Raw genomic sequence first — 86,895 nt, forward strand, 5'->3', positions numbered from 1 at the left:
TAGATGCGCTTGATCTTCAAACAGATAAGGCGCGAAGAGTACTGAAAAGTCCGACGCTTCCTTCATGAAGCTGACGCCGACAAGTTCAAACAGATGCAGATCCAGATCACCGGCTCGCAGTTGAGCCCAGTGATCCGGAATACCCCCCATTGCGCCGCCGCCGACAATATCCACGGCAACCGTTCCGCCGGATAGGGTGTCCAGTGTCTCGGCAAAAATCTCGGCGCTTTCCTGAAACACCGAATTCGTTGGTGCGGTATGACCTAACAAAAGTGTGACATCTGCTGCATATGCAGCGCCTGCGCTTAATGTCAGTGATGCAATAGTACCGTTCATCAATCTCGCAAGCATTCCCATGAGTTTTCCCCTCCGTCTTCGGTTTCAAACAACCCTGAATTAATCCAATCGGCATCTCTCTAAACTGGACAGCCATTGGCGCGGTTGTTTCCGGGGCCGATCTCAGAATTCACATTGAGCGCATCAGAGATGTCGCAAGCCTTGCAAGCTGACGGCACATCGATAGCGTTGGTCTGCATTTCGAACCTATTAGCCAAAACGGCCCCCAATTCGGCTAACGATTGTAGCCTAATGTCGTAGAAAACATTGTGTGAAATACATAATTTTTGCCCCATTAATATCCTATAGGATATGTTTCAGAAAACTACTAAGAGGTTGCCGCAATGGAAATCCCGAGACAGCTCCCAAACCTAGTGAGCGAGGACAAGGCACTCAATCTAACCTGAGAAATCCGCCTTAGGTCGGTCATCCTGGCCAGGATGACGCATCGCGCTTGTCAAAAAAGATGCAAAACTTCGGTTTTTGTGCAGACTAGAAAAGAAACCGAAGGGAGAATGCGCATGTGCCAGGTATTTGCCGGTCAAGACCCGGAACGTTATGCGAGCGCAACGCGGCGCATTCGTATTAATGGCCAAAGCACGAGCATCAGGCTCGAAAATGCATTTTGGCAAGTCATTGATACGATTGCGGATAATGACGGGATGACGACACCGGTTTTCATCTCGAAGCTGCATAGCGAAGTTCTGGAGCTTCGCGGAGAACCCGTTAATTTTACGTCGCTTTTACGTTGTGCCTGTTTGAAATTCATGGAGATTTCTACCCATGATGAACAGCCAGCGGTAGCCGCGGAATAACCTCGGAGTTCTTAGAATATAAATTCTGCAGGGTAGTAAGCCTATACTACCTGCCTAGCCAATGATGGTCTGTAGACTGCTTCTGTCACAACAGAAGGGGGAAGCGGGCTTTGGCAAAAGCAATACACTCGATGATACGTGTTCTGAACGAGGCACGATCCGTCAGCTTCTACGGCACAGCATTCGGCCTCAAAGTCGCCGATCGTCTTGATTTCGAGAATTTTACGCTCGTTTATCTCAGCAACCCTGAAAGCAGTTTCGAGCTGGAACTGACCATTAACAAAGGCCAGACCGAAGCCTATGAGCTTGGAAATGGCTACGGCCATTTTGCGGTGTCTGTCGACAACCTTGATGAAGAACATGCGCGGTTCGAACGCGAAGGGTTATCTCCACGTAAGCTCGTCGAGTTTGCCCCGGACGGCAGACTTGTCGGCCGCTTCTTCTTTGTCACCGACCCGGATGGCTATGAGATTGAAGTTCTCGAACGGTCCGGTCGCTTTCAGTAAAATCAAAGGGAGGAAAAGATGGAGAGTTTAAAACGCCGAAAGGGGCTGACACGTCGACAGCTTTTGTCCAATGCGACAGCAATAGGCGCGTCCTTCGTCGTCGGTGCAACATTCATCGCCGCACCAAACGCAGCCTGGGCCGTCGAAACGTCAGTTCTAAAGCCCGAGACATTTGCAACGCTGGTTCAGATGGCACGCGATATCTACCCGCACGACAAAGTGGGTGACGAATTCTACGTGGTCGCGGTCAAAGGATATGACACCGACGAAGCCGCAGCATCTGTCGAGGCCGGTATAGACGCCCTGAACGCGGCTGCACAGGGCAAGGGATATGACAGCTACCTGGACACCGGCTGGGAACGCGATCGCGTCGATATTCTGCGCAGCATGGAAGATAGCCCGTTTTTCCAGACAGTTCGCGGTGGTCTTGTGACCGGTCTTTACAACCAAAAAGCCGTTTGGCCAATTTTTGGGTATGAGGGCTCCTCTTTCGAGTTCGGGGGGTACATCGACCGAGGCTTCAACGACATCAACTGGCTTTAAAGGGAGAGATGGCACCATGACGGCACCTTTTGATCTCACCGACGACAGCGTTGTTGTCGTAATTGGAACCGGCGCTGGCGGCGGCGTTCTGTCAAACGAATTGGCGCAGAAAGGCATTAGTGTTGTCGCGCTAGAAGCTGGCGGGCGATACCTGCCAGAAGATTATGTAAACGACGAATGGGAAAGTTTCGGCCAGCTCGCCTGGGTCGACCCTCGAACGACAACGGGTGACTGGCGTGTTGCAAAGGATTTTTCTGGCCTGCCAGCCTGGATCGTCAAGGCCGTTGGCGGCACCACAACGCATTGGGCCGGAGCGTCGCTGCGCTTTCAGGACCACGAATGGAAGGCCGCGACGACCTATGGTGACGTTCAGGGCGCAAACCTATTGGACTGGCCCATCGATCCGCGCGAGATGGATGATTACTATACCAAAGCCGAAAACAAACTGGGTGTGACCCGAACCGGAGATCGTGCCGGCTTGCCGGGAAACAACAACTATCTCGTCTTCGAAAAAGGCGCAAAGGCGCTTGGGTATGAGCAGGTTAATACCGGTCGTATGGCAATCAACTCTGCCGAAACCGAAGATCGCCTGGCCTGCCAACAAACCGGGTTTTGTTTTCAAGGATGTAAGTGGGGTGCGAAATGGTCCGCAGCGTACACTGATATCCCAGCAGGCGAGGCCACCGGCAACCTAGAGGTGCGCGAAAACTCCCATGTCGCACGCATCCTGCACAATGATGAAGGCAAAGTCACCGGCGTCGAATACTTCGACAAAGATGGCAATCTTCAGATGCAACAGGCCCGTGTAGTTTGTGTTGCAGGCAACTCGTTCGAAAGCCCGAGAATGCTTTTGAACTCTGCCTCTTCGATGTTCCCTGACGGTTTGGCAAACAGCTCTGGCCAGGTTGGGCGGAACTATATGCGTCACATGACCGGTTCGGTCTATGCTGTCTTCGATCAACCCGTGAAAATGTGGCGCGGCACCACGATGGCAGGGATCATCCAAGATGAATCACGTCATGATCCAAGTCGCGGTTTTGTCGGCGGTTATGAACTTGAAACTCTGGCTCTTGGGTTGCCATTCATGGCGGCCTTCCTGGATCCGGGCGCTTGGGGGCGTGAATTCACATCAGCTTTGGATTCATACGAGAATATGGCCGGTATGTGGATCGTTGGCGAAGACATGCCACAAGAAACAAACCGCGTTACGCTCAACCACGAAGTGAAAGACCAGCATGGACTGCCAGTCGTGAATGTACATTTCGATGATCACCCAAATGACATTGCAATGCGCAATCACGCCTATGCGCAAGGCGCTGCTGTCTATGAAGCGGTTGGTGCGACACGGGTCTTCCCGACGCCACCTTACCCCTCCACCCATAACCTCGGGACAAATCGAATGTCCGAGAATCCGCGGGACGGCGTGGTGAATAAATGGGGCCAGACCCATGACATTTCCAACCTCTTCATCTCGGATGGTTCGCAGTTCACAACCGGCGCTGCCGAGAACCCGACACTGACCATTGTGGCTCTTGCCATCCGTCAAGCCGACCACCTTGCCGAACAAATGTCAGCGGGTAACCTCTGAAACTTTATTTGCGTGCCCGGGCAATCCGGGCACCAAAACATCATATTTGGATCGCATTATTTCAGCGTGAATCCGCTGGATTTTGAAGATACAAGAAAAACTATGCCAGAGCCCATGTTTTTAAGGGCATTTCATCGTTGTATTCGGTGCTCAGCCTAGACTCAGAAGGCTGAAATTGCTAGTTTAAGATACATAATAAAAAGCCAAAATAGCACGCGGACAAACATATCGCTTTTTGTCACGGTTGTTGCCCCGTTGTTTTTTTGGCGAACCGAACAAACAGGGAACTGCGAGATTAGGCATGGTTGATATTTTCTCGAAAAAAGACGGCCCGCGCCGTGAAGACCAAGACGCAAGGCGCCTTCTGCAAGGGAACGGCGCAACCATTCGTCGACTAGCAGATCAAATCAGCGGCGGCGGATACTCGCGCTCCCGCGCTGCCATGGCAAACGCCAAAAAAGAACCAGAGCCGGAGGGCCTGAACATCCATGTCTATGGCGGTCCATCTGCGCCCTCGGAACCAAATCCCGTCGTTCGCATCAGTACAAATGAACGTGTTTTTGTTATGGATGCGAACTCTGGTAAACAAATAGAGTTCCTAGGACAAATACGCGTAAACGATGGCGTAAAGTTCTTTGCTCTGGCGACCAAAGAAAATGGGTTTGTATCTCCACTCCCCAATGAAGTCACAGAGGTTTTGAGCGACCTGAACAACATCGTAATCGAGTCTGATGAAATAAAGGAAAAGCTCGCAGATGTCATAACACGTCGTCTCGAACTTTGAGGCCATCCCAGAAGTAGCCGTTTTTTGAACCGCCTATCTATTAGAGGTGGTGTCAGTGAAAGAAAAACATGCGAAACAGATCCTCCACCTTCCCCAACCCCCCCCTCACGCAAGTCAGCAACGACAGCGACCAAAGAGCGACAATGAACGCTTGGGAAGCTTTCGTCGACACTGGGCGAAAGTCCGAAGAAGTCGAGAAAACCGTAAGGCGGGAAATCCTGGACTCGTGGACGAGGTGCACAGATTTAGGCATCAACGCACTGACGCCGGCGGGCACACCGCAAAAAATTGGCGACGAACGCGTAGACGAATTGAAGCGGAAAAACGCTTCTTTATGCCGTGCTGCGCGCTCGGCTTTTCTGCGGCTTGGTCCCCATTTGTCAGAGTCCGGTGCTGTCCTTCTTTTGACCGACCGAAACGGAACAATAATCGATGCCATTGGCGATGATAAAACCCTGGACGAAGGGCGTGATATCCAACTGGAAGTAGGCGGTGTCTGGGACGAAAATGTCATTGGCACAAACGGTATCGGCACAGCTTTGCGCACAGGAAAACCAACCTATGTGCACGCGTCAGAACACTTCTGTCAGGGCATCAAATCCTGGACCTGTGCCGGTGTTCCGATCTTTGATCCGCTTGACCGGCAAGTCTTAGGGGTCGTCGATCTGTCGGGACCACTGGATATTTTTCGCCCCCATAATTTAGCGCTGGTTGTGGCCGCCGCAAAAGAAATTGAAATCGCTCTGGCAGAACAACAAAGGGAAGAACGAACCAATTTGCTTGAGGCGTTTATCGATTTGCAAAAGCCGCGCAGCACAGACGACACTGTCGTCTTGCTGGATTCAACCGGCCGGATCGTTTTCAGTCGAAATACCGAGGTTGAACCTATTCTGAAAACTGGCGGCCTACCGATCGGAAAACAGCTTTTGTCCTGGACGCCAGATATGACGGACGGGGATTTGGTCGCAGCATTACCATCTTCACTGAGCGGTATTGAGATAGATATTCTTAAGTCCGGAACGCAGATTCAAGGCGCGGCACTAATACTTCCAGAGAAAAGAACATCCCCGACACCTACACGATCCACTGGGATCACCATTCGGCCACGGCATGGCGTTGAAGAAGACGAGATCCAAATTCTCGGCGAATGTCCTAAGATGTTGGAAGCTATCGAATTCGCCCACCGGGCCGCAAAGGCAAACGTCACGGTTCTTGTTCAGGGCGAAACCGGCGTTGGAAAAGAACTGTTCGCCCGTCTCATCCACAGCCATCACGCCGATAAAAAAGCCCCCTTCATTGCCGTCAACTGTGCAGCGATTTCGGGTGAACTTATCGGGGGTGAACTGTTCGGCCATGTTGCCGGGGCCTTTACAGGTGCCTTACGTGAAGGTCGGCCCGGAAAGTTTGAGCTGGCAAATGGCGGTGTCCTTTGCCTGGACGAAGTTGGTGATATGCCACCCGAGCTGCAAACATATCTGCTGCGCACGCTAGAGCAGAGGGCGCTTTATCGAATTGGCTGTGACAAACGCCGTCCGATTGACGTTCAACTGGTGGCGGTGACAAACAGAAACCTTCGGCAGGACATCGAAGCCGGCCGGTTCCGCAGGGATCTTTTCTATCGAATTGGCACCATAGTCATCGATGTACCTCCACTGCGTGAACGTGGGCGGGACATCGTCTTGCTGACTGAACATTTCAATCAAAAACTGTCGGCGAATTTTGATCGTGAACCGCTGCAATTTGATCAAGATGCCATGGCCGCTCTTCAAAGCTATCATTGGCCTGGAAATGTCCGTGAATTGCGCAACATAGTCGAACGGCTTTGCCTGTTGCACGGTACCGCAAGGGTATCTTTCGCCGATCTACCCGAAGAGATTTCCAGCCCCGAACCAAGCGACAGCATGTTTGGGAATACACCCCGGAATGTATCCACCAATTTCAATCTGCATGGAATCGAATCCGAAGCCATCCAACGTGCCATTGAGCAGGAAAATGGGAACCTGACGAAGGTGGCTCAATCACTCGGAATTTCGCGCCCAACTTTGTACCGGAAGATAAACCTGTACGGTCTTGGCCGCGGGAAATAATAGATGCGGCGACAGATCAGATCTGCCGCCGCATTTAGGGACCGATTTTCCATGGGGAGACGGACAGAACAGGTTCCCTAATTAGGCTGTTATTTGCGACTCTAAGGAACGATGACAGCGCGTCCCGTGAACTTGCGGTTTTTGAAATCGTCAATCGCTTGATTGATGTTATCAAGCGAATACTCAGTCTGGTGCATCTTCACCAACCCATCGGCATTCAGCTCCATCAACTCTACAAGTTCGGTATAGTCTCCAACCAGGCTACCGCCGATTTTGATTTCATTGACTACCAGGTCGACAGTCGGGATCTCGATCTTACCACCATAACCCACAACGATCAGTTCGCCGCCTTGCCGCAAAAGCTTCCAGCAAATGTTCTCGACGCCAAGCTCGCCGACAAAGTCGATGACAACATGGCTACCACCGCCAGTGACATCCATGACCTGTTCGATCAAATCCGGACCACCATCAAGAACAATGTCGGCACCAAGTTCCTTGGCCAGAACCTGCGCGCCTGGCTCACGGTCTACTGCGATAACTCGGGCGCCGCACAGGTTCTTCAAACACTGAATCGCAATATGCCCTAGGCCACCAACGCCCAGAACAGTGACATATGCGCCTGGGTAAACCAGTTCGGCCGCACGCTTTGCGGCGCGATATGCAGTAATGCCCGCATCAGCCATAGGGGCAACTTCCAAAGGAGTCACATTGGTGTTCAACTTGATCAATGAGCTCTCGTTTGTAACGAAATACTCTGCAAATCCGCCGTCCAGACCGAGGCCGGGAAACAAGCCATGATCACAATACATATCGTGGCCATACCGACAGTTTAAACAGATCCCGCAACTGCGATGTGGATGGCAAATCACCGCATCACCGGGTTTGACAGAGGTCACGTTGCTGCCAACATCTTCCACCCAACCGGCATTCTCATGGCCCATAATGTAAGGCAAAAGGCTGCCTTCGACATCCATGATATCTTTCCAGACGCCTTCAATGATGTGCAAATCAGTACGGCACAAACCTGCGGCACCGACTTTCACAATCACCTCATCCGGAGAATTTACCGTTGGGGCAGCGACCTCTTCGATCTTTAGCTGAACATTCATGGCCGGATCGTAATCATACAAGCGTGCGGCTTTCATGTTTCATTCCTTTTCTTAACTTATTTTCGGGTCTTCAAAAGCGATAGGTTACGGGCGGCCCAACAATTCGGCACCGCCACCCAGGGCCGGGCCTTCGGTCGGATCGGCTTCACCTTCTGACAGGTCACCGACCAGTGTTTCAGTGGTCAGAATCAGCGTTGCCACTGATGTCGCATTGACCAAGGCACTGGCAGTGACACGAACGGGATCGATTATTCCTGCTTCAAACATGTCTCGGAACTCGCCCTTTGACGCATCAAAACCGTGCCCTCTTGGACCGGCCGTAATGGATGCAATCACTGCATTCGGATCCGCGCCGGCGTTGCTGGCGATCCGTTCGACTGGACGGGTCAGAACCGAGCGAACCAATTCAACACCCTTGCTGACATCGCCGTCATTCGCCGAAACGATGCCTTCCAGGACCGAGCCAATCTGAGCAAGCGCCGTTCCACCACCTGCGACGACCCCATCTTCAGAGGCCGCGCGAACCGCACAGAGGGAGTCCTCGATCAACTGAATTTTGCGCTTTTGTTCAACAGGTGTGAAACCACCGGCATAGATTACAGCAGTTCCGCCGGATAGTTTGGACACACGCTCACGCAACTTGTCCTGCTCGATATTCGGCGGAGCGGCGTCATGCTGGCGCTGCACCTGCGCGCGTCGAGCGCGCACAGCAGCCGGGTCACCGTCACCCTTCAGAATGCTGGTCAGAGAGGATGTAACCCGCGCCTTTTGAGCACCACCTAGTTGTGCCAATGTGACGTTTTCGATCTTTTTGCCAAGGTCACGCGCAAGCACTTCACCGCCGGTCATGATCGCAAGATCATCCATCATCGCGGCGCGCCAGTGACCATACTCGGGTGGGTGCACAATCAGGTATTTGCCCGCACCGTTATTGTCCATCAACGAGATCACGACTTCTGGCGCAATTTCTTCAGCGATCACCAACAAAGGTCGTTTCTGTTCGTCGGCAATGCGTCTTGCATTATCCAGAATCTCAGGACGCAGGATTTTTTGATCCGTCATCAAAATCAGCGGATTCTCCAGGACCGCTTCCATGTTTTCACGGTCCGTCACCATATGATGTGAGATATAGCCTCGCTCGAAGGACATACCCTCAACCACCTCAAGCGTTGTATCGATCGTCACCCCGAAATCGGCAGTGATTACACCCTCTTTCCCTACACGTTTGAAAGCTTCGGCAACCAACGATCCCAGTTCAGGTTCTGTGGCGGACACTCGCGCGACGGATTCAAGATAGCTGGGGTTGTCGTCGCAGGACCGCGATGCCTCATCCAGCGCGTTGATGATTTTGTGTACAGCCAGCTCTATGCCTTTGCACAAATCCACGGGTTTGACACCCTCAGCGGTCAATTCGACGCCTCTCTGGATCAACGCATTGGCCAGAACTATTGCAGTGGTCGTACCGTCGCCCGCGACTTCATTGGTCTGCATCGACACTTCACGGACCACTTGTGCACCCATGTTTTCAAACCGGTCGGACAACTCAATTTCGGATGCGATGGATACACCGTCCCGGGTCACCAAAGGGGTGCCGACGGGCCGGTCAATCATCGCGTTCAGCCCCTTGGGACCAAGGGTCGGCTCCACTGCCGCGGCCAGTTTGGAAACACCCTTGGCGAGCGCCCGCCGTGCTGTTCCGTTGTGTATCAGTAGTTTTGCCATGACTTCTCCCTTCCATCGGCTTAGAACCGATGGCTTCTTATGTTGACGGTTACGCGTGAAACGTTTTTAGCTGCGGGCTTCAGAAACTCTTGGTGGCACCCGGTTCTGAATGAAATCGATCAATGTCGGTCCATCTTCACCAATTTCAACCTCCTTGTACCGTGTTGATTGAAGCCCCCGACAAAGCGCGCCGTTGAACTCCATGTTGATGCGAACACCCCTGAGCTTACCCAGGTAGTCGCGCAATCCAGCCGCTGTTAGACGGTCACCTTCCCAAGTGACAAAAGCCGGATCTTCTGCTGATTTTGCCAAGTTTTGGGACAGCAGCAATTCGCGGTAACGCGGTTTCTGCTTGGACTCCTCACCGCCAGAAAACTCGATGGCGTCAAATTCTGAAAGTGTCATGTTGACGATCTTGGGCCCCGAAAAACCTTTGGCTTCCAACCCAAGCAATACGGTTTCCTGACGGCGTATAAATGCCTTCTCCAGAAACTTCGCACGGATTGAATTGAGATCATCACCATTACAATATTCAGCGAACACTTCGGTGAAGTCTTTCTCACCGTTAACGCCGTCATTCACTCGATCTGCAAAACAGTGATCATTAAGGGTGACTCTCACCTGACGAACCCAACTCAGCTTGCTAAGCTCATGGCGAATATCAAACGCCATGAGAAAGGCAAAATTTGGAGAGCACCAATAGGTCGGGAGCCGAAATTCGACCTCTACAAGTTTTGAATCAATGTTCACGTCAACAAGTTCGACAAACCCCATATCGGTGATCGGTTCGTCCAACTCAGGGTCCGTGACCAGATCGAGACGTTGCCAAATCTCCAACTCCAGCTCATCTTTGTGCATCTCCAAAAACATCGGCTTACTCCGCCGCGATCTGCACTGGTGATGCGCTAAGCTCAGCCTTCTTAGCTTCGACATCGATATCGTAAAGTGCTGCTGCATTCAGACCCAGGATCTTTTCTTTGATCTCATCGGTCAGTTGAACCCCGCGTTCTTTGGCGATGTCTTCAGGGATCTGATACTCCCAGAATTGCTCAACAAGCCATTGAGGGGTCCAGATTGCATAGTCCGAGCCGAACAGGATCTTATCCTCGCCGATCCAGAACAGCAGTTCCGCCATCACTTCACCGAAATACCTGGGACGGGTGAAAATGAACGGCATGGCAACGGCAAGACCGCCGTAGACATTGGTTTCCTGCGTCGCAATCCAGCAGAAATCATCCAAGCGCGGCAATCCGCAATGCTCAATTATCCAGTTCAGATTCTGGAAATCGGTAGCGGCATAATCCACATCACGAACGTCAAACGCATCCATGCTGAGCGGAATGATGGTCGGACCTTTGTGAACATGGATATTCTTGATACCCAGCTTGTCGCACAGTTCAAAGCACTTGTAAGCGGCAGGGTCATTGAGGGCCCAACCTTTGCTTTCTCCGTTCCATTCAGCGGTGTACATTTTGACACCTTGGATATCGAAGTTTTCCTTCATGTAATGGATGTATTCCAGCGCTTTCTCACCGTCTCTCGGATCGAATGACCCGTTCACGATAAAGCGCTCAGGATGGCGCGAGGCCATTGAGCTGCTGCGCTCAATGCTAGAAAAACCATTCTTGTAGAAGTCGCGCAGATATGTCGACTGGATGATCGCCACATCATCAGGCCCATCGATGAACAGATCCCGATAGACATCGTCTTCCGAGTACTTTTCGAACCGTCCTTTTTCCCACAGCTGTTCCGGCGGGCTTAGGTTGGTGTGGTAAGCATAAAAGCAGTCAATGAACTGCTTACCGTGAATATTGCTCTGGTTTTCCGGGCTGCCGTCCCAAAAATGAGTGTGACCGTCGACCACGAATATTTCTTTGCCATCTTTGGTTTTAAACATCGATTCCTCCTCAGGTAGTCTGAATTTTCACGCCGTGAAGTTTGGGAATGCGAACCCGAGCAAAGCCGGGTTCGCACATCGATTTTGTCACTCGATATATTCGAAGACGTCGTCCATGTTTCCAAACAGGACGACGGTGTTGTCATCGACCCGGACCATCCGGCCATAATGAGTGGACGTGTTGACTTCGAAAGTTTCCGCAGTCATTTCGCGACCCAGAAATTCACTGATCTCATCCATTTTGAAGACCAGTTTGCCCTCGCCGTCGACACGGATGGTCGCAGGGTTGTGGGTTACTGTGACTTTGGGATCTTCGCCCATGAACTCGGCAATCGCCCGGGCTTCAACAGAGTCATTCATGGTCACACCGCACTGGTGCGAAATGGTCTGTTCAAACTTGATTTCGTTCATCGGCTTGAAGATGTTTTGTTTTGAAGCGTCGCGTGCTGTACTCGACATCGTAAATTCTCCTTTGGGTTAGCGGCTCAGGCCAAGTTCAGACAGGATTTGGCCAAGACGCTCTTGCGAGACGGCTTTGACATCTTCGAAAGCAACGGGCTTGGAATGCGGCTGTGACCAGACTGGCTGCAACGCCAGTACGGCTTTGTCAGCCAGATCAGCATGTTTCTTGATCCAAGTTTGGAACAATGCCTTGTTATGCGCACCATGCTCTTCATCGTTTGCCAGCAGGTACATTAGGTCGATTGTGTTCGCGAGGTTGCGCTCATAATCGGCCTCGGCGGCCGAGATAACTGGCGGCGTGATGAAGTCATTGTTCGCAGCGGCGGCCTGCATCAGGAAACCCGACCGGAAAAGCTCACCAACCAGCGGTTCAAAGATCAAATTGATCGCGAAATACTGCTCAAGGTAGTCTTCCGACCCCATGATGGTTTCGATCGCCTCGCGGCAGGGTTGCCACATTGGATCTTCCAGCCAGGCTTTCTTGCCCAGTTCATCGTTCCAACCTTCGATATCCATTCCGATCTCGGCCAGATACAACGTGATATCCTGGCACAACCGCATTTTGTAGGACGAGTTGGTCAGCGTGGCGTTGTTGATCATCTGAGTATAGCCATACCTCTGGGCTTGCATCAGAGATGTGCCAAGACCAAACTCTGCATGTTTCCAGGCACCCAAATGAGTTTGCAGGATACGCTCCCAAGCCTTGTCAAACGACTTGTGGGCCCCGGCCTTGCGCGCATTGTCGACGACCGATTTTACCATTGAACAGATTTTGGACTGGCGCTGATAATGCGTGCGCTCCCATTCCTGATCAGGGGCTCGGAAGGCGTGCCAGTTTGAACTCAGCGCAGCTGTATTGTCCTTTTGATAGGCACCGCCGCCTTTGCCGCCTTCGAACTCGATGATCCAGTTTTGGATCAGATAGCGTTCGGGATCTGGTTGCACGTCGACGGTTACGTCTTCGTAATGCGTGGCGCGTTTGCCGCGTGGTTCAAAATAGTTGTATTTGCGGCTGGTCGATCCGACGAACGTTGCAGCGCCTGCGGCACCGGATCCAACGGAACTTGATGTAGCTACCATGGTAGCCTCCCTTGTTGTGTTTCATTCACATGACTAGCGATCAACCCAGCATCAGTGGGTCGATGAACCGGAAGTCGGTGTGAATTTGTCGTAAAAAACGCGCTCGCCATCGAAGTCGTTCATGAACAGCACCGGCGTCAGTGCATCGATCATCGGAGGGGGGCCGCAGGCGTAAACATCGCCTTCTCCATCGACGTCCAATTCCTTTAGATATTCGTCCACGATCTCGTGAACGAAGCCCCTAGCACCCGTCCAGTTATCGTCATCATCTGCGTGGCTTAACACTGGGATGAATTTGACATTCGCATTGGCGCCAGTGATCTCTGCGATCTCGTCCAGCTTGAACAGATCCTCTTGCGTGCGAGCCCCGTAAAAGAAATAAATATCGCGATCTTCGCCACTGCTGAGTTGATCATGCAGTATTGACCAGACCGGCGACATGCCGGAACCCGCCCCGACCAGGATCACCGGTCCTTGTCGGCCTTCCCGTCGGAAACACATTCCGTACGGTCCGCTGATTTCGACGGTGGCGCCTTTTTTGATCCCCCCTGCGTCGAGCTCGTTTGAGAACCTCCCGTCTGGGTATTTTTTGATGATGAAGGAGAGTTTCTGGGCTTCGCTCGGCGAATTTGCCATGGAGAACGAGCGTGTAATCTTCTCCCCTTTTTCGGTGGTAACCGTGATGTCGACATATTGCCCCGCCCAAAATTTGAGCGGTGTATCAATTTCAATATCAACACCGCGAATGTCATGGGTCAGCTTTTGGAAATCGACAATTCGGCCATTGAATTCTTTGACCGGAATGGATTTCGATAAAACCTCCTCGTCATAGTTCAGGAGTTCAATTTCGACGTCGCTATACGCCACAGTTCTGCACATCAGAACGTGTCCACTTTCCTTCTCAAAGTCATTGAGTGCGAAGGTTGAATACTTGAGCATTTCGGTTTCGCCATCCAACTGGACACATTTGCAAGCCGAACACTGGCCTTCTTTGCATCCATGCGGCAGAGCTATGCCTTGGCGGAAAGCGGCATCGAGAATGGTTTCATCCTCTTCAACCTCTATTTCCAAGCCAACCGGCTCAAAACGAACCCTGTATATTTCACCCATTAGTCGAGTCTCCTGTGTCCCGAAATCACGCGCGGAATTCGGACCTTCCTGTATGCAAGGGCCAATCAAGGCCCTTGCAAAAGATTGCTTTAGTTGAAGGGTGTGATGGTGAAACCAGCACGGTACTCGGCCAGATGTGCTTCACGCTCACCGTCCGACATGCCACGCAGTGCATTAAGCGGCGAGCCAAGGGTGTGACCGCGAACATCGTCCAGCGTCCACATATCCTTGTTGTCAAAGCGCAGATGCGGCTGCGGCACCAGTGTCTTACCGTCTTCACGAACGAAGTTGAGGTCTTTGATGGCATCCGCCAGATCCCACCCGTCGTAAACGGTTTCCCACTCACGTTTGCCCGAGAACTTGCCCATCGCCGGCGTTGGCCGGCCCTGGTATTCGTCTGCGAACGCTTCAACAGCGGTCCAGCGATCAAGCTCATGTGCAAAGGTGTGCAGCTGACCGTCGATTTCGTCGACAACCATGTCTTCACGGATCAGGCACGGCACCAGGCACGACCAGCAGCGATGCGGATAAACATAGCCAACTTCTTCGTTGAAGGTGATGACTTTCTGGCCCGGAACGCTCAACTTGGCATACCATTTCCAGAAGTCGCCAAACTCGGCATACCAACCCGGATACTTGTGCTCAAACCACTCAAAATCTTTCTCGGTCTGAGCTTCAATCCGCCAGAAGTTCACCGGCCAACCGACTGCGAAGAACTGAGCAACTTTGTGCACATAGTTCTTCTCGGTGATCCGCTTCCAGGCTTCCTGCACATCGTCGTGATGTACTTTAACGCCGTATTTCTCGAGCGGCAGCATGTAGGTCCGGTAGTAGTCTTCAAAGATCCAGCGATGCCACATCTCCGCATAGGATTCCTTTTCCTTGTCGCGGTTGGTGGTGCCATATTCGATGAACGTACCGATCGCCGCATCAACGATGGCGTGGTTCTGCCAGAAGGAGTACCGCAGGTCGCGTTCCAAAAGCAGATGGTTCTCTGGCTCTTTCAGGGCCGCCATCAGAAGCGAGTGACCGTTACCGATGTGACGGCTTTCGTCAGACTGAACCGACAGGAACACAGTTGGCAAAGCATAATCGCCATTGCGGGCGGCCTCTGAAGGCATTGCCACAAAGAGAGTGTTCGTAAACGCGGTTTCAGCAACAACGGTCAGATACATGCATGCGGCGGTCATTGTGTCGCCGGTGATGAACCCTTCGCCGAATTGACGGCCAATGGTGGTGGCATAACACTTACCAAAGGCTTCTTCGGTGATGTCGAAACCAGCCGGATCGATGTAGTTTTCCATGTACCACTTTTTCAGGTTCATCTGAATTGTGGAGTGACGGAATTCATCAACCATCTGCATAGTGAAACCTGTGCGCAGGTCTTCACCCGGCGCCAGACGAGCCACCATGGCCATCGAACGCGCAGCCGAAATTTCCGGGAACGGAATGATCGCCAGGAACAGCTTCATCCATTCGATCCAGCGCGGTTCAACGTTGCGGAACATGTCACCACGCAGCGCAGCGTCTAGCGCACCGTATACCCGGTTGTCTTTCTCTTCTTCCATCGGGAAGTAAGAGCGCAGAACCTGCTTCATCGGGTCGCGCGGCGCTTTGGTGATCTTATAGTCTGTGGGGAAAGTATTCGCTTCCTGAACATAGGTTGGATTCCAACCCAGGTCCGAAATCTTCTTGGTGGCCTCCCCTACCGAGATTCCTCTCTGAGAGGTAATTTTATTTAGCGTAATCGCCATGCCATGAGACTCCTTTGTTGCTGACCAATTTCTCGGTCGGTTGGAGACAGCGCATGCTGCCGTTTCTTCGACCCGATCACTGAACAGAGCCAAGAGGCACGGTCAGTTGATCCAGTCGTTCGGATCACGGCAAAGGTTTCGGAATGTATGCTCGGCGCTGCGCGTCAGTTCCTGCCGAATTCATCGGCGGGCACTCACTTCTTTGGCCGAACCCTCCCTGGTCCTTCGTTCTTGATGGTCCCCGTTTGAACGGGAACGCGGCGTTATGCCTAATTACATGCAAGGGGCATGCCAGATTTTGGAATTGGGTGATATTTTGGCTTAGAAAATCAGAGTAATTTATATAACATATTGTTTTATATGGTTATTTAATCCCTAAAAATTCTACTTCGTTCACACATGCTGTGAAGAGATCGTGTTTTGACAGTTCCAGAATCCTGTCAAAACTGTCACGTTGCTTTACAAACTTTACGTTCACACCGCTGTTTACACTTAGCGTTACGATTAGGCCGCACGCACGGTAACAGGTATTTTTCTGCGCTTATTTTCCGACTTCAGAGGCTTCTTTGCTCGAATTGACGACACACTCTGAGCTGCGTTGAACCTATTCCGGGCGACGCGCCACTTTCAGAGTACATCTACAAGAGCGCAAATAGGTAAGCCCACTACCCGAGCACTTGGCAACCCAATGCGCAAAACCGATCGCGAATCACCACCTCGGTCACACAGGCATACCCAACGACAGCAGGACGTTGAATTTTCCCTTTGTAAAACAATGAAACTAATCCGCGTTACACTCTGTAAACATGTTTAACTAATCGCGCCAAGGTTGTGAAAAAAGATGCTTTTTCGAGGCATATTTTGCGCTGAACATTCTTTGTAGACCAGACAACTGATGATAATTTGAGCACTGCAAACATCGTACGTCTTCAGTCAGGTCAGCCGCAATCGGGCGAAGCGTTTAGAGGCAGCACAGTCGAGTAAGGACAGTGTTTAATCGTATCTTTTCGGGGGATCAAATGAGCGACCAAGGCACAATCAAAATCGCCCCAGGTCGCCGCGTGGCAGTGTCTCAAATGTCAGTTCGGTCGTTCGGTTTTCACAGCGTAGGGCATCTGGTCCCAAATCGCTTCGATATCGCTGCTCAAGAGCGCGTGGAGTTCCCGCAGTATTTGTTCACGAAGATCATCCGAAGTTTGTGCCAGCGCCTCTTGCGCGGATACGAGGTTTATCGGGCTTGGCTCGGAAGCCGCCTTTTCAGCCGCATGTGTCAGCAAGCTGTCCTTACCACACAAATCCAGACTGATTTTGTGCAGGCCCTGAAAGAACCGATCGGTTGCGTCTTTCTGTTTCACGAGAAGTCTCTCATCTGCTCCAAGCAACAGCTCGAATTTCTAAAGGAGGTTTGAATGGCCGGTCAATCCTCAGCAGTCTCGGATTTGTTTCTCAAGCGCATGGAACTAATCAACGGTTTGTCGCAAGCCAATGTAGAGCACCTGCGCATTTTACAACAAATCGCCGGCTACGACATCTTACTGATGAACGACCCGGACTGTGCGCAGACGCTCGATGCAATTGACAAATCTTCGAACGAATTGACCGCTTCACAGGAACATATCGACGCTTTGGAACGCGATGTTGCGAAGATCGATGAACAAATTGAAAACGCCCGCAATCTGGAGGACGGATAATGGTCGAAAATAGTGCCGCAGGACTTTCTCTGTTTGACCTTCTGGGCCGAGACTGGGCATTGGATGATGCAATAGATCAGGTTCTCTTCAATAAAGAAGACAGTTGTGCAGCCTTCAAACTGACATCTGGAAAATTGGCGTTGGCTGCCGTCGAAGATCTGGAAAGTCCAAAAATTCGAACCCGAATGGATTTGGAAACCGGTCGGACAACCATCCGTCCGCGCGAAAACCCGATAGCGCCTGTTAAGACCCCGGACATCTCTGTCCGTACTGACCTATCCATCGTTCGTTTTGGAGCGCAGGGCTTCGCGGCAATCTGTGACGACGGGGTTCTACGGCAGATCACGGCAGGGGGACAGGTTGTTGACAGGCTCAAGCTGCAAGATCGGAACGTAACAGGTGCCGCAGGCACTAATAATGGCGATCAAATCGCCATTGCGGCAGACACGCTGATTGATGTCATCTCAACATCAGAATTGACGTCCGTAGTCACACTCACAACAAGTCATCCTGTTGTTTGCCTGTCATATTCCGACGATGGCAGCGCTCTTGCTAGCTGGGGTGATGGCAAACTGACGCTGTTTGATCTGGGCGCCCCCGATACGGCCCCTGTCACATATGACATAGCAAGCGAGATTACGGAAATCAAATGGCGTCATACAGCAAACCATCTGTGTTGTGCCTCAGCTGACAACAGCTTTTATCTTATCGACCGCAGTGCGGGATCGGTCCAGCAGGTCGAAGGATACCCTGCACCGGTCCGCAATGTCGCGTTCAGCAAATCGGCCAATGCGCTCGTGACATCAGGTGCGTTCCGTCTTGTTGGCTGGGACGCAAATGACCTGCCGCAGAATGACGAGGCAGGCACACCAATCGCTACTGGCAAACCCGGCTTTGTCGTACTGAACGCGATTGCCGCACATCCCAAGCGGGACGTTGTCGCAACTGGATATGCCAGTGGTCTGGTGACTTTAGCCAGCGTCGGAACTCCACAAGACATGATGTTGCATCAAGAACGCGGAACCGAAGTGACCAGCCTGGCCTGGTCAAAGACCGGAGAGCATCTGGCAATCGGTTTTGCATCTGGAAAGGCTGCACTGGCGACCTTCCCTTCTCAGATGTTCAAATAAACCACTCCACCCAAGCCATCAGGAGATAGAAAATGTCCAAGACCTTGTCCCCGGAAGAGCAAAGTAAAGATAAATACTTCGCTCAACTATCGAAAATTTCAGAAGCGATGATCGAAGAACATGGCAAAGACTTTGCCATGGGCGCTTTGGTAATGGCGGCGCAATGGATCGCTAAGAACCAGTTGGGCCCGCAAGAAGATATCGTGCACTAGAACTAACTGTGCAGAACTGCCAACACGCCAGCCGCGTCAACCGCAAGCATCCGCCTCATCTGATCAACGGTTACTTCGGAAATCAGCGGCGTCATGCGCCCGATGCCGTCATGTGCATCTGGCCCCTCAGCATTGCGAACCGCAGCCAGATCCTGCCCGAAATCACCGTTTAGAACATGAGAATACGCACACATCTCTTGCAAGCGCAGAGTGACGAAATAGAGGCAATCCCCGGTTTCGTCGAACTGGCCTGCGTATGGTTTGGATCCACGTTTTCCGGAACCAGAGAAAGAGGTATGAACAGCAGTGCCCAGGATGGCCTTAACCTGTTGGCGCCAAGCGGCATACGTCCCATCCTGATCAAATTCCAGGCCTGCGCGGTAAAGTCGTTCGCTTACTGCTTTGAACGCGCGACCGCCTGCAATATGACGCCGCCAAAAGTCTTGAGCTTCCTCGATGGTCGTGCACTCGACAAATCGTTTGGCCAGCTTCGGTCTGGATACAAACGCCAGCGCCATATCCACATCTTCAGAAATAGATCGTGCAATCTGCATAGACGGCGTCGGCAAATCATGTTGGAAAAGCAACCGGATCGCGTCCAACTGTTCGATCATTCGAAACGTCAATGCGCGAAGCGCCTCCCACTGATCCGTTGTAAGCCCACTGTCCGGCAAATTGACTGCCTCAACCGACGCAGAGTGCAGAGACGCAACCCAGATGGCAGCCTGATCAAACATAAAGAACGTATCGACTGCATGGCTGTCGGTACCAATGTCCCAATCTTCAAGAAAGCTAAAGCCGCGAAATCGGACAATCGTCTTTCGCCAAACGTCATCCAGGTCGAGACCTTTTGCCGACCACATTTGCCGGGTCCGCGCAAGAAGTTGAGGGGAAACACCGGGATAGCTGCGTTCAAAAGAGCCTGGGAAAACATGAGACGTGTCAGATTGCATGTCGAAATTGTCTCTCATTGGGTTGCGTCAGTCTATCAACGATCTCTGACGCGACAAACCATCAATGCAAAGCATCCGCGCCAAACGATACGTAATTTCGACCGATCTTTGGCATTTGAGGTCTGAGGGGTAATCCAATGGTTATGAGTTTCCGACATTCGCAACGTCAGACCGGGCTTTTGAACCACTCGATGGCGCAAACGATCAAGTTGATGCGGATGCATAAGTTCGAACTACTGAACCATTTGGCGCAAGTCACAGAAGAAAACCCGTTTCTCGAAGCTGGTTCTGAGGATCTTGGAGAGCAATCAGGCGGGTTAGTTGCACCTATGACTGACATGTCCGACACTGTTGCCGACACCAAGACCAGCCTTTACCAAAATATAGCTGAACAACTGCCGCTGATTTTCGACAAAAAAAGCGATATCAGCATTGCTTTGGCATTCCTGGCCGAGATCGAACCCAGCGGATGGCTTGGGGCTTCGGTGGATGACGTCGCAGCTGCCTATGGCTTTTGCCCCAAAACCTGCGCCGAAGTCCTGTCAAAGCTGCAAACAGTCGAACCGGCTGGACTGTTTGCCCGCGACCTCAAGGAATGCCTGCGCCTACAGGCGAGTGACCGCGGAATTCTAAACGGAGCTATGTCGAAACTGATCGACAATCTCGACGCACTGATGGATTGCGATCTGCCAAGTTTGGCACGAAAACTCGGGGTGGATCTGGCAGAAATTGCACGATGTCTGGATGACATACGCAAAATGAATCCAAAACCAGGAGCTAACTTCGAAAGTGATGAAACTCTGGCACGGGAAAGTGACGCCACAGTAGAGATCGTTGGTTCCGACCTGTTGATAGCGTTGAATTCGTCAAGCTTTCCGACTGTTCGATTATCGCAGGCGCTGAACTCGAGCGAGTCTGCCAAAGCCGCACTGCAAAATCACCACGTTTCAATGATACGACAAGCCAAGTCATTGCGTTCAGCATTGGAGGTCAGAAACGCAACTGCGATGGCAGTAATTACAGCGATATGTATGCGTCAACGCAGGTTTCTTGCACGCGGATTCTATTCGTTGCGCCCAATGCGCATGAGTGATGTTGCCGAAGACACTGGCTTCAGCGAAGCGACGATAAGTCGGGTCGTGTCAGGTCTGACGATTCAATGTCCATTGGGTAATATTTTGGCCAAATCGCTTTTTTGTGCACCGATTGCCCAGGGTGCCCTGTCCGAGACCAAACATGTGGCGTTGCATCAAATCAGGCGTTTAATTGCGTCCGAAGACAAATTCGCTCCTCTCAGTGATGGAGACATCGCAGTTCATGTGAATAAATCTGGTTTCGCTCTGTCTAGGCGAACAATTACCAAGTACCGGCAATCACTTGGACTTAGCGCACCCAGCGTCAGACGAAAAAACGCCGAAATAGAAATGCTGTCGATAGCCGCAAGAAAGGGAAGAACCTTAGGTCAGCGGGGTTTTGGCGAGAAACAGAACTTGGGAACCTGAATGTCCCAAGGTAGCCCCCAGTGAAACCCGTTATTATTCAGTCAACTGAGAAACAGGCGACGCCTGAAACGAAACAATCATGAACCGAACACCAAACGAGTTCGTAGAGCCGGTTATGCTGCGTAGCTTACGCCCTGTCTCGCTCGATGACCTAGGGGCCGTGCACGGGGCCCTTCAAAACCACGACCTGGTCCGCTGGCTGGGGGCATTGCCATTGAATGTCGATTGGGAAACGTCCCGAAAGTACCTTGAGTTCCTCCTGGACCCAGAAGTGGAATCTGCCGCAATCTGTTTGGGTGACCGACTGGTTGGAACCGTCAGCAATGGCCTCGAATTATCATTCTGGCTGGAACCTCGCCTTCACCGTCGCGGCTTGGGAAATTGGGCTATCTCGACTTTTATCGAGAGGCTTCCATCTCATTGTCACACGATTACTGCATGCTGCATGATAGACAATTTCGCGGCTTCGGCAGTACTGGGGCAAATCGGGTTCCAGCGAGATAACCTGCCGTTAAGACGATTTTCGTTTGTTCACGAACACTCTGTTCCGATGTGGCGACACACACTGAAACGGTTCCCTGAAATTTAGGAATCCCAGCACAAATTTCGCTTGCTAATTTACATTGCCAGCTATTGATACTCAACCTCTACGGATTACTTTGATAGCGTTGAGATACTCTGGAAGCTCGGTAGGGAAAAGCCTTGCCGAGGAAACCAATAGCTGAGGACGTCCTTACATATGTGCACTGTGGTGACCTTGTGAAAATAGCGTGTTCATTAATCACCAGCAGCGCGCGCCCAAAACAAGCGGAGCGCCAAGGGGCGTTCAGGTATCTTCCTGAGCGGTCTATTGATCACGCCCCTACGATCACAGCAGGATAGAATTTGAAAAGGAAACAACTGAAATGACAAAAGCAGGCTCGTCAGACAGATCATTCTTACACGGACATGCTGACGGAGGCGTATGGGATAAGGCCGGTGCTCCCACGGGCGAAGATGAGTGGGATCCGATTGATCTCGGGAACGGGATTTTTATGTTGGAAGTCGGCAGTGGGAACCCCGGCGGGACGCTCGGGCTTTTGGTTGGTGATGAAGGTTCTGTCCTGATCGACAATGGTTTGCAAAAAGCCGCCGATGTCACTGTATCCACAACCGAGAAGCTGGCTGGCGGATCGATAGATTTCCTTATCAGTACGCACCTTCATGGCGATCACGTCGGCTGTAATGCGAATTATGCGGCAAGGGGCGCAACTATTCTAGCTCATGACGAAACACGCCGCGCGCTGTTGGAAGATGATCAGTTCGACAAGGCCGGATTGCCGGTCATCACTTTCAATGACAAGATGACGTTCCACCTGAATGGGCAGACAATTGAACTGATACACTTTGCCAATGCGCACACCGTCAGCGACACAATCGTCCATTTTGTCGAGGCTAATGTCATTCATGCTGCTGATTTGTTCTTTAACAAGATCTATCCGTTCGTCGATCTTGAGAATGGCGGCAGCATCGACGGGTTTATTTCAGCTCAAAGACAGATCATCGATTTGGCCAACGACGACACTGTTATCATTGCAGGGCACGGTCCGGCGGGTAACAAGTTCGACATGCAGGCTTCGGTCGATTTGATGCTTGCGATCAAGGACACGATGAAACCCCTCGTCGATCAGGGCATGTCCATGGATGAAGTCCTGGCGCAAAATCCGTTATCCGTCTTTGAGAAGTTCGCCTGGTTTCACATTCCAACCGAGCGGATGACGATGATCATCTATTGTCTGCTGGCAGAGAACTGAAATTCTCTTGGCCGAATTCACCTCCTAGAATTTGGCCGTCAAGAATAAGGGCACAATGCGAGGCAGTAAGCTGCCTCGCTCAAAACCCCACACAGCCCGCAATAGGCGCGCTTCACAGATGATAATGGACCCGCTAGATCAACGGAATTCACTAGCCTGTGCCAGTTGAGGCAACGGTACCGCAGCGAGTGTTCGCCAGCCTTCTGGTGATACAAGTGTAGGGGATTTCTTTCAGGTTGCAGAGAAAGGCACCTGGCGAAGAAACGGAACAGATATTTCCTGCAATAGGTTCGAAATCCGCTCGGAAATGTACGGTGCTTTTTACACAGATAACCGCGTAGTTCGTTGGGTCTAATCCGATATGAGTAAAATGCGCGCGATCAAGACATTGGTTCCGTATACTTGTGACAACAAGGTCAATACTTGCCTCATGCCCAACCAAACGTAGGGCAGCTGTCTCGCCCAGCGTAGCTACCCCACCGCCATACATTTTTCCGGTATAGCGACAAAGGCCATCACCCAAAGCCAGAACTTCAAACTCTGCTTTGACTGGAACGTGCCCAGCCAAGTTGGACTTTGCACCGACCGCAAGTTTTATCCGTGCACCTTCTCCGGCCTCATGGGCTTGTTTTGCACTTTCAGGGTCATGGAACAGACCCATTAAGACACTCTTTGTCCCGCCCTCAATCAGTGCTGCCAGCAAACCTGTAGTATCTGATGTCCCGCCCGCACCAGCGTTGTCCTGGACATCTGCGACAACAATGGGTTTTCCCCGCCTCTCGCGACATATCGAAACGGTTTCCTCTAGAGACAACATCGAACAATCAAGATCGGCTTCGCGAGATACGAACAAATGCACGACTTCTTCCGCGGCAGCAGCAGCTTTCTGGGCGGTGGCCGCGTAGGCAAGACATGATGGGCCTGTGTCTGAGAAGTCCGCCGCGGTGAAGCCGAGGGCAATTTCTGCCAGAATTTCCTGCTTCTCAAATCTTTCGGGCAACTGATAGATCTCGCTGAATGGCTTGGAGCCCGTATGTTGCGCATGCAGAGGGATGAGGTAAGGCACCGGTTGGAAAGCCTTGTAGAGCGTTTCGCCCGCTAGCAACCGCTGCAGGACAGGAACGCATCGTGCGCCGGTTTCCGCCATATCCAAGTGGGGATAGGTTCTGAAAACAGACAAATAGTCTGCATTGTCGACCATCTCAGCCGAGATGTTGGCGTGAAGGTCTAAACTTGCGACCACTGGCAATTCGAAGCCCACAACTTCACGTACACGACGCAGAAGCTCTCCCTCACCGTCAGCGAAGCTTTCGGTGACCATTGCCCCGTGGAGATCGAGATAAACGCCATCAATGTCGCCCACATCCCGGATGCGATCCAACAACATCTCGCAAATTGTTTCGAATGCGTGATCGGTTACATGTGCGGACGGTTCGGCAGAACACCACAGGGTTGGTGCGACTTCAAATCCTGCTGCCGCTGCAGCCTTCGCAAAACCGGCGATAGGTAGGTTCATGCCAAACGTTTCCGATATCACCTGCGCACCGTGCAACATGCTGGGCCAGGAATCGGCCATCTCAAACTCGTGCAGACCGGCCTGCGTCACACCAAAGCAATTAGTTTCATGCTGAAAACCCGCGATCGCAATACGCTTGGTCGCCATCATGTGTGCTCGATTTCTTGTTCGGCATGGGGCGCAGCAAAAACACTTTGGCCATAGCGGATCGTTTCAAGCACCCGCGTATCTGTCAGGCGGTCCGGATCGTGCAGTGGATTACGCGAAAGGACAACAAAGTCAGCAACTTTGCCCGGTTCGACAGAACCGCGCTGCTCGTCCTTGAAGACTTGCCAAGCAGCGTCGATGGTCTGAGCGCGTAAGGCTGACAGAACGCTGATCTTCTGATCTTCACCGAGCACGCGGCCAGAAACGGATTTTCGATTTACCGCACAGTGGGCCAGATGAATCGGACGCGTCGGCGTGACCGAGGCATCATTGTGGATTGTATATCGCAAGCCAAACCGCTCAGCAGACGCCGCAGGGGATATCCGCTCGGAGCGCTGCGGCCCCAAGAATGTATCGTAGTGGCGATCACCCCAAAAATGTATATGAGCCGGAAAGAAACTGACGGTAAGTCCAAGCTGGACCATACGCTCCAACTGATCATCCCGCAGAGCTTGACCGTGGATAATGGTGTGGCGATGATCTGGGCGAGGATGCGCAATAAGCGCCTTTTCCACCGCATCTATGAACATCTCGGCACCGGCATCACCATTGCAGTGGCAATGCATTTGCAAGCCCCTGCTATGAAGTTTTCTGACGTCGGCATCTAACTGTTCTTGTGAGGTGTAAACCATCCCACAAGGGTGACAGGGATCGGACGGCTTGAAATACGGGGTAGACAAAAACGCGGTCTGCAACTGAAAAGCCCCGTCCGTGAACAATTTGCGCGGACCCAGTGTGAAATGCGGGTTGCCGGGCCAATTCGTACCGATCCAATGCTCGGACAATTCGGGTTCCAGACTTCCGACGGGTAAGAGCTCAATGTCTATTCCCGGATCCAGATCCGCGGGCTGGCTGGCAAAGTGTTCCAACATGGTTTGCGACGCCCAGGCGTTTTGGGCATAGGTCACACCATAGGATAGGTATTCGTCACGACAGGCCTCAAAGCCTTGCCAGAACCTTTCGCGGTCGATCAGGAAATCAGTATCGCCCATCTCGCCCATGGCCGATAATCCTTCGATCAATCCCGTCAGGGCTCCGGTTTCAGGATCACGGCCAAAGCGGCCGCCTTCTGGATCAGGTGTTTGACAGGTTAACCCGCGCTTCTGAAGGGCAACAGAATTGGCTACGCCACAGTGCCCCGACGCATGAATAACCCAGATTGGATGACGCTGTGATACATCGTCCAGCTCAGCCCGCGTGGGCATGCGGCCTTCGCGAATGGCAGTATTATCAAACAACACGCCCATGACCCACTCACCCTCGGGCGTCTCGCCAGCCTTTTCCCGAATCCTAGTCAACGCCTGCGCCATGTGTTTGCAGTCCCCTAAAGGAGGCGAAGATAGGTCGACACGGAACAGCCGTATGAACCCTGGATCCGGGAAATGCCCGTGCGGGTCGATAAACGCCGGCATCAGTGTACGACCCTGAAGGTTATACTCATGTGAGTCAGCCGGCATGCGTGCGCGCAGATCTGCTTCAGCACCGACGGCCTGAATTCTTTTGCCCTCGGTCAGAACAGCCTCTGGAGAGGAGTTCTGTGCATCCATAGTCAGGATTGTGCCGTTAAAATATAGTGTGCTTGGCATTGGGTTTCCTACTAAGACAGCGGTGCCAGACAACGCAGCCCGTGGCCGCCATTTACTTCCCATTCCGGAGTCTGGGTGCAGATATCCTTGGCAAAGGGACAACGCTCGCGGAACTCACAACCGGACGGGCGTTTGAGCAAACTGGGGGGCTCACCTTTAAGAGCGATCCGTTCCAACCGCGCATCCGGGTCCGGCTCTGGGTTGGCACTCAGCAGGCAGCGGGTATAGGGATGGCGCGGCTCGTTAAAGATGGCCTCGGTTGTACCTTCTTCAACCAATCGGCCCAAATACATGATGCCCATTCTGTCAGCCACATGGCGTACGACGCTAAGGTTATGCGTGATAATCACCATCGCCAGCCCCAGCCTTTCGCGCAGGTCGTTAAGCAGGTTCAACAGCTCGCCCTGAACCGACACATCGAGACCTGCAGTGGGCTCATCCGCAAGGATCAATTTGGGTTCCAGTGCCAGTGCACGTGCCACACCCACACGCCGAGCTTGGCCACCAGATAGCTGATAAGGATAGCGGTCCGCGAAATGCGTGGGCAAGTTGACCATTTCCAACAGGCGCTTGGCTTCGGCGTCCATGTCACGGTCTTTCATGCCCTGAATGCGGTAAGGCTCGGTAATCAGACTGCGGATGGTCAGACGCGGCGACAGGCTTCCAACCGGGTCTTGAAACATCATCGCCATGTCTTTGCGCAACGGGCGCATGACCCTTTCGGGTGCGCCCCGAATTTCCTGACCTTCGAAGGTGACCGAGCCATCTTGCGCAGGTGCTAACCCGGCAATGGCGCGAATGACCGTGGTTTTACCAGACCCACTTTCACCAACCAGCGCGTAAGTCTCTCCGGGTTCTACGGTAAAGCTGACACCCGCCAGTACATTGACCGGGCCATAGCTGGTATTGAGGTCCACAACGTTCAGCAAGCTCATGATGCGACCTCCTGATGGTTCAGCCAGCACGCAGCGTGATGGCCCTCTTTCAATTGATCCAGTGGCGGCACTTCGGTGGCGCAGCGCGCCATGGCCTGATCACAACGATCCCTGAAAATGCAGCCCCCCGGCAGGTTGGCCAAGTCGGGCACTTCACCGGGGATGGTTGGCAATACACGGGCACGCTCTTTGATGTGACCGGGGTCGCATTCGATCAGTCGGCGTGTGTAAGGGTGTTTAGGATTGTGGAAAATCTCCCGCACGTCCCCGCTTTCAACAACTGCGCCAGCATACATCACAACAACCCTGTCGCAGAGTTCCGCGATCACGCCCAAATGGTGCGAGATGAACAAGATGGCACAGTGAAACTCACGCTGCAGCTCTTGCAGGCGCTCAATGATCTGCACCTCCAGCGTCGCATCCAGTGCAGTTGTCGGCTCATCCGCAATCAAAAGATCAGGTTCGGACATCAACGCCATCGCGATGGCGATCCGTTGACGCATCCCACCAGAGAATTCATGCGGATATTGCGCCAGACGCGCCTCAGGGTCAGGAATGCCAACAGCGCCCAACATTTTGGCCGCGTGCGCCAACTTGTCAGCCTTGGACTGTCTGGATCGGTGCTGAATATCCAGCATCTGCTGACCGATAGTCAGAACCGGGTTGTGCGTTTGCATCGGATCCTGAAAGACGATGGATATATCCGCCCCGCGCAGGTCCCGCATGTGCCGCTCAGAGGCTTGCAGCAAATCCTTCCCCTTGAACCTAATTTCTCCTTCACGGAACCGGGTATTGGGCGCGGTCAAACGCAGAATGGATGAGATCAACGTGGATTTACCACAACCGGACTCTCCCACGATGCCAACGATTTCACCTTTGTTGACGTTGAATGTGATGTCCCTCAATGCCCTGAGGTCGCCACGGCCTGTTTCGTAATCGACGCAAAGCTGGTCGATTTCCAGAAGTGTCTCGGTCATCGCTGTTTCCTCAGTTTCGGGTCAACTACATCGCGCAGGCTTTCACCCAGAAACGTGAAGCCAAGCGTTGCCAGAATGATCGGCAGGCCTCCGCCAACGACCAACCAAGGAGTTTGGCGGATCAGGGAATAGCCATCCTTAAGCAAAGCACCCCAGCTCGGGGTCGGAGGCTTAACGCCCAGACCCAGGAAGGACAGGCCGGCCTCAAGCGCGATGACTGTGGGGATATCCATGGCTGCCAACACAGCCAGAACGCCAATGATGTTGGGCAGCATGTGAACGCCTAGAATGCGCGCCATGCTGGCCCCCATCGACCGTTCGGCCAAGATGAATTCGGAATTGCGCAATGTCAGCGTTTGGGTCCGCGCGACACGCCCATAGGTTGGGATCGAGGTCGCCATGACGACAAACACGACCGTCTGCAGACTGGGCCCGATCAGGGCCACAACAGCCAGCGCGAACATCACTGTCGGAAAGGATCGGATGGTATCAAAGAACAGCATTAGAAGATTATCGAGCCACTTCGGCCCATACCCTGCAATCATGCCCAGTGTCAGGCCAATCGCCATTGCTCCGAACACGGCGGGCAATGCCACCTTGAGCGCAACTTGGCCCCCCGCGATGACCCGCGAAAACGTATCGCGCCCTAACTGATCTGTGCCCAGCAGGTGTGCTGTGGACGGTCCCTGCAAGCGGGATTTGATATCCATCGCAATCGGATCATAGGGTACGATCCAATACGCAAAGATTGCGCAGAAAACGATGACACCGACGATGATTAAGCCCATGAGACCAAGCGGGTCGCGCGCAACGCCGACTATGATCTGGCCCATTTCGGAACGAGATTTTTCCATGTGCCTGCCTCCTCAATGAGCCGTGCGCGCGCGTGGATCAAGCAGCGCATTGATCAGATCGGCCAATGCGGTCGACACCACGAACAAAGCTGTTGATACTAGGACAGAGCCCATCACAATCGGGTAGTTTCGGGTCGTAATGCTGTCGATGACCAGTTTGCCTAAACCAGGTCGGGCAAAGACGATTTCAGCGAAAACCGCCGAGCTGAGAAGAAAACCCATCCCAACACCGATGACGGTAACCACGGGCAAAATGGCGATCCGCAGCGCGTACACCATGACCACGCGACGTTCGGCGATACCAAAGGCTCGGGCCGTGCGGACATGGCTTTCACCCATAACCTCCAGCATCGAGGCGCGTACCAACCGGGCAATATAGCCAACCCAACTGAGCCCGATGGCAAAGGCGGGCAGGACCAGATGGTCAAGACGGTCAAGGAAGCCTTCCCCGGCACCGATCGCGGGAAACCACTGTAGATGCACCGCAAAAACCAAAAGAGCCAAGAGCGCGACGACAAAGGCCGGAGCGGCCACAAAACTGACAGATATCGCGGCGGCAACTCGGTCGATCAACGTATTGGGATGCGCAGCCGCATAGGCGCCGAGTGCGATGCCCAGCGTAGCTGACCACAGGATCGACGCGAAAATCAGTTCCAATGTGAATGGTAGTTGCTGGAACACGATGTCAGTCACGGAACGACCCGAAAAGACATCGGTTCCCAAGTCACCCTGCAAGAGGTTTCCGTAAAAAATCAAAAGCTGTTTCCAGATTGGCTGGTCCAGCCCCAACGCTACTGTGAGTTGGGCCTGAAGCTCGGGCGTGGCGCGCGGGCCGAGCATGATTTGGACCGGATCGCCTGGCACGGCGCGGATCATCAGGAACATGACGGTGACCGCCACGAACAGGATAAGCAGCGACAGCCCGAAGCGACGGGTTGCGAATTTCAGCATGGCCAACTGGCTCCTTTTGGCTTGATGGCGTTGGTGTTGGTACGGCGAGCGTTACGCACCCGCCGCACCCGGTCGACCTGGGGAGATCAGGTCGCCTTGCCAAAATAGCGAAGCAGGGACAGGCCATCTGGCCGCAGCGCTGGAATGACGCGTGCGCTGTGAATAACCGGTGTCGCCTCGTGAGTGATAAAGCGATAAGCACCGCTTTCTTCCATCAGATCCTGCGCACGCTGATACATTTCAGCTCGCTTTCCGATGTCCGTTTCAGCAGCCGCAGATTCATGGATTTCGTTAAATTCCGGGCTGTTAAACCGTTCCCAGTTCCATTTTCCGATCTGTTCTGGTGTGAACCACGACGTCGCATAATACGGATCAGGCGTCATCGAGAAACGGTTCAGAACAAGCTGTAGGTTTTCATTGTCACCAGACGCCCAGAATGCCCCAGATTCCAGAACGTTAACCTCAACCGTAATTCCGATCTGCGCCAGCGTCGCCTGAATAATCTGTGCAGTTGTTGTAAAGGTCGTCTTGTTCAACGTATCGAGGGTTAGCGTGACATTGGTTTCACCGGATTCCGCGAGCAACTGCGCGGCTTTCTCGAAGTTCGCCTCAGGTGGTACAAGCGAAGATGGCCGATGGCCAGCAAGGCCCGGTGCGATGATGCCGGTAGCCGGTTCAGCAGCTCCAAAATATGCTGCCTCCAGGATGCTCGGAACATCCACTGCGTGCTGAATCGCCTGCCGCAGTTTCTGATTTTGCAGCTTTGGATGCTCGACGTTCATTCCCATCCAGACATAGTAAAGCGAGGGTTTCTCTACCAGAGAACCACCATTGGGAACTCCGGCGCGATACCGTTCGACCGAGCCCAGCGACACGCGGGTGACGTCCAGCTCACCGGCCTCAAAGGCAATCTCGGCGGTGTTTTCATCATCAATCGGGTAAATCTCGACGGTGTCCCAGGCGGGTGCATCCCCTTTCCAGTCAGGGTTGCGCTTGAGGACGGTCTTTTCCTTGGGCGACCAGCTGTCCCGCAGATACGGGCCGGATTCCGCAACCGGATCAGCCCCGATGCGGCCACCGGCGGCTTCGACCGCTGCCTTCGAGACGATGTTTCCAGTAATATACGGCAGGGCAATCGACCAGATCGGGGCAAACGGGCTGTTCAGAACGATTGTCCCTTCACGGTCTCCTGTCACTTCAACATGGCTGAATGGCCCTAGGTCGGGCTTATTCGGACTGTCGGTCGTGTCGTCCACGATCCGTTCCATGCTGAATTTGACGTCTTCAGCAGTCATCGCGCCAAATCCGTTGGTGAATCCAATATCGTCACGCAATGCGAACTTGATATGGGTCGGGTCAACCTGCTCGATCATAGTTGCCGCATCCATTTGCCAACCCCATTCCTCGCCCGGCTTGTATTGGATCAGCTTGTTGTAGATGGAGGCATGCACTTCTTCTTCAACGACACCAACGGAATGTGCTGGATCCATGTTCTGTGCATCACCATAAGCCCGCACCCGCAGAACACCGTCATCTGCTGCAAACGCGCGGTTCGCCCACCCCATCGGAAGCGCTGTAGCGGCCCCTAGCGCAGTTGCGCCTTTCAGAAACCTCCGGCGACCAACATTGGCCTTTGTCCATTCGATCTTCATAGTATCCTCCCTTAGATTAAGTCAGAGAAGTCCGCGTGGAACGGTTTCGGACCATTCCCTTGTTAGGACTTCGATTTCATTTGCGCCTTCAGTGGCGCGTAGTTTGCGGTAGAGATAGAAATTCTCGGTGTCACAGCTCATGCGGCACTCGGTCGTGATGGCGACCTGCCATTCTTCGCGCTCGAACGAAAAACTCCAAGCGGTCTCGAAATACGCGGTTGTCGGATCATCGGGGTGAATGCGGTAAAGCATGCGTACGTCGCTACCAACAATCAGATCGTGGTAGGGATCGCGCGTTTTACCATAGTCATCAAACGTTTCCAGAACCACGCAACCGCTTTCGGTCACCGTGCGTTCTGATTGCGCTGAAGGTAAACGCAACTGCTCAGCTGCCAGAACCGGATACGCCTGCGCCGGACCGGGTTCAGAGGCTTGAATTTCATGCGCAACTTCACGCACTGGCAAATGCAGAGCACAATCTAGCAAGTGTAAAGTCACCGTGGCCGATTGAGGTGCTGGCCAGACAATCGGCCAGTAAGACGTCGTCAACGCCAGTCGCAAAACGTGGCCCTCGCGCAAATGGTGCGCACATTCGTTCAGCGTGATTTCAGCCTCGTAGAGCTCACCTGGTTGCAGGACCTGCGGCGTCTCATGACTGTGGTAGTGACACAGGTTCAACGGACGATAGCTGATCCGCTGTGACACACCTTCGGGTGAAACATCACACAGCCGCGCGACAAGCTGGGCAACAGGCTGATCCACTGAAAACTGAAACTTTAGCTTTGCCCGACCCAGCAGCTCGAGCGGTGCTTGCAGCGGCGAGCTGTCAAAACAGACCGATAAGGCATCATCACCGGCCTGATCCCCTGCAAGTTCATTGTCGATACGCATGCCCGCGCAAAAATACCCGCTATCTTCACCAACATAGCAAGGCGATGCGACAGCGACCGCACCAACCACCGGGTCCCGCGAAAACCCGCCAGGAACCAGATGCCAGACCCGTTCCGAGACATGAGGTGACGGCCATGCAGTCTCTGCAATCCAACGACCTTTCCGAGGACCGTTTTGCGCAGTCGGATTGAAGTGTTCCTGCATGTAAGTCCGATAGGCAGGCAAATCCTCGGCGCCGTTTTGTTGTCCCTTCAGCCACCGGTCAAACCATCCGACGACTTCGGAATGAAAATCTGCGGGATCGAGCTTTGAGATGTGCGGATAGCGGTGTTCCCACGGCCCAATGATAGCTTTGGTTGGCGCCGTCAGGTTGGCTGCCAAAGCCGGAGGCGCATTGACGTAAGCATCTGCCCAGCCTGTAATCGCCAAGACAGGGGTTTGGATCGCGGTCCAATCCTCGCAAACTGAGCCGTGCTTCCAATATGGGTCGCGCGTCTGATGTCGCAGCCAATCTGCAGAAGAGAATGGGACGTTTTGCAATCGGGCAAGCCAGTCCTGTCGCCAATCTGCGCGAAGCTCTGGATCAGCTGGGCGCGTCAGATAGGCAAACATCTGACTGCCCCAATTCATGTTGTCACTCAGCAGGCACCCACCCATGAAATGGATGTCATCGGCATATCGATCCACAGTCGAAGCGACACTGACGATGGCTTTCAGTGCAGGTGGTTGCCTGAAGGCCAGCTGCAGACCATTAAACCCGCCCCAAGATATCCCAATCATCCCGACATTGCCGTCACACCAATCCTGCGCGGCAATCCAGGCTATGACTTCCTCACCATCATGCAGTTCCTGTTCCGAGTATTCGTCGTCGAATTGCCCTTCGCTGTCCCCGGTGCCAGCTATGTCGACCCGAATACAGGCATAGCCCGCCTTTGCAAAAACCGTGTGTGTTGTTTCGTCTCTGGGCGCGGTGCCGTCACGTTTGCGATATGGCAGATATTCCAGAATGGCCGGTGTGGGGCCTGTCTCGGGCAACCAGAGGCGCGCCGCAAGCCGTCGCCCATCGGCGAGTGTGATCCATATGTTTTCGATTGTTTCGATTGGCATCTGAAGCTTGTCTGTTACGATCTGATGCTGAAGAAGAAACCGATTTGCAGATAAATCAAATTGTGCAATCTTATGCGAGTTGACGCAGCTTGCAGTGATATAGCGTCAAAACGCGAAAGGTTTTTCTTGTGTCCGAGTATTTTTCTGCCAACTTACGATCGTTGTGCGCAGAGCATGGAAACATTTCGCAGATTTGCCGCGAAATCGGCGTCAATAGACAGCAATTCAATCGCTATTTGAATGGCTCCAGCCTGCCCTCTGCCCATAACATGCGCCGCATTGCACGTCATTTCGACCTGACCGAAGCACAGCTTTTCGAGGAAACTGCAAGCTTCGAACGAATGCTAAGAGGCGTCCTGCCACAAGTTGGGAAAACGCCCACAGATGCATTTTTGGAACCCTTCCGGGGGCAACAGAAGAACCTGAGGCGCTATATAGGTTTTTATCATTCCTATTTCTGCACGCCATCTTGGGAAGGAAAAATCTTCTGTTCATTGATCCGCATTCAGGAAGTTGAAGGGCTAATCACGATCCGGTCCCGTGAAATTGCCACGTCTCCAGACAAGAGCATGCATCAGATTTCGCGCTACGCTGGCTTTGTAACTATGCGCGGGAACAGGATATTCGTGACCGAACACGAGCTCGCGCGCGAAGGCAGCGTTTCCAATACAATCTTGTACTCGGCGCATCGCCAGCAACTGAAGTATTTGCGAGGGATGACCATGGGCGTTGCTTGGCGCCCATACCCCCATCCATACGCAGCCAAAACAATCTGGAAACGTCTGCACGAACGCGTAACTGCGCGCGAGGCGATCGCAGCTTGTGGCATTTACCCAATTCAAAGTAATAGGATTGATCCAACTGTCAGAAAGCACCTGACCGAGGTTTGAATCGCCGGATTGACATAAGCGGCAGCACCGTTCTTTAGGTGCCGACTCCAATTCCGGTAGCAATTTTTCGTCCAAGCTGTACGAGATCAATTCGTACCAGTTCTTCGAGACAGCACTGACAATGCCGCAAGTCTAGCTCGTGCAACGGGTAATGTTCGTCTCTGATTGCAGCGAAGAGGCGGATTATGACCCAGGCATCAACACCGATCTGGCAATACCATGTGCGCGCAGTAGCATTTGTGCTGCTTCTGCAAACATGCTGCCTGTCTGACGTCTGGCACGAAACACTGGTCAGAACTTAACCCACCGCTGCACGAAAACGCCGCCCCCGATCAAAGGGGCGGCGCAAGGTTCGTAACGCTATAGGTTGATTACTCGGCAGCCTGTGTGCTTGCGTCAGCATGCTTGTCACGCTGTCCGTCGCGGTAAAGCGCTTTGGTCAGCGAGACCATCATCAGGGCCATCACCATGGTAAATGGCAATGCACCGATGATCATCGCGTTGCGCAACGCATCCATCGGGTTGTTTTCCCCTGCAGCAAGGATCAACGCGCCGATCACAGCCGTCAGGATCACCCCCCAGATGATGCGGTGCTTGATGCCGGTCTCCTGGCTGCCGCCGGACATGATGGTGTTCATCACCAGAATGCCCGAGTCAGCTGAGGTCACCAGGAAGGTCATGATCAGGATCACGCACATGACGTTCAGCATGGACAGCAGCCCTCCGTCGATCATGTAGGACAGGGTCACGAACAGCTTGTTTGTGTTCGAGGCACCAATGATCGCGCCTTCTGCGGCACCGGCCAATTCCAGATCAATCGCAGTACCACCCAGAACAGTCATCCAGGCAAAGCACACCAGCGCCGGTGCAAAGACACAGCCCAGAATGAACTCACGTACCGAACGACCTTTGGAGATGCGCGCAAGGAACAGACCCACGAACGGCGAGAACGCGATCCACCAGGCCCAGTAGAACGTGGTCCAACCGGCCTGCCAGCCGAATTGACGACCCTGCTCACCAGCGGCATATGCCGCGGCCAGCGTGGCCTCGTCCAGTTCAGCTGCTGCGCCTTCCAAGCCGCTCTTGAAACCATCAAAGCTGCCCCAGGCGTTAGTTGCGCCACCCATCAGGGCATCCGCATGTGCCTGCGCTTCAGCGGGCAGAGCCGCCGCAAAGGCCTCGGCTGACAGCGGACCATAGGCACCGAAGCTCAGCGAGAGGAAGTTCAGAAGGTAGTCAACCAGCGCTGTACCATAAGTGGTCATGGCAAAGACGAAGGACCCGAAGATCACAAACGTGCCCAGCAGGATGATCGACAGGACAAGGTTCAGGTTCGACAGGTATTTAACACCCCGGCCAACACCCGAGACAGCCGAAATGATGGACAAGCCCATGATAACGACCAGACCTGCAATCAGACCAACTTTGCTTGGCGTCGGAACATCTCCGCCAAAGTCCATGATCCATTCCATGCCGGTGATGGCATAGAGACCGTCGATGAACTGGCTGACGCCAAAACCGATAGTCACGGACACACCCAGGATCGTTGCAACAACGCCCAGAACGTCGACCACATGGCCAAGGAAACCGTTCATCAAACGACCGAACAGCGGTGTCAGAGCCGCGCGAATGGTCAGAGGCATGTCACGGGTATAGGCGTAATAGGCCAGCGACAGGCCGGTCACCACATAGATTGCCCAGGCGTGGAAGCCATAGTGCAGGAACGTGTACCGATAGGCCGACTGAACGGATTCGGGATCGTTGCCAGCAACTGCACCGGAGACGACCTCGGGGTTTGATCCCCACAGGCCCAGCGGTTCAGCGGTCGCAAAGACCATCAGGCCGACACCCAGACCGGCGCCAAACATCATCGAGAACCACGAGAAGTTCGAGAACTCGGGCTTTTCGCCAGGTGTTCCCATGACCCGCTTCCCTGTCGACGGCAGGATCGCCACAATCACCAGGAAGATGGCAAACAGGCCAACAATGACAACGTAGAAGCTGTTGAAAATTTCCAACAGCTTGCCATTCCAGCTACCGAGGGTGCTGTTGGCATTGGCCGGGAAGACAAGCGCCCACAGTACAAGGGCAACCATGATGCCCTTGCTGATCAGCGCGATCGGTACGCTGTAATTCTCATAGAAACCGGCATCTGCCGTTTCTATCTCTAGATCCGTAAATGGTTCAGGTAATGACATAAGGTTCCTCCCAGTTGTCACTTTTTCATTATTTTTCCGCACAGGTTAGTTGGCTTTTTACCATGAACCCGACGGGCCTTTGGTTCGTACACACGTGCCGATCTTCTCATGCAGCGTGGCGGTTAGCGCTACGTCTCCGGTAGCGGCACATTCAAGGATTACCGACGGTTCACATCTGGCAGGCGAGCATTGCTCGCCGACTGAAACGACGCGATCAGGTTCAGAAGTGGTCACGTCTGGCTCCAAATTCGGCAATTCCGATTCAGAGCAGAATGCAGCTAGAGAGCGATATCAGTCAAACTCAATTAGCTTTAATTAACTTCAATATAGGTGAAGTCGGCAACTTTCCATGCCAGAATTCGAAAACCGCAGGGATCTACTTAGGTGCATGCATAGGGTCGACACTAATGATCTGAACCGCGCCAACAGGTCGTAACCTTTGAATAGCGTTGGGCCTATCCCGCCCTATCCGACGCGAAACCGGTTCAGTCAATTTCGGCCTCGGCCGGATTGGTAACAGCTACAGTCCCTGTCGCATAGATCTCTATCAGGGCTTCGCCAGCCTGTGATCCTTCTAGCTCAACCTCAATGATCTCAAGGAATTTTTCGGTCTCAATCGCAGCCGCCGCCACTGTCCGCATATAAATTTCCCAAAGATTATACTTGCGTTTGGGCGAAAGATTCTCATCATTCAATATACAGTCTCGTGTTGTGAGAATTTCATTAACATGCACCTAGAACGTCTGATCCAGATACTTGAAATCATCGCAGTCGTCGGACGCCCTGTTTCAGTGGCGGAGGTTCAACGTGCAACCGATCTGCCCAAGCCCACATGTTACCGGCTCATTCAGTCACTTGTTGAACAAAATCTCCTCGACGAACCCTCTGATGACGGAAAATACATCATTGGCGAACGGATGATCAGGATTGCCTTGCTTGGAAAGTCCGATGCCGATGTCCGACGCTGTGCAGCCCCCCTCATGCGCCTCGCAGCGACTAGTTTTAATGAAACGGTTTTTCTTGCGCGCTTTCGCGACAACAAAGTTGAAATCATCCACGTAGAAACACCCGATGATCCCGCTCGTGCCTTCATTCATCCGGGCTTGGGCGTACGTCCCATGCATGCCTGCTCGTGCTCGAAAGCCATTGCCGCCTTTGCGGAACCGGAATTTCGCGAAAGCATCATGTCAGGGAGCCTGAAGGCATATACTGAACACACCAAGACGAACGAAGATGAGCTGCGCCGCGAATTCGAGATAATTAGCGAACGCGGCTTTGCCGATTGTGATCAGGAAATCGACATCGGAATTGCCAGCGTTGCGGCACCGGTATCGATCGGCAACATCGGAGCTACGTTCAGTATTGGTGCGGTTGGCCCCATTCGCCGGTTCCGCACCGAATACCGCATCGAGATCGGCGAGAAACTGAAAGGCTTGTCCAAGAAGGTCAGTGGCGCAATCCAGCTGTGCAACGTAACGGATACATAAGGAAACGAATAACTACCGGCCCTATTGGCCAAAAGGATGACACTGAGAATAGGAAAAATTCAACAAACCGGAGGAAACCAAATGAACCTGAGACCAGATCCAACGTTTCACGCCTCGCCTAAGCTTGCAATGCAGGCACCGGTGGAAAACTACGCCTTCACTGTAATGCTCAGCCCGGACGGATCGCAATCTGATGGCATCGCGGTCATTGACCTCAAACCGGACTCAGACACCTATGGCCAGATCGTACATCAGGTCATTGTTCCCAACAAAGGCGACGAATTTCACCATTTCGGCTGGAACGCCTGTTCGTCATCTCTGTCTCCTCTGACCGGACACGCCTTTCTGGAACGACGTTATCTGATCGTACCTGGAATCCGATCCTCACGTATTTACATCATCGACGTGAAAGACCCGTTGAAGGCCAAGATCCACAAGACGATCGAACCCGAAGAACTATTTGCAAAAACCGGTTATTCGCGCCCGCACACCATCCACTGCGGTCCCGAAGGGATCTATGTTTCCTGCCTTGGAGGTGGCGGCGAAGACGGCACAGACGGACCTCCGGGCATCTTCATTATGGATTGCGAGACGTTCGAAATTATCGGGCAATACGAGATGGATCGCGGCAAGCAGGACAAGCACTATGATTTCTGGTGGAACCTGCCGCAGGACTACATGGTTAGTTCCGAATGGGGTTTGCCGCCGCAGTTTGAAAACGGCGTGGTGCCCGAGGACCTGTTGTCGAACAAGTATGGCCATTCGATCCACTTCTGGGACTTGCGCGCGCGCAAGAATATCCAGACGATGGATTTCGGCGACAATTACCAGATGGCACTGGAAATTCGCCCTGCGCATGACCCGACAAAATCTTATGGTTTCTGTGGTGTCGTGGTGGACACCACCAACCTGCAAGGCGCAATTTTCACATGGTGGCGCGGTGACGACGGCAAATGGCAGTCCAAGAAAACGATCACCATCGACCCGCGCCCCGAAAAGCCCGAGAACCTGCCGCCACTGTTGCAAGGGTTCGAGGCCGTGCCGCCGCTGGTCACCGATATCGACCTGAGCCTAGACGACAAATACCTCTATGTTGCGTGCTGGGGGCTGGGCGAGATGCATCAATACGATGTCAGCGACCCGATGAACCCGAAGCTGACCGGAAAAGTCGAGCTGGGCGGCATCGCCCGTGGCACCAAGCACTCCAACGGCAAGGATTTTGCCTATGGCCCGCAAATGGTAGAAATCAGCCGCGACGGCAAGCGCGTCTACTGGACCAACTCGCTTTATTCCACCTGGGACAACCAGTTCTATCCCGACGACGAAGGCGGACAAATGGTGATGGCCGATGTGGGCGAAAACGGGGGGCTGACGCTGAACAATGACTTTTATGTCGACTTCCCCAAAGGTCTGCGCAGCCACCAAATTCGCCTAGAAGGCGGTGACTGTTCGACCGACAGCTTCTGCTATCCGTCCGTCTAAGAAATGGGCGACATAACAACAATGACAGCCCTTTGGTGGGCTGTCATTTTTTCTGGACTCTACCACGGTATCAACCCCGGCATGGGTTGGCCGTTGGCCGTTTCGGCGGCGTTGATGGAGCGAAAGCACAGCGCCCTGCCAAAAGCGCTGGCAATGTTGGCCACGGGGCATTTCCTCGCGATGATTGGCATCTTGTTGCCATTCTCACTGATGATGTTCCTTGTTCAGTGGGAAGTTCAAATCCGCGTGGTCGCCGGGCTTTTGGTTATCGCCATGGGCCTCTATCTGCTGATCAACCGAAGACATCCGAAAATTCTGGCGCGCGTGCACCCTGCCCGGTTGGCGCTCTGGTCATTCCTCGCTGCGATGGCGCATGGGGCTGGTTTGATGCTGGTGCCAATTTTTCTGGGCATCTGTGCGATTGGAGCGAACGAAACCGGTCATGCCGCAGCACAAACACTTATGAGCAGCAACGTGACGACTGCGTTTCTTGTTGCAGCAGTACACACGTTGTCGATGACAATTGCTGGCGGCACCATCGCAGTTGTGATCTACCTTTGGCTCGGGCTCAGGTTCCTCTCAAAGACATGGTTCAATCTTGATGTCGTTTGGGCACTCAGCCTCATCGCCGTCGGAGCATTCGGACTCTATGCAGCACTTTTGGGCCATTGAAATCGGTTACCCGACCAAATGGCGCCTGTTCACGAGCTGGCAGAAACCCTCAATCCCGGCAGTTAATCTTTCAACGCATTTAGTGGCACCTTAAGCACCGCGTTGCCGGTTTAGTCACGTGGAATTTTTCCTGCAGGCTCTGTCGCAAACTTTTCAACTTGATTGCCTAGAATAACCCCGACCGGCATGATGCGTGAGTCAATCTGCAAAGCGGACGCTCAACACGCTCTCGTTCAAAGGATGCCATTCTCCAAAGCACATCGTTGTTCACGCAATCTACTTTTACTCACGATACTCAGTGCCTTAACGCGACCTGGAGCAGATATTGGCTGAGCGGGGCGTTGCGGTTGATCATGTGACAATCAGCAGATTGGGTGGTGAAATTCTCGCCCCAGGTCAAGATTGAGACGCATAAACGTAAGCGCCCTGGTGCAGTTTCATGGCGCATGGACGAAACCTATCTCAAAGTGCGCGGCCATTGGATGTATCGGTATCGGGCGGTTGATCGCGACGGCGAAACCCTTGATTTTATGCCGTCTGAAAGTCGCGATACCGCGGCGGCCAAGCAATTCTTCGCGGAGGCATTGGCCAACAAAGGCATTCCGTTGCAGATCGTGGTCGACAAAACCGCCCCTCTCGCTGCAAAATCTGTTTTCATTCCAAGATCAAACATCTTCTTTAAACTGGTTACGCAACCAGTCCACAAAGATCTCGACCTCTGGTCGTACAGCTTTTTTGGAAACAGGTTGCATTAGGAAATGTGCATCCGGGTGTGGCAACGGTTTGCCGGCAAATCGAACGCCCGCGGCGAGCCCGTTTTCGGTATTAACCAGTCGCGAGAACACTAGGGCATAGCCACCGCCACTCGCGACAAGTTGCAGCGCAGAAATGGTTGTGTCTACCAAGTATTGCGGGGCGTCTTGCGGCTTGGTGCAATCATATGCGCTCAAGTATCTTTCCCAATGGCCTTCATGGCCTAATATGTGAACAAATGGACCAGACAGCAGATCCTGCACTTGCTTTGCACTGTTCTTCCGGCCTTTAGCGCATATCGGGACAATCGCTTCATCAGAGAGTTTCTCGGAGAGTGCGTCGGTCCAGTTGCCACGACCCAAGCGCAGCTCTACGTCGATCTCTTCTAAATTGGTGGTCTCTGTCCAGATATTTGTCACAAGGCGAAGATTTATCGTCGGGTGGTCTTTCTTGAACGACGGAAGACGGGGCGCAAGCCAAAGTGAAGCGGTCGATATCGGCGCTTTGATCGTAACTGTCTTCGTCGCCATCGACCCGAAAAGGTTTGCCGAGGCCATATCGATATCAGCAAGTGCCTGCCGGACAGTTGAACAATAAGCCTGACCAAGCTCTGTGAGAGACAGGTGTCTTGCGCGCCTCACAAATAACTTGTGCTGCAACTGCTGTTCCAATGATCGGATGTGCAGGCTGACGGCAGCCTGCGTCAGCCCCAATTCGACACTTGCACTGGTAAAATTCAGATGTCGGGCCGCGGCTTCAAAGCTACGCAGCCAGGTTAGACTTATCTGGTTGGACGGCATTTACCACCAAGAAAAATTTGCGATAGCTCGGTTTATTTATCAATTTTCTTTTAACAGCAAGTTCCCAAATAGGGTCTGGTTTTGTTCTTTCACTCGACCAAGAGATGCGGACATGACTGAAAAACATAAATCAGCAGGTAATTGGCCCATCAATCTATCTGAGAAACCGACAGTTCTATCTGCGGTTTCGCAGATGAAACCGGTGATCAGCCGTGACCAAAGCGGGTTCGAGAGCTGCTGTTCTTGGCGTTGCAATGTAACCGTTCAACTTAGCGACATCAGCATTTACCCAAATTCCTCTAGCGAGCACCTCCAAAGGATCTTGAATTCATAATGATCATTTTTTCCACATTTTGATCATTACCTTGACGGTAGTAGAATTCACCTCTGCTAACCAATCCAGTCGGCTCTTTGATTTGTTTGGCGACGAGACCGACCTATCCCGGTCTCGTCAAAGGACTAACCTAGATGGTTGCCAATCTGGTCGATCAGTTTTTGAGCCTCATCAACTGAAATTTCCCGCCCGCGTATCCTGAGGCGGAGTTCCCCAGATGTCACCTCCGCCTGAATTGTGCCGCCTGTGGGAATGATAACCGGTGTCAAGCGTTGCACCTGCTGCGGGCGCCCGCCGCGCGATTTAGCTTTTTCCGCGTCCGGCACGCCCTTGATCGCAGTTTCAAGCAGACCCCATTCGGATTTGGAATCCAACGGGCCGGCGCCAGCCAATGCCTGACGCAATCTGGTTTGTGCCCCGTCCCGCAATGCCGAAGCAAGCTTGAGCCCGGCCTTTTCTGACAACGACACGGGGTGCTGCAGCAGATCCCCCAACGCTTCATGCACCATAGCAAAGCTACGGACCTTGGACCGTTTGGCTTTGGACGCTGCAGCAAAAAGCACATCGACAGCGGCCTCGGTTGAAGCAAAAACCCCCTGCCCCGCCGCGAGAACCGCGACGCGCCCGCGTTCATAAGGGCTGAGGTTAGAGCGCAACTCATTCTCTTCCACCATCGAGACGTAAGCGCCCTGCCCTGTTCCAGCCTCACGGACAAATGCAGGAATCTCGGTGAACCGAGCATCACTTTGGGACAGCCGTTTGAAGGCCTCCAGACGCCGATAGCCCGAGATCAGGCCAAAACTGTCACCGACCCGGCTCACCTCGATTGGCGTTCTCAAGCCGTGAACGCGCAGCGATTCCAACAGTTCCGCCATGGCTTCTTCGTCTTCTACCATCCGGTCACGGCGGATAAAATCCGGATCAATCTGATCCAGCGATATTTTTTCCGCAATCAAACCGGCGGTTTGTGCATCGCGCCATCGAGCTGCATCACCTTGGTCTTGGGCCAAAGCGACTCTGTCTGTCACGGACGCCATGCCACCCAAGGTAGCGGCCTCCGCCGCAACCTGAGCTATTGGAGGTGCGGACGAGCTTGCTTCAAACGGGCTGATCGACGGTTTCGCGGCGAAACCCGCTTCAAGCTGTTCGAGCTCTGTTGTGTCCGGTGCGGTCAGTCTTCTGCGTTTAGCCATCTGCCTCTCCTCCCATCTGAGCGTCGCGCCACCAGCAACCGATCAGGACTTCTTTGAATTCTGCGTAAGTCCGGTCAAACGTTTCCCGACCCCGAACATACGTATCCCGGTTAAAATCACGGTAGTCGGCTTCGTAGATCCCATTCACCTGTTCACCAGCCTGCCCGACCAAAGCAGTATAGTCCTGCCGGTAGGCATTCATGAAATCCCCGAAATAGGCCTGAATTACGTTCGCCATGTCTGTTTGCTGACTGGCATCAAACCGGGTGATGATTGCGCGTACAACATCCCATTCGAACTTGAGCTCAGGCAAGCCAGCTGCGCGTTGTGCCGTGTTTTCACCATCCTCGATACTGGCGAAGGTCGTATAGAGCATGTCGAAGAACCGACCCGTTGAATCAAACTCCAGAAACGAAGCTCCAAGCGGAACCAGAAGGATATCTGCAGCAGCCAGTGCATTGATCGTAAGGTACCCAAGTGCAGGAGGCGTATCGAGAAAGACGATGTCATAATCGTTGAGGATACCTTCATCTTCGAGGAAATTGGTCAGGCCGTCCCACAAAGGCCAACTTCTCAGCCCCATCCTCCACACTGGGATCTGGAACTCGGCCCAGTAAAGGTTCAACTGCGCACCTATCAGATCAATATTTGGCCAATGGGTGTTCTGAATTACATCGCCAGGGGTCGTTTTAAGCGCCTCTTGCAAGGTCTCATCCAATGGAATTTCAGGTTGACCCGCCGCATTGCGCACGCGGTTTTCCTCCTGCACCGCCCGAGCATAGTCCTTCGCGATCAAGGGGAACACAGTTTGCCATTCATCTGCGACGGACCCGCCAAGGATCGACGTCATGGATCCTTGGCTGTCGAGGTCGATTACCAGAACCTTGTACCCGTCCAAGGCGGCGGACATGGCCAGATGGGCGGCGGTCGAGGTTTTTCCAACACCGCCTTTGAAATTTGCAACGGAAACAACCTTTGCCGGAAGCCCTTCAGGCCGGTAGGGAAGATACTCCTTCGTGCTGACGCCTTCAGCCGCAAAATGCTGGCGCAAGGTCAGGACCTCTTCCAAAGTGAACCATTTTGAACCGGCTTCTCCTTCGCCTTGAGGAAGATCAGGATGTGCTTTGAGGACACGGCGGAGATGCGCAGGTGCAACCGGAATTAGGTACTTAGTTATTTCCCAAATTGAAAACCTACGCAGCCGCTTTTCCCCATCAGGAGCATAACCTCGGCGAGCAAGATCCTCACGGCCTTTGGCGCAGAATGCCGCTGCTTTTGCGAATCGAGAGGTTCCTATAGGATCAGGTAACTTCCCGGCCGCTGTTGCGGGATCAAGATTCAGATATGGCGGTAGCGGAGGTTGGTTTGATTTGTTCACTGTCGTTGCCTCAGAAGATGTTCGCCTTAGCGGCGTATATTTAGGAATGTAGCGAACATTATCTTCTAAAGCTATCCTGCGATCGGAAGTTTTCCACAGTTTTTGCGCGCAAGGCTGGGTTTCGCCACGAAACTCTAAAAAAATGAGAGAGCACGCCAACAAAGAGTTTATTATTTATAGAGTCTTTAAGAGATTTAGATTAAGAATATGGTAATTATAACAACAAGGTAGATCACCTTAGGGACCCATTTACAGTTCCTAGGGTATCCGATTCCGGGATCAAAGGTGCCCAGATACGGGACCAAGGGAACCATTCGACAGGAACAAGGGCACCGATTCGCAGGGACGTGGGTCTTCGACGCTATTAGACACTTACAAAGCCGTTTCTAGTACGTTCGATCCTGTCAGAGTCGTTCCTATGACGGGTTCGCGATGATGGGTCTGGGGATAAGTTTCGGTATATCTGTTTAGGGTACCCGTTTTCGGGATGAGCCTGATCCTGTATTTGGGCACCTAATAGAAGTTGATTGATAGGTACCTTTCATGGCAGAAATGCAAAAAAGAGCAGTCAGGCAGAATCATGCCGGAAACACAAATAGACATGGATCACCTTTCCGGAGCCTTGCGAAGGGAAACGGTGAAAAAGAACGTCGCCGCGATTCACATCAGCGGTAAGTTGACATTGCTTCAGCGAAAGCTGTCAAATGTCCTGCTTCTCAATGCCTATGATGCGCTGACATCTGCACAGACCCATACCATCGATGCACGAACTCTGGCGATGATGGTCGGCTATAACTCGAACGATTTTGATACCTTGCGTGCAAGCCTGCGCGCCCTGGCCGAGACTGTCGCTGAATGGGACATGTTGGATGAGCAGGGGCGTCAGGAATGGGGTGTTTCCTCTCTGCTGAGTTTTGCCAAGCTCAAGAATGGTGTTTGTGAATATGCCTACTCACCGGCGCTTGCGCAGAAGCTGTATGATCCCAAAATCTATGCGCTGATCAACGTTCAGATTCAGCGCAACTTTAGTTCTGGGCACGGATTGGCACTGTATGAAAACTGCTATCGCTTTGTGCGCATCGGGTCGACAGGTTGGTGGGCCTTGGACGTGTTTCGAAAGCTCATGGGTGTAGATGGCAGCGACTATTATACCAGCTTCAAACATCTCAACGCTAAGATCATCAAGCCGGCGGTTGCCGAGGTGAACAAAAGCTCGGACATTCTGATCGAACCCGAGTTCCAAAAGAAAGGCCGGACGGTCACCGATATTCGCTTTCGGATTAAGGGAAACCCGCAAAAGGCGATGTTCGAAATTGATGACAGCGACGGTGCTCGGAATATGCAGGTGTACACGAAGCTACGTGATCAAGGGGTCTCGGACCGTTTGGCCCGACAGTGGATTTCCGAACATGGTGAAGACTACGTCGCGCAGAAACTTGATTACGTAAGGCAAAAGGGCGGAGTGAAATCCACATTGGGCTATCTGTCGGCCGCATTGCGCGATGACTATCAGCCACCTGAACCGGAACAGCCAGCGAAGCCCAGCCCCGAAGCACTGGAAGAAGCGCAGGCGAGGCAGGCCCAAGTGGCGGTTGAAGACAAAGCCTATGCCGAACGGATAGCCGAGCGGGAGGAGCGGGCGCGGAAACTCTCGATCGTAGAAGAGCTGGTTTCGCGGCGAAACCCGACACAGAGGGACGCAGATAAAAGACTGTTTCTTGCCGGTCTAGACAACGACCTGGACCGCGAGCATTTCCGAGCGCATGCGTGGCGCTCGGGGCTGAATGCAACCGCAATCTTCGAATTCTGGCAAGAGCTAGAGCCAGACGCTTTCGACTGATCGCGGTAAGGGCAGGGGGGTGCACACCCTGTAGCAGATTATTGTTTTTTGAACGCAGATTTCAGTGCATCTGCAAGCGCCCCCTGCTGCGCATTATTGCCGTTTTTTGCGCGTTGCGATTCTTTTTGTTTTGTATGGCTTTGCCGCGTTTGGTCGCTGCTTTGAACGCGCTTTTGCCGGGTTTCAATGCCACCATCCTTGCGCATCGTCAGACCGATGCGTTTTCGCGGCGCATCCACCTCGACGACCCGTACCTTAACTACCTGGCCGGTTTTGACGACATCATGGGGATCTTTGACAAACCGATCTGCCAGTTGGCTGATATGCACCAACCCGTCCTGATGAACACCGATATCAACAAAAGCGCCGAATGCCGCGACATTGGTAACTGTGCCCTCCAGGGTCATTCCAGGTTTCAAATCGCTGATCTCTTCCACGCCATCAGTGAACGAGGCAGTTTTGAAATGTGGCCGGGGATCACGACCGGGTTTTTCAAGCTCGGAGAATATGTCCTGAACCGTGGGCAGGCCAAAACTGTCGTTGACAAACTGTTCGGCGCGCAGGCCTTTCAGGGCGCCTTCATTCCCCAGGATTTGCCGAATATCCCGCCCACATGCGGCGACAACGCGTCGGGCCACGGAATAAGCCTCGGGGTGCACGGAAGACGCATCAAGGGGCTCGGCCCCATCGCGTATTCTCAAAAAGCCTGCGCATTGTTCGAACGCGCGGGGACCAAGGCGCGCCACCTTCAGCAACTCTGAACGAGATTGAAAGGCACCATTCATGTCGCGGTGCAACACGATGGATTCTGCCAGCCCCGGGCCCAACCCGGACACATGCGACAGCAATGGGGCAGAAGCAGTATTCAGATCAACGCCAACGGCGTTCACAACGTCTTCAATGACAGATGCCAATGATTGCGAAAGCTTATATTGATCCACATCGTGCTGATATTGCCCGACCCCAATGGATTTGGGTTCGATCTTGACCAGTTCCGCCAAGGGGTCCTGTAAACGACGGGCGATTGAAACTGCGCCCCTAAGGGAAACATCCAGGTTCGGGAACTCTCGGGCGGCCAGTTCGGATGCGGAATAGACCGATGCTCCGGCTTCCGAGACCACGACTTTGGTGGGAGGAGTGACGGTTTTGGGCAAATCTCCGAGCGTGTCGCCGACCAGCTTTTCGGTTTCGCGGCTGGCTGTTCCGTTGCCGATTGCAACAAGCTCAATGCCGTGCTGGGCGATCAGACGCAGGATTGTGGCCTGCGCGCCTCGAAGGTCATTCTTGGGTTGGAACGGGTAAATTGTTTCAGTTGCAACCACTTTGCCAGTTGCATCGACAACCGCTGCTTTGACACCTGTTCGTATTCCAGGGTCCAGCCCCAAGGTTGGGCGGGCGCCAGCTGGCGCAGAGAATAGTAAGTCTTTGAGATTGCGAGAGAAAACAGAAATCGCCTCATCCTGGGCACGGCTGCGGAGCTCGGCCATCAGGTCAACCATCATCGTCAGCGAGAGCTTTACCCTCCAGGCCCAACCGGCCACCTTGCGTAACCAAGTATCGGCAGTTGAATCCGTGCGGGTTAGCAGATGTGATGCGACGATAGCTTCCGCCCGAGCAGCGCCGGTCTCGGGGTCCGGCGCGATGTCCAATGTCACGATACCCTCTTTTGACGCGCGAAGCATCGCCAAAGCCCGATGAGACGGCGTTTTGGCCCACAGCTCGGAATGGTCGAAATAGTCACTGAATTTCGCGCCATCCTGTTGTTTGCCATCAATCACCTTCGAGGTCAGCAGCGCCTCGCGCTGCATGAAGCTACGCAGTTCGCCTAACAGGGTGGCGTTTTCGGTTAGTCGTTCGGTGACAATGTCGCGGGCACCGTTCAGGGCATCCTTGCCGGTCGGAACAGCCTCGGACAGGTAGGATTGGGCAAGGATATCGGGATCGACAGACCGGTCTGCAAGAATTGCGTCAGCCAGAGGTTCCAACCCGTTCTCGCGTGCGATCATTGCCTTGGTGCGCCGCTTGGGTTTGTAGGGCAGGTAGATGTCTTCCAGCTGTGCTTTGGTGTCAGCCAGCGCAATGGATTTTGCAAGATCGTCTGTCAGCTTGTCCTGATCCTTGATCGAATTCAGGATGGTTGCGCGACGGGCGTCCAATTCGCGCAGATAGGTCAGGCGTTCTGACAGGGTGCGCAGTTGGGTATCGTCCAAACCGCCTGTCGCTTCTTTGCGGTAGCGCGCAACAAAGGGCACAGTCGCGCCTTCGTCCAACAATTTTACTGCGGCCCCTACCTGATCGGGTCGGGCGTTGATCTCGGTGGCGATGGTGCGGGCGATGCGGTCCAATGGGGCCTCCTGACAGTCGTTCGGAGAGACTTCTTAGCCAGCTGCTTTGCTGAGGGGAAGGGGGCTAAATCCGTTGGGCCAACTCTTGCAGATCGTCGTAGAGGGTTTTGGCAATCTTTACATATCCGCGTTCCGTGTTACGGGCCCGGGCGGCAAACCGGCGTTGGGATGGCAGGCGCGCGCCCTGATCGGTGATGTCAGCGAACAGGCGTTCTGCCCTTGCATCGTTCGGGTCTATGCGGCCACCGCTGAAATGCCCCGGATCGAAGGCCAGAAGGATTTCACCATGATAGGGCGCGCCGCCTGAGTTGCCGGCAAACTCCATGCTTTCCAGGCTGGTCAGGTCGTCGATCAGCGGACCGGCCAAGAGTTCGATCATGATGGACAGGGCCGAACCCTTGTAGCTGCCGAAGGTCAGCATCGCACCCTCCATCGCAGCCTGCGGATCGTTGGTTGGGTTGCCGTCCTTATCGATTGCTACGCCATCGGGCAGGGGCTTGCCTGCGCGGCGATAGAGTTCGATTTCGCCACGGGCAAAGGCGCTTGTTGCGAAGTCAAAGGTGAAGGGATCCTTGCCTCGTCGCGGCCAGCTGAAGGCCAGCGGGTTGGTGCCCAACGAACCGCGGGTGCCGCCGGCAGGGGCAACCCAGGAATGGCTTGGTACCATCGCCATCGCTGCAAGGCCGACAGCAGATAGCCGCTCCACTTCGGGCCAGAGGGCAGAGAAATGAAAACAGCGATTGATGGCCATGGCTGCAATACCATGGGTTCGGGTTTTCTCGATCAGAATTGGCAGTGCCTCATGAAATGCCAGCAGGGACATACCCCCGCGAGCATCGACCCGAACGATGGCGTTATCTGATTGGGTAATGGTTGGCGCGACATTTCCGTCAATCTTGCCTGCCTTCATGGTGTCATTGCACATGAACAGTCGGAACAGGCCGTGCGACTGGCAATCATCAATCTGACAGGTGACCAGCATATCCGCGATGGCCGCTGCATGGTCCGGCCCGTATCCGGATCCGGACAGGATGTTCAGGCTTAGGTTTCGTATTTCATCCAGTGTCAGCTTGACCGCTTCGCTCATCTGCCATGTCTCCCATTGCGTTGGCAGAAGAAGGCATAGCTTGGTCTGGCTGGCAAGGAGAACCCTTGGCAATTTGCCATTCATTTATGGTTAATGCCGTATTGGATTGGTCTAATAATGCAATATGTGAATAAGTTAACAGAAGTTCCCAGACCTTTTGTACTCAATCGAAAGTTGTGGTGGCGGCACAGCGACTCAAGTTGATTTTTCAGATCAGCAGAGGTCGCACTCTGCGTGGCGCCCTACAAAATTTTCAGAAGTTTTTTGGATGGGGAATTTTATGCATAGTCCTTATGATCGTGACCGAGTGATCTGCTTGGAGTTTACACCGCGCCTTTTGTCCGAATTTCGCAGCATAGTTGAAAGGTCTATGGGATACCGCGTGTCGAACGATGCAGAAAGCACAGGCATTTCTTACCATGAAAAAACAATCGTTGTACGTCAGTGCCTGAAGCGTTTTGTGCCGGCCAATGCCCCAAAACCTGCCGGGTCGCATAAGCGCCAGCACAGTTTTGCACTGATCAACCTGGGTTTGTCGACGGCACGTGCCGAAGTATATTCGCAAGGATACAGCGACTATATTGCCTATCCATTTGTCACCAGCGAAATCCAGCACAGATTCAGTGCGGCGCAAGCATTGATGAAACAGGATGTCTCTGCCGAGTACTTTTCAAAAGATACGTTGGTCAATGCTGCTTGTAATTTCCTTTCTACCGAGCCCGAATTTGCCGGCGGCATTGACGCCTTGGCGCAAGTGGTCGGGTCAAACCGGAACACCTTGTCCAAGCGGTTCAAGGAAGAGTTCGGTGTTGGCCCCATGGCTTGGTTTCGGCGCTACAGGTTGAACTATGCAGCGGCCCTGGTTCTTGAGGGGCAGCACAGCATTCAGGACATCGCCTTCAAGGTTGGCTACGAGGATGCGAATAACTTTTCGACCGCGTTCAAACGGGAATTCGACGTCTCGCCGTCGGAGTATCGGCGCTATCGCAATTCGATGAACTAAGCATCACCCAAAACACGTCCTGGATGAGCATGCTCCTGCGCGCGCGAGGCTGGCCAAAGTGTGCACCGGTTACCGCGGGCAGGGGTCTAACAGTGCAAAGATCAAAGGAAATGATGATTCCTGCAAAGATCGAATTACAGAGTTCTCAGCTAGCATTGATTCACGATTTCGTCGTTCTCGACAAGAACCGCTAATGGAAGGAATCTGAAATTGGTTACCGAAAATATTCAACTCAGATTGGTCAATCACTCGGATGATGCCAATAATTCATCGATCGTTATTTTCCAGCAAAACGTGGCCGAAGATTTCGGCGAACTCGCTATCGCGTGGAAAGTCATCAAAAACCTGGGGCGGCTGGATTATCACCCCTTCAAATACCCGCTGAAGTTTCAGGTTTCGGCCTCGGACAGCTATGGGAACTATACGCCGCAGATGACGGCCTATGACGGTCAGGCCTATGAAATGGTCAAAGACACCAGCGGGGATATCTTGCGCCTGGCCAAAACCCCGGCAACGTCGCCGAATGAGGTCGAGCTGCGCAACAATCTGACCATGGGATCGATCAACGCGAATATCTATCGCGAAGGCAAACTTCTGGCCGCCAAGACCAACCTTGCGCCGGGGCAGAAGGGCGTCTTTCAGTTCCACCCGACCATCTATATCGGCGTGGTGTCGCAGATCGAAGAGGGCCAGGTCATGGACTCGGCGATCATCAGTCAGATCAACACCGAGATCAATCTGTTCGGCATCCAAAGCGCTGATATCGTGATGTCGGGCGGCGGGCCTGGCAAAAACTCTACCCCCTTTGATTTCCAGCTGGCAAACATCAATGCGTAAACGCGCCCTGCGGCGGATTACTAGCCGCAGGATGCACACCGCTTGACGGAGCTATGGAAAGAGGAGGTGTGTCATGACCAAAACTGCCGACACAACAATCGCCCTAAAACGCAAACGGTCTAAGGGCGACGAAGACAGCGATCAGAAGGCTGCCGCTGATACCCCGACGCCGGTAAAGCCCGCGAATCCCAAAAAGCCGGATTCGAAACCCAAGGATGACGCGGACAAGAAAGACAGTTTGAAGCCCATCAAACAGGTTTGGCAATCTGGCGATTTCCATAAGACCGGGCGCAACAAGCCCCCCTATAACGGGCTTCAGATTTCGGTCCAGTACAAGGTGGACGATGCCGGGAAATTTGAGGACGTGGCCGTCACCTTCACGGATTTCACATATTCCAAGGACGGGGTTTCATCCAAAATTCAGGCTCTTGCGGTCAGTGATGGCTGGGTTGAAGTTCCCAAACCGGTCAAACCCAAGTCCAGCAGTGATACCAAGGCGTCAACGTCCAAGGGCGATAAGGGCAAAACAGATTTCACAGTGGTCGGCCACGTCAAAATCAGTGGCGAGCCGGATGGAAAGTTCTTGAGGTTGCGTCTGAAATCCGGCCTGGAGCCGGGGTTTCAACAGCTTGGTTTTATCATGAGGCTGTCGCCGCCGCCGTCGAGTTCATAACACAGATTCGTCAGGGTGGCGCGATGACAACCCAACTCGTATTTGAGAACCGATCATTAAACCCCAATGTGCGCAGGGTTGGCCTGTTCTGGGACTGTTTGGATCACGACCAGCACATTAGGCCGTTAACCTGGCAGGTTGTTCTGCAATGCCCGTATCGCTGGTACCGAAGCTTTCAGATTGACCTGACCCTGTCGGTCAGGTTCGTCACCCGCGAGGGCAATATCTCGCCCGATGTTCTGGTGGATCGCAAAGTTGTCTGTGGCGAGGCAACGATCGAACCCCGGCGCAAAGGCGACGGGATTGACCTGACCATCACGGTTCCAAAAGGGCATCGGTTGCACAAGGTGCAGGTCGTGCGCTGCGGCTTTCCCCTGACCGAAACCCGCCTGCCTTTGCAGGGAGAATGCGTGCTCCGGGCTCCGGACCGGCTGAACTTTGCGGCCGATATGACAACGCGGCAGGGTTTTCGGATCGACCGCCGGGAAATAGGTCCGGGTGTGGCCAGTTTTGATCTGCACCAGGTCCAGGCAATGCGCGTCGCCATGTATGGCGGCACGCCGGGTCCGAATTCCGATCCGATCAATTTTGTTGGTTACGACATTCAATATTCATGACGCCCAAAGCGGGCGAAACTTTGGAGGAGTGAATTGATGGCTTACAGACGTACATCCGGAATTCTGACCGACGGCGGTGCCGATCCCAAGCTTGAGGCGGACTATATTGTTGCCGCCGCCATCGTAGGTCATTCGATCGAACAGATCCGCGCCAATGTCGATGTGCAGTTTTCAATGGAACCTTCTGACGAGATGCCCAGGCCCGACAAATGGTCCCGCGAATGGGATCAGCTTCAGCAAGCCGCCCAGAAAATCGGACAGCTGGCCGCTTTGGAAATCGACATGCAGGGCCATTCGGTCAGGGCAGGGACGGCCGTCGATCATAAAACCGGCGCTGTGATCGTTGGGGTTTATGGTTTGGCCGGGCATGAGCCTCCGACCGAGGGCGATATCCGCCACCCCGAACACCACCTCAGTGACAAGGGGCAGGTGCTATATGATGAGATCAAGCAAAGGGATCGCGACCCCGCTTATCAGTATATCGGGCTGGGGGCCTATACCGGGTTTGTCGATAACGGAAATGTCGAAGGCGACACCGATCCGGTCGGTCCGATGCCAAGCGCGCGGTTCCATATCCCTGATCTGGATGCGGGCGATCATGACGACAATATTTTCGAGGGATGGTACCCTCGGTGGTTGCCGCCCGAGGATTCTGCCCTGTGGAACCCGCGCGTTCGTCGCGATACCCATGACCATGACTGCGTTGGTTGGGGCATCATTGGCGGCGATCTGGCGCAGGATGCTCCGAAGGAAGGGGAACCCGACCACGGGGCGACAAACCGGTCGGACCAGATCACCAATATCATGCGCTTTGATCAGGGTATGAATTTCGTCGATGAAAGCGGGGACGAAGGCGTTAAGGGTTATACCCATGGCATGATCCAGGCGATCTACAAGGCCTATCATCTGGGCCCGCATTGCACGCCTTATGAAATTACGGTTGGTGACTGTACCACCAAGCTGGCCTCGTGTTTTGGCTGTACGATGTTCATGACCGCCAATGGCTATCCGCCCACCTCGACCCATCTGGGGCGCGCCGAAAGCTGGGTGCCACTTTACGAGCCGTACAAGCCGTCGACCTCACCTAAAACCGAGCGGATCGTGATCAACGACCTGAACGCCAGCTTTGCTGCCTATTGCGACAAGGTTCTGCGTACTGGGATGCGCGCGCTGAGCGTCGAAAATATCGCGGGTGCCTATGACCACTGCCCGGCTGCGCTGGAGCATGTACTGGGCGGGCATTATTCTGCGGATAACCGGGTTGCGGTCTCTCTGTTTCTGGATGCCCTGACTGTTCATGACCGCGAGCTGAGCCGCGTCCGTCGCGTATTGGGTTTGGACTAAGTCACCAACAGCCCGAATTAACATATCGGAGGAGAAGACACATGGCCTTTCAGGTTTATGCACTCGTACATACCCGCTCTGGTCGGTTTCTGATGTTTCGTCGACCTATCTTGACCTTTTTCCAGCGCGGAAATGGGGGTCAAATTTTCCCCGAAGGTCAGAAACTGCAGGGCGGCGGGCGCTATGCTCTGCCATTTGCTCAGGTTGATCCTGAAATCGCGATTGAGCTTTGGGAGGATGATAATTTCATTGCCGAAGCCGGGCAGCAAATTCTGATTGATTGTTGCGGTGCGCTGATCGAGTTTCTTCCCCCAGAAGCGGCAGACAAGGGGCCTGTTTCAATCGAGGGTGAGCATGAGATATTGCTCGCCCCGGCGACCGAAGTCGTGACCCGTTTCGACGAAGATGGCACGCGATCCGCGGTTTATTTCGCCGAAGTGTCCGACGCGGATCTAGACCGCATTCGCGACTATATGGTTGAGGTGTTGGCCGAGGCTCGCGCGGCGATGTTGGCCGTGATTCAGGACAACCTATATGAATACACCGAGATCGAGGCATTCTTTCCGCACGCGCCCTTTGACAATATCCATACCGGTGTTGATGTCTGGCAACTCGACATCGAGCGTCTGGAAATCAGTGGCCTGAAATCCAGCAAGCTGACCAAGGGTTCACTGCAGGCGATCAGCGAGCTTGAGGTCGTGTTGGCGGTGGAAGACGCTTAACGGGCATGACCAGCCAGGACCCCAAACTCATTTGGATGGATGCGCCGTTCGAGGATCTGCGTAACCAGTTGGTGGCCAATTTCGAAACCCATCCGCATGGTGCCGATCCCCCGGAATTCGTGACCGTCCAGTTCTTTTTCACCAAGACACCGGGCAAGGCCGTGCGCGGCCCTGTTCTGAGGTACAAGGAGAGAACGCGGCTGAATGTGCTGTTCGAAACCGGTGAGCGGTTGACCGGTACCCTGACCTGGCAAAGCGGGTTGAGTACACCGTTGTCTCAGCAGGTCCTTGGGGCATTGGCTCTGCAAGAACCCGAGACCGGTCGTGTCTGGCGCTTTCAGGGTTTCATGTCTGAATTTGGCAAGCCAAGCCATATTCCATCGCCCGATTCCGGGGCAGGGGGCGGGGCCGATGATGGCGGGAACTCTGGCACCGGGCAAAACGGTTCAGGCGGACATGACGGGCATGACCCAGATCAGCCAAGCCACAATCACGCCGGAGATGGCAGTGATCCCTTCAGCGATGATCCAGATTCCGAAGGGCTGAGCCCGATCACCCAAGGGGCCAACCTGCGCTGGGATGAGCTGTTCCCCTTCATCTATATGAAACACTGGCCGTCGATAGCGCCGGGCGCGCTGGATGCGGGTTTCATGGAGGTTCCGCAAAAGATCCTGGTGAACAGCGTGTTCCTGCAAAGCCTTGTTTCAAAATCCCGGGACAGGTCAGGGCAGGAGGCTTTGGCGGTTACTTACGTGGATCCAAGCTCGAACACCGACAAAACACCAGGTGGGGATAGTTCGCCCAATCCGGCATCGGATGCGGGGCAATCCGGCAAGGCTCAGCCTGCGGCTGAACCGAACAAACCCAAAGGGTACATCTCCTCGATTGAAACGCTTGGCCCGCCATTCAGTTCTTACCCTGAACTGTGGCCGGCTCTGCGAGAGCTGCCGGAATTTTCGCTGGCCCAGATCACAGATCTGATCAAGGCCCGTCTGGGCGGATGGGCCGCATTCAAGGTTCTGGCAAATGCACCGGATGCGCAAAAGGAACTGGCCCGCATCTGGGAAAGCATTATTGCGCTGAACCTTCTGGCTGGCTGGCAAAAAGACGAACTTGCAGTTCTGATTCAGGTGTTGACTACCCATCACGTTCTGACCCGTGCGCTGGCTGCAACCGAAGGAGGGCAGGCCAGTTTGATGACCGATCCGGTCACCGGGCAACAGATCAAAGCTTGGATGCATGCGACGCTGGTTTTGCCTGGCTCCATATTCGAGCCGAAAAAACCTGCGCCGGTTGCAGCAAAGGATACAGATCATCAGATCCCTTTGAAACTGACAAAGCCCGGCTGGGTGCGCGCCTATTCATACGGGCTTGCCCGTTCGATCCGGTATCAGCCGCTTGGGTATGAATTGGGCGACGTGCAGCGTATCGAAAATGTCCTGCGGGGTGAAATGCGCGAGACGCGAAACCGGAGGTTGCAGCGCCGCGAAAGCCATGAGGCACATTCCGATGTGACCACTAAAATTGCCCGGCGGGACGAGGATACCTCGGTTTCGGACCTGATCAATCAGGTGCAAAAGACGTTGGCCGACCATGTCTCGACCACGCATGTCAACTCTTACGACACCCAGTACGGAATGCCGACAGATGGCAATAAGATGAGTGTTACCGGGAATTGGTGGGTGCAAGAGCAGCCAGCCGGAGGCTTCGCGAAGAACGACCTGAAATTTGCTCGCGACATCGTCGAGAAAACGGTGCGAAACCTGTCACGCGAAATGCGCCATACGCGCGAGCTATCCGAAGTTGAAGAAACCGAATACTCGGATGTGACGCGCTTTGACAATCGGCGGAACGGCACGGATATCCGCGGCATCTATCGTTGGGTGAACAGAAGCTTTCGCTTGCGCACGAAAAGTCTGGGCGAGGTTTTGATTTTTGAGATCATGGTTCCCAGCCCGGGTGAGAATCTTGTCCGGCATATTCGCCGGTCCTGGCAGCTTGATCTGCGTCCACCGAAATCTCCAGGTGAGTTTGGGATAAGCGGGTTTCAGGATTTGACCGACGAGGCTGGCAAGACAGACGATGGCAAGATCTTTTATCTCGATGCGTTTCAGGAATTTGGCGTGGAAGAGACCCGAATGGCCCCGCCATCCCAGCATGTGGTCATCCAAACGGTGCAAAGCCACACGCCAGTGGCCGAAGGCGCCCTGCTGATCCCCGGCGGCTTTGAGCCGATCAGTGCAACAGCCTCGGTGATGAGTGTCGGAACCCCCGCAGAAACCCATGTCATCGTGGGGTCGGTCGCCCTGCAACCTCAGCAAGCGGGGGACAAATCCGCCCCGCCCGGTTCAAACGGCCATGCGGACAAGTCACCGCAGCCACTGCGCCTGCCTGTCAGCCAAGCCTCGGGCGCGCAGGTGCTGAGCGCCCAGCTGGATAAAGGGTTCGGAACCGGAACCTCTCCGGCGGATGAAGGCCATCCGCTTGGGTTCACCATTCTGTGCAGCCTCAAGCAAACCGCAGCCACACAATCGTCCGAGCCCAACTCTCCGCCGGATATGCCGGTTCCCGATCCTGCACCAATGCATCTGCAATCCGAATTGACCGGTTTCTTTGCGGCAACTCTTGAAGTGACGTGCCAACGGTCGGCGCAGACTTATTCTGATTGGCAATTCGAAACCTATAGGCTGATCAAGGAAGCGTATGCGCGGCAGCTAGAGGGATATCGTCGCAAACTGGAACAACAGGTGGCTGCGATTGAGGCTCAGAACCCTGCGTTCCTGAACAAGGCGGTGACGACGGAAATCCTGTCCGCGGCCCAGGAGCAAATCTTGACCCTCAGCGGATCCGAGAAAGATGCCGTGGCCCCGGATTATGCCAAGCCGCGTATCCGGCACTATCTGCAACAAACGGTCGGGTGGTCCGACATCGCCACATTTATGGATATCGAGGACGAAGTCAGCGATCTGACAGGCGACCCCGCGGATCTTGCCCTGCGCGAGACCGTACCCGACCTGCGGTTCCGAGATTTTCTGCGCGCAGACCGTGTGCGCATTCTGGCACCGGTCGACAGAAAGCACGCGCGCAGTTTCCTGTATTTCCTGCGCACCGGTCGGATCTGGCCGGATGCAGACCATCTTGCCCCTTGCTTGCCCGAAGACGCCGAGATTGTGGCCCGGATTAAATCGGAACATACACAAGACGATGAAGGCAATGCGCAATCCTGGACGGTTCAGGTGCCCACGCATATGTGCATGCTGAGTGCGGATAGTGATCTGCCAGGTCAGGTGGATTCAGAATGAGACCGCCAGGCTTTCCGACCCCGCCCCGACCAAATGCTCCTGGCGGACCGCTTGAGCCGCAACAAGGCTGGGGTCCGTCTCCGGGCCGGGTATTGGGGATGCCGGTTGGCGCGGTGATCGCTTTTTCCGGGGAGCTTCTGGGACAATCCAAAAAGCTGGCGGGCGGGACCACTGATCTGCAACATTATGGCTGGAAGGTTTGCGACGGCTCACCTCTGTTGATTTCCGCCTATCCGGAATTGTTTGCCGCCATCGGATACCTGTTTGGTAAAGGCAAGGACGGAGAGTTTCGACTGCCTGATTACGAGGGTTATTTTCTGCGCGGCGTCGACCCCGGCGGGAAAGTCGATAAGGATCAGGACCAGAGGTACCGAACCGACAAAAAGAACCAGAAATATGACGGGGTAGGGTCGCTGCAACTGTCTGCGCTCCAGCAACACCAACATGTGCTGGAACAAAGCGACAGCACGGTTTCAAACGGAGTGTTAGGCCCGGAACCGGTTATCGCCCCCACACCCCAATCCAATTCGGGCAACGTCGTTAAAGGGTCGGCCCTGACCAGCGAGACCGAGACCCGCGCAATCAACATCTCGGTCTATTGGCTGATCAAATGTCGGTTGGATGCGGTGTTATGACAGATAGAAAAGGCCGATCTGATGGCATGTAGGCTGGGCAGAATTGTAAGGTCGTTTCGCAAACCATCGGGTCAGATTCCCAAAGCGGCGCCAGATAAGGCGCATGCAAAAGGAATAGATGTCAGTGATCATCAGCGGGATATCAACTGGCCGCAAGTCGCAGCCTCGGGTGTTTCTTTTGCGCTGATAAAGGCGACCGAAAGCGTCAGCATCAAGGATGCGTATTTTCAGCCAAATGTACTCGGCGCGAATGAGGTGGGTATCCTGTGCGGCGCCTACCACCTGCTTCACATCAGCCACCCGGCCAAGCCACAGGTCACGAATTTTGTCGATGCAGTGCAGGCTGTTCTTTCGAAAGGCCCGGTTGGAAAATCCGGCCTTCTGCACCTGCCATTTACACTCGATCTTGAAGGCGTCCCGACGGCACAGGGGGCCGCCTATCGAAGCCTCGCGCTGGAATGGCTTACCAGCGTTCAGAGAGCTTTCGGAACGGTTCCGATGGTATATGCCAATCTGAACACCTGGGAGACCGAGCTGACCTCGGGTTTCGGGAACTACCCGGTCTGGCTGGCAGAATACGCAGCCAGACCCGCACCCAATGCGCCGCAATGGGAGTTTTGGCAGCATTCTACGAACGAGCGAGTGTCCGGAATTGCCCCAGAGGTTGATTTGGACGTGTATCGCGGATCGGTTCAGCAACTGAAGGCGCAGTACGGGGTGCGAAGTCGAAACTTATAATTGTCACAGTTCGATTAACCAAAATGTTCAGTTGCTAGCTTGGGCAAACCCAAAAACGGTGGTGCAATTCCACAAAGGATTTGTGTGATCCCGGTTGGTTAGGATTGTTTTTGACCTGTCGTATGCGTCGAACAAAATGGCCCATCTACCTTATGAATCACCAGTTCTGGCTCGGTTTGGGTGACGTGGCGTAAGTCCCGAAATCAACACAATTTGATCTTGGGCGTTCCACATTGCCACCTGAAAGAAGAGGTCACGTTCGAATGTGGTGGGTTAAATGTGAACAGGGGTAAGGTTAACTGCAATGAGAATGAATCGACGAGTCTTCGTTAACTGCGCATCAGTCGCGACAGTTGCGACATTATTGCCAGTGGGGGGAAATGCACTGGCAATGGCCGCAGGTCAGGTAGCACACCGTATACTGGCCGCGGATAAGCTGAGTTTCCTCACAGAGAAGGTCGCCAAAGCCGTTGTGCTTTTGAGCCTCGGTGCTGAGGTGGAAAAAGATCTTGCAGAGCTGCAACATGCTCATGATGAGTTCGACAACATCCTTTTGGGGTTCCGCGAAGGCAAAGGGTCTTCGGGTGTGGATCGCGAAAGGTTTGTATCCGTCAACAATGCTCTGAAAGAGGTAGAGACGCTTTGGGCGCCCTATCGTACAGCAGTTGAAGAAATCATCGCGGCCGGGTCGGTTGATGACGAACATCTTCATATGATTGTCGACAATGACGAGGTTCTGGAAAAGGCCTGTCACCATGTTGTTCGCAAGCTGGAAGAAGCTTACGGGGACGTGGACATTGATCTGGCGCTTGCGATTGCGCTGGACTTTGCGGGTCGCCAACGAATGCTGACGCAGAAAATCTGCAAAGAGATCGCTCTGGCTGCCACAGGCAAAGACACTGTTGAGCACCACGAGAAGTTCAAAAAGAACGCCAAGAAGTTTGGTAAGATCGTGGATGTGCTGATCGAAGGTGGTAGCAGTTCGATAACAATCGCCAAACCGCCAAGCAAAGCTGCGCGTGAAGCATTGACCGAAGTGCAGACGCATTGGGTCAAGTTGCAGCCCGTCGTCGAACAGCTGGACGGTGTTGATGTTCCGAATGTCGCAGATGTAACCCATTTCTGCGCCGAGATGGACGTTCTTGAAATCGAAGCCGAAAGGGCCGCGCTTCTGTACGAAGAGGCAATCAAGCTCGATTCCTGATCACCATCAGCGGCTTGGGCAACGCCTGGGCCTGAGTTCGGGGATATTTGCAATCCAAGGCATTGCAATCACCGAGAAACTGTAAATCGCGCGATTTGGCTCATTCACCTCTGCAACGCATATCCACAAACCGCAGTGCAGCCACATTCGCGTCTTTTGATGCACAAAAACATGCATCAAAAAAACACCAAATGAGTGCTAACTCGAGGAGTTAAGATGTTAAATTCGACATTCCAGCGGCTGTTCGCCGCCTCTGTAATCACAGGTTGTATCACCACAGGCTCACTCGCGCAAGAGGTGCGTCTGGTCGGAAAAGACAGCAATATCGATGTTATTGGCAATCTTTTGTCGTCGAAAGACGGGAAATATCTGGTCGAAACCGATATTGGCGAGTTTGTGATCAACCAGGATCTTGTGACCTGTGAGGGCGAAGCCTGTCCGACCGAACAGACATACGTCTATGATCTTGAGATTTCCGCACCGGACGAAATCGCCGAAGTTCTGGTTCCGATTATTGCCGAGGGCTATGCCGCGGTCGCGTTGGAAGCCGAAGCCCAGCTGTATGACGAAAACGGTGAACCGGTTGATACCGAGACTGTCGATGTGGGCGACCACAAGTTTGGCGAAGAACATGACTTTGCCTTGGTGCTGAACGATCTGGAAGGCGACGACGTTGCCACGTTCGGCATTCATACGGCGAATGGTGCGCGCTTGTTCGAGCGGATGGCCAAGAAAGACGCGTCGATCATCTTCTCGGAAACACCGGCCGGTAAAGCGGATCGTTCAATCGTATCCGAAGGCGGTGGTGGAAATCTGCGCGATTTCGATCAGGAACGCGTCATTGCCGTGGACGGATTTGCGATGATCGTGAACCCTTTGAACCAGATCCCTGATCTGAGCGTTAAGCAGGCGCGCGATATCATGTCCGGCGACATTACAAACTGGTCCGAGGTTGGCGGGTCCGATGCGCCCATTCACGTGTATTCCTTCGACCCTGACACCGAGGCTTATCACCACATTGAAAAGCTTCTGTTCAAAAAGTCGGACAAATCTCTGACAACTGAATCCAGTATCGTCCATGACAGAACCGAATTGACGACCGCGATCATGGAAGATGTCGCTGGCTTTGGTATCGTGAACTATGCGGCCAAGCGCTCGGCGCGCGCTGTTCCGCTGCGCACAACCTGCGGGATCATTCAGGACCCGAGCACCTTTAACCTCAAGACCGAAGAATACTATCTGCAGGAACGGGTTGTGGTCTACAACCGCGCGGATATCGACGGCTATGCGCGTGAATTGGTTGATTTTCTGGACACTGACGGGCTGGATGGACTGGTTGCAAAGGCTGGATATATCGACCTGTCGATCACAGCGGACAGTCAGGAGCGAGCTTCTGAACGGCTGGCGGCCGAGCTTGAAGAAGGTGAAAATGAATACGAGGCCGAACTGGTCGAGAGCCTTCTGAAAAACATGAATACCCATGATCGTCTTTCGACAACGTTCCGTTTTGCGCCCGGCTCTAAGCGTTTTGACAACAAGGCCGAGCGGGATTTGGCACGGATGATCAAATACCTGGGTGAGAGCAAACCAACCGAGGTCGTTATCGTTGGGTTTACAGATAACAAAGGCCCCTTTGACTCGAACCTGCTGATTTCGCAGGAGCGCGCCGAAGCCGCATTGGATCATCTGATCGAAGTGGCAACGGGTGGCGAGCTTGAAGGCATAACGCTGAAGGCATCCGGATACGGCGAGCTGGAACCCGTGGCCTGCAATGACAGCCCGCGTGGCCGCGCAATCAACCGCCGTGTTGAAGTGTGGATCAAAGAATAATCACATGATTGGAAGCCGCGGCCATTGTGCTGCGGCTTCCGCGTCACGCGTTAAAATTTATCCGGGGTTTTAGACGAGTATGATGAGTTTGTCCAAATACGCAGCTGCAGCAGGCTTTGTGGTCATTGCTTCTTTGGGGCATGCGCAGGATGTCACGCTGACCGCGAAAAACGGGTCCAGGTCGGTGACAGGTGAGCTGGTAGATATCCAGCCAGGGAAATTCATTGTCCGTTCCAATGTTGGTGTGCTTTCTCTGAACGCGTCTGAATTTCTTTGTCAGGGTTCAGGCTGCCCGAAAAGTTTGCCTTCGGATACCGACATGGTGGTTTCTGGCGCAGGAGGTCTGGCGGATATCCTCCTTCCTCTTGTCGTAGATGGGTTTGCCTCCGAGCGGGAACTGTTCTCGGACACCTTTGATCTGCAGGGTGTACCATTGGGAGAGCAGCACGGATTTGACACAGATGCCGGCAAGGTTTCGACGATCGAAGGACGAAAGGCCTTTGATATCCTGATCACCGATGACTCGGCTGAACCAGTTCACAATATCCTTGTCAAAGAAGCGACCGGGCAGGACTTGTTCGAGTCTCTCATTGCCGGTCAGAGCGATTTGATTATCAGCGAGGAGCCGGTTTCAGCTGAAATGTATCGAAAGGCCAGGAAGAGTGGTCTTGGCGATCTTACAGCTTTGCAGCAAGAGCATGTGCTGGCGGTTGATGGCTATACGGCTTCGGTCAATCCTGCAAATGGCACGAAGGCTCTGACGGTTGATCAGATTTCGCAGATATTGTCCGGTGAAATTACCAACTGGAAACAGCTCGGCGGGCCAGATCAAAATATCAACGTCTACTCGCTGCCCAAATCCTCTGGGGCGTTTCACCGAATTGAGGGTTTGATCCTGTCACCATTTGGGCGTGAGTTGTCCCCCGGTGCCGAAATCGTAAATTCTGATCGCGCACTTTCCCGTGCAATCGAATCCGACCGGTATGGCTTTGGTGTCATGCGGTATTCTACGATCCGCGATGCGAGGGCGGTGCCTCTGCTCAGCGAATGTGGCATTGTCCATCTGCCAAACCAGTTTTCGATGAAAACCGAAGAATATGGGCTACAAAATCGGGTGACCGCCTATAACGGTCGCGATTCCGGAAGCTTTACCACAGCCTTGGTGTCCTTTTTGGATAGTCCTGAAATTGACGGGCTGGTTTCAAAGTCCGGGGTCACAAGCTTGTCTGTTGTCGAACAGGAAGAGGATGCAAAGTTCGAACAGCTGAAGGCGAGCATCGAAGCCATGGCGGCTTCGGCAAATTCGGCTGAGATACGGTCCTATGTTGCGGAAAAATTAGCGACCAGGCGCCTTTCAACGACGTTCCGTTTTGCGCCCAGCTCGTCCAGCCTGGACAACAAGGCGAAGCGGGATATCGCCCGAATTGCTGAATATATCCGGGATGTCGAACCCTATAAAATCGTTTTGGCCGGTTTTGCCGATGCCGGCGGCAGCTTTGGCAAAAACCGTCAGCTTTCGTTGGCGCGCGCCAAAAAGGTGCTTCAAGAGCTGAACAAAACCATCGAACCAAATGGCACTTTGGTCGAGGTACGTGGTTACGGGGAAATGGCCCCGGTCGCGTGCAACACCAACTCGATTGGCCGTGCCAAAAACCGCCGTGTCGAAGTTTGGAGCGAACTAGAAGGGCCCGATGCCGAAGTAACCGCATGGGGAGAGTAAAGCATCATCCCCAGGTTCCTGACACCACTTTTGTACAGATTTTGTGAGCAACAATCGGCCGGCACCGGAACCAGCTGACCAAGGTAGGGTAAATATTTCCAATGGTACAACCAGTCCACTCAAACGAACATTTCCCGGACGAACTCGCTCCGGGCACCCGGCTATTGGCCGGCCAATACACGATTATTCGATTTCTCAACAGCGGCGGTTTTGGCATCACCTACTTGGCCAAAGACAGCCTTGAGCGCACGGTCGTGATTAAAGAGTGCTTTCCCGAGGCAATCTGCAGACGGAGCCAAACGGCCGTTCGTCCCCGTTCACAGTCTCATACGTCTTCCTATGAGGCACTTGTCAGGTCGTTCGAAACAGAAGCGCGCAATCAGTCGAAGCTTGTGCATCCGAACATCGCGGGTGTGCACCAGGTGTTCCGGGACAACGAAACCGCCTATATGGCGATCGATTTCATCGAAGGCAAAGACCTTCTGGATACGATCGAAGAGCGCGGCATCCTACCTCCGGAAGAAGTGAAAAACCTGCTGCGCACCACGCTCAAGGCGATTGGATTCATACACAGTAAGGGCATGCTTCACCGGGATATCTCGCCGGATAATATCTTGATCGACAAGGATGGCGAGCCCGTGGTGATCGACTTTGGTGCCGCGCGCGAAAGTGCAGCTAAATCCGACCGGGCCATGTCGATGTTGCGTGTCGTCAAAGAAGGGTATTCACCGCAGGAGTTCTATCTACAGGGCGGTGAGCAGGATCAATCCAGCGACCTTTATGCTTTGGCAGCTACGTTTTACCATGTCATCAAAGGGTCCGCTCCGCAGGATAGCCAAACCCGTCTTGCTGCCTTGGCCCAGAAGGGTACGGATTGTTACGATCCACTAGAAGGCGCCGTAGAAGGTTATCGCCCCGCTTTCCTCAGGGCGATAGACCGCGCTCTCAGCATCCCACCCGAAGACAGATTCAAGTCCGTGCAGGAATGGCAGGACGCGATGGAAGAAAAGATGCCGATCGAAGCAAAGCCCGTTTTGGAATCTGCTGTCGAATTCAACGATACGGTTTCAGTCAACAAGAAGCCATCGCGTGGTCGGTCAGGTCCCATTGCCCTGGTCGCGCTTATCGCCGTCGGACTGGTCGGAGGCGCCGGCTATTATTTCAGTCAGGGTGGAGAATCCGGGCAGGGTGAAACGATGGTCGCTGAAACCAATGCGCCAGTAGTCGCCGAACAGGCCAAAGAAACTGTGGTTGCGACGGTGGTCGAGGCCACGCCTGCCGCTGTCGAGCCCGTGGCGGAAGTTGAAACTCCGGCCCCGGCTTCGCCCGGCGTAAATTGGATCAGTTGGACCGGCCCCGCCGTTGATTTGCCTTTCACGACTGTCACAACAGCGCAGCCACAGGGCAGCTTTTCCATGGTCACCCTTGTGCGCTCTGATCTTGATCAAGCGGCAACGGAATGGCTGAAATCCGGAACAATCATTTATGTGGTAAATGGCAATCTGGTTGTGGATGACGCCTCAATTATTCGTGCGATCCAGTCCAGTCAGACCGCATCGGATAGCGGTCAAATATCTGTGGACTTGCGGATTAGAACCGACGCCGACAGTCCGGTTACCGAACAGACCTTAAACGTCCAGATCGGACATGTGGTCGAACTGGCCAATGGCACTCAGTTCATTACCGTCAGTCAGGGAAATGGGAAGTGGATCACCAAGGTTCTGCGCGCACCATCATCCGTCGTGCCTGTCCGCGTCGGCGACATTGTTGTGTCCGAAGCCGCTTCGCAAATCGCGGTTGAAGGTGAAAACGACATTGCGCGCGTATTTGAGGAACTGACCAAAAATGGTGTGGAACTTGCGCAGCTGACAATTGCCCGTGATGGAGAATTGCAGGCTGTGGATCTGCCGCTCAATCCCTGATGCCTTCATGACCTGTGGTATAGGGTGGCGCCTGAACCGCCAGTAGCGGTCGCACTGGTGCTTTGATTGTCGCCTTTCATGTTTTGGTCCAGATCATTGAGAAGCCCCAGCACTGCAGGAAAGTACAGAATTTATTTGGAAGGGTTTTCTTCTTTCACTTTCGGAGAGATTTCTTATGCAGATTGGAAATGCCTTAAAACATCTGGCACGGGAACGTGCTGTCGAATTGTTTGACGTTGCGACAGCGATCAACCAGGGCGCACGTGACTATCAGGAAGATGCCATTCTGACCGACATCCCGGCCGGATCCGATTTCGGAATTATTGTTCTGTCCGACGGTATGGGGGGGCACGCAGCAGGTGATGTTGCATCGAACCTCATCGTCCATGCGGTGATGAACTGCTGGAGATCCGCCGGCCTGAGCTGTGAGTCATCGAATGCTGAGGTCACAGATTTCCTTCATCGCGCGACCCAAGAGGCAAATAGCCAAGTTCACCTTGCCAGCATCAAAGAGCACAAAACCAAAGGCATGGGGGCGACTTTGGTTGCGCTGGTCTGCATCCAAGATCGTGTGTTTTGGCTTTCGATTGGGGACTCGCCGCTCTATCTCTGGCGTGACCAAAAGCTGATGCAGCTGAATGAGGATCACTCGATGGCGCCTCAGATAGATATGATGGCGAAACTGGGAATGCTGGACCCCGAAGCCGCGCGCTGTCATCCCGACCGGAACACGCTTATATCTGTCGTTTATGGCGGGGATATTGCCAAATTGGATTGCCCCGCTAATCCGATGATACTTTGTGCCGACGATATTCTGATCGTCGCCTCCGATGGCCTTCAATTTCTACGCAATGATGAAATTTTGGATGTTGTCACACAAGATTGCGAAAAGCACAGCGCTGCTATCGCGCAAAACCTGATGGGGGCTTTGACAAAGTTGAACCATCCTGATCAGGACAATGTGGTGTTTTCGGTGGTGAAGTTCGGCGCGCCGTAAGGCTCCGAAGCTTTGGCGATGAAGATGGGCCTGGGCAATTTTCGGGCGCTAAATCCGTGTTTGCGATGCACTTTGGCTGCCTACTATCCTCGGGACTATTTCATGTCCAGGCCTGAACCGAAACCACAACTCTGCCGCCGGGTTCATCGCTCACCTCAACGCCCAATGCCTCTCCGACGCTCACCAATCCAAGACCGGCTTCTGCTAGTGTGTTTGCGTGCAAAAAACAGTCCCTGCCGTCATTGAAAACATTGACGAACCCATAGTTCTTTTCCTGACAAAACCACTTGACCCTGGCCGGCAGAACCGAGGTCGAGGCTATCTGCCGGGAGGCATTGCCATTCTGCTTTGTCGCTGCGGGGGCTGCTTCTGACTGAATGCGCAAGATTTCGACAATTTGAAACCCCTTTGGCGCTTCGCGTGTCAGTGCCTCTACAGTGCATCCAGTGGCGATTGAGGTCTGGCCGAAATCGTGCAGCGCACTTTGATGCAGCAAAGCATCCTTGCCGGTCACAGAGCAGGTTAAAAAGCCATAGCCTTTTTCAGCCGAAAACCACTTCAAAGTTCCTGTGATGTGCCCCAGTGAAACATCACCTAGTCTTGATCCGTCCATAACCGTTTACCATTAAGCGTCACAACCTTCGCCTGCAAACCTGATCAGTAAATGTGGTATTTATTAGTCATGTTTAAAAATATCTGCCTGACGCGAAGTCAAATTTGCAGTTGCTATTCCCGGGCGCCGAGCCGCGTGTGATCTGAGCGACCGGGTCAGAGCAAGCGGTGCAGACATACCGCTCTAATTGGCTCAATCTGATCCCTCGCGGGTTTCGAATGAGTCTCTCGCTCCCGGGACACGCAAGGTCATAGAAACCTGCGGCGCTTTCTCTGAAAATCGCTGTGTATAGGTAATTGAGAACGACCCCATTGCTCGGATTACAACGAAAGTCTCCGGCGTCGAGGTGGCGTGAGGGTCTGGATTTCTGAAGGTGTTGTGCAGAACTGGGCGTCACCTCGACGCAAGTAAGCCAATCACTCTCGTGGTGGACATCACGGGTCTGAAAATGCGTGGCGGCGACGGCTGGCATTAAGAAAAGCACGGCACCAGGAAAGCACGCAAAGCCTGGCGCAAGCTGCATATCGGGCTTGATCCGGAAACCGGCGATATCGCCGCAGCGGAGGTGGCCACGGAATATGTGGGCGATGATACTGCGGCCAGATCTGTTCACCGATGTTGATGCCGATGTGAGCCGGTTTCTGGCGGATTGTGCCTACGATAGCCATGGAGATCCTAGGACAGTAGCAACCCCTGCATTGAAATTCGCGAAGAAATTGAGCAACAGCGATGAAAACACACCGTAAAAAGCTGGAAGACACCGCAAAACGGTTTGGTAGCAAAGCGTTGTGGCTACACGAAGAAGCATCGTAAGCTAAATTTTGTTCAAATATTGAGAAAAGCTGGTGTTGCTCAGTTTCCTGTTTGCAGCCGTACCAAGTTCATTTACCGAAAAGTTACGTGACAACTGATTTTTTCAGTACCAAAAATGTCATCATCCCCAGAGGTGGAAGGGTTCTTTGCTCCTCTACGGCAAGCGCATCCTCTTGCAGCACTGTTTCAATATCGAAATCAGAATGCCAGCCAATCGTATTTGCGACCGGAGCAATCGCGCGTTCCAAGGATGCGAGCAACCCCAGCTTTCGTTGGAAATGGTTGGTAATCACCACTTTTCCACCCGGTTTACAGACCCGTGCTATTTCCGCCATTACCCTTTCCGGTTCCGGTACGACGGATAGCACGTGCATTGCCGCAACCGTATCGAAATAGCTGTCTGGAAAATCAAGCGTGCGCGCATCCATTTGCCTCAGCTCGACAACATGGTTCAGCGATAGATCTTTTGCTTTGTCGCGCGCCTTTTGCAGCATGTCCTCACTGAAATCGATTCCGGTCACTTGCGTTTCGGGCCCGTAATGTTCCAGCGAAAGTCCGGTGCCGACGCCAACCTCCAAAACTTTGCCTGGACGTCTATTGATAAAATCAACCGCATGCTGCCGCCCGACATTGGTAACTGCCCCAAACGTCTTGTCGTAGATGGGTGCCCAGCGAGCATAGGAGGTTTGAACGGCTTTGATGTCCATATCGAGTCCTTAACGGTTAGAAGGTATTCCCCTGTCGAGCCACGCCCAGGCGACCGTGCCCACATATCCGAAACAAAGCACAATCAACGTAGCCCAGGCGAAAGTCAGCAATGCGGCCCCCGCAACAGCGACACCGATGAGAAAAAACTTTGCGTTCTCGCGCGAGATTCGCGTCGTCTTGAATGACCAAGTCGGTATTTGGCTGATAAGCAGAAGACCTATGATCACCATATAAAGGCAAATCAATATACTGGGCAGCAAAGGGGCATCGGCGAAGGCGAAGGACAGATACATTGGCAACATGACAAGCAGCGCCCCTGCAGGGGCGGGTACTCCCTCGAAATAGGCCCCATCTTGATCGCAGGTTTCGGATTTGCCGCCCACATTGAACCGGGCAAGTCGCATGACGCAGCACACCGCAAAAAACAGAACCGCAATCCAAGCCGCACTGCGTATATCCTGCAAGGCCCAGAAATAAAGAACGAGCGGTGGGGCGACCCCGAAGTTCAAGAAATCTGCAAGCGAGTCCAGTTCGGCCCCCAGTTTGCTGTCACTGCTGAGAAGGCGCGCAATACGGCCATCCAGCCCATCCAGCACACAGGCGGCAATTATCAACTGGACAGCGAGCACGTAATTGCCCTGAACGCCAAATCTGATTGCTGACAGGCCCGCGCATATGGCCGTTATGGTCAATGCATTCGGCAACAAATGGATCAGCGCAAACTCGGTCTCTTCCTGTTTGGGTGGTTTTTCCACTGATCCAGTTACCTACTTTTCTTCAGGCGTGGGCAAACTGGCAAGGACGGTTTCGCCCGCAATCATCGTTTGCCCTACACGCACTTGTAGGACCATGCCATCAGGAAGATAAACATCCAGCCGCGACCCGAAGCGGATCAATCCAAATCGTTCTCCAGTTTGCATAGCTGCGCCTGGCTTCACGAAGCAGACGATCCGTCTGGCCACCAGGCCGGCAATCTGGACAACAGCCAGATTCTGACCGTTTTTCATACGAATGCGCAGGCTGTTGCGCTCATTATCAGCACTGGCCTTGTCCAGGGATGCGTTGAAAAATTTGCCGGGACGATATGCAACAGCGGTAATCTCACCTTCAATTGGCGTGCGGTTCACATGACAGTTGAAGACACTCATGAACACACTGACACGGGTGAGAGGCGTGTCAGGCATCCCAAGCTCGTTCGGCGGCACCGCCGCTTCGATCAGCGAAACTACCCCGTCCGCTGGGCTGACGATCAACCCTTCTCCTGTGGGTGGCACGCGTTCCGGGTCGCGAAAGAAATAGTAGCACCAGATCGTGAGGCCGACACCAATCCAGCCCAGAATGTTAGACAGGAGAAACAGACCGACCGTAATGGCGGCAAAGATCGCGACAAACCGAATACCTTCCGGGTGCATCGGTTTGATGAACGTATCGCGCATGCGCATCGCAATCTTTCCCTTAGGTCAACTGATTGAACTTCATAAGTGGATTGGTAGGGAAGGCAAGTGGGACTATTGCGGTGGGCAACGATTGATGGCGGGGTGTTACAATTTGATGGGTTCTACTGACAGCTTTTTTGATGCCCAGGTATCGGGGGTTGGACTAGGCGTCAGATTTTCGTTGTGGCATTCCGCACCGTTATAGATCCCTGATCCATGCAAAAAGGTCCAAATGCGCCATGCTGCGATCTCTTTAGCGCTCCATTGCAAGCAGCTTTTGGTCAGAGCCACTGTCAACAACCTCAATACCTGATGGCAGGCGGCGCGCCGCCCGCCATCTATCTTCTGAAAGATTAAGTGTTCTTCTTGGCCATAGCGTTATAGATAACACCGCCAAGTATCGCACCGATGATCCAGGCATATCCTGACAGAATTCCCAGTGCTGGCACCCAAACAGTAGCGACCGAGAATACTGAAGCAAAACCAAAGGCAATTAGTGCCGAGTCATTCCAACCGTTACCATAATGGTAGGCACCGCCTTCCATGTTGTAGAGGTCGTCCACATTCAGCTCTTCCTTCCGAATTTTGTAGTAATCTACGATCATGATCCCAAAGATCGGAGCCAGAGTCGCACCCAGCGTGTTCACGAACCCGGCAATGCCGATATTCGAGATAATGGCCGTCCAAAGACCGCCAATTACCAAGGCAAAGACTGAAGTGGCCAGACCTGCCTGACGGAAGCTGATCTTACCAGGGGCCAGGTTGGCTATGCCATTCACCGCCGGAATGAAGTTCGCGACCAGATTGATGCCAACGGTTGCAGCGAAGAAGGTAATCGCTGCGATGATGGCCAGCAGAACGCTGTCGGTCTTCTCGACGATCTCGGTCGGGTTGATGATTTCTTCACCAAAGACCACGGCGGCACCGCCAGTCGTCAAAAGCGCCAATGCCGAAAAAAGGATCATGTTCAGCGGCAAACCGGCAAGATTACCGGCCTTCATGGATGCCTTGTCGCGGGAATAGCGCGAAAAGTCCGAGAAGTTGATCATCACGGCCGAGAAATAGGCAACCATTGTTCCGAATATGGCGATGAAGCCTTTAACTTCAGATCCAAAGGTGCCTTCTGGGTTGGCGAAGATGGTCGCGGTTGCGCTCAGAAGCTGCCCGTCCGCGCGCTGCCATAGCACGATGACCAAGCCTATCATCACCGCATAGACGAATGGTCCGGCAAAGTTCAGAAATGTCTCGACCCAACCCATGCCGCGCCAGAAAATGACGATGTGGAACACCCAAACGAGTAGAAAGGCAAGCCAGTCGATGCCCGTCAACCCTAACATCTCTGCACCACCGCTGATGCCTGTTATCGAACGGATCAACAATGAAAGGGCGGTCGAAGCGAAATAGACCTGAACGCCATACCAGAAGACAGCGACTGTGGCCCGCAATACTGCCGGTAGCTTGGATCCGGTTGTGCCCATACTGGCGCGCGCCAGAACCGGATAGGGGATACCGTATTTTTCTCCGGGCGCGCCGGATAGGTTCACCATCCACATAACGAACAGCCCCGCGAAGATGAGTGCCAGGAAAGCTGTCCAACCCCCAACGCCGTAGGAAATAAAGAGTGACGCAACTAGCGAATAGCCAAACAGTGATTGAACATCGTTGGCCCAGATGTTGAAAATCGCAAACGCGCCCCAGGTTTTTTCATTGGGCGTGACCGGATTTAGCGTGTCACCTTCCGGATCTGTAGTACTTGCATTTTTTGCAGTTGTTTCTGCGGTTACCATAATGGTCCTCCCATTTTGCTTTCGGGGGGAAAGCCCCCAAGATTTGCGGCAATAGCCGCCCATCGATTCAGGGTTTGTGGCCTGAACCGTTTCCGTCGCATGGTTGCGACGTTCGTTCCCGTGTCGGCTTGTTGTCAGAGACAAATCAATCCAGTCCGATTGCATGTATCTGCAATCGGTTGCTTTGCCCGTAGGCATCAAACTGGTGGATGTCTCAGCCTATCAGCGCTTTGCAATTGCCCAGTAGAAAACACCTCCAAATCCTGCGCCAATCACCCATGCAAAGCCTGACAGCGTATTCAGCATGGGAACCCAGACTGTGAGTACCGAAAATGTAGCCGGAAGGATGAACGACACGATCGCGGCCATATTCCATCCGTTACTGTAGAAATAGGGGCCGTCGCGGGCCGCCGAAAAAAGCTGATCAACGTCCAGCTCACCGGATTTCACCAGATAAAAATCTGCGATGATGATCCCATAAACAGGTGCCAGAATGGCGCCTAATGTGTTCACAAACCCCAAGATACCGATCTGGCTGATCGTCGATACCCAAAGCCCGCCAATCACCAGCGCATAGGCCGAGGTAATTATCCCGGCAACGCGGAAATTGATCCGACTGGGCATAAGGTTCGCCAGATCGTATGCGGGTGGTATGAAGTTGGCGACGAGGTTGATGCCGACCGTGGCGGCCAGAAATGTCGCCGCCGCCAGGAGTGTTAGTGGCAAGGAATCGACCCTTGCAATTATAGCGGTCGGGTTGGTTAACGCCTCGCCCCAGATTGCGACAGTACCTGCCGTTACAATCAAAGCAATCAGGGAAAAGAAGGCGATATTGATCGGTAGACCGATCAGGTTACCCTTTCGCATTTCATCTTCTGACCGTACGAACCTGGAAAAATCGCCGAAATTGATCACCACGGCCGAAAAATAGGCGGTCATTGTGCCCACGACTGCAGCGAATGCGCCAAGTGAGTTGCCCTTGTAGTCGCCGGTTCCGCGGAAAATAGTGCCGACCTCCAGCCAGAGATCGTTGCCGACTTCGACCCAGATCATGATCGCCAGCGCCACCATCACCGCATACACAAATGGGCCAGCGAAATTGAGAAAACCGACAATCGGATCAATACCGTTCCAGAAAAGTGCAATCTGAAAGGCCCAGACTGCCAGAAAGGCACCCCACTCGATGACGCTGAGGCCCAGAAAGATTGCAGGGCCATTTTCCCCGAACAGTGCGACCATGGCCAAGGCAAGTGCAGTCGATGCAAAATATGTTTGTACACCGTACCAGAAGATAGCCACGACGGCCCGGATGAGGGCAGGAAAATTCGCCCCGCGAACGCCCATGCTGGCTCGTGCCATTACAGCAAATGGTATTCCATATTTGACACTGGGTTTGCCGATCAAGTTGACGAGCCCCATGACAATGAATCCCGCCAACACGATACCCGCAAACACCGCCCAGCCATTCAGCCCGTAAGTCAAGAACAGCGACGCCGCCAATGTGTACCCAAACAGCGATTGAACATCGTTGGCCCAGACATTGAAGAGCTCAAACCAACCCCAATCGCGCTTTTCGACAGGAACGGGGGCCAGGTCCTCGTTGTAGAGGCTGGAATCCTTTGTAGCTTCTGTAAGAGAATGCTGCATTTCGTCCCGGTCATTCGCTGCGGCGATTGTCATTGCACAGATTCAGCGCTATTGTCGTGCAGAACTGCGTGCAATTAAACGGTCATAAATGCGTGCAAAAGTCAAGAACTACTGTGATCCAATCCTACGAGACTGATTTAAAATGGTAAAAATCGGATATGCGCGGGTATCATCGAAATGGTACCGAAGTGAGGTTCAACTCAGCGAGCTCAAGCGTCAAGGATGCGACCGCATATGGAGCGATACCGCGCAGGACGGGACCAACCGAGGCGAAACGCTGGAGGAATTTCTGGCGGATGTTTCGGCTGGTGACGTAATCGTCGTGTCTCGTCTGTCTGCGATTGCTGACTCGATCGCAGAGCTATTCAATCTGTTAGAACGGCTTCACGAAAAAGGAGCGGCATTTCGGTCAATGTCTGAACCCTGGATCAATACCGCAGACGGGCGCGCGAGTATGGTCTTGGAAGTACTAGGCGGAGTCATCGACTATGAGCTTGGGTTGGCTGACTTGGAAAGCCGTGCAGTGGAAGATCGGCCCAAATCCTTCGGCCTGAGTAAAGGACGACCGCAAAAACTGAGCGCAACGGAACGCGAAGAGGCGATTTCCCTGCTATCGATGGGCAAGACTGCGGCAGAGATCGGTCGTATGCTGGGTGTGAGCAGATCCACAATCTCTCGGCTCAAGACTGCGCAAGCCGAACCCGGGTAAGAGAAATTATGTGTAATTTGCGCCTCTGCGCTTTTTCAATGCGAATTCAAAGATACCTGACCCACAATCTTTGATCACGGTTACACCCAAGTTCTTCGACCATCTTTTTTGAACTCAAGTTGAACTCTCTTGCGAGGTCTGTGATTTGGGCGGACCGAAAACTATCAGTGTTTCGAGCGAGTCTGCCGTCGTCAAAGGCGATCAACTCATGGGACCTGCCGCCCCAACGGACGATCCCACCGCACAGCCGCTGACGTTCTGGATTGACTATTTCTGCCACGGGGTCGGCAAAGAAATCGCTCCATTTGAGGATACCGGTACTGACAGCTCGGGCAACCGCCTGTTCGATCGTCCGACTCTTTAGCTTGGTAGTGATGGAGGCAGTCAGAACATCGATCGTTCTCGAAGCGTGCCCCGTTTTCCTGGCAATGACAGTCGGTTTCAAACCCGACGCGAACATCTTCAACACATCCAGCTCATCCGCAGACAGGGAATCCGATGGAAAGTTGAATACGGTTTCTATGACATCGAGGGCAAGCAGATGCAGGACCTGCGCTTCCTGGCGTAGGGCAGGGAGCTTTTTCGCGATCAAGGCGCTCCACTCAGGACGAGCCATATTGGACGTGACGGTAAACACGCCGCGCTCGCCAAAAGGGTTGATCACCGGAATGGAAAGACCGTTTTGTCCCACTCCAAACCTTCTGGCCGCTTGAAAAAGCGCTGCATAGTCGGCTTGGTCGTCGAACACTGCCCAGTCGATTGGTGCGATCATTTGGGCGCCAAAACGAATGAGGGGATCGGCCAGAACGAGATTGTTGTCGACGTAATACTTGACCCATTTCTCTGGAAATGTAGTGCAGCCATGAACGACATTATGATGCTTGTCGATGTGGGCGTAGGAGGCGTTTTCAAATCCAAACTTTTGGCAAATTTCCTGAATAAGAGCTTCCCCAGATTGCCAGAGATCCAGTTCAGAATTGCCAATATCTGCAATTTTCATAGATCGTCTTTCTGTCCTACGTTGCCGTCGGGGCGGAGTAGCAACCTAAAACTGAACTAACTATTCGGGAATTCCCGTAGCCAACCGCACATTTGAATACGGGTCTGTTATGGGGACGGTAATAGAGCGGAAACCCGCTGATGAGACACATGAAATTGACTAGCTGGCAGCGCAAAACTCGTCACGGCAATAACCGTTTTTTTGGTCTTGCGCGGTTCAGCTTCAGTAGGTCGTGGGCATCTTGAGCGTGTGATCTTAGCCTATCCGGCGTCATGTATTTTATCTTGTCAGCACGCGGCCAGGAACGAAATTCAGCCTTCATTTCGTCGACATCTGCAGCAGGGCAGGGGAGCGCAAAAAGCGCCGCCAGGGCTATGTGTCAGATAGCGATAAAGCCGTGAGCGATCACCGCGCAGCAAAAAGGTTCCTGAGACGGAACGCAGATGGTGAGATCATGTCGATGGTGATCCGCGTGCGGCGCAAGATCGTAGATTGGCTTGAAATAGCTTCGCAACTTATCCGTGATCACGACACGGGGTTTGCCGAACTGCGAGATCAATCGCTCTAATAACGCCTGGCCGCCTTGGTGTTTCGCTGTGGTTGGACAAGAATATCAAGGGTATTCCCATTCGCATCCACTGCCCGCCTGAGTCGGCATTTCCAACCGTTGATCGGTAAACAACTTAGTGCAAATGCCATTTGTCGGTCGCCTTTGGCCGGTCCCGCTTGATGCAGTCGGCGAAATGACGGCCAAAGCGGTTAACCCATTGCCGGGCTGACGATTACACTGCGCTCAGCAAGCAAATACTCGACTGTGGCCGTGCTGTGGGCGAAACGGTGATAAGCCCATACGGCTTAGGCGATGATCTCGCAGGGAAAGTGAAAGCCCTTCCGGCGCGGCATTGTCCGTGGCGTTTTCATGATGATCAGTTATCCCGGAGCAATCCCACGATCATCTTTGCAATGCCCTATGAAGCTGTAAACTATCAAATAATCTCTTGTGTTGCCCGATCTCGAGAGGCACGCGATACTGGAAAGCAAGACAGTTTCGAATGGTCGAAAATGTATAGACGCCAGGCAGATAGATTGGTGAAACAGCATGCGACAAGATATAGAGCTTTCTTTTGCAACGGCCCTGGCTAGTCATTCCAGAGAACGGGGTTTCCAATCGGAAAAACATGCACATGAGTATTATCAGGCTTCGTTGCTGAGCGCAGTCATGCAAGGCGTTTACGACGGGACCGTTTCCATCGAACAGCTGCTGGAACATGGAAACTTCGGCCTGGGTACGTTCAATGCGCTCGACGGAGAAATGATCGTGTTGGATGGCGTTGCCTATCGCCTCGACGGGAATGGCAATGCTTCGGTCGCAAGCGACAAGGCTCTGACACCTTATGCTGCCGTCATCAATTTCGAACCAGCGGTTTGTCGATCTTTGGACAGAGAAACACAAAAGGATGCTCTTGAGGCCAAGCTTGATGCATTGGCGGAGGCAAGAAACCTGTTCTATGCCGTTCGATTTACCGGCGACATTAAACACATAAAGTACAGAAACGTTCTACGGCAGGAGAAACCATACAAACCTCTGCTGGAGGTTGTAAAAACGCAGGCTGAGTTTGAGCTGAACAACGTCGAGGGGACAATTCTGGGGTTTCGATGCCCGGATTATGCCGTCGGGATCGGAGTCCCGGGTTACCACCTACACTTTATTTCCAGCGATCTGAGCAAAGGAGGACACGTCCTGGATTACACTCTGACCAACGGTCGAATTGAAATTGATCATACGTCTTCTCTGCATCTTGAACTTCCAGAAACCAGATCATTTTCAGACGCCAATCTGTCTGCAGGCGCTTCGGCAGACAAAATCCTAAGTGCAGAGAGTAACAATACTTAGGCACTTCTATGCAAGATGGTTAAATGCAACCGTGCTCTAAGTTCGTTGCAATTGTCGTCTTATAATGCTGACTTTACTGGACGTCGCGTGCAAACAGTGCGTGCCGATCCGAAAGGGTAACCTATGGTCGATTCCGGTCCTGTAAATTTACAGTATTTGACAAACCCACTCTTGAACAAAGGTACTGCCTTTTCTCTACACGAACGAGAAAAGCTCGGATTGCTAGGCCTTCTTCCTCCACACATCGAAACGCTCGAAACTCAGGTAGATCGTGCCTATGCCGCCTTTGAGCGCGAAGAGACACCGCTGGACAAGCATGTCTATCTGCGTGGCCTGCAGGATGATAACGAGGTTCTGTTCTACGCTCTGTTGGTGCGGCATCTGACCGAGATGATGCCGATAATTTACACACCCGTTGTGGGTGACGCCTGCAAGCAGTTCAGTGAGATCTATGATCACCCACGCGGATTTATCATTTCGTACCCAGAGCGTGACCGGATCGATGACATACTTGAGAACGCCATCCTGCCCTCTGTCGAAGCCATTGTCGTTACCGACGGAGAGCGGATTCTGGGTTTGGGCGATCAAGGCGCGGGCGGTATGGGAATTCCGATCGGAAAACTCTCGCTTTATACCGCTGCAGGCGGGATAAGCCCGTCTGTAACGCTCCCGGTGGTTTTGGACGTCGGCACCAACAATCAGGAACGGCTGGAAGATCCCCTTTATATCGGCTGGCGTCATGAGCGCATCACCGGGGATGACTATTTCGAGTTCGTCGATCTTTTTGTGCAGGCGGTAAAGCGCAAGTGGCCGGATGTGTTGCTGCAATTCGAGGATTTTGCACAGCAACATGCTGCACCTCTGCTTGCGCGGTATCGCGATCAGCTCTGTACATTCAATGATGATATCCAGGGCACGGCTGCGGTAACGGCGGGCACTTTGCTGGCTGCCTCAAATGTCACTGGCATTCCGCTAAAGGACGCTACCATCGCGTTCCTCGGCGCCGGGTCAGCAGGAGTGGGTATCGCAGAACAATTAGTTCAACTCATGATCCGGCAAGGACTATCCGAAACCGAGGCGCGCGAGCGCATCTACATGGTGGATCGGAATGGCCTGTTAACCGATGCGATGACAGATCTTCTGCCGTTCCAGAAGCAGGTTGTCCAACCCTTCAACAGAGTGGGGAGCTGGTCCAGTGGTGAAATTTCCCTGTTGGATGTGATTAATCAGGCCAAACCCAATATTTTGGTGGGTGTCAGCGGTCAGGCAGGCTTGTTCTCGGAAGAAATCATCCGTGCAATGGCGGCTCAGACTGATCATCCTGTCGTGTTGCCGCTGTCGAACCCGACATCACGAATTGAGGCCGCGCCCGCAGATATTATCGACTGGTCAGGTGGCCTTGCAATAGTCGCCACCGGAAGCCCGTTTGATCCCGTTGTCTACAACGGCAGGACGCACCATGTCGCGCAATGCAATAATTCCTACATTTTCCCGGGTATGGGCTTGGGTGTGCTGGCGGCAGGCGCGCGCCGCGTCACTGACGGAATGTTCATGGCCGCCGCCGAGGCGCTCGCCACGTTGTCACCTGCGAAGACTGATCGCACAGCCAGCTTGCTACCCAATGTAGAAGATATTCGCCAGGTCAGCAAAGCTATTGCATTTGCCGTTGGTCAACAGGCGCAATTGGACGGGGTTGCGCCTAAATCCTCAGAAAATGATCTGAAAGCGGCGATAGAGGCGAAGTTCTGGATCCCGCACTATGAGACAATTGCCTGAAGCAGACCCGCGCTGGAGTGACCAGAGAGCTATTTTTCGCGCAGTTAGAACCCACCTAGTCTGTTGTAGTGAATGAGCGCAGTTCGGAACAGGACGGTTACGCCACCGCACGCCCGAGTGGTTTTTGCATCGCAGCACAAAGGGCACCCACCAGCAAAACGGCAGAAGCCACTACAAGGCTATCTCCAATTTCTCCGGTTATGTCTCCGATGACGCCGGCTCCGATCGGTCCAAGTGTTTGTGAGATAGCGAAAACAACTGTAAAAAAGCTTACGGTTGCACCCCAATCCTGCTGATCCAGATTCTGGCGGACAAAGCTGGTGACAGCAGTGGGCGGCATAAAGACCGACAGCCCAAACACGAGCGCCGACATGATCAATCCATATCCGTTTGGAACAAGGATCGGCAGGGCTGAACCACAAGCGACGCCAGCTAAGATCAACGCCAATGGCGTCCCAGAAGCGAAGCGGGCTAATATCCCACGCCAAACAAATGGCGACGCCATAATGCTGAATCCAAGGATCATCCACGTTGCCGTGGTCAACAGGACACTGGAATGCTGCTCCTTCATCCAGACAGCGATAAAAGTTACGTAGACTATGTAACCCAACCCAAACAGCGCGTATCCGCCGAGTTCGCCTAACATCCTGCGCACCGGAGGAATGGAAGGAAGCGCTGCGTCGTGCTCGGCTTTGTTCAGCTTTGTGGACGCCCAAACGGAAAATGGACAAATGATCAGAGCTGCAATCCCAACTCCGATCCACGCCCAGTCCCAGTATTGCGGCCCGAATACGTCCAGCATAGTCGGAAGGGTTGCGCCACATAAGGCGATACCAAACCCACCGCCGCCGCCAAAGTACAAGGCGATAGCCAGTGCATTCCTTCGGGCGCAGTTCTGGAACAGAGATGCCGCCAGAACGCCGCCTGATACAAAGGAAAGAGCGCCGAACAACCCCACCAATGTACGACAAGCGGTTTGAAATACGAGGTCCTCATTTAACCCTGTCATTAACAGACACAGTGCGGTCGCCACAGTGCCGCCAGCAAACAACCGTGACGGCGAAATATGGCGGATCAGGAAAAGTGTTAGGATTGCACCCATTATGTAGCCAATCGAATTGGCGGTGTTTAGCCAACCAGATTGAGTGAGGTTCCAGCCGAGGCTACTTTTCATTGATGGTAGAATTAGGCCGTATGCAAAGCGGCCAAAGGCGTTGGATATGCTGACGCCAAGCGCAAGGCCCAGCAATATGAGCCAAGGGTTAGTAGTTTTTGCCGAAGTCATGAATATTCTTCCAGGTTGAACAACACCGTGCCCCATTGTGGGTTGCTGTGCAATCTCAACAGATCCTAGTCAGCCCCGTGCGGCTTAACTTGAGAATCAGCAGATTGAATATTCTCAACAAGCTGCCGCGCTGCTTTCGTCTACGCTATGTGAGTTCAACTGAGCAACGACCTGCCAGTTTGGATGGCCGGGTGTTGAGCTTGCTTCAGAGGTCGCTCAACTGCGAGACGACATTCTGCTTCGTCGCAATCGTCTGTCGGCTTTTCAGTCGACACCTCCGAGTTACCTGACTCCTGGTGAAACGCTGTACGTTTGTGGCATTTCGACGAGCATATGTGTGTCGTCGATGGCCATTGCGGGCGAATATATCGACAATATCTTACAATAGCACACCGCCATGACCGGGAACCGCTCGAGAAACGCAAACCTTGCGAATGCTGCGATCGGTCGTCAACGACCGCTTTGGGGAAGCTGCACTGCGGCGCTAACCAAGCTGACGAACGGCAGGTATGTGCCCGTCCGGGAATTCTGTTTGAGGTGGGGCGGGGGATAATGCTGCACCGGCTGCGACGGCCGCTCTGAGCCCAATGTGCTCGTTAAGATCGGCGCATAAACAGATAACCGCGTTCTGCGAAATGTGCTTTCCAATCCAATTCATGGGCCAATGCGGTGGCTTTAAAGTCTGCGATATTGGGCGACTCATCCGCGATTAGAAGCCATCCGTCATCGTTTACATGGTTCATCAACGAATTCAGAACCGTGCCCCGAGATGGGCGATCTAACATGTGCAGTGTTCGGTCGATCAGCACTATGTCAAATAGACCCTCTGGGTTGTAGGTAGTGATGTCGGCCACAACACCTTCAACTTTTAAATTTTCTTTTGTCGCTGCAGCTCTTAGATCGCGAATGCCATTGGGGGATATGTCCACTCCCACAACGCGATGCCCCAAATTCGCAATGAAAATAGCGTCACGGCCTTGTCCGCACCCCACGTCCAGGACACGAACGTTATGTTGGTCGAGTTGGTCGAAAAATTTGACAAAAACCGAAGTTGGTTGCCCCAGTGCATTTCGTGTCTCGCCGTACAGTTTGTCGTAATTGTAAGCCATGGAATCAGCGTTAGTAGATATCCACGTGATTAGCTAAGTGAAATATTTCGTGAGCGGCAGGAATGTCCGGCAGATTTCCTGTTCGGATTGCACGTGATTTCGCGTCTGCGCGAATGGCAGAAATGCGGGCTGCTACCGCAGCATCTCGATTGGGTGCTGGATGTCGGCTCTGGGCCGTTCGTATCGATAATGATAATGGGAGCCATAATCGTTACTGGTTTGCACTCGCAAACTTATCATTCACCTGCACGCAGTGCTGTATTAAGCGGTCGGCTACGGCAACTTTTGCAGGTATCGAGGTGGCGCACATAATCCGCAAGGGCCATTTCACGCCCGGACTCTGTTCATTCAATCAATTCGCAGAGCTGACCGTCTAGCTCCGATCCGATCGTTAAAACAGCTCTTCGTGCTCAAAACTATACAACAAAACCAGCTATGTCCCGGCCGGTGAGTGACTTAGGGCTGCAATCTGTTCTTGTAGCAAATTCCGAGCTTGCCGTCTCGTGACCGGGCTCTAGGTTTCAGCCAACATATCGGATTCCACCCAGAACACCCCAGCATGATCTTCCTGACGCAGTAGCCCCTGAACCGTCTCTTGTGAGCCGGCGCAGGGGTTTTGGGTCGTGGTCGGTCCATACCGTGGTGATCTTCCCACTATACCGGGTGGCCTTTCAGTATTGCAGCGCAGCAGTTACCGGAACTACATCGCAGCCGGACCTAATTCTCCCGCATTCCAGAATTGGTAGCATTCAGCTGGGCCAAGATTGCCACGTGGGCAAGCGATATCATAAATAGTTTCCGCAAAACCCTCGATGATAACCCCAAACCCTGCCGCGACAATGATCACGGAACCAATGAGGTATCGACCATCTTCTTCAACTTGACCAAGCATTTGGTTTTCTTGATTTGGCCCCCAATTCAGGTGAATACCGTCTTCGATCGCGTATCCACCAGTATCAGTTCCGATCACATCAACATCGGACAAATCCAAGCTCCAATTCGGGTCTATTGCGGGATACTGCAGAGTAGCGGACAGGTTATTTTGACCCAGATGGCGCTCTGAAGGCAAGTCGTAGCCAAAGCCGGACGAATTGGTGGTTTGGTAGGTATTGGCCATCCCATCAGCGTGATTGACTGTTTGCGAAACAGATGAGTGAATTTTGTGCGCAAACCCGCGTTGGCTATGGTCACGTAACGGACCAGCGGTGGACGTTCCGGCACTCAGGACAATGGCGAATGCGGTGACGGAGGCAATCAGTGTCTTTTTCATTTCTTGGTCCCTCTAGGTTGAGCGTGTCTGATACGCTGTAGGTGGAACCAATTTGGAAATTTGAGGTTCGGATTTATTGCGCTGACAGGTCAAGGTTTTGAGAAAAGGCTTCAAGTTGACGCCTATCCCCGCCAGCATGAACTAGCCTCCGCCTTGCGTAAAATTTGCAGGATGGAACGGACACTGTTTGTCATCGACTGGATGCTCAATGCCGACATGCAGCGCCGTGCACAGATTGGGCTGAACAAGGGCGAGGCGCATCACGCCCCGAAGACCGCCTTGAGAAATGGTCGACAGGGTGAAATCCGCGACCGTACTGCCAAGGACCAGCACTATCGGATGGCAGGCCTTAACCTCCTGGCCGCTATCATCATCTACTGGAACACCAAGCATCTGAGAGGGGCGATCATCGCACGATAGCGCGCCGGTCTGGCCTGTCCCGATGACCTTCTCGCGTATATCTCACCGCTTGGATGGGTTCCATCCTTCTCACCCGCGAATACAGGTGGAAGAATCCGAACAGTCACCGCTTATGATACAATCCTGCCCCTTACTGGAATCCACCCCAAACACGCTGCGAACAGGCGCTAGCTTGATGACTTTTCTCAAAACCTTGACCTGTCAGCGCAATAAATCTGAACCGCGGTTTGTCAGATTGAATGCACACACAGCGTTTCAGATACGCTCAGCTAAAAAGGTACCAAACGATGAAAAAAGTACTGATTGCCTCCGCCACAGTGTTCGCGATTGTTGCAAGCGCTGGAATGTCCACGGCTGGTCCGTTGCGTGATCAAGCCCAGCGTGGGTTTGGGAAGAATGTCCACGTTTCGGCCTCACAAGCAATTGGTCACGCCAGTGAAAAAGCCAAGGCCTACCAGACCCCTTATTTGACCGGCTCGGGCACCCATTCGACGTCAAAATACGATCTGAGCCAAAAGAACCAGTCCTCGACACAGCAGACTGGCGCATATGGCGCAAGCGGTGGCTCGCAAGCCCCCAATGTGGTCGTGATCCCGATTCAGGAAAGCGGTAGCTACACACTGATTATTGGCAAATCGTCGGGCTCCAATCTGACCCCATACCCGCGCCTTAACTACTACTGGTAAACCTGTGTTCATCATGGAAGGTCTTGTCAGAGAAAACGTGACCTGCCCCCATCAACCACCGGGCCCCGGATACGAACTCCGGGTCCTGGCTGCACTGACCTCATGACGGCAATGGGTCAGCGGGTTTTTCTCGGGCAAGCCTGCGCTGACATCAACCATCGCCTGAGCCAGATGGTTGGTAGGTACGGATGTTTCATAGCCGTTATGACGATAGACCCACCGAGGTCTGCTTTTGGGGGTTGCGAGCCGACCATGAGCATTGCCATCACGCGCATTCGGAGGGTGGTTTTCGCGACGCCAATGTTTGCCTGACAGAGGCCGCCCCGCTGCAATAAATGCTGCGGACCGGGGGAACTTGATGCTTTTTCTCAAAACCTTGACGTGTCAGCGCAATCAACCTGAGGCGCAGATTGCCAATTTGATTGGACACACAGCGTGCCAAACACGCTTAGCTGAAAGGCGCGAAAAGATGAAAAAGGCAATGATTACATCCGCAACAGTATTCGTGCTTGTCGTAAGTGCCGGAATGTCCATGGCCGGTCCTTCGCGTGGCAACCTAAGCGGGTTTAAACAGGGTGTTCGCTCATCAGTTTCGCAAGCACACAACCGCACTGAGACGCAAGGCAACGGTTCCAAAGCCTTCACCGTCAGCCAGGTGCTGACTGAGTTGACCACAACCGCCGGACCATTGTTCTGGTTTGAGTCCCAAAGTGAACGCGACAGCTATGATGTCGGTGAAGGCGAGTTGACGACAAACAATGGCACTCTGCGATATGGCGCGAATTTGCCTTTGGGTGAGATCGCGGGCGCACAGCTGTTTGGCGGGCTGGAATTTGGCATCGGCAGCCTGTCATCGAACGTCGGCACCAGCCTGGCCAGTGCCAATATCTCGACCGAAGCCTACGATGCAACCCTGAGCGCGCTTTGGGTTGCGGACAGTCTGTTTTATGTCGACGGGCAGCTTCGTTATGGGTATTTCGACAGCCAGATACGTGCGAATGGCAGGGGCGCAGTGGATGCCGATGGCAGTGGGTATGAGGTATCTGTTGAAGTTGGCAAGCCCTTCACGCTGCTGAACGAATGGACGCTCACCCCGCAAGTGCAGATCATGTACAGCGATATCGACATGAACGATGTCCCAGATGGCGTCGGGGACAGTCGGATCGGATCCCTGGTGGATGGTGACACATTGACGGCTCGGGTCGGACTGCGTGCTGAGCGTGCCATTGCAAACAATTCGATGCTGTATGGTCAAATCGACGTCTATCATACGTTCGACAACGCAACCTCGATGGTGTTTGGGCAAGGTGCAGTGTTCACCGAGCGCGGTCAGGACACAGCGGCCCTGACCTTTGGCGGTAATTTCTCCCTGTCAGATCGCTCTTGGTTCTATGGTGAGATCACTACTGAAACTGGATTGGGAAGCAGCTCGGACGACTACGCCTTCAGCTGGAACATCGGCGTAGAGGTACAGTTTTGAAGCGTAACGGGGTTCAGACGCCAGCTCGATATTTTTTCTCAAAGCCTTGACGTGTCATCGCAATAAATCTGACCGACAGATCGCCAAATTGAATGCACACACAGCGTTTCAAACACGCTCAACCGAAAGGAACCAAGAAATGAAAAATGCACTGATTTCCTTCGTCACCGCGTTCGCCATTGTTCTGAGTGCTGGAATGTCCATGGCGCACCCGTTGGATGGCTACGACCACCAAACTTCCAAAGCGGCTGGCCCTGGCTTCCATTTGAACTCAGAACTATCGAGTTCCGACCCTTGTGATTCATGCACTGATGCATGGGGATGAACTTTAACAGCGGATGCTTTGGACTGCGTTTGAGACGATGAGCTTCCGCTTTCTTGCCCCAGCCTGCAATGTTAACCGATTTGCACATCCTGAGGTCGACCTAAGCAGTTCGAGCACTGCCCGGAGATTGGCCCGTCCAAGTCTTGTAGGCATTGCTAAACGCCGCTTGATCAGAATAACCAAG

73 protein-coding genes and 4 pseudogenes (1 of these 77 cut by a window edge) are annotated in these 86,895 nt (G+C 53.4%); 40 read left to right on the top strand and 37 right to left on the bottom strand.

Translation table 11 applies throughout. The annotated features are described in order from the left end of the window. Positions 1-357, bottom strand: the 5' portion of a protein-coding gene (locus tag AC2FLE_RS11530; protein WP_496697138.1) for a TRAP transporter substrate-binding protein. Its footprint begins 315 nt before the window's first position; the window shows 357 of its 672 coding nt (coding positions 1-357); the start codon lies at positions 355-357; its stop codon lies beyond the left edge, outside the window. Positions 358-857: 500 nt separating this feature from the next. Here AC2FLE_RS11530 and AC2FLE_RS11535 point away from each other — a divergent pair, with 500 nt between their 5' ends. The 6 genes from AC2FLE_RS11535 to AC2FLE_RS11560 all read left to right on the top strand — a co-directional run bounded on the left by AC2FLE_RS11535 (position 858) and on the right by AC2FLE_RS11560 (position 6,659). Next, positions 858-1,151: a ribbon-helix-helix domain-containing protein gene (locus AC2FLE_RS11535; RefSeq protein ID WP_496697140.1), complete on the top strand. Its 294-nt coding sequence runs from the start codon at positions 858-860 to the stop codon at positions 1,149-1,151. Positions 1,152-1,261: 110 nt separating this feature from the next. Beyond that, positions 1,262-1,657, top strand: a complete 396-nt coding sequence (locus tag AC2FLE_RS11540; RefSeq protein ID WP_496697142.1) for a VOC family protein — start codon at positions 1,262-1,264, stop codon at positions 1,655-1,657. 18 nt (positions 1,658-1,675) lie between these two features. After that, positions 1,676-2,200, top strand: coding sequence for a twin-arginine translocation signal domain-containing protein (locus AC2FLE_RS11545; protein WP_496697144.1), 525 nt, complete (start codon positions 1,676-1,678; stop codon positions 2,198-2,200). Positions 2,201-2,216: 16 nt separating this feature from the next. Then, positions 2,217-3,788 (top strand): GMC family oxidoreductase, encoded by a 1,572-nt coding sequence (locus AC2FLE_RS11550; RefSeq protein ID WP_496697146.1) that lies wholly within the window; start codon positions 2,217-2,219, stop codon positions 3,786-3,788. Between the two features lie 301 nt (positions 3,789-4,089). Continuing rightward, the gene (locus tag AC2FLE_RS11555) at positions 4,090-4,572 is read left to right on the top strand and encodes a hypothetical protein (protein WP_496697148.1); all 483 of its coding nucleotides are present in this window, start codon (positions 4,090-4,092) and stop codon (positions 4,570-4,572) included. A gap of 143 nt (positions 4,573-4,715) precedes the next feature. Then, a complete protein-coding gene (locus AC2FLE_RS11560) occupies positions 4,716-6,659 on the top strand; it encodes a sigma-54-dependent Fis family transcriptional regulator (RefSeq protein WP_496697150.1) in 1,944 nt (647 codons plus the stop codon). 101 nt (positions 6,660-6,760) lie between these two features. Here the strand turns inward: AC2FLE_RS11560 and AC2FLE_RS11565 are convergent, their stop codons facing one another. The 9 genes from AC2FLE_RS11565 to AC2FLE_RS11605 all read right to left on the bottom strand — a co-directional run bounded on the left by AC2FLE_RS11565 (position 6,761) and on the right by AC2FLE_RS11605 (position 17,148). Continuing rightward, positions 6,761-7,804, bottom strand: coding sequence for an NAD(P)-dependent alcohol dehydrogenase (locus AC2FLE_RS11565; RefSeq protein ID WP_496697152.1), 1,044 nt, complete (start codon positions 7,802-7,804; stop codon positions 6,761-6,763). A 48-nt stretch (positions 7,805-7,852) separates the two neighbouring features. After that, positions 7,853-9,490: a molecular chaperone GroEL gene (locus AC2FLE_RS11570; protein ID WP_496697154.1), complete on the bottom strand. Its 1,638-nt coding sequence runs from the start codon at positions 9,488-9,490 to the stop codon at positions 7,853-7,855. A gap of 66 nt (positions 9,491-9,556) precedes the next feature. Next, the gene (locus tag AC2FLE_RS11575) at positions 9,557-10,360 is read right to left on the bottom strand and encodes an iron-sulfur cluster assembly protein (protein WP_496697156.1); all 804 of its coding nucleotides are present in this window, start codon (positions 10,358-10,360) and stop codon (positions 9,557-9,559) included. 4 nt (positions 10,361-10,364) lie between these two features. Beyond that, a complete protein-coding gene (locus AC2FLE_RS11580; RefSeq protein ID WP_496697158.1) occupies positions 10,365-11,387 on the bottom strand; it encodes an amidohydrolase family protein in 1,023 nt (340 codons plus the stop codon). 87 nt (positions 11,388-11,474) lie between these two features. After that, a complete protein-coding gene (locus AC2FLE_RS11585) occupies positions 11,475-11,846 on the bottom strand; it encodes an MmoB/DmpM family protein (RefSeq protein WP_496697160.1) in 372 nt (123 codons plus the stop codon). A gap of 18 nt (positions 11,847-11,864) precedes the next feature. Beyond that, positions 11,865-12,929, bottom strand: coding sequence for an aromatic/alkene monooxygenase hydroxylase subunit beta (locus tag AC2FLE_RS11590; RefSeq protein WP_496697161.1), 1,065 nt, complete (start codon positions 12,927-12,929; stop codon positions 11,865-11,867). Between the two features lie 51 nt (positions 12,930-12,980). Continuing rightward, positions 12,981-14,039 (bottom strand): NADH:ubiquinone reductase (Na(+)-transporting) subunit F, encoded by a 1,059-nt coding sequence (locus AC2FLE_RS11595; RefSeq protein ID WP_496697163.1) that lies wholly within the window; start codon positions 14,037-14,039, stop codon positions 12,981-12,983. 89 nt (positions 14,040-14,128) lie between these two features. Further along, positions 14,129-15,793, bottom strand: a complete 1,665-nt coding sequence (locus tag AC2FLE_RS11600) for an aromatic/alkene/methane monooxygenase hydroxylase/oxygenase subunit alpha (protein WP_496697165.1) — start codon at positions 15,791-15,793, stop codon at positions 14,129-14,131. 1,079 nt (positions 15,794-16,872) lie between these two features. Then, complete coding sequence (locus AC2FLE_RS11605) at positions 16,873-17,148, bottom strand: hypothetical protein (RefSeq protein WP_496697167.1); 276 nt, start codon at positions 17,146-17,148, stop codon at positions 16,873-16,875. Between the two features lie 54 nt (positions 17,149-17,202). On the opposite strand from AC2FLE_RS11605, the gene AC2FLE_RS11610 reads away from it, so the two are divergent. The 3 genes from AC2FLE_RS11610 to AC2FLE_RS11620 are packed head-to-tail and all read left to right on the top strand — an operon-like array spanning position 17,203 to position 18,826. Then, positions 17,203-17,484 (top strand): hypothetical protein, encoded by a 282-nt coding sequence (locus tag AC2FLE_RS11610; RefSeq protein WP_496697169.1) that lies wholly within the window; start codon positions 17,203-17,205, stop codon positions 17,482-17,484. After that, positions 17,484-18,614 (top strand): WD40 repeat domain-containing protein, encoded by a 1,131-nt coding sequence (locus AC2FLE_RS11615; protein ID WP_496697171.1) that lies wholly within the window; start codon positions 17,484-17,486, stop codon positions 18,612-18,614. The genes AC2FLE_RS11610 and AC2FLE_RS11615 overlap by 1 nt, the downstream gene beginning before the upstream one ends. Positions 18,615-18,646: 32 nt before the next feature. After that, complete coding sequence (locus AC2FLE_RS11620; protein ID WP_496697173.1) at positions 18,647-18,826, top strand: hypothetical protein; 180 nt, start codon at positions 18,647-18,649, stop codon at positions 18,824-18,826. Positions 18,827-18,828: 2 nt separating this feature from the next. Here the strand turns inward: AC2FLE_RS11620 and AC2FLE_RS11625 are convergent, their stop codons facing one another. Continuing rightward, positions 18,829-19,797, bottom strand: coding sequence for a hypothetical protein (locus AC2FLE_RS11625; protein WP_496697175.1), 969 nt, complete (start codon positions 19,795-19,797; stop codon positions 18,829-18,831). A gap of 119 nt (positions 19,798-19,916) precedes the next feature. Between AC2FLE_RS11625 and rpoN the strand changes: the two genes are divergently transcribed. The 3 genes from rpoN to AC2FLE_RS11640 all read left to right on the top strand — a co-directional run bounded on the left by rpoN (position 19,917) and on the right by AC2FLE_RS11640 (position 23,074). Next, on the top strand, positions 19,917-21,281 hold the full coding sequence (rpoN, locus tag AC2FLE_RS11630; protein ID WP_496697177.1) for an RNA polymerase factor sigma-54: 1,365 nt from the start codon (positions 19,917-19,919) through the stop codon (positions 21,279-21,281). A 115-nt stretch (positions 21,282-21,396) separates the two neighbouring features. Continuing rightward, positions 21,397-21,870 carry a GNAT family N-acetyltransferase gene (locus AC2FLE_RS11635; RefSeq protein ID WP_496697252.1) on the top strand — a complete coding sequence of 158 codons (474 nt, stop codon included), beginning with the start codon at positions 21,397-21,399 and terminating at the stop codon, positions 21,868-21,870. A gap of 316 nt (positions 21,871-22,186) precedes the next feature. Then, positions 22,187-23,074: an MBL fold metallo-hydrolase gene (locus tag AC2FLE_RS11640; RefSeq protein ID WP_496697178.1), complete on the top strand. Its 888-nt coding sequence runs from the start codon at positions 22,187-22,189 to the stop codon at positions 23,072-23,074. A gap of 151 nt (positions 23,075-23,225) precedes the next feature. Here AC2FLE_RS11640 and AC2FLE_RS11645 read toward each other — a convergent pair whose 3' ends face one another. The 8 genes from AC2FLE_RS11645 to AC2FLE_RS11680 all read right to left on the bottom strand — a co-directional run bounded on the left by AC2FLE_RS11645 (position 23,226) and on the right by AC2FLE_RS11680 (position 33,750). Further along, positions 23,226-24,740 (bottom strand): M81 family metallopeptidase, encoded by a 1,515-nt coding sequence (locus AC2FLE_RS11645; protein ID WP_496697180.1) that lies wholly within the window; start codon positions 24,738-24,740, stop codon positions 23,226-23,228. Further along, positions 24,737-26,383: an amidohydrolase gene (locus tag AC2FLE_RS11650; protein ID WP_496697182.1), complete on the bottom strand. Its 1,647-nt coding sequence runs from the start codon at positions 26,381-26,383 to the stop codon at positions 24,737-24,739. The genes AC2FLE_RS11645 and AC2FLE_RS11650 overlap by 4 nt, the downstream gene beginning before the upstream one ends. Positions 26,384-26,394: 11 nt before the next feature. Beyond that, complete coding sequence (locus AC2FLE_RS11655; RefSeq protein WP_496697184.1) at positions 26,395-27,318, bottom strand: oligopeptide/dipeptide ABC transporter ATP-binding protein; 924 nt, start codon at positions 27,316-27,318, stop codon at positions 26,395-26,397. Then, a complete protein-coding gene (locus tag AC2FLE_RS11660; protein ID WP_271948711.1) occupies positions 27,315-28,295 on the bottom strand; it encodes an ABC transporter ATP-binding protein in 981 nt (326 codons plus the stop codon). Before AC2FLE_RS11660 ends, AC2FLE_RS11655 begins: the two co-directional genes overlap by 4 nt. Continuing rightward, positions 28,292-29,149: an ABC transporter permease gene (locus tag AC2FLE_RS11665; protein ID WP_281995038.1), complete on the bottom strand. Its 858-nt coding sequence runs from the start codon at positions 29,147-29,149 to the stop codon at positions 28,292-28,294. Before AC2FLE_RS11665 ends, AC2FLE_RS11660 begins: the two co-directional genes overlap by 4 nt. Positions 29,150-29,161: 12 nt before the next feature. Further along, positions 29,162-30,100 (bottom strand): ABC transporter permease, encoded by a 939-nt coding sequence (locus AC2FLE_RS11670; protein WP_271948705.1) that lies wholly within the window; start codon positions 30,098-30,100, stop codon positions 29,162-29,164. 86 nt (positions 30,101-30,186) lie between these two features. Further along, positions 30,187-31,752, bottom strand: coding sequence for an ABC transporter substrate-binding protein (locus AC2FLE_RS11675; protein WP_496697187.1), 1,566 nt, complete (start codon positions 31,750-31,752; stop codon positions 30,187-30,189). A gap of 21 nt (positions 31,753-31,773) precedes the next feature. After that, a complete protein-coding gene (locus tag AC2FLE_RS11680) occupies positions 31,774-33,750 on the bottom strand; it encodes a CocE/NonD family hydrolase (protein WP_496697189.1) in 1,977 nt (658 codons plus the stop codon). Between the two features lie 128 nt (positions 33,751-33,878). On the opposite strand from AC2FLE_RS11680, the gene AC2FLE_RS11685 reads away from it, so the two are divergent. Further along, positions 33,879-34,640: a helix-turn-helix transcriptional regulator gene (locus AC2FLE_RS11685; RefSeq protein WP_281972993.1), complete on the top strand. Its 762-nt coding sequence runs from the start codon at positions 33,879-33,881 to the stop codon at positions 34,638-34,640. Between the two features lie 371 nt (positions 34,641-35,011). On the opposite strand, the gene AC2FLE_RS11690 is transcribed toward AC2FLE_RS11685, so the two are convergent. Then, on the bottom strand, positions 35,012-36,838 hold the full coding sequence (locus AC2FLE_RS11690; protein ID WP_496697191.1) for a BCCT family transporter: 1,827 nt from the start codon (positions 36,836-36,838) through the stop codon (positions 35,012-35,014). 485 nt (positions 36,839-37,323) lie between these two features. Continuing rightward, a complete protein-coding gene (locus tag AC2FLE_RS11695; RefSeq protein ID WP_496697193.1) occupies positions 37,324-37,479 on the bottom strand; it encodes a hypothetical protein in 156 nt (51 codons plus the stop codon). A gap of 87 nt (positions 37,480-37,566) precedes the next feature. On the opposite strand from AC2FLE_RS11695, the gene AC2FLE_RS11700 reads away from it, so the two are divergent. The 4 genes from AC2FLE_RS11700 (at position 37,567) to AC2FLE_RS11715 (ending at position 41,234) form a co-directional block, all read left to right on the top strand. Next, complete coding sequence (locus AC2FLE_RS11700) at positions 37,567-38,325, top strand: IclR family transcriptional regulator (RefSeq protein WP_496697195.1); 759 nt, start codon at positions 37,567-37,569, stop codon at positions 38,323-38,325. Positions 38,326-38,406: 81 nt separating this feature from the next. Next, the gene (locus AC2FLE_RS11705; RefSeq protein ID WP_281995033.1) at positions 38,407-39,807 is read left to right on the top strand and encodes a selenium-binding protein SBP56-related protein; all 1,401 of its coding nucleotides are present in this window, start codon (positions 38,407-38,409) and stop codon (positions 39,805-39,807) included. A gap of 21 nt (positions 39,808-39,828) precedes the next feature. Continuing rightward, a complete protein-coding gene (locus AC2FLE_RS11710) occupies positions 39,829-40,479 on the top strand; it encodes a hypothetical protein (RefSeq protein ID WP_399169210.1) in 651 nt (216 codons plus the stop codon). A gap of 446 nt (positions 40,480-40,925) precedes the next feature. Beyond that, complete coding sequence (locus tag AC2FLE_RS11715) at positions 40,926-41,234, top strand: DDE-type integrase/transposase/recombinase (RefSeq protein WP_496697254.1); 309 nt, start codon at positions 40,926-40,928, stop codon at positions 41,232-41,234. On the opposite strand, the gene AC2FLE_RS11720 is transcribed toward AC2FLE_RS11715, so the two are convergent. The 3 genes from AC2FLE_RS11720 to AC2FLE_RS11730 all read right to left on the bottom strand — a co-directional run bounded on the left by AC2FLE_RS11720 (position 41,145) and on the right by AC2FLE_RS11730 (position 44,937). Next, the gene (locus tag AC2FLE_RS11720; RefSeq protein ID WP_496697198.1) at positions 41,145-42,032 is read right to left on the bottom strand and encodes a LysR family transcriptional regulator; all 888 of its coding nucleotides are present in this window, start codon (positions 42,030-42,032) and stop codon (positions 41,145-41,147) included. The two genes, AC2FLE_RS11715 and AC2FLE_RS11720, sit on opposite strands and share 90 nt — an antisense overlap. A 459-nt stretch (positions 42,033-42,491) precedes the next feature. Beyond that, the gene (locus tag AC2FLE_RS11725) at positions 42,492-43,559 is read right to left on the bottom strand and encodes a ParB/RepB/Spo0J family partition protein (protein WP_496697200.1); all 1,068 of its coding nucleotides are present in this window, start codon (positions 43,557-43,559) and stop codon (positions 42,492-42,494) included. Beyond that, positions 43,552-44,937 (bottom strand): AAA family ATPase, encoded by a 1,386-nt coding sequence (locus AC2FLE_RS11730; RefSeq protein WP_496691397.1) that lies wholly within the window; start codon positions 44,935-44,937, stop codon positions 43,552-43,554. Before AC2FLE_RS11730 ends, AC2FLE_RS11725 begins: the two co-directional genes overlap by 8 nt. Before the next feature lie 580 nt (positions 44,938-45,517). Here AC2FLE_RS11730 and AC2FLE_RS11735 point away from each other — a divergent pair. Then, positions 45,518-46,777, top strand: coding sequence for a replication initiation protein (locus AC2FLE_RS11735; protein WP_496697202.1), 1,260 nt, complete (start codon positions 45,518-45,520; stop codon positions 46,775-46,777). 38 nt (positions 46,778-46,815) lie between these two features. Here the strand turns inward: AC2FLE_RS11735 and AC2FLE_RS11740 are convergent, their stop codons facing one another. Together AC2FLE_RS11740 and AC2FLE_RS11745 are read right to left on the bottom strand one after the other, a co-directional pair. After that, a complete protein-coding gene (locus tag AC2FLE_RS11740; RefSeq protein ID WP_496697203.1) occupies positions 46,816-49,122 on the bottom strand; it encodes a Tex family protein in 2,307 nt (768 codons plus the stop codon). Positions 49,123-49,186: 64 nt separating this feature from the next. Next, positions 49,187-50,209, bottom strand: a complete 1,023-nt coding sequence (locus AC2FLE_RS11745) for an Ldh family oxidoreductase (protein WP_496697205.1) — start codon at positions 50,207-50,209, stop codon at positions 49,187-49,189. Between the two features lie 157 nt (positions 50,210-50,366). Between AC2FLE_RS11745 and AC2FLE_RS11750 the strand changes: the two genes are divergently transcribed. The 14 genes from AC2FLE_RS11750 to AC2FLE_RS11815 all read left to right on the top strand — a co-directional run bounded on the left by AC2FLE_RS11750 (position 50,367) and on the right by AC2FLE_RS11815 (position 67,753). Continuing rightward, complete coding sequence (locus AC2FLE_RS11750) at positions 50,367-51,212, top strand: helix-turn-helix transcriptional regulator (RefSeq protein WP_496697207.1); 846 nt, start codon at positions 50,367-50,369, stop codon at positions 51,210-51,212. A gap of 210 nt (positions 51,213-51,422) precedes the next feature. Next, positions 51,423-52,049: a hypothetical protein gene (locus tag AC2FLE_RS11755; protein WP_142640307.1), complete on the top strand. Its 627-nt coding sequence runs from the start codon at positions 51,423-51,425 to the stop codon at positions 52,047-52,049. A 73-nt stretch (positions 52,050-52,122) separates the two neighbouring features. Then, on the top strand, positions 52,123-52,722 hold the full coding sequence (locus tag AC2FLE_RS11760) for a hypothetical protein (RefSeq protein WP_282021702.1): 600 nt from the start codon (positions 52,123-52,125) through the stop codon (positions 52,720-52,722). 23 nt (positions 52,723-52,745) lie between these two features. Beyond that, on the top strand, positions 52,746-53,339 hold the full coding sequence (locus AC2FLE_RS11765) for a hypothetical protein (RefSeq protein ID WP_282021701.1): 594 nt from the start codon (positions 52,746-52,748) through the stop codon (positions 53,337-53,339). 36 nt (positions 53,340-53,375) lie between these two features. Further along, positions 53,376-54,683 (top strand): hypothetical protein, encoded by a 1,308-nt coding sequence (locus AC2FLE_RS11770; RefSeq protein ID WP_496697210.1) that lies wholly within the window; start codon positions 53,376-53,378, stop codon positions 54,681-54,683. Positions 54,684-54,724: 41 nt separating this feature from the next. Further along, positions 54,725-55,405: a hypothetical protein gene (locus tag AC2FLE_RS11775; RefSeq protein WP_496697212.1), complete on the top strand. Its 681-nt coding sequence runs from the start codon at positions 54,725-54,727 to the stop codon at positions 55,403-55,405. Positions 55,406-55,410: 5 nt separating this feature from the next. Then, positions 55,411-58,707, top strand: a complete 3,297-nt coding sequence (locus tag AC2FLE_RS11780; protein ID WP_496697214.1) for a hypothetical protein — start codon at positions 55,411-55,413, stop codon at positions 58,705-58,707. After that, entirely contained in the window at positions 58,704-59,342 is a 639-nt protein-coding gene (locus AC2FLE_RS11785) for a tail fiber protein (RefSeq protein ID WP_496697216.1), read from the top strand. The genes AC2FLE_RS11780 and AC2FLE_RS11785 overlap by 4 nt, the downstream gene beginning before the upstream one ends. Before the next feature lie 21 nt (positions 59,343-59,363). Further along, positions 59,364-60,080: a glycoside hydrolase family 25 protein gene (locus AC2FLE_RS11790; RefSeq protein ID WP_496697218.1), complete on the top strand. Its 717-nt coding sequence runs from the start codon at positions 59,364-59,366 to the stop codon at positions 60,078-60,080. 304 nt (positions 60,081-60,384) lie between these two features. Continuing rightward, a complete protein-coding gene (locus AC2FLE_RS11795) occupies positions 60,385-61,284 on the top strand; it encodes a type IV pili methyl-accepting chemotaxis transducer N-terminal domain-containing protein (RefSeq protein WP_496697220.1) in 900 nt (299 codons plus the stop codon). A 216-nt stretch (positions 61,285-61,500) separates the two neighbouring features. Next, positions 61,501-63,114 carry a phosphate ABC transporter substrate-binding/OmpA family protein gene (locus tag AC2FLE_RS11800; protein WP_496697221.1) on the top strand — a complete coding sequence of 538 codons (1,614 nt, stop codon included), beginning with the start codon at positions 61,501-61,503 and terminating at the stop codon, positions 63,112-63,114. Positions 63,115-63,196: 82 nt separating this feature from the next. Then, complete coding sequence (locus AC2FLE_RS11805; RefSeq protein ID WP_496697223.1) at positions 63,197-64,834, top strand: phosphate ABC transporter substrate-binding/OmpA family protein; 1,638 nt, start codon at positions 63,197-63,199, stop codon at positions 64,832-64,834. 101 nt (positions 64,835-64,935) lie between these two features. Continuing rightward, the gene (locus tag AC2FLE_RS11810) at positions 64,936-66,756 is read left to right on the top strand and encodes a serine/threonine protein kinase (RefSeq protein ID WP_496697224.1); all 1,821 of its coding nucleotides are present in this window, start codon (positions 64,936-64,938) and stop codon (positions 66,754-66,756) included. Positions 66,757-66,931: 175 nt separating this feature from the next. Further along, positions 66,932-67,753: a PP2C family protein-serine/threonine phosphatase gene (locus AC2FLE_RS11815; protein WP_496697226.1), complete on the top strand. Its 822-nt coding sequence runs from the start codon at positions 66,932-66,934 to the stop codon at positions 67,751-67,753. Positions 67,754-67,853: 100 nt separating this feature from the next. Here the strand turns inward: AC2FLE_RS11815 and AC2FLE_RS11820 are convergent, their stop codons facing one another. The 6 genes from AC2FLE_RS11820 to AC2FLE_RS11845 all read right to left on the bottom strand — a co-directional run bounded on the left by AC2FLE_RS11820 (position 67,854) and on the right by AC2FLE_RS11845 (position 74,790). Further along, positions 67,854-68,366 carry a cold shock domain-containing protein gene (locus AC2FLE_RS11820; RefSeq protein ID WP_496697228.1) on the bottom strand — a complete coding sequence of 171 codons (513 nt, stop codon included), beginning with the start codon at positions 68,364-68,366 and terminating at the stop codon, positions 67,854-67,856. Positions 68,367-69,262: 896 nt separating this feature from the next. After that, complete coding sequence (locus AC2FLE_RS11825; RefSeq protein WP_496697230.1) at positions 69,263-69,886, bottom strand: class I SAM-dependent methyltransferase; 624 nt, start codon at positions 69,884-69,886, stop codon at positions 69,263-69,265. Positions 69,887-69,895: 9 nt separating this feature from the next. After that, positions 69,896-70,642: a CDP-diacylglycerol--serine O-phosphatidyltransferase gene (pssA, locus tag AC2FLE_RS11830; protein WP_496691414.1), complete on the bottom strand. Its 747-nt coding sequence runs from the start codon at positions 70,640-70,642 to the stop codon at positions 69,896-69,898. Positions 70,643-70,654: 12 nt separating this feature from the next. Further along, positions 70,655-71,329 carry a phosphatidylserine decarboxylase gene (locus AC2FLE_RS11835; protein ID WP_496697231.1) on the bottom strand — a complete coding sequence of 225 codons (675 nt, stop codon included), beginning with the start codon at positions 71,327-71,329 and terminating at the stop codon, positions 70,655-70,657. Positions 71,330-71,676: 347 nt separating this feature from the next. Next, positions 71,677-73,110: an NCS1 family nucleobase:cation symporter-1 gene (locus AC2FLE_RS11840; protein WP_496691416.1), complete on the bottom strand. Its 1,434-nt coding sequence runs from the start codon at positions 73,108-73,110 to the stop codon at positions 71,677-71,679. Positions 73,111-73,332: 222 nt separating this feature from the next. Further along, positions 73,333-74,790: an NCS1 family nucleobase:cation symporter-1 gene (locus tag AC2FLE_RS11845; RefSeq protein WP_496697233.1), complete on the bottom strand. Its 1,458-nt coding sequence runs from the start codon at positions 74,788-74,790 to the stop codon at positions 73,333-73,335. Positions 74,791-74,899: 109 nt separating this feature from the next. Between AC2FLE_RS11845 and AC2FLE_RS11850 the strand changes: the two genes are divergently transcribed. Further along, positions 74,900-75,466, top strand: coding sequence for a recombinase family protein (locus AC2FLE_RS11850; protein WP_496691418.1), 567 nt, complete (start codon positions 74,900-74,902; stop codon positions 75,464-75,466). Positions 75,467-75,512: 46 nt separating this feature from the next. Here the strand turns inward: AC2FLE_RS11850 and AC2FLE_RS11855 are convergent, their stop codons facing one another. After that, the gene (locus tag AC2FLE_RS11855; RefSeq protein ID WP_496697235.1) at positions 75,513-76,466 is read right to left on the bottom strand and encodes a helix-turn-helix transcriptional regulator; all 954 of its coding nucleotides are present in this window, start codon (positions 76,464-76,466) and stop codon (positions 75,513-75,515) included. A 454-nt stretch (positions 76,467-76,920) separates the two neighbouring features. Then, a pseudogene (locus AC2FLE_RS11860) lies at positions 76,921-77,387 on the bottom strand (IS6 family transposase); the annotation flags it as partial. Between the two features lie 178 nt (positions 77,388-77,565). Here AC2FLE_RS11860 and budA point away from each other — a divergent pair. Beyond that, complete coding sequence (gene budA / locus AC2FLE_RS11865; RefSeq protein ID WP_496697237.1) at positions 77,566-78,360, top strand: acetolactate decarboxylase; 795 nt, start codon at positions 77,566-77,568, stop codon at positions 78,358-78,360. 123 nt (positions 78,361-78,483) lie between these two features. Next, a complete protein-coding gene (locus AC2FLE_RS11870) occupies positions 78,484-80,136 on the top strand; it encodes an NAD-dependent malic enzyme (protein ID WP_496697239.1) in 1,653 nt (550 codons plus the stop codon). 97 nt (positions 80,137-80,233) lie between these two features. Here the strand turns inward: AC2FLE_RS11870 and AC2FLE_RS11875 are convergent, their stop codons facing one another. Beyond that, positions 80,234-81,457 carry a YbfB/YjiJ family MFS transporter gene (locus AC2FLE_RS11875; RefSeq protein WP_496697241.1) on the bottom strand — a complete coding sequence of 408 codons (1,224 nt, stop codon included), beginning with the start codon at positions 81,455-81,457 and terminating at the stop codon, positions 80,234-80,236. Positions 81,458-81,602: 145 nt separating this feature from the next. On the opposite strand from AC2FLE_RS11875, the pseudogene AC2FLE_RS11880 reads away from it, so the two are divergent. Next, positions 81,603-81,809: pseudogene (locus tag AC2FLE_RS11880) on the top strand (isochorismatase family protein); the annotation flags it as partial. A gap of 208 nt (positions 81,810-82,017) precedes the next feature. Here the strand turns inward: AC2FLE_RS11880 and AC2FLE_RS11885 are convergent. Next, on the bottom strand, positions 82,018-82,530 hold the full coding sequence (locus AC2FLE_RS11885; RefSeq protein WP_496697243.1) for a class I SAM-dependent methyltransferase: 513 nt from the start codon (positions 82,528-82,530) through the stop codon (positions 82,018-82,020). Between the two features lie 269 nt (positions 82,531-82,799). On the opposite strand from AC2FLE_RS11885, the pseudogene AC2FLE_RS11890 reads away from it, so the two are divergent. Beyond that, a pseudogene (locus AC2FLE_RS11890) lies at positions 82,800-82,907 on the top strand (IS6 family transposase); the annotation flags it as partial. Positions 82,908-83,230: 323 nt separating this feature from the next. Here the strand turns inward: AC2FLE_RS11890 and AC2FLE_RS11895 are convergent. Then, a complete protein-coding gene (locus tag AC2FLE_RS11895; protein ID WP_496697244.1) occupies positions 83,231-83,800 on the bottom strand; it encodes a hypothetical protein in 570 nt (189 codons plus the stop codon). Positions 83,801-83,920: 120 nt separating this feature from the next. Here AC2FLE_RS11895 and AC2FLE_RS11900 point away from each other — a divergent pair. From AC2FLE_RS11900 to AC2FLE_RS11910, 3 genes and pseudogenes are all read left to right on the top strand, one after another. Next, positions 83,921-84,336, top strand: a pseudogene (locus tag AC2FLE_RS11900) (Tn3 family transposase); the annotation flags it as partial. 171 nt (positions 84,337-84,507) lie between these two features. Next, positions 84,508-84,906, top strand: a complete 399-nt coding sequence (locus AC2FLE_RS11905) for a hypothetical protein (protein WP_496697245.1) — start codon at positions 84,508-84,510, stop codon at positions 84,904-84,906. A 469-nt stretch (positions 84,907-85,375) separates the two neighbouring features. Further along, positions 85,376-86,386, top strand: coding sequence for an autotransporter outer membrane beta-barrel domain-containing protein (locus tag AC2FLE_RS11910; RefSeq protein WP_496697246.1), 1,011 nt, complete (start codon positions 85,376-85,378; stop codon positions 86,384-86,386). Positions 86,387-86,895: the final 509 nt, after the last annotated feature.

Source organism: Ruegeria sp. CDSA077 (assembly GCF_059612265.1).

What these genes read in the sequence shown, in the direction of transcription:
- AC2FLE_RS11635 (WP_496697252.1), top strand. Translation starts at nt 21,397, where the DNA reads ATGCTGCGTAGCTTACGCCCTGTCTCGCTCGATGACCTAGGGGCCGTG.
- AC2FLE_RS11615 (WP_496697171.1), top strand. Translation starts at nt 17,484, where the DNA reads ATGGTCGAAAATAGTGCCGCAGGACTTTCTCTGTTTGACCTTCTGGGC.
- budA (WP_496697237.1), top strand. Translation starts at nt 77,566, where the DNA reads ATGCGACAAGATATAGAGCTTTCTTTTGCAACGGCCCTGGCTAGTCAT.
- AC2FLE_RS11835 (WP_496697231.1), bottom strand. Translation starts at nt 71,329, where the DNA reads ATGCGCATGCGCGATACGTTCATCAAACCGATGCACCCGGAAGGTATT.
- AC2FLE_RS11580 (WP_496697158.1), bottom strand. Translation starts at nt 11,387, where the DNA reads ATGTTTAAAACCAAAGATGGCAAAGAAATATTCGTGGTCGACGGTCAC.
- AC2FLE_RS11870 (WP_496697239.1), top strand. Translation starts at nt 78,484, where the DNA reads ATGGTCGATTCCGGTCCTGTAAATTTACAGTATTTGACAAACCCACTC.
- AC2FLE_RS11850 (WP_496691418.1), top strand. Translation starts at nt 74,900, where the DNA reads ATGGTAAAAATCGGATATGCGCGGGTATCATCGAAATGGTACCGAAGT.
- AC2FLE_RS11725 (WP_496697200.1), bottom strand. Translation starts at nt 43,559, where the DNA reads ATGGCTAAACGCAGAAGACTGACCGCACCGGACACAACAGAGCTCGAA.
- AC2FLE_RS11785 (WP_496697216.1), top strand. Translation starts at nt 58,704, where the DNA reads ATGAGACCGCCAGGCTTTCCGACCCCGCCCCGACCAAATGCTCCTGGC.
- AC2FLE_RS11810 (WP_496697224.1), top strand. Translation starts at nt 64,936, where the DNA reads ATGGTACAACCAGTCCACTCAAACGAACATTTCCCGGACGAACTCGCT.
- AC2FLE_RS11665 (WP_281995038.1), bottom strand. Translation starts at nt 29,149, where the DNA reads ATGGAAAAATCTCGTTCCGAAATGGGCCAGATCATAGTCGGCGTTGCG.
- AC2FLE_RS11895 (WP_496697244.1), bottom strand. Translation starts at nt 83,800, where the DNA reads ATGAAAAAGACACTGATTGCCTCCGTCACCGCATTCGCCATTGTCCTG.
- AC2FLE_RS11910 (WP_496697246.1), top strand. Translation starts at nt 85,376, where the DNA reads ATGAAAAAGGCAATGATTACATCCGCAACAGTATTCGTGCTTGTCGTA.
- AC2FLE_RS11905 (WP_496697245.1), top strand. Translation starts at nt 84,508, where the DNA reads ATGAAAAAAGTACTGATTGCCTCCGCCACAGTGTTCGCGATTGTTGCA.
- AC2FLE_RS11690 (WP_496697191.1), bottom strand. Translation starts at nt 36,838, where the DNA reads ATGTCATTACCTGAACCATTTACGGATCTAGAGATAGAAACGGCAGAT.
- AC2FLE_RS11645 (WP_496697180.1), bottom strand. Translation starts at nt 24,740, where the DNA reads ATGATGGCGACCAAGCGTATTGCGATCGCGGGTTTTCAGCATGAAACT.
- AC2FLE_RS11765 (WP_282021701.1), top strand. Translation starts at nt 52,746, where the DNA reads ATGACAACCCAACTCGTATTTGAGAACCGATCATTAAACCCCAATGTG.
- AC2FLE_RS11585 (WP_496697160.1), bottom strand. Translation starts at nt 11,846, where the DNA reads ATGTCGAGTACAGCACGCGACGCTTCAAAACAAAACATCTTCAAGCCG.
- AC2FLE_RS11640 (WP_496697178.1), top strand. Translation starts at nt 22,187, where the DNA reads ATGACAAAAGCAGGCTCGTCAGACAGATCATTCTTACACGGACATGCT.
- AC2FLE_RS11655 (WP_496697184.1), bottom strand. Translation starts at nt 27,318, where the DNA reads ATGAGCTTGCTGAACGTTGTGGACCTCAATACCAGCTATGGCCCGGTC.
- AC2FLE_RS11845 (WP_496697233.1), bottom strand. Translation starts at nt 74,790, where the DNA reads ATGACAATCGCCGCAGCGAATGACCGGGACGAAATGCAGCATTCTCTT.
- AC2FLE_RS11600 (WP_496697165.1), bottom strand. Translation starts at nt 15,793, where the DNA reads ATGGCGATTACGCTAAATAAAATTACCTCTCAGAGAGGAATCTCGGTA.
- AC2FLE_RS11660 (WP_271948711.1), bottom strand. Translation starts at nt 28,295, where the DNA reads ATGACCGAGACACTTCTGGAAATCGACCAGCTTTGCGTCGATTACGAA.
- AC2FLE_RS11780 (WP_496697214.1), top strand. Translation starts at nt 55,411, where the DNA reads ATGACCAGCCAGGACCCCAAACTCATTTGGATGGATGCGCCGTTCGAG.
- AC2FLE_RS11670 (WP_271948705.1), bottom strand. Translation starts at nt 30,100, where the DNA reads ATGCTGAAATTCGCAACCCGTCGCTTCGGGCTGTCGCTGCTTATCCTG.
- rpoN (WP_496697177.1), top strand. Translation starts at nt 19,917, where the DNA reads ATGGTTATGAGTTTCCGACATTCGCAACGTCAGACCGGGCTTTTGAAC.
- AC2FLE_RS11770 (WP_496697210.1), top strand. Translation starts at nt 53,376, where the DNA reads ATGGCTTACAGACGTACATCCGGAATTCTGACCGACGGCGGTGCCGAT.
- AC2FLE_RS11760 (WP_282021702.1), top strand. Translation starts at nt 52,123, where the DNA reads ATGACCAAAACTGCCGACACAACAATCGCCCTAAAACGCAAACGGTCT.
- AC2FLE_RS11795 (WP_496697220.1), top strand. Translation starts at nt 60,385, where the DNA reads ATGAGAATGAATCGACGAGTCTTCGTTAACTGCGCATCAGTCGCGACA.
- AC2FLE_RS11735 (WP_496697202.1), top strand. Translation starts at nt 45,518, where the DNA reads ATGCCGGAAACACAAATAGACATGGATCACCTTTCCGGAGCCTTGCGA.
- AC2FLE_RS11840 (WP_496691416.1), bottom strand. Translation starts at nt 73,110, where the DNA reads ATGGTAACCGCAGAAACAACTGCAAAAAATGCAAGTACTACAGATCCG.
- AC2FLE_RS11720 (WP_496697198.1), bottom strand. Translation starts at nt 42,032, where the DNA reads ATGCCGTCCAACCAGATAAGTCTAACCTGGCTGCGTAGCTTTGAAGCC.
- AC2FLE_RS11885 (WP_496697243.1), bottom strand. Translation starts at nt 82,530, where the DNA reads ATGGCTTACAATTACGACAAACTGTACGGCGAGACACGAAATGCACTG.
- AC2FLE_RS11700 (WP_496697195.1), top strand. Translation starts at nt 37,567, where the DNA reads ATGCACCTAGAACGTCTGATCCAGATACTTGAAATCATCGCAGTCGTC.
- AC2FLE_RS11625 (WP_496697175.1), bottom strand. Translation starts at nt 19,797, where the DNA reads ATGAGAGACAATTTCGACATGCAATCTGACACGTCTCATGTTTTCCCA.
- AC2FLE_RS11775 (WP_496697212.1), top strand. Translation starts at nt 54,725, where the DNA reads ATGGCCTTTCAGGTTTATGCACTCGTACATACCCGCTCTGGTCGGTTT.
- AC2FLE_RS11715 (WP_496697254.1), top strand. Translation starts at nt 40,926, where the DNA reads ATGGACGAAACCTATCTCAAAGTGCGCGGCCATTGGATGTATCGGTAT.
- AC2FLE_RS11695 (WP_496697193.1), bottom strand. Translation starts at nt 37,479, where the DNA reads ATGCGGACAGTGGCGGCGGCTGCGATTGAGACCGAAAAATTCCTTGAG.
- AC2FLE_RS11805 (WP_496697223.1), top strand. Translation starts at nt 63,197, where the DNA reads ATGAGTTTGTCCAAATACGCAGCTGCAGCAGGCTTTGTGGTCATTGCT.
- AC2FLE_RS11820 (WP_496697228.1), bottom strand. Translation starts at nt 68,366, where the DNA reads ATGGACGGATCAAGACTAGGTGATGTTTCACTGGGGCACATCACAGGA.
- AC2FLE_RS11570 (WP_496697154.1), bottom strand. Translation starts at nt 9,490, where the DNA reads ATGGCAAAACTACTGATACACAACGGAACAGCACGGCGGGCGCTCGCC.
- AC2FLE_RS11565 (WP_496697152.1), bottom strand. Translation starts at nt 7,804, where the DNA reads ATGAAAGCCGCACGCTTGTATGATTACGATCCGGCCATGAATGTTCAG.
- AC2FLE_RS11705 (WP_281995033.1), top strand. Translation starts at nt 38,407, where the DNA reads ATGAACCTGAGACCAGATCCAACGTTTCACGCCTCGCCTAAGCTTGCA.
- AC2FLE_RS11620 (WP_496697173.1), top strand. Translation starts at nt 18,647, where the DNA reads ATGTCCAAGACCTTGTCCCCGGAAGAGCAAAGTAAAGATAAATACTTC.
- AC2FLE_RS11710 (WP_399169210.1), top strand. Translation starts at nt 39,829, where the DNA reads ATGACAGCCCTTTGGTGGGCTGTCATTTTTTCTGGACTCTACCACGGT.
- AC2FLE_RS11610 (WP_496697169.1), top strand. Translation starts at nt 17,203, where the DNA reads ATGGCCGGTCAATCCTCAGCAGTCTCGGATTTGTTTCTCAAGCGCATG.
- AC2FLE_RS11745 (WP_496697205.1), bottom strand. Translation starts at nt 50,209, where the DNA reads ATGAGCGAAGCGGTCAAGCTGACACTGGATGAAATACGAAACCTAAGC.
- AC2FLE_RS11545 (WP_496697144.1), top strand. Translation starts at nt 1,676, where the DNA reads ATGGAGAGTTTAAAACGCCGAAAGGGGCTGACACGTCGACAGCTTTTG.
- AC2FLE_RS11555 (WP_496697148.1), top strand. Translation starts at nt 4,090, where the DNA reads ATGGTTGATATTTTCTCGAAAAAAGACGGCCCGCGCCGTGAAGACCAA.
- AC2FLE_RS11875 (WP_496697241.1), bottom strand. Translation starts at nt 81,457, where the DNA reads ATGGGGCACGGTGTTGTTCAACCTGGAAGAATATTCATGACTTCGGCA.
- AC2FLE_RS11680 (WP_496697189.1), bottom strand. Translation starts at nt 33,750, where the DNA reads ATGCCAATCGAAACAATCGAAAACATATGGATCACACTCGCCGATGGG.
- AC2FLE_RS11550 (WP_496697146.1), top strand. Translation starts at nt 2,217, where the DNA reads ATGACGGCACCTTTTGATCTCACCGACGACAGCGTTGTTGTCGTAATT.
- AC2FLE_RS11560 (WP_496697150.1), top strand. Translation starts at nt 4,716, where the DNA reads ATGAACGCTTGGGAAGCTTTCGTCGACACTGGGCGAAAGTCCGAAGAA.
- AC2FLE_RS11535 (WP_496697140.1), top strand. Translation starts at nt 858, where the DNA reads ATGTGCCAGGTATTTGCCGGTCAAGACCCGGAACGTTATGCGAGCGCA.
- AC2FLE_RS11815 (WP_496697226.1), top strand. Translation starts at nt 66,932, where the DNA reads ATGCAGATTGGAAATGCCTTAAAACATCTGGCACGGGAACGTGCTGTC.
- AC2FLE_RS11855 (WP_496697235.1), bottom strand. Translation starts at nt 76,466, where the DNA reads ATGAAAATTGCAGATATTGGCAATTCTGAACTGGATCTCTGGCAATCT.
- AC2FLE_RS11800 (WP_496697221.1), top strand. Translation starts at nt 61,501, where the DNA reads ATGTTAAATTCGACATTCCAGCGGCTGTTCGCCGCCTCTGTAATCACA.
- AC2FLE_RS11825 (WP_496697230.1), bottom strand. Translation starts at nt 69,886, where the DNA reads ATGGACATCAAAGCCGTTCAAACCTCCTATGCTCGCTGGGCACCCATC.
- AC2FLE_RS11675 (WP_496697187.1), bottom strand. Translation starts at nt 31,752, where the DNA reads ATGAAGATCGAATGGACAAAGGCCAATGTTGGTCGCCGGAGGTTTCTG.
- AC2FLE_RS11575 (WP_496697156.1), bottom strand. Translation starts at nt 10,360, where the DNA reads ATGTTTTTGGAGATGCACAAAGATGAGCTGGAGTTGGAGATTTGGCAA.
- AC2FLE_RS11790 (WP_496697218.1), top strand. Translation starts at nt 59,364, where the DNA reads ATGGCATGTAGGCTGGGCAGAATTGTAAGGTCGTTTCGCAAACCATCG.
- AC2FLE_RS11650 (WP_496697182.1), bottom strand. Translation starts at nt 26,383, where the DNA reads ATGCCAAGCACACTATATTTTAACGGCACAATCCTGACTATGGATGCA.
- AC2FLE_RS11590 (WP_496697161.1), bottom strand. Translation starts at nt 12,929, where the DNA reads ATGGTAGCTACATCAAGTTCCGTTGGATCCGGTGCCGCAGGCGCTGCA.
- AC2FLE_RS11595 (WP_496697163.1), bottom strand. Translation starts at nt 14,039, where the DNA reads ATGGGTGAAATATACAGGGTTCGTTTTGAGCCGGTTGGCTTGGAAATA.